The sequence below is a fragment of the Bradyrhizobium sp. Ai1a-2 genome, from assembly GCF_000426245.1.
Lineage (GTDB): Bacteria > Pseudomonadota > Alphaproteobacteria > Rhizobiales > Xanthobacteraceae > Bradyrhizobium.
The window spans coordinates 1-97,095 of the sequence record NZ_AUEZ01000030.1 but is presented as its reverse complement, the minus strand read 5'-3'; the positions used below and the strand labels follow the sequence as shown (position 1 = coordinate 97,095).

Below are 97,095 nucleotides of genomic sequence, written 5' to 3'. Positions count from 1 at the left end.
CATGAACCAGGCCGGCGAACGAGGGCGTCATGCAACGACGCCCCCCTTTTTCCAGGCGACGATCGCCAAATCGTCCCAGTCCAACCTCCATCGACATAAGACCTCCCTCCACAAGACCGCCTCTCATCAGGGAATCAGTCTTCGCCGATCTTCGCAACAAAGATGTGTGCATTAGATAGCCGGTCACCGGGGAGAGCACGAAGTAAGCCGTAACACCATCGCGCAGGGAAAGCCGGAATGCTTCGGTTGAACCTGTGGTCCTACCCCCGTGCTTTTTGTTGCACGGGACCCGCGGGTGCAACCAGCACCCGGCTTTCCCTGCGCCCTCTGATTTCGCGGAGGGTGGAAAGTGAAGCAAACCTCGGACGCAAAGCGTCGCGAGAATGCGAACTCACATCCGCTGTTTGACTCAGACGTAGGATGGGTAGAGCGCAGCGAAACCCATCATTCGCGCCGCTTGCTCCATCGCGATGGGTTTCGCTGCGCTCTACCCATCCTACGAGGCTGCTGTTTGACAATTGAATCAGGAATTCTCTCCCCCTCATTGCGAGGAGCGCAAGCGACGAAGCAATCCATGCCTCCGCAAGCGGCGCGATGGATTGCTTCGCTGCGCTCGCAATGACGGCCAGCGAGATTCGGCGCTCTTGCGAACCCTACGCCACCGCGCGGATGATCTTGCCGACCTTGTCGACGATCTCGCCGATCTGGTCCTCGCTGACGATCAAGGGGGGCGTCAGGCACAGCGAGTCGCCGGCGATCCGCAGCATCAGGTCGTTGTCGTGGAAGGCGCTGTTGAGTGCGGCGAAGCCACGCTTGCCGGGACCATCGGCGATCGGGGCGAGGTCGATGCCGGCGGTGAGACCCACCGTGCGGATGTCGACCACGTTCGGCTGGTCGCGCAGCGACATCACTGCGTCGGCGAATTTCGGTTCGAGCTTGTTCGCGCGCTCGAACAGCTTCTCCTCGCGGTAGATGCCGAGTGTCGCAAGGCCGGCGGCGCAGGCCAGCGGATGCGCCGAATAGGTATAGCCATGCGCCAGTTCGACCACATGTTCGGGACCGTTCATGAAGGCGTCGTGGATCGCGCCGCGCACGATCACGCCGCCCATCGGCGCAGCGCCATTGGTGATGCCCTTGGCGAAGGTGATCATGTCGGGCGTCACGCCATAGCGCTCCGCGGCGAAGGCAAAGCCGAGCCGGCCATAACCGGTGATGACCTCGTCGAAGATCAAGAGGATGCCATGCTTCTCGGTGATCTCGCGCAGCCGTTTCAGATAACCCTTCGGCGCCGGCAGCACGCCGGTGGAGCCCGCCATCGGCTCGACGATGACGGCGGCGATGGTGTTAGCGCCGTGCAGGTTGACGAGGCGCTCCAGCTCGTCGGCGAAATGCACGCCGTAGTCCGGCTCGCCCTTGGTGAAGGCCTGCTTCTCGCGGTCATAGGTCGCCGGCAGGTGATCGACACCGGTGAGCAGCGAGCCGAACAGCTTGCGGTTGCCGACGATGCCGCCGACCGAGGTGCCGCCGAAGCCGACGCCGTGATAGCCGCGCTCGCGGCCGATCAGGCGGATGCGGCTGCCCTGGCCACTGATCTGGTGATAGGCCAGCGCGATCTTCAGCGCGGTGTCGGCCGCTTCCGAGCCCGAATTGCAGAAGAACACGTTGTCGAGTCCTTCGGGCGCCAGGTCGGCGATGCGGCTGGCGAGTTCGAAGGATTGCGGGATGCCGAACTGGAACGGCGGCGCGTAGTCCATGGCCGCTGCCTGCTTGGCGATCGCTTCCGAAATCTGGGTCCGGCCATGGCCGGCATTGCAGCACCACATGCCGGCCGCAGCGTCGATGATCTGGCGGCCGTCAACGGTGAAATAGTGCATGTCCTTGGAGCCGGCGAGCAGCCGCGGCTGCTTCTTGAACGCACGGTTGGCGGTGAACGGCATCCAATGGGCGGCGAGGTCGTTGGGAACGTTGACGGCGGCGGGGCGGGGGCTCTTGTCCAGCATGGGGGCCTCGTTGTGGCGGTGAGCTGATTTGACTCGAAAGTATCAGCTTCGCTGCGCCACGTGAACGGCGCGAGCTGCGATATTTCCGCCGCGTTGCACTGCGTCACACAGCGTCCTTGAGCGAAGCGGATACCGGTTCGCGTGAAAAAGCGTCAGACCGACGAGAGATCGGTTGCGCCAATCCAGAACACTTCGCCCTCGGAATCCTCGGTATCGAGCCAGAGCAGCGGCAATTGCGGATAGGCGGCTTCCAGGACCTCGCGGCCGCGGCCGATCTCGCAAAGCAGTCCGCCTTCCACGCTCAGGTGCCGGGGTGCCTCATTGAGGATGCGTCTGACAATGTCGAGCCCGTCGGCACCACCGGCGAAGGCAAGTTTCGGTTCGGCGCGGCATTCCCGCGGCAGCGAGGCCATGCCAAGCGCATCGACATAGGGCGGATTGGAGATGATGAGGTCGTAACGCCTGCCCTGCAGCGGTTCGAACAGGTCGCCCTGGTGCAGCGTCAGGCGATCCTCCAGTCCGTAATCCCGGACGTTGCGCGCGGCGACCGCCAGCGCGTCTTTCGAAATATCGACCGCGTCGATATCGGCATTCGGGAAACTGCGGCTGGCGAGGATCGCAAGGCATCCGGAGCCGGTGCAGAGGTCGAGCACGGTCACGACGGACAAGGGATCATCGACCAGCGAGCCGCCTTCCTCGTCGCCGCCGAAATGCGAGTCGAGCAGTTCGCCGATGAAGGAGCGCGGCACGATGGTACGCTCGTCGACATAGAAGGGCAGGCCGCGCATGTAGATCTTGTTGACGAGATAGGCGGCCGGCTTTCGCGTCGCGATGCGGCGCTCGATCAGATCGAGGATCTTGCCGCCCTCATGCGCGGTGACACGCGCGCCGGCGAACTGATCGAACTGATCAGGATGCAGGTGCAGGGTTTCGCAGACGAGGAAAGCGGCCTCCGCCACCGGATCGGTGGTGCCGTGCGCGAACACGAGCTTTGCCTCGGTGAAGCGGCTCACCGCATAGCGAACGAAATCGAGCAGCGTCTTGAGTTCACTCGCTGCGACTTTCGGGGATTTCGCTATAGATCGGCCGCGCTTGCCGGCCGGCGTGGTACGCTTGGCCATCAGGATTTGGTCCAGCGCGCAGCCGCCGCGTCATCATGGTCGCGCGCCTCGATCCAGCTCGAGCCCCGCGCGCTTTCCTCGCGCTTCCAGAACGGTGCGCTGGTCTTCAGGTAGTCCATCAGGAATTCGGCGGCCTGGAACGCGGCCTGCCGGTGCTGCGATGCCGTCACCACCAGCACGATGTTCTCGCCGGGCGTGATGCAGCCGACCCGGTGAACGACGGTAAGACCGGACAGTGGCCAGCGCGACATCGCTTCCTCGACATGGCGCCTGATCTCGGTTTCCGCCATGCCGGGATAATGCTCCAGCGTCAGCGCTGCGATCGGCTCGCCGTTCTCGCTGCCGCGGCAGATGCCGGTGAAGCTGACCACGGCGCCGATATCGGTGCGGTCCTTGCCGATCGCGGCAATTTCCTGCGCGATGTCGAAATCGGCTTCCTGGATGCGGATGGTCGCAATCGCGGTCATGTGTTGGCTCAGCCGCCCGTCATCGGCGGAAAGAACGCGATCTCGCGCGCGCCCGATATCGCGGCGTCCTGCCTGACATGGGCATGGTCGATCGCGGCGCGGATCACCCTCGGCTTCTCGAAGGCGTAGGCGTAGGCGTCGTCACGCGCGGCGAGCCAGTCGATAAGCTCGCCGACGGTACGGATATCGGCCGGCGGCTCGATGGTCTCTTCGGCCTTGCCGATGCGTTCGCGGACCCAGGCGAAATATTTCACCTTCATCCTTCATCCTCCTTGATGAGATGATGGATGCCGGCGCGGAAATAGTCGTAGCCGGTATAGATCGTGACGATCGCGGAGATCCACAGCAAGGCCAGCCCGATCAGGGTGACCACCGGGACCACCTGATCGCCCGCCTCGCCCGCCAGCAGGAATCCAATCGCGACCAGCTGCACCGTGGTCTTCCATTTCGCGAGCTTGGTCACGGGGACGCTGACGCGCAAGCCTGCGAGATATTCACGCAGGCCCGACACCAGGATCTCGCGGCACAGGATCACGATCGCGGCCCATAGCGACCAGCCGTGGATGATGCCGTCGGCGGCCAGCATCAGCAGGCAGGAGGCGACCAGGAGCTTGTCCGCGATCGGGTCCAGCATCCGGCCGAAGGCCGATTGCTGGTTCCAGATCCGGGCGTAATAGCCGTCGAGGTAATCGGTGATGCCGGCGGCAATGAAGATCGCGACCGCCACCCAGCGCAGCCATAGCGGGCCGTCCATGATCGCCTGCACATAGATGCAGCCGACCACCACCGGGATGGCGGCGATGCGGGCGTAGGTCAGGATATTCGGAAGGGACAGGGTCTTGGGCTGCCCCCTTGTGGTCGCCATGTTCATCCGTCTTACCAATACCGCTAAAGCGTCGAGGTCAACCGTGGGCGCACAAGATGGTCCGCTGCAGGCGACGCCTTGATGACTCCATCGCTCTAGCCCCCCGGCTGGGAGTGGAAAAACTCGAAGATCTTCCGCGCACTCTCGGCGCTGACGCCGGGAACCTTGCCGAGGTCGGCGATCGAGGCTCGCTCGATCTCCTTCAACGTGCCGAAATGATGCAGCAACGCGCGTTTGCGCGAGGGACCGATACCGGGAATTTCCTGCAAGCCGGCCTCGCGGATGTCCTTCTTGCGCAGCTTGCGATGCGAGCCGATCACGAAACGGTGCGCCTCGTCGCGCAGCCGCTGGATGAAATACAGCACGGGATCGCGGGGCTCTAGCTTGATGGCCTCGCGGCCGGGTATGAACAGCGTTTCGCGGCCGGCGTCGCGGTCCGGTCCCTTTGCCACCGCCATCAGCGACACCTGGGTCAGCCCGAGCTGGTCGAAAATCTCCTTGACCGCGTTCAACTGCCCGCGGCCACCGTCGATGATGACGAGGTCGGGCCACTGCGGGAAGGAATCGTCGTCAGCCTTGACCTTGGGCGCCTCGCCCTCGGCAGGCTTCAGCAGCCGCTTGAAGCGCCGTTCCAGCACCTCGCGCATCATCGCGTAGTCGTCGCCCGGGGTCAGCCCTTCGGACTTGATGTTGAACTTGCGGTACTGGTTCTTCATGAATCCGTCGGGACCCGCCACGATCATGGCGCCGACCGCGTTGGTGCCCTGGATGTGGCTGTTGTCGTAGACTTCGATGCGCTTCGGCACCTGCGGCAGGCCAAGCGTCGAGGCCATGCCTTCGAGCAGCCGGCCCTGGGTTGCGGTGTCGGCGAGCTTGCGGCCGAGTGCCTCGCGCGCATTGGTCAGCGCGTGCGTGACCAGCTCTCTCTTCTCGCCGCGCTTGGGGACTGAGACCTCGACCTTGCGCCCGGCCTTCACCGACAGCGCGTCCGCGAGCAGCTCTGCGTCCTCGACCTCGTGCGAGAGCAGGATGAGCTTCGGCGGCGGCTTGTCGTCGTAGAACTGCGCGAGGAAGGAGGAGAGCACCTCCTCTGACGTGAACGACTTCTCCGCCCGCGGGAAATAGGCGCGGTTGCCCCAGTTCTGGCCGGTGCGGAAGAAGAACACTTCGACGCAGGAATATCCGCCTTCCTGGTGGATGGCGAACACGTCGGCTTCCTCCACCGTGCGCGGGTTGATGCCCTGCTGCGACTGGATCGCCGACAGTGCGGCGAGGCGGTCGCGGTAGAGCGCGGCGGTCTCGAATTCGAGCTCGCCGGATGCCTTCTCCATTTCGGCGGCAAGCTCCTGCTTCACCGCATGACTGCGGCCCGACAGAAATTCGGTCGCCTCGCGCACCAATTCACCATAGCCGGGGAAATCGATTTCGCCGGTGCAGGGGCCAGAGCAGCGGCGGATCTGGTAGAGCAGGCAGGGGCGGCTGCGGCTTTCGAAGAAGCCGTCGGTGCAGGAGCGGATCAGGAACGCGCGCTGCAGCGCCGTGATGGTGCGGTTGACGGCGCCGGCGGAGGCGAACGGGCCGAAATAGCGCCCGGGCCGCGTCTGCGCGCCGCGATGCTTGAGGATCTGCGGCGCCCAGTGGTCGCCGGTGATCAGGATGTAGGGAAACGATTTGTCATCGCGCAGCTGCACGTTGAAGCGCGGCCGGAGCTGCTTGATGAGGTTGGCCTCCAGCAGCAGCGCCTCGGTCTCGGTCGTGGTCGAGACGATCTCGACATTCACGGTCGCCGCGATCATGCGCAGGATGCGCGCCGGCAGCGGCGCGTTGGGCCGCGCATAGGAAGAAAGCCGTTTGCGGACATTCTTCGCCTTGCCGACATAGAGCACGTCGTTGGCGGCGTTGAGCATGCGGTAGACGCCGGGTGAGGTCGGGGCGAGGCGCACCGCATTCTCGATTGCGGCATGGCCGGCTGCGAGGGTGCCCTCGGCGACCCCTTCAGTCGGTTCCTCGGGAACCTCGGGCAGCCGCGCGTCCTCGTCGTCCTCCGTGGCCGACGTCGCCGGATCGACGTCGCCGGTGACGAGCCCGAGATCCTGCGGCGGCAAATCTGGTTTTCGGCCGTGGGGCGTTCCCTTGGGCACGGGCGCCTTCGGATGGTCGGTCGAATCGTGATCCATGGGCCTAAACTAGGCGCTGCCGGCCGCCATCGCCAGCATCGAGCTTCGAGGAGAAAGCCCCGCGCCGGTAACACTCCATTAAGACTGATGGATGGGCGATAACCGCTGTTAACAGGCCCTTAACTTAAAACTTTCGATAAATCTTCTCGAAAAATCAGTGAATTCCGTAACCACGCCGGCCTTCGCAACCGGCGGGGCACGGCTGTTGCGTTTGTGGAGTGGTTGCGATGAAGCGGTTAGCCTTGCGCCTGCTGGCGCTAATCGTCGGAGGATGGACGACGTCGTCAGCAGCGGCCGATTATCGCGCGCCCTATACAGTGAACCAGCCGCTCAACGCCTTGAGCTGGGCAGGGCCCTATCTCGGCGGCAACCTCGGCTATGCCTGGGGTGGGGTGGACAACAACCCGGCCAAGCCGTCGGGTTTCGCGGGCGGCGCGCAGGTCGGCTACAACTGGACCAACGGCCCGTGGGTGTTCGGCGCTGAAGGGGACATCCAGGCGACCGGCGCGGAAGAGACCTTTGCGCCCTGGAAATTCTCCAATCCCTGGTTCGGCACCATCCGCGGCCGCGGTGGCTACGCGTTCCAGAACGTGCTGTTCTACGCCACCGCCGGCCTCGCCTTCGGCGAGCTGCGTGCCGAGACCTTCGGCCTGTCGGAGTCACAGACCAATGTCGGCTGGACGGCTGGCCTCGGCGCTGAAATGGGATTTGCGCCGAACTGGAGCGCCAAGCTCGAATATCTCTATGTCGATCTTGCCAGCAGCAACTTCCTCATCACCGGCGCATCGAACGGCTACCATTTCGGCGTCATCCGTGCCGGCGTGAACTATCACTTCTAGATTCTTGCTTTGACGCGTTTTCTTCACGCGAACCGGTGTCCACTTCGCTCGAAAACGCTCTAACCAACCGCTTCGAAGAATAAGAAAACGATCGACGACAACCTTCCGGCCGTCACAAGCGGCCGGAATTTTTTTGCCGAACTGACGCGCAAGACCGCGCGCATGCCTGTGCGAGCGGGACGCCGCCCGGCAAATCCTGACCCGAGAACTCAGTCCGCTTCAGCGTGAGCGAAAAAGCTCACGATGAAATCACCAGATTGACCGCCTTGGGGCCTTTGCCCTTCTTGTCCGGTTCAACGTCGAACGTAATACGTTGTCCTTCGGTCAAATCCTTCAGTCCTGCGCGCTCGACCGCGGTGATGTGAACGAACACATCGCGGCCGCCGTCATCAGGCTTGATGAAGCCGTAGCCGCGCTCTCCGTTGAAGAATTTGACTGTCCCAGTCATGGCCATCGGGAAACTCCTCCCCCGCATTGCACCGCCGCTACGCGTAACTCACGTAGCGGGCGACCGGACATTCGCTACCGGAAGCTTGGCCACCTCAGCGGATCGGTACCACGCCACCAACCCGCCTGGATTTTTTCTTCGGCCTTGTCACTCCGCCGCAACCATTCGCGGAAGCGGAACGTAAAGCCAGTCCTAACGTGACAAGCATAATACGGTTCCGGGCAAGTTGCCTATGGTCGAGTGGGAGTTTTCAGCAATGGCGTTGGCTAGGGTTTGGGCGTCTCCAGCCTGAATCGGGCCGCGCCGCCTTGGCCCAAGGGCTTTTCCAGCTCGGGCAGGATGGTCTTGAGTTCGCCGGCAAGCGTCCAGGGCGGATTGACGATCAAGAGCCCGGTCGAGACCAGGCCGCTCTCCGCTTCGCGGGGCGCGACGCTGAATTCAAGTCGCAGGCATTTGCCGGCCGGCTTGCTCTTGCCGGTCTCGGAGGCGACATGGCGAGCAAGATCGTCGGTCACGCGACGGCTTTTCACAGGATACCACAATAGATAGCTGCCGGTCGGCCATTTGGCGAACGCCTCGGCAAAGCCTTGCGCCAGCCGTTCGAACTCGTCCTTGGCTTCAAAAGACGGGTCGATCAGGACCAGGCCGCGCCTTTCGTTGGGCGGGACGAAGGCCGGCAGCGCGGTCCAGCCATCGAGGTCGACCACCCGCGCCTGGGCGTCGCGGCGCAGCGCGTCGATCAGGCGCTTGCGCGCCTCAGGCTCGAGTTCGCAGGCGGTGAGGCGGTCCTGCGGCCGCAACAGCGCCCGTGCGATCAGGGGCGAACCCGGATAGGCCTTCAGTTCGCCCGGCGGGCTGAAGGCCTTCACAATATCGAGATAAGGCAGCACCAGCGGCAGCGCTTCCTTCGAGAAGCGTGCCTGCATCAGCCGCGCGATCCCGGTCAGCCATTCGCCGCCGCGCCGCGCCTCGTCGGAGGTGAGATCATAGAGGCCGGCGCCGGCGTGGGTGTCGATGACGCGGAGCGCCGCCGGCTTTTCCTGCAGATAGAGCAGGATTCGCACCAGCACGATGTGCTTGATGACGTCAGCAAAACCGCCGGCGTGAAAGGCGTGACGATAGTTCATGCCTGACGGTTACGACATTGGCTGGATGAAAGTAACCCATGTCATGTCGGGCGAGGTGCAAGCATCGAACTCGGACGCGCAACTACGCGTCGGAGCTTCTCGAGACTTCCCGATGCACAAACTGCACATCTGAGTCTGTTCGTTCGGACCATTCCGGAACGACGAGGAGATCCTAGCCGCCCCGGATCGGCGGCATTACCACCTGGTCTCGGCGGCAGGCGCGGCGATCGGTTTCCTCGCAGTCACGGAACTGCATGTCCCTGCTCATGCAGATCCTGACCTCGCTGAGGCGCTTGCTGTCGCAGGTCACCGAGATTGCCGAACTGCTCAGGCCCGGATTGGCCTTGATGAAGGCCTCTTCGATCTCATCGGGTGCGATCGTCTTCGGCTCCGACAGTTGCAGGAATTCCTCTGGGATCTTCACGGCGGCGCGGGCCTTGCGAACGCTCTCGAAATAGGCGCGTGCCGAGAGGCCCGAGCAGGTGCCGTGCTTGTCCCATTCGCTGTAGATCAGCCCGGGGGCCGGCATCAGGTCGAGCATCGACGTCATGACGTTGCGGGCAAGGCGTGGGGCGGGCCGCTGGCAATATTCCGGAAAGCCGCGCTCATATTGCGGCCAGAGCCCGTGCACCACGAAGGAGTAGGGGCGTCCGCCGCATTGGACCTGCGCCCGCTTGCCGTCGCCGCGCTCGGAGGCCGCTTCACAGAATGACGGCGACCAGGATAGCGCCAGCACGTAGAAATCGAACTCGCCCGGCGCGTTTTGCCGGCGGTCCTGCGCGCTGACCGGGCCGATCACGGCAAGAAAAGCGAGAACGGAAATCAGCAGCCGGGAAGCCAAGGCCAATCGAAACATCAAACACCCCTCACACTCGACCGCAGGCGAGCCTAGCAGGGAGATGGAACATTTCAAGAACAAATTGTGATGCGTTGCGCCGCTTGATTAACAAGATCGCTACGCCAGCCCTGAGGATCAGGGCCGGGCCGACTTGCAGGCGGGATTATAGGCCCAGTTGCGGTCCAGTCCGACCACGCACCATTCGACGCCCTGGCCGGTGCTGGCAAAGCCGCCGTCCTCGATGATCGAGAAATGCACGGTGCGCACCTTGCCGTCGCTCAACATCGCGTCGCCCGAGCAGTAGCGGCGCGGGATATTGTCGGACTGCCAGGGACGGAAGGCAGTCTCATGGATCCGGGAATAGCCGGTGATCACCAGCGGCGAATTCCAGAATTGGCTCTCTTTTTCCTGGAATTGATACGCAATGGTCGGCAGCGCGGCCTCGCAGGGGGCCACGGCTCCGTCATACTTCGGTCCGGACAGCCAGAAGTTCAGCTCCAGCGGATTTGCGGCCTGCGCCATCTGGCTGGACGCCAACAGGCCGAATGCGGCGCAAAGGCCAGTTTTGGTCGAGTAACGAATAGAGTTGCGCATGGGAATCCGCCGGACAATCCAACGCGCGGGACGGTGCCGCGAAGCCCGGGCAAGGTCAAGTGCAGCACGGCAACACTGGCAGAGAACTCAGCAAATCTCTGGCCCACGATTCTTTTCACGGTCGCCGTCGCACTTTATGGTGCCGCCCAAGGATTTGAGGAGAGTCTGCAATGCGAAGGATACTGGCCGCTGGCATGGTTGCCGCAGGCGCAATGCTGGCCGGTGCGCCGGCCCAGGCCGACTGGGTGCCCCCGTTCAAGGGCAACGATACCGGCGGCATCATCGCCTATTCGCTGGCAAGGCAGGCCGATGCCCGCCAGCTCGCGGTCGATCACTGCGCTTCCTACGGCAAGGTGGTGAAATTCCTCGCGGTGCAGCCCTATGAGGGTGGCTACGTCTCCTTCTCCTGCCGCTGGGTGCCTTGGGGCGCCGCCGAGCGGCCGCTGCGCACGCTTTATTGATCGGCGCCGTTACCGGCATCGTCGCATGACACGACATTTCGTTCTGCTCGGATCGGCCCTCGGCTTGGCTGCGCTGCTGCCGGGCGCGGCCGGTGCTGTCGATCTGCCGGTCCGCAAGCCGGGCCTGTGGGAGATGAAGATCGTGCGCACGGGCTCAACCATGCCCGAAATGACGATGCAACATTGCACCGACGAGACCACCGACAAGGATATGAGCACGGCGGTCTCGCCGATGGCGAAGGATATCTGCTCGAGGCAGGATATCCAGAAGACCGCGACCGGCTATGTCAGCGATTCCGTGTGCGGCGTCGCCGGTGTCACGGTGACCTCGCATGCCGAGATCACCGGCGACTTCAACTCCGCCTATACGGTGAAGACGACCTCGCACGCCGATCGCGGCTCGGCCGGCGCGGCGCGCGATACCACCGCCACCGTCGAGGCCAAATGGCTCGGTCCCTGCAAGGCGGACCAGAAGCCCGGTGATGTTATCATGGCCGGCGGCATGAAGATGAACATCAAGGACATGGAAAAGCTGAAGGGCCTGATCCCCAAGCAGCTGCCGAAGTAGTTCTTCTCGTAGCCCGGATGAAGCGCAGCGCAATCCGGGATTCTCGCCACGCGGTGAGAAAGGTCCCGGATTGCGCTGCGCTCCATCCGGGCTACAGGCCATCTACACCGGCACCCTTACCGTTGCGCGCAGGCCGCCCATCGGGCTGTCGCCGAGCATGATGTCGCCGCCATGCGAGCGGGCGATGTCGCGGGCGATTGCCAGTCCCAGGCCGGTGCCGCCCTCATCCTGGTTACGCGCATCGTCGAGCCGCAGGAACGGTTTGAACACCTCCTCGCGCATGTCCACCGGAATGCCCGGGCCGTCGTCGTCGATGGTGACCGTGAGATAGCGGTGGTCGCGGTGGCCGGTGATCGAGATCGAGTTGGCGTGCCGCGCCGCATTGGAGACGAGGTTGCCGAGGCAGCGCTTGAACGAGGCCGGCTTCACCGTGACGACAGGCAATCCGTGGAAGGCGACGGTCGCGGTATGGCCGTGGCGTTCGGCGTCGTTGCGCAATTCCTCGAGCGCCATCGTCATGTCGGTCGGCTGCGCGACCTCGCCGGAATCGCCGCGGGCGAAGGCGAGATAGTCTTCCAGCATCATCGACATCTCGTCGACATCCTTGCGCATGGCGTCGATCTCGGGGCCTTCGCCAAGCAGCGCGAGCTCGAGCTTGAAGCGGGTCAGGATGGTGCGCAGATCGTGCGAGACGCCGGCAAGCATCGCGGTGCGCTGCTCGATCGTGCGCTCGATGCGCGCCTTCATCTCCATGAACGCTTGCGCCGCACGCCGCACCTCGCGCGCGCCGCGTGGCCGGAAATTCGGCGCCTCGCGACCCTTGCCGAAGCTTTCAGCGGCGTCTGCCAAACGCAGGATCGGTTTGATCTGGTTACGCAGGAACAGCACCGCAACGATCAAGAGGATCGTGGACGTGCCGAGCATCCAGAAGATGAAGATCTCCGAATTCGATGCGTAGGCGGCGCTGCGCAGCGCGAAGATGCGCATGATCGCGTCGTCGAGCTGCACGCGGATCTCGACCAGGTTGGATCTGCCGACGGTGTCGATCCAGAACGGGCGGCCGATCTGGCGGCCAAGCTGCACCGACAGCGTCTGGTCCAGCAGCGAGAAGAACGGCTTTGGCCCGGGTTGCGGCATGTCGCCGGGGGGAAGGAAATCGACCACGAGCTGCAGCCGCTGCGCGATGCGGCGGACCTGCGCGCGATCCTTGTCCTGCGGATAGGTCTTGTAGACGTCGATGAGGGCGGCGATGTCCTGCACGACGGCGGCGGAGAGGCGGCGCGTCACCGTGTTCCAGTGCCGCTCCATGAACACGAACGCCACCACGGTCTGCAGCACAACCATCGGCACGATCATGATCAGCAGTGCGCGAGCATAGAGGCCGGTCGGCATCCAGCTCTTGAACGCGTTTCCCATCCAGCCATTGGCTCTGGAGACGCGCTGCGAGGCGTTGCGGATGAGGCTCAGGCCCGTGTCGATGGTGCTCATGGCGGATAAGTCTAGATCATGATCCGATGAGACGAAATCGGATCACGATCTCATCTTTTTGTTTGAGCATGATCTCCGCGCAAACGCTACGCGTTTGTCGCAGGGAAAACCGGTTTCCACTTTTCCGGATCATGCTCTAAGGCGAGGCCACCAGGCGATAGCCGATGCCGCGCACCGCCTGCAGGAACAAGGGATTGGCGGGATCGCGCTCGATCTTGCGCCGCAGGCGGTTGATCTGCACGTCAACGGCGCGCTCGTTGACTGTGCCGCCGCCGGTCAGCGCGCCGCGCGGCACGGTTTCGCCCGGGCTTGCGGCGAGGATGCGCAGCATCTCCCGCTCACGGTCGGTCAGATGGATGATCTCCTCTCCCTGGCGCAATTCGCCGCGGTCGATATGGAAGACGTATGGGCCGAAGGCGATCTGCTCCAGCGTTTGCGCCGGCGGCGGCGCGGTGCGCTTGAGGATGTTGCCGATCCGCAGCACCAGTTCGCGCGGCTCGAACGGCTTTGCCACATAATCGTCGGCGCCGATCTGCAGGCCCTCGATGCGGGCTTCCGCCTCGTGGCGCGCGGTGAGCATGATGATCGGCACCGACGAGGACGAGCGGATGAAGCGCGCGAGATCGAAACCGTTCTCGCCCGGCATCATCACATCCAGGATCAGCAGGTCGAAGTTGAGCCCGAGCAGCTTGGCGCGCGCGTCGCTGGCGCTCATGGCGGTGGTGACGCGGTAGCCTTCGCCGCAGAGGAAGCGCGAGAGAAGATCGCGGATGCGTCGGTCGTCATCGACCAGCAGCAGGTGCGGCGCATCGTCGGCCGGCTTCATCGGCATGCGCGCCGTCGCGGCGGCAATGGTTGCTCCCTGCGTCACACTCACTCCCTCGTCTTCTTCGCCGCGCTGCCGAAGATCGTCTCCAGCACCTTGTCGGGATCGTCGCGGTCGATCATCGCGCGCAGGAACGCCCGCACAGTCTCGACGCCACCCGGATCGAGGCCGGCGACGGCGCGGTTGATGCGGTCGGTCTGCAATCCCGCCAGCTTGGCCACCAGCGCTTCGCCCTTGGCAGTGGCGTAAAGCAGCCGCTGCCGCCGGTCATTGCTGCCGGTCTTCTGCAGGATGTAGCCTTCGTCAAGCAATTGCTTCAGCACGCGGCCGAGCGATTGCTTGGTGATGCGCAGGACGTCGAGCAGGTCGGCGACCTTGAGCCCGGGATAGCGTGTGACGAAATGCATCACCCGGTGATGGGCGCGGCCGAAGCCGAACGCCTCCAGCTCCTGATCGGCATCGCCGACGAAGTCGCGGTAGGCGAAGAACAGGAGCTCGATGATGTCCCAGCGCAAATCGCCCGTCCGCGGACCGGGGGCGGATACGTCCGTTCCCGGTGAATCGGGCTGCGCTGCTGCCGTTGAGAAATTTATGTCAGCCATATTGACGTATCTTGGGTTCAATGTTACAAAACTGCCAGTCACGACGAAATTTTAGATCGTTTCGTCCCTGGCAACGTTTAGATCGGCCGCGAGCAAACCAGTGATGAAGGCTTGGGCCGCAAATTGGGACTACCGTGCGATTGTCGAGCGGCATTTCGACAAAACATACTGGACTTCAGCATCCGGCAAAAGCATGTCCTTTCGGACATGACGGCGATGGAAACCAGCCCAAGGCTGGCGGTGAAGTCGAGACCGATCAAGCCAACAGGCCCGGAGAGGCCGGCGCCGGAAATCGCGCCGATTCCGACAGCGGGAAGCAAGGGCGGGAAGAAGGAAAAATGAGTTTGAAATTTGAAATCCAGCCAGCGGCGAATCCGACGTCCGACAAGGAGCGCGCGGCAAGGCTCGTTGACCCGGGCTTCGGCCGGATTTTCACCGATCACATGGCTCTGGTCCGCTACAATCAGGCGAAGGGCTGGCATGGCGCGCGCATCGAATCCCGCGCGAATTTTCCGCTCGATCCGGCCCTGGCCGTCCTGCACTACGCGCAGGAAATTTTTGAAGGCCTCAAGGCCTACAAGCGCGATGACGGCGGCGTGAACCTGTTCCGTCCCGACGCCAATGCGCGGCGCTTCTGGAATTCGGCTGAGCGCATGGCGATGGCGCCGCTGCCCGAGCCGGTGTTCATCGAAGCGGTCGAGCAACTCGTGCGCATTGACCGCGCCTGGATTCCAGGCGGCGAGGGCAGTCTCTACCTGCGGCCCTTCATGATCGCGAGCGAGGTCTTCCTCGGCGTGAAACCATCCGCGGAATACATCTTCGCCGTCATCGCCTCGCCGGTCGGCTCCTATTTCAAGGGCGGCCCCGCGCCGGTGTCGATCTGGGTGTCGGAGAACTACACGCGCGCCGCGATCGGCGGCACCGGCGCCGTCAAGTGCGGCGGCAATTACGCCGCCAGCCTGCGCGCGCAGGCCGAGGCCATCGAACATGGCTGCGATCAGGTGGTTTTCCTCGATGCGGTCGAGCGCCGCTACATCGAGGAACTCGGCGGCATGAACGTCTTCTTCGTATTCGACGACGGTTCGCTGCTCACGCCGCCACTCGGCACGATCCTGCCGGGCATCACGCGGGATTCGATCATCGCGCTCGCGAAGGATGCCGGCACGCGCGTGCGTGAGGAGGCCTACACGATCGACCAGTGGCGCGCTGATGCCGCCAGCGGCAAGCTGAAAGAGGCCTTCGCATGCGGCACGGCGGCCGTCATCTCGCCGATCGGCAAGGTGTGTTCCACCAAGGGCGATTTTCTCATCAATGGCGGCGGGGCTGGCCCTGTCGCCATGGGGCTGCGCAAGCAACTGGTCGACATCCAGTACGGTCGCGCGCCCGACCCGCACAACTGGATCAGAAAGGTCCTGTGACCGGCGGCGGATTATTCCGCCGCCTCTGGCGTGACGGTTGCCGCATTCGCCATCCGCTGGTAAACGCGCGCCCATGGCCGACAAACCGAAAAAACCGCAGAAGCTGAAGGCGCGCCTGCCGCGCGGGCTCGAAGATCGCGGCCCGACCGCGATCGCCGCGACGCGCCGGATGACCGAGACCATCCGCGAGGTGTTCGAGCGCTACGGGTTCGAGCCGGTGGAGACGCCGGCGATGGAATATACCGACGCGCTCGGCAAATTCCTGCCGGACCAGGACCGCCCGAATGAGGGCGTGTTCTCGTTCCAGGACGATGACGAGCAGTGGATATCGCTGCGCTACGACCTGACCGCGCCGCTCGCCCGCTACGTCGCCGAGAATTTCGATCACCTGCCGAAGCCGTATCGCAGCTACCGCGCCGGCTACGTCTTCCGCAACGAGAAGCCGGGCCCCGGCCGCTTCCGCCAGTTCATGCAGTTCGATGCCGATACGGTGGGCTCCGGCTCGCCGGCGGCCGACGCCGAAATGTGCATGATGGCGGCTGATACGATGGAGGCGCTGGGGATTCCGCGTGGCTCCTATGTGGTGAAGGTGAATAACCGCAAGGTGCTCGATGGAGTGCTGGACGCGATCGGCCTCGGCGGCGAAGACAATGCGGGCCGGCGGCTCACAGTGCTGCGTGCAATCGACAAACTGGACAAGTTTCCTGCCGACGAAGTGCGCAAGTTGCTTGGCCCCGGACGGTGGGATGGCGGTGAGGAGGGCAAGGGCGACTTCACGAAGGGCGCCGACCTCAACGCGGCGGATGCTGGTGTTGTCTTGAGCGTCACGGAAAAACGCGAGGAATGGAAAGAGTCAATTGCAGCGGCGGGCACCTATTTGGCCAAAAGCGAGGTTGGTCAGGCTGGTGTTGGTGAACTCGAAGAGATCGCCAACCTAGTCATGGCATCTGGCTACGGATCGGACCGCATTCGCATCGATCCCTCCGTCGTCCGCGGCCTCGAATATTACACCGGCCCAGTTTACGAAGTTGAACTCCTGCTCGAAACGAAGGACGAAAAAGGTCGTCCCGTTCGCTTCGGCTCGGTCGGCGGCGGCGGGCGTTATGACGGCCTGGTCTCGCGCTTTCGCGGCGAGCCGGTGCCGGCGACGGGCTTTTCCATCGGCGTGTCGCGATTGCAGGCGGCGCTGACGCTGCTTGGCAAGCTCGATACGCGGCCGCAATTCGGGCCCGTGGTGGTCACGGTGTTCGATCGCGACCGGGTCGCGGATTATCAAAAGATGGTCGCGCAATTGCGCAGCGCCAACATCCGCGCCGAGCTCTATCTTGGCAATCCCAAGAACATGGGCAACCAGCTCAAATATGCCGACCGCCGCAACTCGCCTTGCGTCATCATACAGGGCTCCGACGAAAAGACGCGCGGCGAGGTGCAGATCAAGGACCTGATCGAAGGCGCGAAGGCTGCCGCCGCGATCGCTTCGAACCAGGAATGGCGCGAGACGCGGCCGGCGCAGTTCTCCTGCGCGGAGGCCGACCTCGTCGCAAAGGTCCGCGAAGTGCTGGCGCGCCATGACGTGACGTGGGGATAGCCATTCACGCGCGCCGCTGCGTGCGGCCTTGTGCGGATCATCGGCGTCCTGTTTGATATGCGAGATCGCCGATGGCCGCATGGGTCATGACGGATAAAAATACAGGGAGCGCTAAGAATGCCTGAGATCACCATCAGCATGGCCGCCGGCCGCACCGAAGAGCAGAAGAAGGGCATGATGCTCGACATCACCCAGGCGCTGGTGAAGAATCTCGGCGTCGACGCTGAAGCCGTCGTGATCCAGATCAACGAGGCGCCGCTCACCCACAAGATGAAGGGCGGCAAGACGTTCGTTGAGCGCGCCGCCGCCGCGAAGAAGTAATATCCTCGGTCATTCCGGGGGGCGCGTAAGCGCGAACCCGGAATCTTGCTCAACAACCTCTGGATTCCGGGTTCACGCGCAAGCGCGTGCCCCGGAATGACGGCGACGAAACATGGACGCGCGCGACAGCATCAAGATCGGCATGAGCGCCGAGCGCACCCTCGTGGTGCCGCCGGAGCGCACGGTCGGGCATTTCGTGCCTGGCATGCCGATGGTCTACGCCACGCCGATGATGATCCTGGAGATGGAGCTGGCCTCGGGCGATGCCATCCGAAGTGGCCTTCAACCCGGCTGGGTCACCGTGGGCACCGAGGTCGACATCCGCCATCTCTGGGCCGCGCCCGTCGGCGCCCTGGTGCGCACCACCGCAAAAGTCATCGCGGTCGAACGCCGCGTGATCCGGTTCGAGGTCGAAGCTTTCCACGGCGCGCGCAAGATCGGCGACGGCCGCCACGCCCGCGGCCTCGTCAATTCCGAGAATTTTTCCAGGCGGCTCGCGGAGCAGTAAATCCGCAGGGTGGGCAGAGCGAAGCGTGCCATCATCTACGCTCGGTGCAAGCAATGGTGGGCACGCTGCGCTTTGCCCACCCCACGATTTCGCGGAATCCCGCTATTTCGCCAATTCCTTTGACCGCTTCGTCGCGGCTGCGATCGCGCGGATCATCAGCGGCCGCAAGCCATCGGTGGCCATCAGCACTTCCAGCGCGGCGGCGGTGGTGCCGCCCGGCGAGGTGACGTTTTGACGCAAGGTTGCCGCCGGCAAGTCCGAGCGATGCAGCAATTCACCGGAGCCCGCGACGGTCGCGCGCGCCAGCTTGGTCGCCAGCTCTTCCGGCAATCCGGCCTCGACACCGGCGCGCGCAAGCTCTTCGGCAAGCAGGAACACGTAGGCCGGGCCGGAGCCGGAGACCGCGGTCACAGCATCTATCAGACCTTCGTCGTCGACCCATTCGACCGCGCCGGTCGCGCGCAACAGCGCGTCGGCGGTCGCGCGCTGCGCGGCGCTGACGTTGCTCGCGGCGACCGCGACCGTGATGCCGCGACCGATCGAGGCCGGCGTGTTCGGCATCGCGCGCACCACCGCGCCGCCGCAGACCTCTTCCAGTGCGGCGATGGTCGTTCCGGCCATGATCGAGACGACAAGCGTCGATGGCGCGACCAGCGATTTGAGCGCCGCGCCGGCGTCCCGGAACGATTGCGGCTTGACCGCGACCACCAGCGTGTCGACGTGATCGGCGTCCTTGGGATTGAGACGGACGCCCTTGGTGGCAAGGGCGCTGATTTCGGTCGATGGCTGCGGGTCGATCACGACGACGCGCGAAGCATCGAGGCCGCCGGCGAGCCAGCCGGTCAGCATCGCCCCACCCATCTTGCCCGCGCCGGCAAGCGCGATCGTGCCGGGAATATTTTGCAGGGTGTTGTTGCTCAAGGGCGCCACCATGATCGTCGTCCCGGCGCAGGCCGGGACCCATAACCACCGGCGTTTCTAGTCAGGCACAGAACGCACGACAAGCATTTTAGCCGAATGGCGACATCACGCGGTATGGGTCCCGGCCCGCGCCGGGACGACGGCGCGTGTTCCTTAAGCCTCGCCCTCGGTCTCGAACATCGCGGCGCTCATCGCCTCCTGGGCGGTCTTGCCGGCCCACACCACGAACTGGAAGGCCGGGTAGTAGCGCTCGCAGGCATGGATGGCGCCGACCAGCATGCTCTCGCATTGCGCGGTCGATGCGTTCAACCCGCCGGGCAGCACCAGCGCCTGGCGATGCATGATCATGCCGGTGTGGGTCCACAGGTCGAAATGGCCGACCCACAATTGCTCGTTGATGGCGGCGATCAGCCGCTGCGCCTCAGGGCGGCGCGCCGGCGGAATCTTCATGTCGAAGGCGCAGGCCAGATGCAGTGCCTCGATCTCGCTCATCCAGGTGAAGGAGAGCTGATAGTCGGTCCAGTCGCCCTTGGAGACAATTGTGACTTCGTCGCCGGCGCGCTCGAACGCCCAGTTGTTATCGGATGCAATATCTTCGACCACCGCGAGCGGATTGTTCTCGGAATCGATTATGCCTTCGAGGAGGGACATGCCGTCTCGACCCTTGTTCTTCTGACTTTGTTGGTACGCACGTGGAAGGCCGGCCTGCACCAGATAACGCATGGTTGCCGACTGCAGGCCCCTCCTTCGCCTTCCCGATCACTCCGAGGCTTGCGAGAATGAAGTGATGTGATTTGCGGAATCCGCGCAACCGGGCCCCGAGTCCGTCCACAGCCAAAGGCGCGCTCGTCCACAGCTGATCTCCGCCACAATTATTAACGCGAGAACAAACCGGAATCGGATTTGCGCGATCGTCGCAATCGTTAACGCACGCGGCGCGCGTTTCGGCTCCGGTCAGGGCATTCAAGAGTCGCCAAGCGGTCGCCAGAGATCGTCAAGGCTCGCGCCGGGCACATGGGGAACATGCCGATTCGCCATGCCAAGGACCTTGCCGCGCTCCGGGGTTTGGCAATAGCTTTAGGGTAGGTCGTCCATTCCGGGCGGCCGATGTTCTCAGGGCGGGGTGAAAGTCCCCACCGGCGGTAAGGGCCTGACGGCCCAAGCCCGCGAGCGCCTTTCTCCTCCCAGGAGGAAGGGTCAGCAGATTCGGTGCAATTCCGAAGCCGACGGTTAAAGTCCGGATGAAAGAGAACGGTTGCGGCAGCCTCGCCATCGCGCGTGGCTACAGTCGTTTTCCGTATGCCCTGATTCTGGTCCTGAAAGAGGAAAGCCATGAATCAGATGTTGCAAGAAGCCGAAGTTCAAACTCCCGAAGCCGAAGAAGTCCAATCGCCCGCGGCTACCACTCCGGCGACTCCCGAGCCGCCGCCGGCGCCCACGCATCCGCGTTTCGCCAAGCCTCAGCGCGTTGCGTTCGTGCAATCGTCCTGGCACCGCGACGTGGTGGAGGAATGCCGCATCGCCTTCCTCGCCGAGATGGAGGCGCGCCACGTCACGAATATCGACGTGTTCGAGGTGCCGGGCTCGTTCGAGATCCCGCTGCACGCGCAGATCCTCGCCAAGACGCGCCGCTACACGGCGATCGTTGCCGCTGGTCTCGTCGTCGACGGCGGGATCTACCGCCACGAATTCGTCGCCGACACCGTGATCAAGGCGCTGATGGACGTGCAGTTGCGCACGGAGGTGCCGGTGTTCTCGGCCGTGCTGACGCCGCAGCAGTTCCACGAGACCGAGGTGCATTACGATTTCTTCCGCAAGCATTTCGCCATCAAGGGCGTCGAGGTCGCGGAGGCCTGTGCCAGCACACTGCACAGCCTCGAACGCCTGCGTGGCCAGGTTGCCGCGGGGATCGTGGGGTAGGTTGATTGTGGAATCGTAGGGTGGGCAAAGCGAAGCGTGCCCACCATTACGAGCGGAATGTCGATGGTGGGCACGGCGCGAGCGCCTTTGCCCACCCTACAAAATCAGGAATTTCAGTCGAACAGGCTCGACACCGACTCTTCCGCAGCGGTGCGGGCGATCGCCTCGGAGATCAGGCCGGCGATCGAGAGGGTGCGAATGTTGGCGGAATTCTTCACCGCCTCGGTCGGCAGGATCGAGTCGGTGATGACGAGCTCTTTCAGCTTGGACGAGGCGATGCGGGCCGCGGCGCCGCCGGACAAGACGCCATGGGTGATATAGGCGAACACTTCCTTGGCGCCGTTGGCGATCAGGGCGTCGGCCGCGTTCACCAGCGTGCCGCCGGAATCCACGATGTCGTCGATGAGGATGCAGGTGTAGCCGGCGACGTCGCCGATCACGTTCATCACTTCGGACTCGCCCGGCCGCTCACGACGCTTGTCGATGATGGCCAGCGGCGTGTTGATGCGCTTTGCGAGGCCGCGCGCGCGGACCACGCCGCCGACGTCGGGCGACACCACCATCACATTGCTCAGCGCAAAGCGCTCGCGGATGTCGCGCACCATCACCGGCGAAGCGTAGAGATTGTCGGTCGGAATATCAAAGAAGCCCTGGATCTGGCCGGCATGCAGGTCGAGCGTCATCACCCTGTCGGCGCCGGCATGGGTGATCAGGTTGGCGACCAGTTTCGCCGAGATCGGGGTACGCGAGCCCGATTTACGATCCTGTCGCGCATAGCCGAAATAGGGCACGACCGCCGTGATGCGGCGGGCTGAAGCCCGGCGCAGCGCGTCGGTGATGATCAGGAGTTCCATCAGGTGGTCGTTGGCCGGAAACGAGGTCGACTGCAGGATGAAGACATCGGAGCCGCGGACGTTTTCCTGGATCTCGACGAAGATCTCCATATCGGCGAAGCGCCGGACCACCGCCTTGGTCAAGGACATCCCGAGCCCTTCGGCGATCTGTTGCGCCAGCACGGGATTGGAATTGCCAGCTACCAGCTTGATCGCGCCGTTCTTGGCCGACATGGACGCTTCTCCCCGGGGTTTGCTCGATACCATGTCCAACATCTCAAGTACCTACAGAACCGGCGGGTTTCGATGGGCGACGAGATATCAGGCGAGGGGGGCAGCGGCAACCCGTCACACCCGTTATCCCGGCGAAAAAATGACAGGTTTTTGACGATCCCGGACGTTTAGTTAGCGCTGTACCCGAGCGCGACCACCCCGGATTCTTCCGGTTCGGGAGCGCTCGCGACCGCAGGTCCCTGCCGGCTGGGCGCCGAGGCCGGGGGCGGCGCATCGCTCGGGCCGCCATTGATCATGCTGGTCAGGCCGCTCAGGCCCGCTTGCGCGATCTTGCGCAGGACGAGGTCGTCGGCGGCAGCCCAGGCGTCGCGGCCGGTCTTGCCGGCCGGTTCTTCGCCGGAGAGTCGCAGCGCGCGCTCCTGGTTGGCGTCATAAACGTCCCAGACCCAGGCGATGACGGTCTTGCCGCGCACGACCTGCGCGGAGAGATAGCTACGCACGCGGTAGGCGGCTGCGCTTTCGCGCGAGACGATCGCAAGGTCGCGGAGCTTCGATTCACTGCTGAGCACGCCTACCATGCGATCGAACACCTGCGGCGGCGGACCGTCGATCGATTCGAACGCGACCGTCGCACCGTTGCCGCCGCTCCCGGCCATTGCATAGGCATTGCTCGCCGCGCCGCCGTTGGCGCAGCCGCCGAGCGCGCAGGCAGCAATCAGCAACACAGCGGCCATTGCGGCGCGCGCAATTCGGGAAAGGGTGACCATCACCTCCGGGATATCGTTAAAACACGTTAAGGTCTAGGGCGGCGAGGCCACAGCCCTGTTCGACCGAATTCCTGGCGTTGATCGAAATTTTCGTTGAAGTTTAAGCACTTCCACCGGCCGCGGTCATTTTTCCAGGGCGATGGCGTGAACGTGGCGGCCATAATCGCCTTCTTTCCGATGCACCGAGCGCCGGTAGCTAAAGAAGCGTTCGTCAGAATAGGTGTCGATCCCGATGTCGTCGATCATCAGGATACCGGCGTTTTCCAGCCGCATCCGGATGTAGCCGCCGAGGTCGAACATCGCGTGCCCTTCGCGTTCGCCGGGCAGGAAGAAGAGGGCGTTGTCCGCATCGGCCTCCAGAAAACGCGCGAGGAATTCGGGGCCCACTTCATAGGAGTGCTGGCGGATCAAGGGTCCGATCGCGGCGACGATGCCGCTGCGGTCGGCGCCGAGCTTCTCCATCGCCTCGACGGTCGATTCCAATACGCCGGTCAGCGCGCCCTTCCAGCCGGCATGTGCCGCGCCGATCACGCGGGCATTGGGATCGACGAACAGGATCGGGCCGCAATCAGCCGCAGTGATGCCGATCGCAAGGTTCTCGGTGCGGGTGACGATGGCGTCGGCTTTCGGCCGCGCATCGCTCGCCCACGGCGTGTCGGCGACCACGACATCGGGCGAATGCACCTGATAGAGCGTGAGCAGGCGGTCGGGCCCGACCCCGATGTGCGCCGCCATGCGCCGGCGGTTTTCGGCGACGTTGGCGGCATCGTCATTCGAGCCGATGCCGCCATTGAGGCCGGCATAGATGCCCTCGGACACGCCGCCTTCGCGCGAGAAAAAGGCGTGGCGCAGGCCGGGGATGGCTGAGAGCAGTGGGGATGCCAGGGTCATGAACGGTGCGCGTCCTGTGGGTAATCGCTCAGGCCCGCGATCGAGGTGAGCTCCTGGTCGGAGATCGCCATTGCCTTGAACATCGAGCCCATGCCGCCGCGGCCGCCGTCGGTCAATCGTTTCAGCGCGCCGGCGATCTCGTCCGCGATTTGGGGCGTGGCCTTTGCCATCAATCCCGCGGCGCGCGCCTCGATGCCGAGGCGCTTCAAGAATTCGCCCTGCGTCACCGGGCCGTGGACGCGTGCGCCGACATCTTCGGCGGCGCGTGCCAGCGCCTGGAAATCGACATGGGCGGTGACATCGGCCTGGCCCGGGTTCTTCAGCGGATCGGAAAAGCTGTGGCGGGCGATGGCCTGGAAGGTGTCGCCGGCGTCGCTGCGCATGTGGCCGTAATCGATGATCAACGCGGCGCCGTCCTGGTCGCGTACGCGGCGGGCGAGCTTCATGATCTCGGTGTCGGGCCGCCATTCGAACACCGCGCCCAAAGGAGCCGCGCGCACCAGCGGCGGCAGCAGCAGGTCAAAGCGCGGCATCGGCTCGGGCGCGGTGCCGAATGCGAGCTTGCCGTTGCTGTCGAGCTGGATCACGCGTTCGTGCCAGCCGTTCTCGTGCCTCACGACCTGGTGGATCGGCAGCACGTCGAAATATTCATTGGCGAGGATCACCGCCGGGCCGTCAGGCACGTCGTCGATGCTCTCATGCCAGGTGATGTCGCGGACCCCGCCCAAGGTCGCGCGCTGCTTCTCGCGCAGCACCGGATTGATCTCGACCAGATGGACGCTGAGCGCCTGATAGAGCGGCGGTAGCACCCGGAGCGCCCGCAACGCGTCCGCCATCATGGTACCGCGGCCGGGGCCGATCTCGACCAGCCGCAACACTGACGGTGAACCGATCGCGCGCCAGATCGATGCTGACCACAGGCCCAGGAGCTCGCCGAACATCTGGCTGACCTCGGGGGCAGTGGTGAAATCGCCCTCGCGGCCCAGCGGGTCGCGCGACACGTAATAGCCGTGCTCCGGATGCATCAGGCACAATTCCATGTAACGCCAGACCGGCATCGGGCCGGATGATTTGATCAGCTTCTTGATCTCGGACAGCAGCGGCGAAACTTCGGTCACATCCAGCCTTAAATCGAATTCGGTACCGGCTGTGGCGCCCTGCGGCGCCAAGCCATCACAACCATGATAATGCCGACAATGACCATCGGCACTGACAACAGCATTCCCATGGTTGGCCCGCCCCACAGGAATCCGAGCTGCGGGTCGGGCTCGCGGAAGTGTTCGCCGATGATGCGGGCGATGCCGTAGATCAAAATGAAGCTGCCGAGCACGAGGCCGGGCCGCTTCAATGCACCCATCCGGATCATCACCGCCAGTATCGTGAACAGGAGGATGCCCTCGAGCCCGGCTTCATAAAGCTGGCTCGGATGCCGCGGCAGCGGTCCGCCGTTGGGAAACACCATCGCCCAGGGCAGGCTCGGATCCGCGGGCCGGCCCCACAATTCGCTGTTGATGAAGTTGGCGAGCCGGCCGAGGAACAGGCCGATCGGCGCCACCGCGGTGGTCATGTCGCCGAGCGACAGGGTCGGGACGTGATTTCGGCGCGCAAACCACATCACTGCGACGACGCAACCGAGAAAACCGCCATGGAACGACATGCCGCCCTTCCACAGCTCGAAGATCTCGGCGGGGTGCTGAATGAAGAACGGCAGGTTGTAGAACAGCACATAGCCGGTGCGGCCGCCGACGATGATGCCGAGCGTGACCCAGAGGATGAAGTCGTCCATCTGGGTCAGCGTGATCGGCGCGGGCCCGCCCCACAATTTTTCGTTCTTGATCATTTGCCGCGCGTAGATCCAGCCGATCACGATGCCGCAGATGTAAGCGAGTGCGTACCAGCGGATCGCGATCGGCCCGATCGAGATTGCGATCGGATTGAACACGGGGAAATCGATCAAGAGGAAGGGCATCGCGCCTCGGGCTATGGCTATGCAGAAAGATTGCGGCGGTAGAGCGCCAGCAGACGCTCCCAGTGCCGCTCGGCGGCATCGCGGTGATAGACCGGGCGCTTCGGGAAGGCGAAACCGTGATGGGTGGCGGGATAGATCTCGACCTCGTTGTTCGATCCCTTCATGCCGGCCTGCACCTTTTCGATGATCTCGACCGGCGCGTAGATGTCGGTCTCGGCGCAGGCGAAATAGAGCTCGGCCTTGGTCTTCTCGGCTGCCAGATGCGGGCTGTCGGGCTGGTCGGTCGCCAGATGCGTGCCGTAGACCGAGGCGGCGGCCTTCACGCGATCGGGAAAATGCGTCGCCGCGTTGATCGCATAGCGCCCGCTCATGCAATAGCCGACGGTGCCGACGATGCGCGTATTCGCGGCGGCCTCGCCCTCGGCATAGCTGAGCAGGGCCTTGGTGTCCTCCATCACCATCGGGATGTTGATCGAGTTCATCAATTCGAACATGCGTTTGCGCTCGGGCGATTCCGGATCGGGATTGATCGGCCCGAGCTCCATGGCGCCGGCGCGGTAGTAGAGGTTCGGCAGCATCACATAGTAACCGGACGTACCGAGCCGGCGCGCCATGTCGCGCAACTCTTCGCGGATTGCCGGCGCATCCATGTAGAAGATGATCACGGGGAACGGGCCGCCGCGTTCGGGATGGGTGATGAAAGTGGTGGTCTTGCCGTCTTTGGTCGGGATATCGATCTGCTGGTCTATCATGGGCGTTTCTTTGGTTTGCGATTCTTTGTCCTTGGGCGCTGAATACGATTGCAAGGAAACCGGAGCATGACAAGGCGAGCGGCATCATGGGTCATTTGCGGCCTTGAACCACGCGCTTTTGATAGCCATTGTCTTGATCGCCAAGGGAGTGCGGAGAGCTAGATGACCCAGACCACGAACCGGTTTTTTGACGAGATCGGCCGCCTGATGAACGACGCCGCCGGCGCCGCCCAAGGCGTCAAGCGCGAAGTTGACTCGGTCATGCGCAACCAGGCCGAACGCGTCCTGCGCGACCTCGATGTCGTCCGGCGCGAGGAGTTCGAGGCGGTGAAGGACATGGCGCGCCTGGCGCGCGAGGAAAACGAGGCGCTCAAGGTGCGGATCGCGGCGCTGGAGGCCAAACTCGGAGGGACTTGATCTTCCGTAGCCCGGGTGGAGCGCAGCGCAACCCGGGAAAACTCACTGCGGGCTCGATGACCCCGGGTTTCGCTGCGCTTCACCCGGGCTACGGGTCGTCCGTAAGCCCGGGCATTTTCCTTGTCATTTCGGCCCTTTGGGGCTAAAAGCCCGCCACGTCCGCAGCCCCCGCACCCCTGGAGGCTTGCTGCGGCACGCGAAACGGGCCGCGATGCGGCCTTTAACTTTTTGGAAAACAAGGACTTAGACTGATGGCGACCGTCAAGGAATTGAAGGCGACCGCACGTCCGAAGAGCGGCAAGGGGGCCGCCCGGGCTGAGCGTCGCGCCGGGAAAGTTCCCGGAGTGATCTATGGTGACAACAAGCCCCCGCTGACCATCTCGGTCGACGACCGCGAGCTGCGCCAGCGCATCCTCGCAGGCCGGTTCCTGACGACGCTGTTCGACATCGATCTCGACGGCAAGAAGCACCGCGTGATTCCGCGCGACTATCACCTCGACCCGGTGAAGGACTTCCCGCTTCATGTCGACTTCATGCGGCTCGGCGAAGGCGCCACCATCCGCGTCAGTGTTCCGCTGCACGTCATCAATGCGGAAACGGCGCCCGGCGTGAAGCGCGGCGGAACCGTCAACATCGTCACCCACACGATCGATCTCGAATGCTCGGTCGAGAACATTCCGCAGTACATTGATGCCGATGTCGGTGCGCTGGAAATCAGCTACTCGCTGCATCTGTCCGACATCAAGCTGCCAAAGGGTGTGAAGGCGCTGTCGCGCGAGGACGCCACGCTGGTCACCATCGTGCCGCCGTCCGGCTACGCCGAAGAGCAGAAGGCGGCAGCGGCAGGTGCGGCCCCGGCGGCGGGCGCTGCGGCTCCGGCTGCAGGTGCGGCTGCTCCGGCAGCGGGTGCTGCGGCTCCAGCGGCGGGTGCTGCCAAGGCACCGGCCGGTGGCGACAAGAAGAAGTGATAGCGCGCTAGCGCGGGATGCCGCGTCATGCGACTCTTTGTTGGCCTCGGTAATCCCGGCGCGAAATACGCGAATAACCGGCACAACATCGGGTTCATGGCCGTCGATGAGATTGCGCGGCGTCATGGTTTCGCACCATGGCGCCGCCGCTTTCAGGGCGAGACATCCGAAGGCCTGCTCGGCCGTGACAAGGTGGTGCTGCTGAAGCCGACCACCTACATGAACGAGTCAGGGCGCGCCGTGCAGGAAGCGCAGAATTTCTTCAAGCTTTCAGCCGGCGACGTCACCGTGTTCCAGGACGAGCTCGAGCTGCCGGCGGCAAAGGTGCGCGTCAAAGTCGGCGGCGGTATCGCCGGGCATAACGGCTTGCGCTCCATCTCCGCGCATATCGGCAACGACTATCGCCGTGTCCGGCTCGGGATCGGTCATCCCGGGATCAAGGAGCTCGTGCACAGTCACGTGCTGTCGGATTTTGCCAAGAGCGACCGGCCGTGGGTCGAGGCGCTCTGCGAGGCGGTCGCCGACAATGCCGGCCTGCTGGCAGCGGGACAGGACTCGTCGTTCCAGAACAAGGTGCATCTGACGATGCAGGCGAAGGGTTTCTTCGACAGCAAGGAAGAGGGCGAAAAGTAACGCTCGTCATCGAGGGCGACCTCGGTCAATTCAGCCGCTGCACATTCGCGCGGGAGATCGGAAAGTACGATGGGATTCAAATGCGGGATCGTCGGGTTGCCCAATGTCGGCAAGTCGACGCTGTTCAATGCGCTGACGGAGACGGCCGCCGCGCAAGCGGCCAACTATCCGTTCTGCACCATCGAGCCGAATGTCGGCGAGGTCGCCGTTCCTGATCCGCGGCTCGACAAGCTCGCGGCTGTCGCAAAGTCGGCGCAGATCATTCCGACGCGGCTCACCTTCGTCGACATTGCCGGACTGGTCCGCGGCGCCTCCAAGGGGGAAGGGCTCGGCAACCAGTTCCTCGCCAATATCCGTGAAGTCGATGCGATCGCGCATGTGGTGCGCTGCTTCGAGGATTCCGACATCACCCATGTCGAGGGCAAGATCGCTCCGCTGGCGGACATCGAGACCATCGAAACCGAATTGATGCTCGCCGATCTCGACAGCCTCGAGAAGCGCGTCGACAACCTCACCAAGAAGGCCAAGGGCAACGACAAGGACGCTAAGGAACAGCTCGATCTCGTCAACCGCGCGCTGGTGCTGTTGCGTGAGGGACGGCCCGCGCGTGCGCTCGAGCGCAAGCCGGAAGAGGAGCGCGCTTTCCGCATGCTCGGGCTTCTGAGTTCCAAGCCGGTGCTCTATGTCTGCAATGTCGAGGAGAGCTCGGCGAAGGACGGCAACAGCTTCTCGAAACAGGTGTTCGAGCAGGCGAAGAAAGAGGGCGCGGTCGCCGTCGTGATCTCCGCCAAGATCGAATCCGAGATCGCAACGCTGTCACGCGAAGAGCGCGCCGAATTCCTGGACACGCTCGGGCTCGAGGAAGCCGGCCTGGACCGCCTGATCCGCGCTGGCTACGAGCTGCTGCAGCTGATCACCTATTTCACTGTCGGCCCGAAGGAGGCGCGCGCCTGGACCATCGACCGCGGCACCAAGGCGCCGCAGGCGGCCGGCGTGATCCATACCGATTTCGAGAAGGGCTTTATCCGCGCCGAGACCATCGCGTATGACGACTATGTCGCGCTTGGCGGCGAAGCCGGCGCCCGCGATGCCGGCAAGCTGCGCCTGGAAGGCAAGGAGTACGTCGTCGCCGACGGCGACGTGATGCATTTCAGGTTCAATACCTGATCACCGCCTTTCGCCGTCATTGCGAGGAGCGCAGCGACGAAGCAATCCATCGCTCCGCAAGCGGCGGTATGGATTGCTTCGCTTCGCTCGCAATGACGAAGCGAGGTCCCTACCGCATCCCGCCCTGGTCGCGGATTGCGCCGAGATGCTCGTTGATGCGGAACACAATCAGGATGAATTCGGCCGCGATGCGCGAGAGCACGATGCCGACCACGATGCTGGTGAGCGAGGCAAGCAGCAGGATGAAGCCGCCGAACGGGCTGATCGCCATGGCGGCCAGGCTCCAGAGGATTCCGTAAATGCCGAACAGCACGATCACGCCGATGACCAGCCAGTAGAATGTCTTGATGATCGTGGGAGTGATGAAGCGGTCCCACTGAAACAGATCCTGAAAATCGAACATCGGTGGATTCTCCCGGCCAATCGATCTTGAGTCGCGCCGAAGCAGGGCTAACTCCGAACCTGTGTCCGGGCAAGTCGGGGAGCGGTACGCAAGGACGGGGCTCCCCCGCTATGGTGATCTCGCTTGAAAGTAAGCCATGCGGCCGGGCGGGTTGAGATTGCCGCAAATAACGGCCACAATCAGGCCCCTTTCTTCCGAAATCCCCAACATGACCACGCTCACTTTCGAAGATTTCAAGATAGGCCATTTCGGCACCTTCGGTCCGCGCCACGTCTCGCGCGAGGAGATCCTGGCCTTTGCCGCCGAGTTCGATCCACAGCCGATGCATCTCGACGAAGAGGCGGCGAAACGATCGATGCTCAAGGGCCTGTCCGGCTCGGGCTGGCATCTCGGCTCGCTCACGATGCGGATGCTGGCCGACGGCTTTATCTGCCGCACGGCGTCGCTCGGCTCGCCCGGCGTCAACGAGATGCGCTGGATGTCGCCGCTGCGCCCGGGCGACGATTTGACGCTGGACGTCGATGTGGTCGAGGCGCGGGTCTCGCGCAGCCGGCCTTCGACCGGCATCGTCACCTTCAAGTGTACGGTGCGTAACGCGGCCGGCGTGGTGTTGTGCGAGATGGAGTCGCCGATCATCGTCGCGCGGCGAGCGGAAGCGGTGGCGGGGTAGCATCGATGCGCTTCTTTGAGGATATCGATATCGGCGCGCGGCGCGAGCTCGGCTCGTTCACCTTCACCGCCGAGGACATCAAGCGCTTCGCGGCGCAGTTCGATCCGCAGCGCTTTCATCTCGACGAGGAGGAAGGAAGAAAGTCGCTGTTCGGCGGTTTGGCGGCATCAGGCTGGCACGTCGCCTCGGTCTGCATGAAGCTCCTGGTGGCCGACGGCAAGCGTCTGGCGCAGGAGGCCGCCGCGCGCGGGCAGGAGGTCGCGGTGTGGGGACCTTCGCCGGGCTTTCGCGAGCTGCGCTGGATCAAGCCGGTCCTGGTCGGCGACACCATCAGCTACGTCAATGTGGTCGAGACCAAGCGCACCTCCGAGAAGCGTCCCGAATGGGGCATCCTGCAGGGCCGCAACACCGGCACCAACCAGCACGGCGAAGTCGTGTTCTCGTTCCTCGCCACCGCCTTTGTTCCGCGCCGGAACATAGGCTGAAACCCGGCCTGCGTGGTCACGGGAACCTTCCGGCTCTTTAACCGTATTCGACGAATCCCGGACACGATCTATTTGCTAACCCATTTTGAACTTTCTGCCGGCCATATCAGACCCAAGGGTAAGCACTGTGGGGACGACTATGGCAGACCGTGTCGGACTGAAAGTTCTGGGCGCTATTTTCGCGACCGTCACGGTTGCGGTGATGCTGACCACCGGAATGGTGGTGAAGGGCTATGCCGACGGCGCCTTCACGCTCGAGAGCAGCGCGACCGTCCGGCGCTGATCTTCAGCTTCTGATAACCATACGAGCGTTTTCGAGCGAAGCCTGCCTCGGACTTGATCCGAGGGTGGACACTTGTTCGCGTGAAGAAACCGCGTCAGACTAGAATCTATAGTCATCGGGCCGTTGCGAAGGCGTCAGCGGCTCCAGATCAACACCATCACCACGGTCGCCGCGATCAGCAATCCGACGAAGCGGAGCATGATGGTGCCGACACTGTGCGTCGATTGCCGCAGCGGGATGGGATCGGTGTTGTCGGGCCGAACGCTTTGCATCAGTGCTGTTTTCCCCAAGAAACGGCTTGCCAAAGCGGCATCCGTCGCGGCGCGATCCGGATCGAAACGAACGCGCTCAAGTCAAATAATCATCACGCTCTAAGTTTGAGCATGATCTTTTCCCCATCATGCTCGGTCGCGCGCTGCGCTTTTATCGTTCAAATCATTTTAGTCAAATAGAAACCGCCGCATCCTCCGCACGGGTGATGCGGCGGTCATGAACTCTTAGCGATCGCCGCGATCAGCTGTTGCGCAGCCCGTCGGCGGCGCGTTTCCACTGCGTGACGTTGTCGGCGATCATGCGGGTCGACTTCATCGCGGCCTGGCTGAGCTGGGCGTAGCCCGAGATCTCGCGCTGGACGCGCTGGCCTTCGGCATGCAGGAGGTCGCGCAGGCTTTCGAGCTCGGAGATCAACTTCTCGATCTCCGCGAGCGACGTGCCGGCGACGCGCTGGATCAGCGAGTTGACATTGTTCACGGTAGCCTCGGTATTGGGCTCGAGTGGTTCCGTGCTCACCTGCGGCGGCCGGCGCAGATACGCGATATCGTTGCGCACGAATTCGCGGATGCCGGCCTCGACGTCCGAGACGGCGGCGAGGTTGTTGTCGATTTCCGTCTCTTCCGTTTCCTGTTCAACTTGCTCGGAACGATTGGTAGCGTTCATCGGCTATTCCTCTGTTACGCAATGACGCGAGCGCGGAAGGGCCCCCGCCGCACGACGACGTGAAAGGCGACTATGGACGTCCGATTTTGGCCGCATCTAGGCCAAGTTGCGGCAATGGTTCGATCATTCCTTAAGGGATTGCGACCGCGGCCGGCCTCACCAGCTGCGCTTGAACCCGGCCGTCAGGCTCTTGTTGGCCGGGCCCTGGGCGCTTTCGCCGATCGAGCCGGAGATGGTGACGCCGTCGAACAGCTTCTGCTCGGCGCCGATCCGATGCAGCCATCTGTCATCGCCGGTCGCCAGTGTCTGGCCGGCAATGAAGCTGGTTCCGCTGTCGTTGATGCTTAGCCTCGCCGATTGATCGGCCTCGTAGCTCCGCGAGGGATGGCTGACGATACCGGGCACCGGCACCATGCCCTGCTGGATCAGGTTGTAGCCGTTCTGCAGCGTCAGCGAATACTGGTCGGCGAACGGCACCGACTTGCTGATCGAGGTCCCGAACCTGGTCTGGTCGGTGCCGGGATCAACGCGGGCCTCGACCGAGGTCTTGTCCCAGATCGAGGCAACGCCCGGAGCGGTGATCGCTGCCCAGGCAGTGCCGGAGGATTGCGGCAGGCTGCCGCCATTGGCGAGCCGTTCCGACAGCAATTCCGAATTGGTCAGCGTGCCCTGCGGCGCGACCGTCATGTCGGCGCCGATCCGCGTGTCCCAGAATGGCGAGATCGATTGCTTGACCGAGACTGCGGACGTGCCGTTCGCATTGTTGTTCGACGACCATGCCGCACCACCGCCGTCCGCCTTCCTCGGCGCGGCGGCCTTCTTCGGCGACAGCACGACATCGGAAGACGAGGCGTCGGCGCTGAGCAGGCTCCAGTCGAGCTTGTCGACATCGACGTCCTTCATTACGTCGGCGCCAGTTGTCTCGGGCTCCGGCGCTGCCTCATCGGAGGCCGGTGTCTCAGCTTCGATGCCGCTCCAGGGAGAAATTTGCGGCGAGGTCTGCGCCGTCGCCGGCAACAGCATCGCGAAACCAAAGCCCGCAGCCAATAGCGGCGTCCACGCCCAGCCAGATCGTCGTTTGAAAGTCATTCCCGCAGCCCGCATTCCAGCCAGAGCGATACGCTCACCATAGCGCAAATTTGTGACGGCGATGCTGTTGTCCGGCGCGACAGCATGTAGCACGGATCGGACCGTCGTGGCCGGGCACAAAAGCGTGAAACTGCTCAGGCTGATGTCCCGGCCACCCGCGCCTTCCCGGGGCTGGCAAAAGGAAGGCATTTGGATACCCGGGAAACGCCCGGGTACGACGAAACTGCAATGGATGCTTATTTTGTCGCGTTTTCTTAACGCGAACCGACGCGCTAATGCATCGCTGCGATCCGCGGCAGGTGGATCGGATAGCCCACGGTCTGCTCGACCAGGTCGAAGCTGTCGACCATGACGCGCAAACGGGTCAGCAGGCCGCCGCGGAATTGCGCGAAGTGCGCGATCCGCACCGCGATCGGCTTGCCCGAATCCTGCGCGGTCAGCGAATAGCGCATCATCGACGCAGCGGAGTCGACGCCGAGCATGATGGACTCGCGATCGAAACGATGGACGCGGAAGTTCTCGGCGATCTGCCTGATCACCTCGAGCGCGGCGGCCTTGCCCTGACGCGCGCCGAAGAAGGAAAACAGGTCGATCGGTCCATAGATCGCCCATTCGACATCTTCATCAAGCAGGGCGGCAATATCCGCGAACTGGCGTTCGTTGATCGCGCGATGAAATGCGCGCGAAAAACGCCAGAGACTATGCTCTGTCATCTATCGTCTTCCCGAATCTGGATTGCAAAACAGCAATGGCAAAAGGGCGTCCGCACCGACGCCGCGCCAGATTGCTGCACTTCAAATTTCCCGTTTCAAATAGAGCGGCTACGCCACAACGCAATTGTTATTTTTGCATTGCACAAATGCAGAGTTTCTTGCGGGATTTTGCCTGGATCCGTCGTCAGCGGTTGGAACGGCCCACATGCTCGTGCTCGATCGCGATCCCAGCGTCGCGAATCGCAAGCACGGCGAACAGCAGTGCGCCGCCAATGCCGCCGATCACAGCTCCCAGCGGCATGACGGTGAAGAACACCAGCACGCCGCTATGGCCTTCAAAATTCGGGGTTTTGAAGATTTCGATCCAGGCAAGCCCGGCACTGATGCCGAGCGCAGCGCCGCCCAGCGCCCCGAATGCCAGACCCAAGAGCGCGAGCAACGCGATTTTCATGATGTCTTGTCAGCCCCGTCGTCGGCAACATCCCGCGTAGTTGGTCACGCGAGCGCCGGCGAGGTTCAATCTTGCGGGGAATTAATGGGGGAGGTGTTGTTCCGTCGTTCGTCGCTCGCCGCTCGCAGAGTTGCCCGGCGCTCTCGCGTCTCACTCCGCTGTCGTCCCGTCGAAAGACGGGACCCATAACCGCAGGGAGATGTTGTGGCGCGAGCAAGCGGTTGCAGCGGAGCACACGACGAGAGTCTGTGGTTATGGGTCCTGGCCTTCGCCAGGACGACGACGGAAAGGCTTCTGATTCAAATGTCAAACAGCAGCCTCGTAGGATGGGTAGAGCGAAGCGAAACCCATCAGCTTTGGTAGCGAGCTGCGCGAAAGATGGGTTTCGCTTCGCTCTACCCATCCTACGTCCGATTCAAATAGCGGATGCGAGTTCGCGTTCTCGCGACGCTTTGCGCCCGAGATTTGCGTTCGTTTCACCCTCCTCGATATCAGAGGGCGCAGGGAAAGCCGGGTGCCGGTTGCACCCATGGGCCCCGTGCAACAAAAAGCACGGGGGTAGGACCACAGGTCAACCGGAGCAACACCGGCTTTCCCTGCGCGATGGTTTACGGCTTACTTCGTGCTCTCCCCGGTGACCGGGCTTTCTTGCCACCGTCATCTCAAGCGCGAACAAAGTTCGCGCGAAAGGCTTAGCGCCAGCGTCGGGGCGCCAGGACCACACGACTTCGCCGTCCGCGTTACATGCGCTCGTCAGTCGCACGCATCGCGTCCACCGCATCTCACCGCAACGTTCGTGACGATCGCGAGCCGCCCCTCATCCGCCGTGAGACGCGCGGAGTTAAATCACTGATTTGCCCGACGGGTTAAGCGGAATATTTTTCGCGTCAGGGCTGGACAGACTTTGGCTGATTTGCCCGTCGGGTTACTTTGTCGCACCCACTGCTTCCACATCGTCATTGCGAGCGGAGCGAAGCTACCCATGGTGCCGCGCGCAGAGATCGATTGCTTCGCTCCGCTCGCAATGACGGGCATTCTTGGTGCGATATTCCGAGTTAGTGCTTCGCGCGTCGCAGCGCACCGACAACGAACTGCAGTTATGCGGCCCATCGCCGCGCAAAAATCGTCTGCCCAAAGTCGCGTCGAACATCTCTTGACGTTCGCTCGATTCTGTAGATGGCCCCCACGCGGTTTAAGAGAGCGTCTGGAGCGTTTCCGCGAGATCTACACGACACTCTTGAACTAATCGATAGCGCATAACATGTCGCGAGCCCTTGTCTATCTGCGCGATCATTTGGCTAACAGACCCTTTGATCACGGATTGCTGCTCCGGGGTGAGCCGATCGAGGTTCTGCGCAACATACTCTTTGTAGGATCTTGCTACCTTAAACGGGTAGTACGCGTTTGGCTCAGTGCGAGCCTGCTTCATCAACAATCCATGTGCTTCAGTAAACGCTCGAAAGAAGTCTTCGTAGGTTCGGTCAAATATCTCCTCAACTTCATTGTTTCGAAGGTCGAAAACGTTGCTTCTGGCAGTAGCGATTACGATAGCGTTGGGAGCCGCGAAACAGATCTTCTTCACAGCGTCGCTGTTGCGATAGATGTCTTCGATGATCACGACGTCAGGCGTTTGCGCAGCTGCAATCAGATGAATGTCAGGATCTGCAGTATCGAAGCTTTGTTTAAGTTCGAGGACGGAAAATCCTTCTTGCGCCAGCCTGAACTTCAGGAGATGAAGTAAGGTCGTTTTGCCGTTACCAAGATCGGCGTGAACAAGAAATCTCTTTCCTCCGTTCTTTATCTTCGTCAAAATATCGCTTACAGCGGTACGGCTAACGAGATACTTGGGTCGCCCCGCCACGGTGGCAGGAATAAGATCCTGGCGCACTTCGCCCTTGATGAGCAAAGAGAGAACGTCGTCTCCCTTAACCGTTTCGGTGCTCGAAGGTGAAGAGAAGGTGTGAAATGCCGTAAAAGGGCGTTGCTCAGTGTGCGGTGGCTTGTGCGCGATGCACGCTTCAGCAAAACGATCGAGGCCGATTGGAAAAACCGTCCCAAATTGACCGAGCTCGCGAGCCATTATTGGATCCAAGTTGCTTGCATCGACGAAGAATGTCTTCTCCTTAAGGGTCGGGTCCTCGTAGACAATCCGAGCAACATCAATATCGTACATGCTATAGCCAATAAAAAAAACCGAAGTGGCTAGCGCCAAGTCATTCCTGAAAGTTGTTAACCAGCCCGTATTTAGAAACGTGTCGGTTAAGTACGACGCTCGTGTCAGCTTTATTTCTTGTAAGAAGTTGTTCAGCGAAACGGCCGCAAGTCGGCCATTTAGGTGCACGCACTGTGTGAGGCGCCGATCGTGATTCGCTTTGTCTCGCAGAGTCGCGGGAGCGATTTTCTTATTGATGTTCTCGGCGCAAAGATCAAGGACGTTATCGTAGTTAGTCGTATAGATGCGCCTCCACGGTAACGTGAGAACTAGCTCCTGGCTGCCCGACACCGATCGAGCAGTCAATTGTGATTGCAACAGCTGTAGTAAGCCGTGCTCCCCATATTGCTCAACATATTCGCGGGAAAGAATGTCGAGCGGGTAGTCAGAGACGATCTTCGTGGCTGCTTTCAGAAGTGAAAGGAGCTTTCCACCTGCAGGGAGAAACTCGTTCTCTCCGTTTCGGGCATGAGCAGAAAAACCAGACCCAAGAAAAAGAATTGAATATCCGCCGCAAATGCGATCGAGTGCGCTTGTCAATTCTGTCATTTCTACAATCTTAGATTGTTGGTAAAGCGCTGCTGTTATCACGTTTTACCGAGTTCGAGAACCCCCGGTTGGGCGGTATCCAGCCTTTCTCCACACTCCCTTAGCTCGTCATGTGAGGCTCAGCTGAGGTAATCCCGGCGGCACACCATTTTCTTCCAAGAGCCGTGCCGAGTTCAGCGCATCGCCGCTCTCTCTTCTTTTCACGCACTTCGTCGCCCCAATTACTCGGCGGTCGGCGGCGACGAGAAGCCTATAGACTCGCTCGCCAAGATCTGGTGATGCGGTTGCGCTGTCGGCGTCGCGCCTGGACTCGCGATAGGACGCCCGGGAGCTAAACGTCTTGCTCGTTCGCATCACCTAGCTTCACCTTCATCTCCTCGATCCGCGGCGGCGTCATGGCGAAATCGCTGTAGCGCACCCAGTGCGGGCGGATGCGGATGTAGGCGATGTCGGGCCATTGCTCGCGCGCGCGGCCGTCGGGCCAGGTTGCAAAATAGATTTGCTTGCAAGCATCAAGCTCGGCGCCGGCAGGCAGGTCGGCGATGCCCTCATATTGCACGGTCTGTTCGGCGTCCCAGCCGATCACCAGCGCGACGCGCGGGTCGGCGCGAAGGTTGGTGTATTTGCGCGAGGTTGTGAGCGTGTCGAAGATGATTTCGAGCGCGTCGGTGACAGCAATGCCGACGACGGCGGCCTGCGGCGACGCAGCTCCAATCGTGCTGACAACGGCGAGCCGATGCTTCTGCAGGAAGGCGAGAAGCTCGGCGCGGGTCACGGCTTACCGCTTCTTCCACCCGCCGCGACGTCCCGGCGTGCCGCCGCTCGATCGCGGCGCTGGCCCGAACTCCGGGCCTGACTGCCGCGAGTCGGTCGGCTGGATGATCCTGCTTTCGCCGCCGAACGGCTTTGCTGGCCTGGCAGCGGGGTTCGGGCGGAAGGGGAGGGACTCTGGGCCGTGCATCTCGTCGAGATGGGGCTTGTGGACCTTTGAGCCGGAGCTGCCGCCGGCCTTGATGGCCGATGTCACGCTCTTCTTCTTCATCGCGCTGACCGGCAGGTTGGCGGCGTCGCCGTATTTCCTGGTGCCCGCATAGGCGCCGGCCTTGCCCTGCACGGTGCGCTGCTTGACAGTGGGATCGTCGACGACGGCCAGCTCGGTGGCGCGCAGGCGCTTGACCTCGTCGCGCAGGCGGGCGGCTTCCTCGAAGTTCAGGTCGGCGGCGGCTTCGCGCATCCTTGTTTCGAGGTCGGCGAGCACGGCCTCGAAATTGTGGCCGATCGAGATCACGTCTTCCGTCATGCCGTCCTGGCCGACTTCGACCAGCACGTGGTCGCGCTCGTAGACGGAGTTGAGGATGTCGCCGATCGACTTCTTCACGCTCTCCGGCGTGATGCCGTTGGCGACATTGTATTCCATCTGCTTTTCGCGGCGGCGATTGGTCTCAGCGATCGCGCGTTCCATCGAGCCGGTCATGCTGTCGGCATAGAGGATCACCTTGCCGTCGACGTTGCGCGCGGCGCGGCCGATGGTCTGGATCAGCGAGGTCTCGCTGCGCAGGAAACCTTCCTTGTCGGCATCGAGGATCGCGACCAGCGCGCATTCGGGAATGTCCAGGCCCTCGCGCAGCAGGTTGATGCCGACCAGCGCGTCGAACGCGCCAAGGCGGAGGTCGCGGATGATCTCGATGCGCTCGATGGTGTCGATGTCACTGTGCATGTAGCGGACGCGAATGCCCTGCTCATGCAGATATTCGGTGAGGTCCTCCGCCATGCGCTTGGTCAGCACAGTGATCAGGCTGCGATAGCCCGCCGCGGCGGTCGCGCGGACCTCGCCGACGAGATCGTCGACCTGGGTGCGCGCGGGGCGGATGTCGACCGGCGGATCGATCAGGCCGGTCGGGCGGATCACCTGCTCGACGAACACCCCGCCGCTCTCGTTGAGCTCCCACCCGCTCGGCGTGGCCGAGACCGCCACCGTCTGCGGCCGCATCATGTCCCATTCCTCGAACCGCAGCGGACGGTTGTCCATGCAGGAGGGCAGGCGGAAACCGTATTCGGCCAGCGTCGCCTTGCGGCGGAAGTCGCCGCGGAACATGCCGCCGATCTGCGGGATGCTGACATGGCTCTCGTCGGCGAAGACAAGCGCATTGTCGGGCACATATTCGAACAGCGTCGGCGGCGGCTCGCCGGGGCGACGGCCGGTGAGGTAGCGCGAATAGTTCTCGATGCCGGCGCAGCTTCCGGTCGCCTCCATCATCTCGAGATCGAAGGTGGTGCGCTGCTCCAGCCGCTGCGCTTCCAGCAGGCGTCCCTGGTCGTTGAGCTGGTCGAGCCTCATCTTCAGTTCGCTCTTGATCGACTTGATCGCCTGCACCAGCGTCGGCCGTGGCGTGACATAGTGCGAGTTGGCGTAGATCTTGATGAATTCGAGCTCGTCCTGCTTGTGGCCGGTGAGCGGGTCGAACTCCTCGATGTTCTCAACGATGTCGCCGAACAGGTTCACGCGCCAGGCGCGGTCCTCATAGTGCGCCGGGAAGATGTCGATGATGTCGCCCCGCACACGGAAGGTGCCGCGGGTGAAATCGGCCGAGGTGCGCTTGTACTGCAGCGCGACGAGGTCGGCGATCAATTGCCGCTGGTCGATGCGCTCGCCCTTCTTCAGCGCGAACGTCATCGCGGTATAGGTCTCGACCGAGCCGATACCGTAGATGCACGAGACGGAGGCGACGATGATAACGTCGTCGCGCTCGAGCAGCGCGCGCGTCGCGGCATGGCGCATGCGGTCGATCTGCTCGTTGATCGAGGAATCCTTCTCGATATAGGTGTCGGTCCGCGGCACATAGGCCTCGGGCTGGTAGTAGTCGTAATAGGAGACGAAGTACTCGACAGCATTGTCCGGGAAGAAATTCTTGAACTCGCCATAGAGCTGCGCGGCGAGCGTCTTGTTCGGCGCCAGGATCAGGGCAGGGCGCTGGCTGGCCTCGATCACCTTGGCCATGGTGTAGGTCTTGCCGGAGCCGGTGACGCCGAGCAGCACCTGGGTGCGGTCGCTGCGGTCGATGCCCTCGACCAGCTCGGCGATCGCTGTCGGCTGGTCGCCCCTCGGCTGATAGTCGGACTTGATCTCGAAGCGGACGCCGCCCTCGGACTTTTCCGGGCGCGGCGGGCGGTGTGGGGTCCACACCCGCATCGAGCCGTCGTCTTTCCGGAACTCGGGACGGCCTTCGCGGATCAGCGCCTCCAGCGCATCGGCCGTGGCCTTGACGCCGAGTGCTTCGGTCTTGCTGCGCGGCGGGCGGGCCAGTGCCTCCTCGTCGTCTTCCGCGGTCGGCAGGCCGAGCTGTCGCGCCAGCTCCGGGTCGAGCATCGGCACCGTCGCGGCGGTGCCGTAATTTGCCTGCGGTGCTTCGTCGAAGCCGCCTTCGCGCTGGTCGGCCGGGGCTGCGCGATCGCCCGGAAATTCCTTCGGCGTCGAGGCCCGCGCCCGGTGCGCCGCGGCCTCGCCGCCGGCGCGGCGGTCGCGGGAATTGTCCGGCGGCGGCTGCAGGCCCGTGGACGAGCCGATGCCGCTTTCGCCGCGGTTGATGGCGGGGTTCAAAAGCTCGGCGAGCGCCGGCGCGATCGGGAGGACCTCGGGCCGGTGTGCTTTGGATCTGGGGGATTTGCCGGGCTTTTTGGGAGTGTCAGGTTTCTTCGCCATGGGGCGAATATGGGACTGAAACCGCCGGCGTGAAAGGGCAAACGCGCCCGCGCGCCGCCATGTCAGCAGTTGTCAGCAGGGGACGGAACTGCGGCGTGGCTCCTTCGCCTCTCCCGCTTGCGGGAGAGGCCGGATTTGGAGCGCAGCGACAAATCCGGGTGAGGGCTGTCTCCGCTTGCTCGAACCGAGCCCAAATGGGGCAGCGTCAGCCCTCATCGTCAGTCACCGTGATTGCGGCGTCACCCCTCACCCGGCGCTGCGCGCCGACCTCTCCCCGCGAAGAGCGGGGCGAGGTGACTCGCGGCTACACCACGAGCTCAGCAGGCGGGTGGGCTGTTCTCGACGATGTTGAGATGAATCCCGCCGCAGCCGGTGCAGCGCATCGCCCAGTATTCGGCGGCCCGGCCGGGAATCGTGCGGAGCAGGGCAAGCTCGGCGTCGCATTCCGGGCAGTTCTTCAGGAATGGCGGCGCGGGCGGAAGCGCCGGTGTCGGCTCGGCCTCGCACCGCGGCGCGGTGGCGACCAAGGCGCGGCTGACTATCGCGAGGTCGGCGACGGTCCGGTTGAGGTCACCCCATAGCGCTGGCCGTGGCGGTCGATCTGCGCTTTCGCGTGGGCGATCGCCGCATCCGGATCGGACCACGCAAAGCCGAGCTCGAGTGTCGGAAACGAGATGCCATCGATGACGACCGGCTCGCGATCGGCTCGTTGAATCCTGGCGTGCCATAGCCCCTTCCCTGCCTCGAATGAGTTGATCTCAAAGGCGCCGTAAATCATGCCCGCGATCCCAAGGTTTTTCCCAGTTGAGACCAAAGCACGCCCTCGGCGAGGGACTTTGTGAACTGGATCACACTGTGTGGGAATCTTTCGCCGCAGGCGCGCTTACACAGACACGGAATGTGGCGTGGCAAGTTCAACTCCCCGGAGCATGCCGCGCATGTGACTGCGTATCGCCTGTGCTACGGCAGCCATCAGCTTGGTACGGTTTGGAACCGCTTCCGGACCGGAAACGATGAGCTTGTCAACCGCCGCATTGGTTATGAATTCGGCTTCGATGTAGGCGCTTCGGCACATCTTGTTCGCCGGCACCTGGTCGTTACCGAGGGAATGGTCGTTCATTACGCCCAGCGATCCGGGACCAGATTCGGTATCGGGCTTGATCCCGCGGTCCTTTGCGCGCGCGTCGAGGGATTTGAAAGCGCCGAACAGGGCATTGTGCACATCCGTGGCGAAGGCGATATCGTCCTGCAGGTTCAGATTGGTGTTCGCTGCAGCACGAAAGAACGTCTCGGTGCCTCGGATTGACGCGTCCTCCAGTCCATTGAAGTGAAGGCACAGGAAAAGTTTGGCACGGTTGGTGAACGCCGTTCTGGCGCGATCTGGGCCGGAAAGGTTGACATCGGTGGTCCTCGTGAGCACGACCTTGATGCTCTCGCCCGCGCTCGCTGTTTGGCGAAGCAACTCCTCGCGAAGAGTCAGGCAGAAGTCCAGGGTCAGTTTCTTTTCTTTCACGCCGCTCTTGCTGATGGCGTTATTGGCGGAACTGCCAGTCAAATTGACAGTGCCGCCGTGGCCGGGATCGATGACGATCGTGCCAAGGTCCGTTGCTGACGCGGCCAGGCTTCCTTCCGCAATCAGGGAGAGTTCTCCTCCGACCGAGTTCAGGAGGTTTTGCGCTTCCGGGACCAGGTCAAGCACTTTGTCGACGTATCCCGTCGTCGGGGTGTAGATCGGTCCGATAAAGCGGATGAACTCCTCGGCGGTTTCCACTTGTTCTTCCCAGCCGGTGTAGGGTGACCGATTGAGAAAGGCCCAGTATCCCGCGATGAAACTCTCGATCGTGGCGAACTTGCAGTAGTAGCCGACCCCATCGCTCGCCTCGTATGCGATCCTGGTCGCAAACGGCGCCATTTCCCTTCGCCATTTGATGCCACCGAAATTGTAGTGCAGTTTGGCGAGTTTCGACGTGGCGCGCCCGCTTTCCAGGATCCACTGCGCCAGTGTGACGGCGCGTAGTTGCGGATACCGGATTTCTTCACCCTGGTAGATCGTCGCAAGCTTCTGCAATAGCTGGTTCGCAATCATCTTCGTTCTCCAAATTTTGAAACGCGTAATCGTGCTCAAGCGCGGTTGCACTTATCTGCTCTTACGTCGCGCATAATCTTGAACGACGCTTCGTTCGGCTTGGTGGGCAGAAATGCCCATCGATATGAATCGGGGTAAGGCTCCGTAGGGTCGCGACGACAGCTCGCGATGTCGCCGACAGCCAGCAGAATGCCGATCGGCCTTTCCGACGGCTGGGCGTCGGGTGCTCGAACGGATGAGACCAGCAAAGCGAAAGCGACCAGGAAAACTCTGCCCTTGGACATGGCGTTTTCCAGCAAAGCGACCGCGGGGGTCGTCAAATATAAATGCAACCACTAATTGTTTATTATTGCCAGTCATTGGCCGCGCTGTCCAGCCGACGAGGCTGCGACAATGTGATCATCACCTGGTCGTGTCTTCCCTCATCAGGGATCGCTGCCCCTTGCCGCGCGTGGCGGGCTCGGCCGCGGCGCGGATGATCCAGCGGCGGAAGGCGGCGAAGTCGCGCTGACCGGTGCGGAAGCCGTGATAGACGAGATACCAGCGCATGCCTTTCGGTACGCTCAGCTCGAATGGCGCAACCAGCCGCCCTGCGGCGAGATCGTCGTCGATATAGGGCCGGATTCCCATCGCCACTCCGAGGCCGTCGACGGCCGCTTGCAGCGCCTGGCCGTAGAACTCGAACTCCGGCCCGCGCGCCGTGACCCTGACAACGCCGGCGGCCTTCAGCCATTTCAACCAATCGTCCGGCGAGTGCGCCACGCGGAGCAGGCTTCTCCCCTTCAGGTCGCTCGCGCGCTTGAGCTGGCTCGCCAGCCGCGGCGCGCACACCGGGAGGAGATCGGCGGCGAACAGCGGCTCGGCCACCAGCGCCGGCCAGTTGCCATCGCCGAGCTTGATGCCGCAGCTCCAGTCGTCGCTGAACGGCTCCGGCGTCGCGGCGCCGCCGGTGGTAATGCGAACCTCGATCTCGGGCTCCTGCTTCTGGAAATCGGCAAGCCGAGGGATCAGCCATTTCATCGCGAAGGTCGGGCCGACGCCGATGGTGAGGACACGGACGCTCGCGGGCGCTGTGACCTGCGCGGTCAGGCTCGCCAGCGCATCGAAGATCGGCGTCAATCCGCTCTGGTAGAAGCGGCCGGCCGCCGTGGTGACGAGGCGGTTGGCCTTGCGCTCGAACAGCGCCACCCCGAGCCGCTCCTCCAGCAGATGCACCATCCGGCTGATCGCTGCCGCCGTGACGTTGAGCTCGGCGCCCGCGGCGGCAAAGCTGCCGGTGCGCGCCGCAGCCTCGAATGCCTTGATGCCGTTGAGAAAGAGCAGCCGCCGCAAGCGAGACCCTCAGGAAAACTGATGCCAGATGGAGATAACTCAGTTTGCGCGAAGCATGCAAGCAGGGCACAACCCCAACAGGAGAGTCTTGATGAGCGCGCTTGTGATTGCAGCCCTTGGCGTGCTGATGGTCGCGACAGCGTTCCTGTCGGGCCTGTTCGGCATGGCCGGCGGGCTGATCCTGATCGGCGTGCTGCTCACCATCCTGCCGCTGCCCTCGGCGATGGTGCTGCACGCGATCACGCAGATGGCCAGTAACGGCTGGCGCGCCTTGCTGTGGCGGGCGCATATCCGCTGGCGGCCGGTCGGGGTCTACATGATCGGCTGCGGCGTGGCGCTGGCGTTCTGGTCGGCAACGCGCTACGTGCCGGACAAGCCGATCGCGCTGCTCCTGCTCGGCGTCACCCCATTCATGGCACGGCTGATGCCGAAGGGGATAAAGCCGAACCCCGACAGCATCTGGCAGGGCACGTTCTACGGCTCGGTCTGCATGGGGCTGATGCTGATGACCGGCGTCTCCGGCCCGCTGATGGACACGTTCTTCCTCGGCGGCAATTTCGGCCGCCGCGAGGTGGTTGCGACCAAGGCCACCTGCCAGGTCGCGAGCCATTTTACCAAGCTGATCTATTTCGGCGGCATCATCGACCAGGCCGCGACGCTCGATCCGGTGCTGGCGGGCGTGGCTGTCGCAGCCTCGATGCTCGGCACCACGCTGGCGCGGCGGATCCTGGAGGCGATGAGCGACGCGCAGTTTCGCACCTGGGCGAACCGGCTGATCACGACGGTGGCGAGCTACTACATCGTCTATGGCGGCTGGCTGCTCGTGGCGCGCAACAGCGCGATGGCGCATTGACGGAGGTTCCTGATGCCTCAACCGGCGGACGCCCTCGTACTTGATCTGGTCGAATGGATCGCGCGCGAGCCGCGGCCTTATGCCGAGGTGATCGAGACCTGGCGCACCTCCTGCCCACGGCTGACGATCTGGGAAGACGCCGTCGATCGCGGTTATGTCGTGCGCCGCCCCACGGTCGAGGGTTTGCGGGTGGTGGTCACCGAAAGTGGCGAACGATTCCTGCGCGAGCACGGCCGCATTGGCTGAGCTGGCTTAGTGCCGCAGTGGCAAACGCTCTACCTGGCGAGGTGCGGACGGATGATCTCGACCATGCGGTCGGCCGAGGTGCCCGGCGGGAAGAAGCCGAGATAGCCGCCGTCGCGGTCCATCAGATAGATGAAGGCGGTGTGGTCAACGGTGTAGTCGCCCTGGTCTTTTCCGAGCGGCACCTTGGCGCTGTAGACCTTGTAGGCGTCCGCTGCCTTGCGGATCGCCTCAAGGCTTCCGGTCAATCCGATCAGGCGCGGATGAAACAGCGGCACATATTCGGCCAGATGCTGCCGCGTGTCGCGCTCGGGATCGACCGTGATGAACAGAGGCTGCACATTGTCGGCATCGCTGCCGAGCCTGTCCATCGCAAGTCCGATCGCCTGGAGGTCGGTGGGGCAGACATCGGGGCAATAGGTGAAGCCGAAATAGACCAGCATCAGCCGTCCGCGGAAGTCGCGCTCGGTGCGGATGCGGCCGGTGTGGTCGACGAGCTCGAACGGCCCGCCGACTGGCTCCCGGTTCCACATCAGGATGTCCATGACCTCCGCCGCCGATCGCGCCGGCGCGTCGCCCGCGCAGGCAGGCGCAAGAACAGGCGCCAGCATCAGCCACAGGCCGATGCCGGCGCTGCTGGCGGCGCGCAGGATCATGCGCCGAAGGAGAGGCGGCTGCCCGTCGTGGTGACGAGCACCTTGTCGCCCATCTGCGCGCTGGCTTCCTGCACGAAGTTCAGTCCGCTGCAATGCATGGGCACCACGACATCAGGCTCGAGCTTCTTGATCTGGGCCACGACCTCGGTGAGGTAGTCCTTCGGCGCCGGCCCGAGATGGAAGCCGCCGACGACGGCATGCACCTTCTGGATGCCCGAGACCTCCTGCGCCTGCTTCACCGAATTGACGATGCCGACATGGCCGCAGGAGCTGATCACCACGAGACCCTTGTCTTTGATGTTGAAGCAGGTCGCATGCTCGTGGATGTGCTCGTCCGGGACGATCTTGCCTTCCATCTCGGCTGGCAAATAGTGGCTGGCATTGCAGCCGAGCCCGTCCTTCATGCCGAACTCGACCCAGGTCTGCGGCAGGATGCGCTCGATGCTGCGGCGCGTGATCTTGCCCGTTGTGAACGCATGGCCGGCGATCACGGTCGGCGTTTCGCAGAGCACGGTCGTGACCTTGTGCGCCGCAAGCTCGCGGCGGTCGAGCGCGCCGAAATCGGTGAACTGGCCCTTGGTCGGCGTCGCACTGACCCGGTGGCAGAAATTGTCCTCGCCGCCGGCGTAGAGCTTCACGTCGGCGGGAAGCTTGTCGCGATATTTATCCAAAAAGCCGATCAGGCCGCCGAAATGATCGTAGTGCCCGTGGCTGACGATCAGCCCGTCGAGCTTCGCCGGCTCGACACCGACCAGCTCCATATTGTTGATGAGCACGTCGGGCGTGTAGCCGTAGTCCAGCATCAGCGTGCGCTGGGCCCCCGCGGCCTGCGATTCCAGCCATAGCGACAGGCCCCATTCGTTGTGCAGCGACTTGCGGAAGTCCGCGCTTCGCGTCGGCGGCGCGATCGATACGCCGTTTGCCTGCTTCGCGCGGAAGAACATGTCGAAGCTGCTGTCGACCAGTACGCGGATCGACAACTTGTCGACGGTCGGCACCTCGATCGGCGCCGCGCTGGCGATCTCGACGCAGGAAAATCCGCCGGCGGCCGCAATGCCGGCGAGCGCGGCCGAACCTTTGAGAAAATCACGTCGTGGCAAATCTCTCGTCATTGAATCCTCCCGAAAGATATTCTGAAGGCGGAGAGCGCAAGAGTGTAGGACCGGGGCGATCTCGGCTCAATGCGCCGGCGGGGGCCCGCCGATTAAATTTGAGCACATGGCGCAAAGAACCCGATTGACTCGCCACAGGTTCTGCGAGATTCATGCATTCGCATCTTTCTCCTATGCGCGTTCCCTCCCAGCCGCAGGATCATGCCCATGATCGACCTCCACTACTGGACCACGCCGAACGGCCACAAGATCACGATGTTTCTCGAGGAGACCGGGCTGGACTACAAGATCATCCCGGTCCACATAGGCAAGGGCGAGCAGTTCACGTCGGAATTCCTGGCGATCGCGCCCAACAACCGGATTCCCGCGATCGTCGATCATGCGCCGAAGGGTGGCAGCAAGCCGATCTCGCTGTTCGAGTCCGGCGCGATCCTGCTTTATCTCGCCGAGAAGACCGGCAAGTTCCTGCCCGCGGATCTCTACGCCCGCCATGACGTGATCCAGTGGACGTTCTGGCAGATGGCCGGCCTCGGGCCGATGGCGGGGCAGAACCATCACTTCCGCAACTACGCCCAAGACAAGCTGCAATACGCCATCGACCGCTATGTGAACGAGACCAACCGCCTCTATGGCGTGCTCAACAAGCGCCTCGCCGACCGCGAGTTCGTCGCCGGCGACTATTCGATCGCCGACATGGCAAGCTATCCCTGGGTCGTCGGCTACCAGAACCAGGGCCAGAACATCGACGATTTCCCGCATCTGAAGCGCTGGCTGGAAACGATCCGGGATCGGCCCGCGACGGTGCGCGCCTATGCCAAGGCGAAAGAGGTCAATCCGAATTTCGGTCAGCCAGCGATCCGTACCGAGGAGGAGCGGAAGATCCTGTTCGGCCAGACCGCGGCGGTGGTGCGGTAGCGCTGCTGTCGCCGTCATTGCGAGCGAAGCGAAGCAATCCATATCGCCACGTGCGGAAGCGTGGATTGCTTCGTCGCTTGCGCTCCTCGCAATGACGGATAGTCTGACTGCCGACATCTGAGAGATTGATCCATGGCCATGAAACTGTTCGAGCTCGTCGGCGCCGACACGTCCCGTCCGTTCAGCCCGTATTGCTGGCGCGCGCGGATGGCGCTTGCGCATAAGGGGCTCGGCGCCGAGTCGATCCCGTGGTGCTTCACGCAGAAAGAAGCGATCGCGCCGCACAAGTCCGACAAGGTGCCGGTGCTGCTCGACGGCGATGCCACGGTCGCCGATTCCTGGGCGATCGCCAATTATCTTGAGGATACTTATCCCGACCGCCCCTCGCTGTTCGGCGGCGAGGGCGGCCGTGCGATGGGGCGCATGCTGAACTGGTGGGGCGATGTCACGGTGATCGGTGGCATCTTCCCGCTGATCGTCGTCGACATCCCCGCGCATCTTGGGCCTGACGACGTCACCTATTTCCGCAAGACGCGCGAGGCGCGGCTCGGCAAGCCGCTGGAAGAGGCCGCCGCCACCCGCGATCGCGCCGTCGAAGGCTTCCGCAAGAGCCTCGATCCGCTGCGGCTGACGCTGCGGACGCAGGCCTATCTCGGCGGCGATAGACCGAACTATGCCGACTACATCGTGTTCGGTGGCTTCCAGTGGGCGCGCGTCGTGAGCCCGTTCAAGCTGCTGGTCGAGAGCGATCCGGTCTACGCCTGGCGCGAGCGCCTGCTCGACGCTTTCGACGGCATGGCGCGCAAGTCGCCCGGCTTCGAAGTATAGCTACAGCGCGCCGCGCTCGCGCAGCATCGCCAGCGCAGCGTTGAGGTCAGGCAGCACCGCGGCGCATTTGGCGCGCGTTTCCTCGGTCGGCGGGATCATGTCCGGCACCATCAGCGTGATCGCACCGGCGGTATAGGCCGCGGTCACGCCATGGTTGGAATCCTCGATCGCGACGCAGGCTTGCGGCTTCACGCCGAGCCGTGTCGCGGCCAGCAGATAGAGATCCGGGCTCGGCTTGCAGTGCGTGACGTCGTCCCGCGTCAGGATGGTGTCGAAGCGCGCGCGGATTCCCGCGAGCGTCAGGTGCTGGTCGGCGGAGCGGCGCGAGGAAGAGGTCACGATCGCCATCCGCCGTTGCGCGGATCGAAGCGCATCGAGCAGTTCAATGGCGCCGGCCTTCAGCGGCAGGCCTGCGCGGAACGTCTCGTCCCGGTTGGTGGCGAAAGCCCTATTGATCTCGGCGAGCGGGAAATCGTCGCCATAGCGCCTCACCAGCATCAACTCACATTCCGGCCCGGGAAGACCGATCATGGCGTGGCACAGGGAAGCGACATCGTCCGTATAGCCATGCGCGTTCAGCGCCGCGACAAGGCTGTCGAAATAGACCTTCTCGGTATCGAGCAGCGTTCCGTCCATGTCGAGCAGGACGGCGCTGATGTCCCAACGCATCGTCACGTCGCGGCCGTGTCGGTTTGCTGGCTCGCGAGCGCGCGCAGGCAATCCGGGCACAGGCAGTCGCCGCCATCATGCGCCGGCATTGGAAGGCGATAGGATTCCGCCACGCACCAGCATTCGCCCGACAGGCTGCAGGTGAAGGCGGTGCCGCAGCGTCTGCAGGAAAGCTGACGTGGGGTGCTTTCTTTCCGATTTGTCATGTAATCGGCCGCTTTCCTTCGCTGAATTAATCCAGGGTTCATCCGCATGCGCGCTATGATGCCGCGGTTCTTTGTTTGAGCATGATCTTTTCGGAAAGCCGGTCCCCACTTTTCCGGATCATGCTCCTGCAAATCATAGACCGAGGACGTCCGAAGGGAAATCCGATGGCCCGCGATTCGCAAGCAGCCCTTGTTGCGCTCAATCGCTTCGGGTTCGGCGCCCGCGGCGGCGCTTCCGGCGATTTCGTCAATGCGGCGTCCGATCCGCGCGGCTTCGTCAAATCCGAACTCAATCGCGCCAATGCCGCGCTCCTGGAGATGCCCGGGCTCTCCTCGACGCCGTCGCTCGGCAAGGCCCTGTTCGACTACCAGTTCGAGATCCAGCAGGCACGCGACGCCGTCGCGAAATCCGCAGCGACGGAAGCGCCATCAACGGAACCCAAAGCACAACGCCGCAATCCGTCGCTCTCCTCGATCGCCAAGGACATGACGGCCACGGAGCCGATGGCACAACCCGCTGACGGCAATAACGCGAATCCCGCGATGGCGCGGTCGGAGGCGATGCAGCCCAATCCGCTGAAGCCTCCGCCGCAATCGGCCAATGTGATCCAGAAGACGTTTCGCGGCGAAGCGCTGGCGCGCATCCAGCGCGCCACGTTTGCCGAGTGTGGCTTCGTCGAGCGCCTGGTCGTGTTCTGGTCGAACCATTTCTGCATCTCCGCCAACAAGGGCGGGCTAGCGCGGATCTGGGCCGGCGCGTTTGAGCGCGAGGCGATCCGGCCGCATGTGCTCGGCCGCTTCGCCGACATGCTGAAGGCGGTCGAGCAGCATCCGGCGATGCTGTTCTTCCTCGACAATCAGCAATCGCTCGGCCCGGACTCGCGCGCCGGCATCAACCGCAACCGCGGCCTCAACGAAAACCTCGCCCGCGAGATCATGGAATTGCACACGCTCGGCGTCGGCGGCGGTTATACGCAGGACGACGTCACCTCGCTCGCGCGCGTCCTCACGGGGTGGACCTTTGCCGGACGGCAGGGGCAGCTCGGCCCGCCCGGGACCTTCGTGTTCAATGCCAACGCGCATCAGCCCGGCGCGCAGCGCGTGATGGGCAAGGTCTACGAGCCGAATGGCGTGGCGCAGGGCGAGGCCGTGCTTGCCGACATCGCGCGCCATCCTTCGACCGCAAAATTCATCGCAACCAAATTTGCGCGCCATTTCGTGGCCGACCATCCGCCGCCGGCCCTGGTGGCGCGCCTGCAGGATGTCTTCGGAAGGACCGACGGCGATCTGAAGGCGCTCGCGATCGCGCTGGTGGATTCCAGCGAAGCCTGGGGCGCGCCGCTGACCAAGATGCGCTCGCCTTATGAATTCCTGATTGCCTCCGGCCGGCTGCTCGGGCGCAATCCCGAAGATCCCTCCCGCTATCTGGGTGGCCTCAACGCCCTCGGTCAGCCGTTGTGGTCGCCGGCCGGCCCGAACGGTTTCCCCGATACCAGCGCTGCATGGGCTGCGCCCGAAGGCATGAAGCTGCGGCTTGATATCTCGGCGCAGATCGCCTCGCGCCTTGGCGATGGCGTCGACCCGCGCGAACTGCTCGAGCTGGTCGCCGCGGATGCGGCCTCCTTGGATACGCGCCGCAGCGTCGAGCGCGCGGAATCGCGCCAGCAGGCGTTGGCTCTCTTGTTGATGTCGCCGGAATTCCAGAGGAGGTGACGATGCAATGCCGTGAAAGCCTGCTGCTGCAGGCGACCTCGCGCCGCTCTCTGCTGCTCGGCAGCGCCGCGTTCGCCGCCTGGGCGTATGTGCCGAAATTCGCGCGCGCGGCTGACGGACGCGATCCGCGGATTGTCGTGGTGATCCTGCGCGGCGCGCTGGATGGCCTCGCGACCGTGGCGCCGATCGGCGATCCCGATTATGCCGGCCTGCACGGCTCGATCGCGCTCAGGCCCGACGGGCCGAACGCGGCCGTCATGCTCGACTCCTTCTTCGGCCTGCATCCGGCGATGCCAGAATTCGCGCGGATGTATCGCGCAAAGCAGGCCGCCGTGATCCACGCGGTTGCGACCTCCTATCGCGAGCGCTCGCATTTCGACGGCCAGGATGTGCTCGAGAGCGGCTTTGCCGGTCCGGGCAGGGTGCAGTCGGGCTGGCTCAACCGCGCGCTCGAAGCGCTGCCGAGGGGCGAGCGGGTGACGCGCGCGCTCGCGGTCGGCCCGACGACGCCACTGGTGCTGCGCGGCGCGGCACCGACCGTCGGCTGGGCGCCGGTCGCGCTGCCGCAGGCCGATGACGACACCGCAATGCGCCTGCTCGAGCTTTACCAGCATCGCGATCCCGCGCTTGCCTCGGCGCTCACGCAGGGCCTGCAACTCGAGAAAGTCGCGAAAGGCGACGAGATGAAGCCGAAGGCGGGCACCAATGGCATCAGTGCGATGCGGCTGGTGGCGCGCGGCGCAGCGAAGTTGATGGCGGCCGATGATGGTCCGCGGATCGGCGCGCTCGCCTTCGACGGCTGGGATACCCACGCCAAGGAGGGCGGGCCGGTCGGCCGTCTCGCGCAACTGCTCGGCGGCCTCGATGGCGCGCTGGCGGAATTCGAAAGCGGGCTCGGTGAACGCTGGCGCGACACCGTGATCGTGGTCGCCACTGAATTCGGCCGCACCGCGCGCATCAACGGCACCGAGGGCACCGACCACGGCACCGGCACCATCGCGCTGCTTGCCGGCGGCGCGGTGAAGGGCGGACGCGTGATCTCGGATTGGCCAGGCCTGAAGCCCGCCAATCTCTATCAAGGCCGCGACCTCGCACCGACCACCGATCTGCGCGCGGTGATGAAGGGTGTGCTGCGCGACCGGTTCGGCCTCGCCGACCGCGTGCTGGCGGAGAGCGTGTTCCCCGACAGCCGCGCCGCCAAGCCGATGCAGGGGTTGATATCGTAAAGCGCAGACCCCAGCCGCGCCGTCGTCCCGGCCTTGAGACGGGACCCATAACCACAGATGCTGATTGTAGAAAGCGACTGGAGCCCTAGCCCATGGCCAACCTCTGTAATGAATTGACTCAGCTTTGTACGGGCGTCGACTATTGCAGGCGTGACCTGCCTCTCGCCTGTCGCTCGACGGTCTTTCGCGGGGAAGTCGCCACCCGCAACCAGTCGATAGCGCCTAGCGTGTTTGCCCATCCGGCGCGGAAATCCACCACATAGTAGATCGCTTCATCCTCGTCACCAGGGCTGATGTATGACGGCAATGATTTGGGAACTGGTCTCTCGCCCAATAGGTAAGCCACCACGTGGCCGTTGTCGGTTATAGCTTGCGTCAGTCGCGCCCGGCTTTCCTTGCAGTCGCCATCTCGCCGAAATGCCGCCAATGCCTCCGTCCAGGACCATGCGGCTGCACCGTCATCCGGATAGTCCTTGAGAAGCAAGGCGAGGTCGTGGTCCCGTTGCGCTTCGACGAGCACCGCCGCCAGAACGTACCTAGCCCCCTGGTTATCGTTCGGGTTTAGCCGCAGGATGTCACGAAGGTGGTCGATTGCCTCGCCCTGAACACCGCGGGCCCACAATGCTCGCGCTAATCCAAAACGCGCGCGCATGTAGGGCCGTGTTTCTAAGAAGCCCCAGAACTCTCCCACGTACTCTTCGAAAGCAGCATCACCAAGGGCCTGCCTTCCGACTTCGACGCCACGACGCCAGAGATTAAGCTCCTCATCCGAACTTGGCTTGGCATGCTCGGCCAGCAAGACATAGGCGTCCGCGCACAGTGGACTGATTGTCAGTGCCTTCTCGGCAAGTGCGATACGGCGCCTAGCCGTGCCTGCCTCCCAAGCGTCATAGATGAGGTCTTGCGCCCGGACGAGCGCATCTTGAGCATCTTCTTCGGACTTACGAGCCATTCCCTGATGCCTTTGCGATCGAGTAAGAGCAGGTTAAGGCATCGCCGACCCGACAGCTAGAGCGCAAATAGGACTTATCCCTTCGTAATCGCGTCGATTTGCGTTAGCTCTTCCGCGCTCAACGTCCAGCCGATCGCCTTGACGTTCTGCTCGATCTGCTCGACGCGGGTAGCGCCGGCGATCACGCTTGAGACTTGCGGGCGGGCGGCGAGCCAGGAGAAGGCGAGCTCCAGCAAGGTGTGGCCGCGCTCCTTGGCGAAGGCCTGGAGCTTGTCGACGATGTCCTCGTTGCGCGGCGTGACGTAGCGGTCGCGCAGCCCCGGCATCTTGCCGAAGCGCGTGTCCGCAGGCGCAGTGGCGCCGCGCTGGTACTTGCCGGTCAGAAGGCCGCTCGCGAGCGGGAAGAACGGCAACAGGCCGAGATTGTATTCCTGCGCTGCCGGCAGCAGGTCCCTTTCGATGTCGCGCACGATGAGGCTGTATTCGTCCTGGCAGGAGACGAAGCGATTCACGTTCATCGCGCGCGCGACATATTCGGCTTCCGCGACGCGCCAGGCCGGGAAGTTCGAATTGCCGATGTAGCGCACCTTGCCCTGCCGCACGAGATCGTCGACCGCGCGCAGGGTTTCATCGATCGGCGTCAGCGGGTCGTAATCGTGCTGCTGATAGAGATCGATGTAGTCGGTCTTCAATCGCTTCAAGCTCGCTTCGACCGCCGACATGATGTAGCGCCGCGAGGCACCCTGCTTGGTGCCGTCGGTCGCCATCGGCTTGGAATATTTCGTCGCCAGTACGATGTCCTTGCGGCGGTCTCCGAGTACGGTGCCGAGCACCGTCTCCGAGCCGCCCATGCCGGCATAGATGTCGGCAGTGTCGAACAGCGTGATGCCGAGGTCGAGCGCGCGGTGGATCACCTGGCGCGAGGTTTCGAGGTCGGTGCGCTGGCCGAAATTGTTGCAGCCGAGGCCGACGGCAGAAACGCGCAGGCCGGAGCCGCCGAGATTGCGAATTTGCATGGATCGATCCAAAAAACAGAAGGAAAGAAAAGGAAGGGCATTGTGGCCCGCACGCCAGGACCTCGCAAGGCGGCGACCGGCTTGCACATCATCGCCGGCTGCAGTGCAGCCATGAACGGATGTCGCGCAAAAAAAGCGGCCCCGGTCAGACGCGGCGACTGACGGGGACCGCTCGGGGGGCGTGTGATCTGAGACGGGGGGCCTGATCAAACGCAGGAAAAAGCCTAGCCGGGCTTTGTTACGTGCCGGTGACAGGCAAGTTATCCACAGCCGGAGTGTAGCCGGCAGCTCCTCGCGACGATCGCTCAGAACAGCTTGCGATAGACGACAAAGCCGGACTTCTCGGCCACCTTGTCGTAGAGCTGCATCGCGGTGTGGTTGGTCTCGTGCGTCTGCCAATAGACACGCGCAGCGCCTGCGCGTCTCGCCTGCTCATAGACGCCTGTGATGAGCGCGCGCCCGACGCCTTTGCCGCGCGCCGCCTCGCCGGTGAACAGATCCTGCAGATAGCAGACCGGCTCGATCGCCGTGGTCGAGCGATGGAACAGATAGTGGGTAAGACCGAGCAGCGCGCCGTTTTGTTCGGCGACCAGCGCATGCACCGGCTCATAGGCATCGAAGAAGCGCGACCAGGTCATGCGCGTGATCTCAGGCGCCAGCGCGGTCGCGCCCGAACGGCCGTAGAAGGCGTTGTAGCCGTCCCACAGCGGCAGCCACTGCTCGTAGTCCTGCCGGGTGACAAAGCGGATGATGACGTCGTTGGACATGGGCGAAGCCGTAATGAAGCGGGAGATGGTGCCGCCGATGGCGGCAATGCTGCCCGTCGTTATTATCGGCACCATGGACGCGGATCAATCGGCGCTAGAGCGTGATGACTTTTCTTCGAATCGTCATCCCGCTCTAGTTCTTTGTTTGAGCATGATCTCCGCGCAAACGCTTCGCGTTTGTCGCGAGGGAAAACCGGTCTCCACTTTTCCGGATCATGCTCTATTCGGCGGCGCGCAAAGCCGAACCGAGCCCGCGATCAAGCGCGCGACCGATGCCGCGCAGGGAGCGATAATAGTCGGCTTTCTTCGGATCGTCGGTGCGGCGCACCAAATCGGTCACGGGCGTGTAGCTCAGCATGCGGCCGCCGTCGGGCAGCGCCGTGCAGCTGAAGCGCAGCACCTTGCCGTCGGCGAGGTTGATGTCGATCGGGGTGGAATCGCCGATCCGCATCATTTCGATGCGCCGCGCGATGAACTCGTTCAGTTCGTGCTTCGGCAATTCATAGGCGCCGGTGTCGCGGCCATGATACATCAGCGCGATGAAGGGCGGTTTGCTTTCCGCCTGCTCGTCGGTTAGCGCGAAATAGTCGCGGAAGGCGCGATTGATGAATTCCGCCCGCGTGTCCGAGTCCAGCAGCACAATGCCGATGTCGACCTGGTCGAGCGCGGCTTTCAGGCGCTCGGCAGTGGCATGATGCTTCTGCTCCCAGGCGAAGGCATCGATCCATTTCCGCCTGAGCACGCCAGTGATGACGGCAGTGACGGCGGCGGTCGCCGCCAGCATCGCCATCCGCGCCAGGTCCGAGAAGTCATAGCCCGGCGTCGCGCGATGGTTGAGGAAGAAGACTGCCGAGCCCGCCACCGCAATGGCTGCGCTCAAGAGGCCCGACGCGGTGCCGCCGATGGAACTCGCGAGCGCGACGATGCAGACGAACAATGGCGCCGGATTGGGCACGGCCGCGAAATGACGGTCGACGGCGAAGGCGGATAGCGCTGTCGCCATCGTGAGGGCAGGGCCCAGGATCGTACGCCAGTTCGACTGCATGCGTGCGCCTCGTTGCAACCGAGGATAGGCGCGTAGTTTGACGGTTGGTTTCGGCTGCGCCGGGGTTTCGTGCGTCACGCTTAAGACGCGTTTGATCGCGCTCGGCAAGCTTTCGCATTGTTGGAGTCAAATGCTATGCGAATTGCATGAAACCAGTTCCGTGGCATGGATCGCTCGGGAAGATCATGCTCGGTCATGCTGTAGCGGACCATTGCTAGAGGACATCGATGCCTACCATTCCTCCCACGATCCTGCCGATCCTGATGCTGTTCGCATCCAACGTCTTCATGACCTTCGCCTGGTATGGGCATTTGAAGTTCAAGCAGAGCCCGCTGCCGGTGGTGATCATGGCAAGCTGGGGCATCGCGTTCTTTGAGTATTGGCTCGCCGTGCCGGCCAACCGCTGGGGCAGCGCGGTCTATTCGGCGGCGCAGCTCAAGACCATGCAGGAGGTGATCACGCTGATCGTGTTCGCGGGCTTTTCCGTGCTCTATCTGAAGGAGCCGCTCGCCTGGAACCACGCGCTCGGCTTTGCCCTGATCGCCGCCGGCGCGTTCCTGATCTTCCACAGGTTCACTTGATTGGTTGCGCAATTCGTAGCCCGGGTGAAGCGAAGCGTAACCCGGGACATCTGCATCAGCGCTTGCGGGCGGTCCCGGGTTACGCTGGCGCTCCACCCGGACTACGGCACTGGAATGGGAGGTGAAGTCACCTACGCTACTTCACAGCGCGGGGCAGGACGCGCACCGCAGCCGGGCGATCCTCGCCGCGGGTGCCCGTGACGATCAGCAGTGAGGCCGCGAGCAGGATCGCAACCGTCAGTCCAACCGTTACCAGTCCGACAGGTGTCTTCAGCATGCTCCGGTCGCGATTTCAGTCATCGCGCCTTGCGTTGGTATCAACTCCAAAAAAGGAAACCACCGGATCAGGTCGGAAGCGGCATCGCCATCGCGACCTTGATCGACAGCATTGTCAGCGCGATCACAACAGACAGCGACAACGCGCCGATCGTGACCAAGGTTGCGGTCGCGCTTGCCAGTCGGGACGGGACTGCTGGCACGGTGCGACTGTCCAAGCCGGCCGTGCCGGGCGACCACGTCATGGTCGAAATCCTCGCATGCGGGGCGAATCACTTGCGTTGTCTGGCGGGCGGATTCGCAATCGTCGCCGGCAATATTGCGGCGGCTGCCGTCCGAAAAGTGGCAGAATTACGGCGCGATGGGAGGTTTTACCCGTAATTTTACGGGTTATTCCCGTAATTCCCGCTATTCAGGCCCCTGCGGCGACATCAGCCGTGTCGTCGATTTCGGTCTCCGGCCGCCAATCCATTGCGACGAAGCCTGGGACTTGTTCGACCCGCCTGAGCCAGGCGCGGACCGCCGGAAAGGTGGCGAGATCGAAATCGCAGCGGTCGGCGAGGTGGGTGTAGCCGTAGAGCGCGATGTCGGCGACCGTGAGCTGGTCGGCGGCGAAGAAGCGCGCGGTCTTGAGGTGGTTCTCCATCACCTGCAGCGCGGCATAGCCCCGCTCCATCCAATCCTCCAGCGCGTGCGTCTGGAGGTCGCGGCCGCCCCTCACCAGCGACAGCCAGAAATAGGCCGCGCCGATATTCGGCTCCAGCGCGTGCTGTTCGAAGAACATCCACTGCAGCGCCTCGGCCCGCTCGATCTTCGACTCCGGTGCGAGCGGCGTGCCGCCGGCGACGTACCAGAGGATCGCGTTGGATTCGGCGAGGTAGCGTCCTTCCTCGACTTCGAGCAATGGCACCTGGCCGCTCGGGTTCTTCGCCAGAAACTCCGGCGTGCGGCTCTCGCCGCGCAGGATGTCGACCTCGATCGCCTCATAGGGCGTATTCAGCAGCGCCAGCGCAAGGCGAACCTTGTAGCTGTTGCCGGAGCGCTGCATCGAATAGAGCTTGTACATCTGGCCGCGTTCACCAATCGAAGGGCGTTCGCAGCAGTTGGCGCCGCAAGCGCAACCCCACAATGATGCCGATGGGGGTGCCTCGCAAGACCTGCGGTATGGAAAAAGTCGAAAACCGCTCCCGCATCGCACGCGTGCAGAATGATTCTATTGGCGCAGCAGGGATCACGCCTCTGCTATCCGGTGATCGCGGCACGATCCATTTGTACCGATTGTACCGAAACGAGGGTGAGCGAAGTGAAGCTGCGGCAAAAGTGCCGAGGAAACCCTGCTTTTCGCTTGCCGCTGCACCGCAACAGTCCTAGAAACAGAGCGGCGCCGTTGTGCGTTCTTTCCACCAAAATTCGGAGACGATGATGTCCTTCCTGTCCGCTGCGCTTGACCGTGTGAAGCCGTCCGCGACGATCGCGGTCACGGATAAAGCACGCGCGCTGAAAGCGGCGGGCCGCAATGTCATCGGGCTCGGCGCCGGCGAGCCGGATTTCGACACACCGGCCAACATCAAGCTGGCGGCGATCCATGCCATCGAGGCCGGCAAGACCAAGTACACCGACGTCGGCGGCATTCCGGAGCTGAAGGAGGCGATCATCGCCAAGTTCCTGCGCGAGAACGGCCTCACCTACAAGCCGAACCAGGTGATCGTCGGCACCGGCGGCAAGCAGGTGCTCTACAACGCGCTGATGGCGACCATCAATCCGGGCGACGAGGTGATCATTCCCGCGCCCTATTGGGTGAGCTATCCGGAAATGGTCGCGCTCGCCGGCGGTGAATCGGTGCCGGTGGTGTGCACGGCCGAGCGCGGCTTCAAGCTCGGCGCGGAAGATCTGGAAAAGGCGATCACGCCGAAGACCAAGTGGATCATCCTCAACTCGCCGTCGAACCCGACCGGCGCCGCCTACACGCGCGCCGAACTGAAGGCGATCACCGATGTGCTGGTGAAGCATCCGCATGTCTGGGTGATGACCGACGACATGTACGAGCACCTGGTCTATGACGACTTCGCCTTCACCACACCGGCGCAGATCGAGCCGAAACTCTACGACCGCACGCTGACGGTGAACGGCGTCTCCAAGGCCTACTGCATGACCGGCTGGCGCATCGGCTATGCCGGCGGGCCCGCGCAGCTCATCAAGGCGATGGCGACGATCCAGTCGCAGTCGACTTCGAACCCGTCGTCGATCTCGCAGTGGGCCGCCGTCGAAGCGCTCAACGGTCCGCAGGATTTCATTCCCGTGAACAACAAGGTGTTCAAGGAACGGCGCGACCTCGTGGTTTCGATGTTGAATCAGGCCACCGGCATCGACTGCCCGCGGCCGGAAGGCGCGTTCTACGTTTATCCGTCCTGCGCCGGCACCATCGGCAAGACGTCGCCGAGCGGCAAGGTGATCGAGAACGACGAGGACTTCGTCACCGAGTTGCTGGAGAGCGAGGGCGTCGCGGTCGTGCACGGTTCGGCCTTCGGCCTCGGCCCGGCGTTCCGCATCTCCTACGCCACCAAGACCTCGGATCTCGAAGATGCCTGCAAGCGCATCCAGCGCTTCTGCGGCAATCTGCGATAGTCAAATCGATCGAGCGAGAATGAGAAGGCCCGCGCAAGCGGGCCTTTTTCTTTGATTTCGCTCTCTCCTCCGTCATTGCGAGGAGCGTAGCGACGAAGCAATCCATGCCTCCGCTTGCGGCACTATGGATTGCTTCGCTCCGCTCGCAATGACGGTGGGGCTGATTTGAGCGTCAAACAGCAGGCCTGTAGTTTCGGAATCGCGCCGTATGTCCTGAAGATGACGGCGGAGCGCAACTTGGTTGTGCCGCCAATCTGGTGCTGCCTTAAAGCTTATGGCATAGACGAGCACGCGTCGCGGGGCAGGCGCGTCCTTCGTCGCTACTCCCGTCACATCTTTTCAGCCGGAGATATCTTCATGCGTCGCTTCGTCCTTTGCGCGGGCACGGCCATCGTCACGCTCGCATCCGTCATCGCCGGCGCCAATGCGCAGCGACCAGAGCGCGTGCAGGTCGGCGTCCTGGAGTGCCGCGGCGGCGCCAGCGTCGGCTTCATCGTGGGCTCGGTCACCCATCTCGGCTGCGTGCTGCGCGTCGAGGGCAGGCCGGAAGACCGCTACATCGCGACCATCCAGAAGGTCGGCCTCGATATCGGCATCACCGAGGAAACGGCGCTGGCGTGGGGCGTCTATGCGCCGACCTCGCGGCTCGGACCGGGCGATCTTGCCGGCAACTATGCAGGCGCGGACGGCAGCGCGACGCTCGGCGTCGGTGTCGGCGGCAATGTGCTGGTCGGCGGCTCCAACAATTCGATCGCGCTGCAGCCGCTGAGTCTGCAGGGTCAGGTGGGCATCAATATCGCCGCCGGACTCGAAAGCCTGGAACTCCGGCCGGGACGCTAAGGCCAGTCTCTCGCCGTCATTGCGAGCGAAGCGAAGCAATCCACATTTCCGTGCGCGGTAAGAATGGATTGCTTCGTCGCTGTCGCTCCTCGCAATGACGGTGCGGCTCGGATTTGCCTGCTACGTTACATTACATCGCAGCGCAGCGACGTTTTCCCGCTTGCCAAACGTGCGCGACGGGCGGAGCATTGCCGATTGCCGACCCAATCAAGGGCCGAGCTCCAAACGAGGAGACGGCAATGGGACAAGACGTCAGAAGTCCCCGAGGTCCACGGTGCATTGCACTGGTGGGCCCTTTCCAAAGCGGTAAGACCACACTTCTCGAAGCGATCCTGGCGCGAACCGGTGCGATCCGCACAGCCGGCAGCGTCGATGCCGGAACTTCGGTTGGCGACGCCAGTGCCGAAGCGCGCAGTCACAAGATGAGCGTTGGGCTTACCGCTGCCACCACGACCTTCATGGGCGACAGCTATACCTTCCTCGATTGTCCCGGCTCGGTCGAATTTGCGCATGATATGCGCATGGCGCTTCCTGCCGTCGACGCCGCGATCGTGGTCTGCGAGGCCGACGAGAAGAAGCTGCCGCAATTGCAGCTCATCCTGCGCGAATTGGAAGAGCTTGCTATTCCCCGTTTCCTGTTCCTGAACAAGATCGATCGCGCCAACAAGCGCGTCCGCGAGACGCTCACCACGCTGCAGCCGGCCTCGCGCGTGCCGCTGGTGTTGCGGCAAATTCCGATCTGGAACGGCGACTTGATCGCGGGTTTCGTCGATCTGGCGCTGGAACGTGCCTTCGTCTATCGCGAGCACAAGCCGTCCGAGGTGGTCGCGCTCGACGGCGGCGATCTCGATCGCGAGAAGGAAGCGCGCTTCTCGATGCTGGAGAAACTCGCCGACCACGATGACGCGCTGATGGAGCAGTTGCTGGAGGACATCCAGCCGCCGCGCGACGCCGTGTTCGACGATCTCGCCCGCGAACTGCGCGAAGGCGTGATCTGCCCGGTGCTGCTCGGCTCGGCGCTGCGCGAGAACGGCGTGCTGCGCCTGATGAAGGCACTGCGCCATGAATCGCCTGGCATCGCCGACACCGCCAAGCGGCTTGGCGCCCCCGAAACGAAGGATGCGCTCGCCTATGTGTTCAAGACCGTGCATTTGCAGCACGGCGGCAAACTGTCGCTGGCGCGGCTGCTCGCCGGCCGTCTCGACGATGGCGCGACACTGACCTCCTCGTCCGGGGAGACCGGCCGCGTTTCGGGCATCCTCTCCGCGAACGGAGCGTTCGACACCAAGCGTGCCGCGGCGGAAGCCGGCGATACGGTTGCGCTCGGCAAGCTCGATGCGATCAAGACCGGCGACACGGTGGCGAGCGGCAAGACTGCGCCGCCCTCGCTGGTCAAGGCCGCGCTGACGTCGCCGGTGCTCGCGATGTCGGTCGCGGCCACCGACCGCAAGGACGACGTCAAGCTCGGCCAGGCGCTGTTGCGGCTGAACGAGGAGGATCCGTCGCTGACCCAGATCCAGAACGCGCGCACGCACGATACCGTGCTGTGGGGGCAGGGCGAGATGCACCTGCGCGTCGCAGTGGAACGGCTGCGCGATCGCTTCGGCGTCAACGTCAAATCGCACCCTCCCGCGATCGGCTATCAGGAGACCATCCGGAAACCGGTCAGCCAGCGCGGCCGGCACAAGAAGCAGTCCGGCGGCCACGGCCAGTTCGGGGACGTGATGCTCGAGATAAAGCCCCTGCCGCGCGGCACGGGCTTCACCTTCGACGAGACCGTGGTCGGCGGCGCGGTGCCGCGGAACTATATCGGCGCGGTGGAGGAGGGCGTGGTCGACGGCCTGCAGAAGGGGCCGCTCGGCTTTCCCGTGGTCGACGTCCATGTGCGCCTGACCGACGGTTCCTACCACAGTGTCGATTCCTCCGATCTCGCGTTCCGCACTGCGGCGCGGATCGGCGTCAGCGAGGCGCTGCCGAACTGTCATCCGGTGCTGCTGGAACCGATCCACATCGTCGAAATCGTCTGCCCGACCGACGCAACTGCCAAGATTAACGCGATCCTGTCGGCGCGGCGCGGCCAGATCCTCGGTTTCGACACCCGCGAGGGCTGGTCCGGCTGGGACTGCGTCCGCGCCACCATGCCGGAAGCCGAAATCGGCGACCTGATCGTGGAACTCCGCTCGGCTACCGCCGGCGCGGGCAGCTTCACCCGGCAGTTCGACCACATGGCCGAAGTGACCGGCCGGACCGCCGATCAAATTATTGCGGCGCATCGCGTGGCGGCATAAGTGTTGCTAGGATCATGGCCCCGGATCGAGGGTCATGATCCCCGCATCGCCATGGAAGTTGTCGATCTCTCCTTGAAAATGCGGCGGCTGACGCAATGGCTGGACGGCCGTTGTCAGCCCTATCGGCTCGTGCGCCGTCAGTTCGACGGTCCGCCGTTCGGTCACTGTTACGTGACCATCGATCCCGAACGCCAGGCGCCGTTTCCATCCGCCAATCTCAATCGCGTCTATCTCTGCGGCGCCGATCCCGCCATGAGTGACGATGCGGTTGCGCGCTTCATCGATCTGTTCACGGCCCAGGGCGTGAAGCGCTTCTTTGTCTGGCTGAGTCCGGGCCCCGACATGGACGTGATGCGGGCGCGGCTCGAGGCGGGGGGCCTGTCGCGCGCACGCCGCACCGGATATCCGACCATGTGGCGCACAGCCCATTCGCCGCTTCACTTCAGGACCGATCTCAGCATCCGCGAGGTGACCACCGACGAGATTGACGCCGCGCGCGACCAGCTCGGCGACACGCTGTGGCCGGAATATGCGCGCTCGGCCGGCCGCAAGGGCTTTGTACATTACATGGCGTTCGACGGCGATCAGCCGGTGGCGATCGCCGCGCTCTGCCTGTTCGAGGACATCGGCTATCTCCTGGCCGCTACCACCGCCGAAAGCCATCGCAAGCGCGGCGCGCAGCAGGCGCTCATTGCGAAACGTGTCGAGCGCGCCGAGCAGATGGGCTGCAGGGTGCAGGTCTCCGAGACCATGTACATGCTGGAACATTCGTACCGCAATCTGCGGCGCGCCGGCTTCACCGAGGCATACGAGAAAGAGGTCTACGAGTGGACGGCGTGATGCATGCCTGACTCGCGCCGCAACATCGCGCTGGCCTGCGCGCTCAGCGGGCTTGCCGGTTATCTCGACGGCGTCGGCTACCTGCATCTCGGCGGCCTGTTCGTCTCCTTCATGAGCGGCAATTCAACGCGGCTCGGTGTCGATATCGCGAAAGCGAGTTGGTTTGCCGCGGCGCAAACCATCGGCGTCATCGTGACGTTCGTGATCGGCGCGGCCGCCGGCAGCCTGATCGCGCTCGGTCGCGGCGGCCGTCGCCAGACCTGGCTGATGCTGACGGAAAGCCTGCTGCTGATCGGCGCCGCGCTGGCCTCTACGTTCGGCTGGCCCGTGGTTGCGGTCGGCGCGATCGTGTTCGCGATGGGACTGGAAAATTCCGTGTTCGAGGTTCGCGGCAATGCCGCGCTCGGCCTCACCTATGTCACGGGCGCGCTGGTCAAGGTGGGACAACTCCTCGGAGCGGCGCTGACCAGCGGCGCGCGCTGGGACTGGCTGCCGAACCTCATGCTGTGGGCGGCGCTGGTTTCGGGGTCGACCGTCGGTGCGCTCGCCTATCTCCACCTTAGTCTTTCGGCGGTCTGGTTCGCGGCGGGAGCCGCCGTCATACTCACCGCGTTCGTCGCGATGCGGGATAAGTGAATGTTGACAGTCCGCATTGCTTGTCCGATTGGACTGAAATGACCGCACCGACCAAAGCCCGCGCCGCATGCCTGATCGGATGGCCGGCCGCGCATTCGCGTTCGCCGCTGATCCATCATTATTGGCTGAGGAAGCTTGGCATCGAGGGCGGCTATAACATCGAGGCGATCCCGCCGGAGGGCTTTGCCGAGTTCGTGTTGCATCTGTCGACCCACGGCTTCGTCGGCGCCAATGTCACGATCCCGCACAAGGAGCGCGCGCTGGCGCTGTCGGTGCCTGATGAGCGCGCCCGCGCGGTCGGCGCCGCCAATACGCTGTGGTACGAAGGCGACGAGCTGCGCTCGACCAACACCGACGTCGAAGGCTTCATCAACAATCTCGACGCCTCCGCGCCCGGCTGGGACCAGGCGACGGAGGCGCTGGTGCTGGGCGCCGGTGGCGCGGCGCGCGCCGTGGTGTTCGGATTGCTCGATCGCGGCATGCAGCGCATTCATCTCGTCAACCGCAGCAGCGGGCGCGCCCGTGCGCTCGCCGACCAGTTCGGTTCTCGCGTCGAGCCGGCGAGCTGGGATGCGCTTGCCGATCTGCTGCCGCGCGCAGGGCTGTTGGTGAACACCACCTCGCTCGGCATGCACGGCCAACCGGCGCTCATCCTCGACGTCGGCTTGTTGCCGCCAAATGCCGTCGTCGCAGACCTCGTCTATGTTCCGCTGCAGACGCCGTTGCTTGCAGCCGCAGATGGGCGCGGATTGAAGACGGCCGACGGGCTCGGCATGCTCCTGCACCAGGCGGTGCGCGGCTTCGAGCTCTGGTTCGGCCAGCGCCCGCAAGTGACGCCGGAACTGCGCGCGCTGGTCGAGGACGATCTCACAAAGGCTTGAGGGCGCGAAATATTGCCGCACGAGTGGTGTCTCTGCACAGGTGATCCCCACCCGGAGCCCTCCCTATGCCTCCCTACCGTTCCACGCTCGCCCGCCCGCTGTTTGCCGTCGTCATGGTCGCAGCGTCAACTCTCTATGCGATCGCGCAGCAGCCGCCGACCTCGTCGCGTGTGCGCGGCACCATCGAAAGCGTCAACGGCGACACGATCGAGGTCAAGTCGCGCAGCGGTGAAGACGTCAAACTGCATATGACGAGCGATGCGCGCGTTGCCGGCATCGTCAAGATCGCGTTATCCGACATCAAGGTCGGTTCCTTCATCGGCGCCACCACTGTGCCAGCTTCCGATGGCACGCCGAAAGCGGTGGAAGTCCACGTCTTCCCGGAGGACATGCGCGGAACCGGCGAGGGCTCGCGGCCCTGGGACACGCGTCCCAACAGCAGCATGACCAATGCGACGGTCGCCGAATCCGTGGTCAGCAATGACGGCCACACGCTGCTCGTCAAATACAAGGACGGCGAGAAGAAAGTGCTGGTCTCGCCTGACACGCCTGTCGTGACCTACGTCCCCGGCGACAAGTCCGAGCTCAAGGCGGGCGCCAAGATCATCGCATTCACGAAGAAGTCGCCTGACGGCTCGCTCGAGACCAACCGCATCAGCGTCGGCCGCGACGGCATCACGCCGCCGATGTGAGTGCGCGTTGATGCGCGCGATCACTCCACGATCCCGTAGCCCGGGTTACGCTAACGCTCCACCCGGGCTATGGGGGATTCCTGCTCAGACGACCCCTTAAACCGCCAGCACCTTGTCGTCGATCTCCGCGATCGTGTTGACGCCGCACAGGCCCATGGTCGTGAGCAGTTCCTTCGCCAGCACGTTGATCGCTTCGGTGACGCCGGCCTGTCCGCCGGCGCCGAGGCCGTAGGCATAGGCGCGGCCGATCATGCAGGACTTCGCGCCGAGCGCGAGCGCGCGCATCACGTCCATGCCGGTGCGGATGCCGCCGTCGAACATGACTTCGACCTGCGATCCGACGGCGTCAACGATCTCCGGCAGCACCTCGATCGAGGATGGCGCGCCGTCGAGCTGGCGGCCGCCATGGTTGGAGACCACGATCGCCTGCGCCCCGGTCTTGGCCGCGATCTCCGCGTCCTCGACGTCGAGGATCCCTTTAAGGATCAGCTTGCCCGGCCAGATGCTGCGGATCCAGTCGATGTCCTTCCAGTTCAGCGAAGTGTCGAACTGCGAATTGATCCAGGTCGACAGCGAGGTGATGTCCTGGTCGACCTTGAGATGGCCGGCGAGATTGCCGAAGGTGCGGCGCTTGCCGCGCAGCACGCCCGAGACCCAGGCCGGCTTGCTGGCGAAATCGACCAGCTTCGACAGCGACCATTCCGGCGGCACGGTCATGCCGTTCTTGATGTCCTGGTGCCGCTGGCCGATCACCTGCAGGTCGACGGTCAGGACCAGCGCGCTGCACCTGGCGGCGATCGCGCGCTCGATCAGCGCCTTGATGAAGCCGCGGTCCTTCATGACGTAGAGCTGGAACCAGAACGGCTTGTCGACGGCGGCGGCAATGTCCTCGATCGAGCAGATCGACATCGTGCTCTGGGTGAACGGAATCCCCGCGGCCTGTGCGGCGCGGCAGGCGAGGATCTCGCCGTCGCCGTGCTGCATGCCGAGCAGACCCACGGGGGCGAGGATCAGCGGCATCGCGGCAGGCTCGCCCAGGATCGTGGTCTTGAGGTCGCGCTTGGACACGTCGACCAGGATGCGCTGGCGGAATTTGATCTGCTGAAGATCCTCGCTGTTGGCGCGCAGCGTGTCCTCGGTGTAGGAGCCGCGGTCGGCATAGTCGAAAAATGCCTTCGGCACGCGGCGCTTGTGTAGCTGGCGCAGATCTTCGATGCAGGTGATGTGCTTCATGGACGCTCCCGGCCCGTCTTGTATTTCGCGAATGCGCCGTCATCTAGCATGGTTGGATCATCTGCCAAATCATTCGGCCGAAATCCACCGATAGGAGGCCACCATGACCAGATCGACCCCCAAGCCGAAAGATGCAGAGAGCGAAAAGCGCTCGCTCGAGGAGTCGCTGGAGGAGGGATTGGAGGAGACTTTTCCGGCCTCCGACCCCGTCAATGTGACCCAGCCGGCACCCACCAAGGATGACCATCACATCCTGCGCAAGCGCTAGAGTCGCCGGTGGCCGCTGTCGGCACCCTCCGGCCACCGAAATTATACCTTATTCTACAATATATTAACCTAAACTCTTGCCTTCGGGCGACGGTAATGATTCATCATATATTTTGAAGCCGTCTTGGCGGCTGACGCATTATAAGCCTGCACGATGGCGTTTCGGGCTTCTCGCTGAGGTGGCTGGAGAAGCCCTGGCCTTACTGGGGGTGATATGAGCCGTAAATATTTCGGGACCGACGGGATTCGTGGCCGTGCCAACGGTCTGATTACGCCGGAACTCGCGCTCAAGGTGGGACAGGCCGCCGGCCTCGTGTTTCAGCGCGGCGATCATCGCCATCGCGTGGTGATCGGCAAGGATACGCGGCTCTCCGGCTACATGATCGAATATGCCATGGTCGCGGGCTTCACCTCGGTCGGCATGGACGTGCTGCTGCTCGGCCCGATGCCGACGCCGGCGGTCGCCATGCTTACCAAGTCGATGCGCGCCGATCTCGGCGTGATGATCTCCGCCTCGCACAATCTGTTCGAGGACAACGGCATCAAGCTGTTCGGGCCGCAGGGCTTCAAACTTTCCGATGACGTCGAGAAGCAGATCGAGCAACTGCTCGACGAGCCGATCGAGCGCCGGCTGGCGCAGAGCGCGAGCCTCGGCCGCGCCCGCCGTATCGACGGGGTCCATGACCGCTACATCGAATTCGCCAAGCGCACGCTGCCGCGCGAATTGAGCCTCGACGGCCTGCGCGTCGTGATCGATTGCGCCAATGGCGCGGCCTACAAGGTGGTGCCGGAAGCGCTATGGGAGCTCGGCGCCGACGTCGTGTCGATCGGGGTCGAGCCCGACGGCTTCAACATCAATAAGGAATGTGGTTCCACCGCGCCGGAAACGTTGGCAAGGAAGGTGCGCGAGATGCGCGCCGATATCGGCATTGCGCTCGACGGCGACGCCGATCGCGTGATCCTGGTCGACGAGCGCGGCCACCTTGTCGACGGCGACCAATTGCTCGCGGTGATCGCGCAGAGCTGGAAGGAAGAGGGCCGCCTCGCCAAGCCCGGCATTGTCACCACCGTGATGTCCAATCTCGGGCTCGAGCGTTTCTTGCAGGGCATTGGACTCGACATGGTGCGCACGTCGGTCGGTGACCGCTATGTGCTCGAGCGGATGCTGAGCGATGGCTACAATCTCGGCGGCGAGCCGTCCGGCCACATCATCCTTTCCGACTACGCTACTACGGGCGACGGCTTCGTCGCCGCGCTGCAGGTGCTTGCCGTGGTGCAAAAGCTCCGCCGCCCGGTGTCGGAAGTCTGCCACCGCTTCGATCCGCTGCCGCAGATCCTGAAGAACGTGCGTTATCGCAGCGGCAAGCCGCTCGATGATGTCGAAGTCAAGTCTGCCATCGTAGATGGCGAGAAGCGGCTCAACGGCCACGGTCGCCTGTTGGTCCGTTCTTCCGGCACCGAGCCGGTGATCCGCGTGATGGGCGAGGGCGACGACCGTCTCCTGGTCGAGGAAGTCGTCGACCACATCGTCTCTGCACTCGGCCACGCTGCGGCGGCTGCGGCCTAGCTCTCTCTATCTCCCTCTCCCGCCTGCGGGGGAGGTGAAGTGAATTCGCGGACGGACCGATTTCACCAAAAGGCATCGCACTCAGCGCGCGCTGGTAGCATCGCAGCCATCATCTATTGGCGGTGGTCGCAGCGGGTCGTGCGTCGTAAGCACAGCTTATTGTCGCGAATCCCGCCGGGAATCTCCGTTGAACAAGTCCGTTGTCGTTTCAGAAGAAGCGCTGGCTGAACCGGTGCTGGTGCCGGACGCGACACCGCGTATGGCCGCCCGCGCGGCCGCGGTGGGGCCGGCTTACATCGTGCTCGCGGGCATCAGCTTCTCGCACTTCCTCAACGACACCATGCAGTCGTTGATCGCCTCCGTCTATCCGATCCTGAAGGACGCCTACGCGCTGGACTACACACAGATCGGCATGATCACGCTGGCGTTCCAGTTCACCGCGTCGCTTCTGCAGCCTCTCGTCGGGCACTTCACCGACAAGAAGGCGCAGCCGTTCTCGCTCGCGATCGGCATGGGCTTCACTTTCTTCGGCCTGCTGCTGCTCTCTGGCGCGCATCACTACGGCATCATCCTGATCGCGGCGTCGCTGGTCGGCCTCGGCTCGGCGGTGTTCCACCCGGAATCGGCGCGGATCGCGCGGCTCGCCTCGGGCGGCCGTTACGGCTTTGCGCAATCGGTGTTCCAGCTCGGCGGAAGCTTCGGCACCTCGATGGGTCCGGTGCTCGCGGCGCTGATCGTGGTGCCGTTCGGCCAGCCCTCGATCGCATGGTTCTCCTCGATAGCGGGCCTCGCGATCCTGATCCTGTGGCGCATCGGTGGCTGGTACAAGCCGCAGATCGTGACCAGGAAGGCGGCGGTGATCGAGCGACACCCGGACGCGCCGACCGGGCGGCGGGTGACGATCGCGCTCGCCGTGCTGGTCGCACTGCTGTTCTCGAAGCAGCTCTATGTCTCGAGCCTCTCAAGCTATTACATCTTCTATCTGATGGAGAGGTTCGATGTCTCGACGCAAGCGGCGCAGCTCTACCTCTTCATCTTCCTCGCGGCGAACGCGGTCGGTGCTTTCGTGGGCGGACCGCTCGGCGATCGCTTCGGCCGCAAATACGTGATCTGGTTCTCGATCCTCGGCGCGCTGCCGTTCACGCTGGCGCTGCCCTATGCCGGCCTTGTCACCAGTGCTGTGCTCAGCGTGTTCATCGGCGTGATCATCTCGTCGGCGACGCCCTCGATCATCGTGTTCGCGCAGGAACTGATGCCGCATCGCTTCGGCATGATCTCCGGCCTGTTCTTCGGCTTTGCCTTCGGCATCGGCGGCTTGGGCGCGGCAGTGCTCGGCAAGCTTGCCGATCACACCGACATCGCTTTCATCTATCAGCTCTGCGCGTTCCTGCCGGCGATCGGGCTGCTCGCGGTGTTCCTGCCGAAAATGCCGAACCACACGCATTAAAGCGTTTTCGAGCTAAGCATGCCCTCGGACTTGATCCGAGGGTGGACTCCGGTGCGCGTGAAGAAAACGCGTTAAGACAAGAGCCGGGATTTCATCAACGCATCGTTAGCATTTGTGGCGCGGCCGCTTTCTGTTCGACAGCGGGAATAGCGCAATACCGCGAGCTTTCGGAGCAGTCGTCAGAGGTCGTCAACCTTAACAATTAGGGTTAAGCGCCGCTTAAGCATTTAGTGCCATCGTCCGCCCGTGGATTTTCAGACGTGAGGCTTCCCCCGCTCGCCTCACTGGCCAAAAGGACGAAGCAATGCGTTGCGTTAGATCTCTTATTGCCGCTGGTGCGGCCTCCCTGATTTCCTCGGTGGCATTCGCCGCCGACATGCCGATCGCGCCGCCGCCCTATGCACCGCCGCCTGTGGAGGATTTCGGCGGCTGGTATCTGCGCGGCGATATCGGCTTCAGCAATCAGAGCGTGAAGGAAGTGCGCAACGGCAACGAAGCCTTGTACACGCCGCTGCTCTCTCTGAACCAGCAGACCGGGTTCGATACCGGCGGCATCTTTGGTCTCGGTGTCGGTTACCAGTTCAACAACTGGTTCCGCGCCGACGTCACCGGCCAATACCGTGGAAGAACGAACTTTCACGGACAGGATCTCGTGACTTTTCCGCTTGGCGGAGGGGTTATCGGTGCGGGGTCTGACAACTACGGCGCAAGCAAGTCGGAATGGCTTGTCCTCGCCAACGCCTATGTCGACCTTGGAACGTGGTGGTGCGTGACGCCGTTCATCGGCGCTGGCGTGGGTGCTGCGCGCGTGACGATCTCCAACTTCACCGATCAAGGCCTCGCCGATTTCTCTCCCGGCGTGATTGCCCCTGGCTTTGCGCTTGCCAACTCGGCTTCCAAGTGGAATTTCGCATGGGCGGCGCATGCAGGTCTTGCCTACAGGGTTAGTCCGAACCTGACGCTCGAAGTCGCCTATAGCTACGTCGATCTCGGTTCGGGCCTGACGGGACCCGTGACGACGTTCCAGGGCTTCACCACCAACAATCCAATGAACTTCAGGGATATCACTTCGCACGATCTCAAGTTGGGCGTGCGCTGGAATCTGGACAGCCCGCAGCCGGTCTATGCGCCGCCGCCGCTGGTGCGCAAAGGTTAATACGAACCTTCATTGGTTAACGATTGCAAACGGCGCGGGATCTTCCCGCGCCGTTTCGCTTTGCGGCGAAATGGTGTTCATCACGCAGAAGATTGTGGCGAACGTGGCGTGCGACAACCATTGGTTAAGGTTAACGAGCGATGATCGTCGCCGGGTTTGGTTAAGTCGATTTGGGGGCGTGGGCGATGCGCAGGTTTCTGCTGGCGGTAGTGATGTGTGGCGCGGTGACGAGCGCGCGGGCCGCCGATCTTCCCGATCTCCCGGTGCTTCGCGGCAGCTTCACCGATGGGCTGAGCACTTCCAGAGCCTATTGGGATGGTCTCTACATTGGTGGCCAAGCCGGCTACGGATCGTCCGACGAGAATTTCGACAGCAAGCCGTCGTCTTTGATCGCCTCGCTGATTTCCGACAATGTCGTCCAGCAGATGGGCGTCGCGCAATGGAATCTCGGTCTCGGAAAGCAGTCGGCGCGTTCGTCGGCATACGGAGCCTTTGTCGGATATAATTGGCAATGGACCGACGTCGTGCTTGGCCTGGAGGCGAGCTACATGCACGGCAACTTTGGCGGCTCCGCCAGCGCCAGCAAGGAGCTCGTGAGCGGCGCCCCGCTCACCGACGGCTCCTTTCACGATGTCGCAGTTACCTCGGCATCCTCGATCTCGATCTCGGACATGGCGACGTTCCGGGGACGCGCAGCCTACGCTTTCGGATGCTTCCTGCCTTATGCGTTCGGCGGCTTCGCGCTCGGCAAGGCCAATATTTCACATACGGCAATCGTTGCGGATGCCGTGGGTCCCTCTGCCCTTGGGCCTTTCACCCAGTTGATGCCATTGAGCGCGACGGATGCCGTGCACAATCACCTCATCTACGGCTACACGGCCGGCCTGGGCATCGACATCAATCTGGTCGGCGGCCTGTTCATGCGCGCGGAGTGGGAATATATCCGCTTCACCACGACGGTCGATACCAGCATCAACACGGTGCGCGCCGGCCTCGGCTACAAATTCTAGGTGCACCTGCGCCTGACGTGTTGACAGCTCCTGTTTCCGCTGTTGCTCTGTCGTTCGGCAACAGGACAACCGCCAGCCATGAAAATCTACGGTGACGACAAGTCGGGCAACTGCCTGAAGGTGAAATGGGTGTGCGATCACCTCGCGCTGCCCTACACCTGGATCGACGTCGACATCCTCAAGCAGGAAACGCGCACCGCAGATTTCCTGAATATGAACAGCGCGGGCCAGGTGCCGACGATCGTGCTCGACGATGGCCGCGCCCTGGCGCAGTCGAACGCCATCATCCGCTATCTCGCCCGCGGCAGCGATCTCATTCCAGCGGATGATTTCTCCGCCGCGAAGATGGATGAGTGGCTGTTCTGGGAGCAGTACAGCCACGAGCCCTATATCGCGGTCTGCCGCTTCCAGATGCGCTATCTCGGCAAATCGGCGTCCGAGCTCGATCCGGAGAAGGTCAGGCGCGGCCATGCCGCACTGGCGCGGATGGAGCAGCAGCTCGCGTTGACGCCATTCCTGGTCGGCGAGGCGTTTTCGCTCGCCGACGTGGCGCTGCTCGCCTACACGCGGCTCGCGCATGAGGGCGGCTTTGATCTCGGCGGCTATCCCACGCTTCACCGCTGGATCGGCGAGGCCGAACGCTCACTCGGCCTGCCGCCGGCAAACTGAACTTCGGAACACATCATGGCATCTGCGTCCTCGATCACCATCCGTCGCGCCCGTCGCGACGATGTCCCTGTCATCGTCGGCATGCTCGCGGACGATCGGCTCGGCAGCGCCCGCGAGCGGATCGAGGATCCCTTGCCTCAATCCTACTTCGCCGCGTTCGAAAAGGTCGATCGCGATCCGAATTTCAAGCTCGTGGTTGCCGAGGATGTCGACGGCGCGGTGGTCGGCTGTCTGCAGTTGTGCATCCTGCCGGGCATAAGCTCGCAAGGCGCCTCGCGCGGCCTGATCGAGGATGTGCGCGTCGCAACCCATTGCCGCAGCCGCGGCATCGGAGAACAGATGGTGCAATGGGCAATGACCGAAGCGCGCACCAACGGTTGCATCCTCGTCGAACTGCTCACGCATCACACCCGCGTCGACGCGCAGCGCTTCTATGAACGGCTTGGATTTCAACGCAGTCATGTTGGCATGACGATACGCTTCTGAGTTGCGCCAGGTTGCATCGACACGATTGCTGACAGCAGTGGTAGTCCTCATTCTGCGTTCCGGTTAACAAGCGATAAACTACGCCGGCCTCCGTAATTTTACCGACAGGAACGCTCCTGCTAGTTACGAGTCTCCCAGCGGCAGAACATGATCCGCAAGAGATCATGATCAAGCAAAAAAGATCGAACGCGATGACGGTCCAAACTCATTGCGCTCAAGAACGGCTTGGGGATTTTAGATGAAGCGATATTCGATCGTCAGGGCGGGCAAGGAATACATCGTGCAGGTCGGTGAGAAGAGCATCATGAGAGTCTCCAGCCGGCGAAAGGCCGTGAAGCTGGTGAGCGATGCGGCCGGACTGCTTGATCAGACGCCGGCTCCGTCGCCCGACGAGCCCCCATCAATCGCCTGTGATCGTCGGGAAGTTCCTTGACGATTCCTTACCCTTCCACTATCTCCGACAGCGGGAAACCTCTCCCCACCGAGAGGCAGCTATCTGGAAGGGTAGATCATGACTGCAGCGAAGCCCGCTTCGCGGCCGAACGTGCCGCATTTCTCCTCCGGCCCCTGCGCCAAGCGCCCCGGCTGGAATCCCCAAAATCTCAAGGACGCCGCGCTCGGCCGCTCGCATCGCGCGAAGATCGGCAAGGCCAAGCTCAAGCAAGCCATTGAGCTGACGCGCGAAGTGCTGGAAGTGCCGGCCGACTACAAGATCGGCATCGTTCCGGCCTCCGACACCGGCGCGGTCGAGATGGCGCTGTGGTCGCTGCTCGGTGCGCGGCCCGTCACCACGCTGGCCTGGGAATCCTTCGGCGAGGGCTGGGTCAGCGACATCGTCAAGGAACTGAAGCTGAAGGACGTCACCAAGCTGAACGCCGCCTATGGCGAGATCCCCGATCTTGCCAAGGTCGACCCGGCTACCGACGTCGTCTTCACCTGGAACGGCACCACCTCGGGCGTGCGCGTGCCGAACGCCGACTGGATCAGCGCCACCCGCGAAGGCCTCACCATCTGCGACGCAACCTCGGCGGCGTTTGCGCAGCCACTCGACTGGCCGAAGCTCGACGTCATCACCTTCTCCTGGCAGAAGGCGCTGGGCGGCGAGGCGGCGCATGGGATGCTGATCCTCTCGCCACGCGCGGTGGAGCGGCTCGAGACCTACAAGCCGGCGTGGCCGCTGCCGAAGATCTTCCGCATGACCAAGGGCGGCAAGCTCAACCAGGGCATCTTCGAAGGCGAGACTATCAACACGCCGTCGATGCTCTGCGTCGAGGACTATCTCGACGCGCTCGACTGGGCGAAATCGATCGGCGGCCTGAAGGCCCTGATCGCGCGCGCCGATGCCAGCACCAAGGTGCTCGCCGACTGGAAGGCGAGGACGCCGTGGATCGATTTCCTGGCCAAGGATCCCGCGATCCGCTCCAACACTTCGGTGTGCCTGAAGATCACTGATCCCGCGATCACCTCGCTGACGCCGGACCTGCAGGCCGACTTCTGCAAGAAGCTGGTCGCCCTGGTCGAGAAGGAGAATGCGGGCTTCGACTTCGCGCATTACCGCGACGCGCCGGCGGGCCTGCGCATCTGGTGCGGCGCCACCGTGGAAGCCAAGGATGTCGAGCTGCTCACGCAGTGGATCGACTGGGCCTTCGCCGAGACCAAGGCACAGCTGCCGAAGGCGGCGTAGCTTTTTCACCTCTCCCCGTTCTTACGGGGAGAGGTCGGATTGCACAGCAATCCGGGTGAGGGGTCTCCGCTCGCACCTTCGCCTGTGGCTGCCCCTCACCCCGACCCTCCCCCCGTAAGAACGGGGAGAGGGAGAAGAAATCGATCCGGGACATTCACTCATTCCGGCCTGTGGGCCGCACCTTCCTTCGGGGAAGGTAGAGGATCATTCAGATGTCAAAACCGAAAGTTCTCATTTCCGACGCCCTTTCTCCCGCCGCCGTGCAGATCTTCAAAGATCGCGGCGTTGAGGTCGACTTCCAGCCCAATCTCGGCAAGGACAAGGAAAAGCTCGCCGAGATCATCGGCAACTATGATGGCCTTGCGATCCGCTCGGCGACCAAGGCAACCGCCAAGATCATCGAGAAGGCCACCAGGCTGAAGGTGATCGGCCGCGCCGGCATCGGCGTCGACAATGTCGAGATCCCGGCTGCGACCGCCAAGGGCATCATCGTGATGAACACGCCGTTCGGCAATTCGATCACGACCGCCGAGCACGCGATCACCCTCATGCTGGCGCTGGCCCGCGAGATCCCTCAGGCCGACGCCTCGACCCAGGCCGGCAAGTGGGAGAAGAACCGCTTCATGGGCGTGGAGATCACCAACAAGACGCTCGGCGTGGTCGGCTGCGGCAATATCGGCTCGATCGTCTGCGACCGCGCGCTCGGCCTGCGCATGAAGGTGATCGCCTTCGACCCGTTCCTGTCGCCGGAACGCGCCAAGGACATCGGGGTCGAGAAGGTCGACCTCGACGAGCTGTTCAAGCGCGCCGATTTCATCACCCTGCACACGCCGCTCACCGACAAGACCCGCAACATCATCGACGCGGCGGCGCTTGCGAAGATGAAGCAGGGCGTCCGCATCATCAATTGCGCCCGCGGCGGCCTGGTCGACGAGCAGGCGCTGGTGGATGCGCTCAATTCCAGGCATGTCGCGGGCGCCGCCTTCGACGTGTTCACCGAGGAGCCGGCGATCTCGAACATCCTGTTCGGCCATCCCAACGTGATCTGCACCCCGCATCTCGGCGCCTCCACCACGGAAGCGCAGGAGAATGTCGCGCTACAGGTCGCCGAGCAGATGTCGGACTATCTGCTCACCGGGGCGATCTCTAACGCCATCAACTTCCCCTCGATCACGGCCGAAGAGGCGCCGAAGCTGAAGCCGTTCATCGAGCTCGCCGAGAAGCTCGGCTCGTTCGCCGGCCAGCTCACCGAGAGCGGCATCATCAAGACCCAGATCACTTATGAGGGCCACGTCGCCGAGATGAAGATCAAGGCGCTGACCTCGGCGGTGCTGTCCGGCCTGCTGCGGCCGATGCTGGGCGACGTCAACGTCGTCTCCGCGCCTGTCGTCGCCAAGGAGCGCGGCATGGTGGTCGACGAGGTGACGCGCGCCGCGCAGAGCGACTATGAAAGCCTGATCACCGTGACCGTCACGACGGAACGGCAGGAACGCTCGGTTTCCGGCACCGTCTATCACGACGGCAAGCCGCGGCTGGTCGACATCAAGGGCATCCGAGTCGACGCCGAATTCGGCAAGTCGATGATCTATGTGACCAACGAGGACAAGCCGGGTTTCATCGGCAAGTTCGCGGGTCTGCTCGGCGACGCCAGGATCAATATCGCGACCTTCCATCTCGGCCGCGTCGCGCAGGGCGGCGACGCGATCGCGCTGGTCGAGGTCGACGGCCCCGTGCCGGCGGACGTGCTCGCCAAGGTGCAGGCGCTGCCGCAGGTCAAGCAGGTCAAGGCGCTGGCGTTCTGAGCGCAGGAGGTGTCAATTGCTGCGCCCTCGCCCCTTGTGGGAGAGGGCAGCTCCGCCGTCAGCACCAGCCTCATCCGGCGCTTCGCGCCACCTTCTCCCACAAGGGGAGAAGGGACGGCGGTCGCGCCGTTCGACCCACATATTCCGACCTGCGGAACTTGACGCCGCCTCCGGCAATCGGAGGCGGCGTTTGTCGTTTGGCGGGCGACAAAATCTGTGTACGAATGGGCCAAGACAGGTCATATCAGGCCATCCGAACAAGGGAGAAAACACAATGCGTGAAGCCGTTATCGTTTCCTATGCACGCACGGGCCTGGCGAAGTCCGCCCGCGGTGGGTTCAACATTACTCCGCCGATGTCGCTGGCGGCGCACGCCATCAAGCATGCCGTCGAGCGCGCCGGCGTCGACAAGGAATATGTCGAGGACTGCTATCTCGGCAATTGCGCCCATGGCGCGCCCAATATCGGCCGCCAGGCCGCGCTGCTCGCCGGCCTGCCGAAGTCGACCGCCGGCGTCTCGGTGAACCGCTTCTGCTCCTCGGGGCTGCAGACCATCGCGATGGCCGCCAACTCGATCCGTTCCGATGGCGCTGAATGCATCGTTGCCGGCGGCGTCGAGAGCATCTCGATTCCGGGCGGCGGCACGCCGAAGGAGTCGGTCGATCCCGAGCTGCTCAAGACCGCGCCCGACATCTTCATGGCGATGATCGACACCGCCGACATCGTCGCCGAGCGCTACAAGCTGAGCCGCGAATACCAGGACGAGTTCTCGCTGGAGTCGCAGCGCCGCATGGCCGCCGCGCAGCAGGCGAACAAGTTCAAGGACGAGATCGTCCCGATGAAGACCAAGATGAAGGTGGTCGACAAGGTGACGAAGGAAGAGAGCATCAAGGACTATGTCGTCGACCGCGACGAGTGCAACCGTCCCGACACCACGATCGAGGGCCTTGCCAAGCTCGAGCCGGTGAAGGGCCCGGGCAAGTTCATCACCGCCGGCAACGCCAGCCAGCTCTCCGACGGCGCCGCCGCCGTGGTGCTGATGGAAGCCAAGGACGCCGAGAAGCGCGGGCTGGAGCCGCTGGGGCGTTTCGTTGCCTGGGCGACCGCGGGCTGCGAGCCGGACGAGATGGGCATCGGCCCGGTGTTGGCGGTGCCGAAGCTGTTGAAGCGCCAGGGCCTGAAGATCGACGACATCGATCTCTGGGAGCTCAACGAGGCCTTCGCCAGCCAGTGCCTGTACTGCCGCGACCAGCTCGGCATCGATCCCGAGAAGTACAACGTCAACGGCGGCTCGATCGCGATCGGCCACCCCTTCGGCATGACCGGCGCGCGTCTGACCGGTCACCTCCTGCAGGAAGGCCGTCGCCGCAAGGCCAAGTGGGGCGTCGTCACCATGTGCATCGGCGGCGGTCAGGGCGGTGCGGGCTTGTTCGAGATCTATAGCTGAGTTTCGGCTCGGCTGAACGCCAAATAAACGAAGCACGGCGCCCCAAGCGCCGTGCTTTTTTGTGCGTCACGCTCTCTTTTTCCGTCATTGCGCGCGCAGCGAAGCATCCCTTGTCAGCCCAGGACTGATGGATCGCTTCGCTGCGACCGTGACCGCGGAGAGAGCCCCTCACCCCGACCCTCTCCCGTGAAGAACGGGGAGAGGGAGGCTACTCACTTCGCCTTCAGGAAGTCGCCGACTTCCAGCAGCACGAACTCGTTGTCGTCGGCCTTGTTGGGGTCGCGGCTCGAGGAGAACGGCAGGTTGTTGTCGTTGCCGACGATGATATGGGTGTCGTCGACCTTGTCGACGTTCTCGATGGTGAAGAACGGGAACGTGAGCACGCCATCATTGAGCGGCTTCTTCGCCTTCTTGTCGGGGTCGCGGATCTTCATCAGGTCGATATAGCCGACCTTGCGCACGGGCTTGCCGACATTGGCGTCCGAGAGCTCGATCTTGTAGACACGCTTGAACTTCGCAAGATCCGCAAAGCAGTTTTCGCCACGCTGTCCCTGCGGGCAGGCCTTGTCCGCGGTGCCTTCGCCGTTGTCGCGCTCGATGATCAGGCCGGCGATCCCGTCGATCATGTTGAAGTCGCCGATGGCGTTGCCGTTCTGCTCGAACACATATTGCCAGTAGCGGCCGGTGAATTTTTCGTTCGCGACATCGAACTCGAGGATGCGCGAGGCTTCCTTGCCGTCGACCTTCTCCCAGTCCTTCTTCTCGGCATCCCACAACGGGCCTTCGAGCAGGCCGTACAGGAACTTGCCATCCTTCGAGGACGCAAAGCCCTCATAGCCCTTGGAGCGGCGCAGGTTGACGGTGGTGTAGCTCGCGCCCGGCGCGCCCGGCGACTGCACCGACCAGTGATCGGGCGAGCGCACCGGCTTGCCGTCGGCGAGGCTCTCGAACACGGCCAGCACCTTGCCGGTCTTGTCGGCCTTGATCACGTAGGGCCCGAACTCGTCGCCGATCCAGAACGTGTCGCCGATGATCTGGAAGCCTTCGGTGTCGAAGTCGGCGCCGGTGAGATAGCGCTTGGCGGTGTCCTCATGCACGATGCGGAACGGCACCTTCTTGTCGGGATCGTGCAGGAAGACGGTTTCCTGACGCTCGACCTTGCCGCTCGCCCAGTCGATCTTGTGCCGGTTCAGGTACAGCATCGAATCCGGCGAGTTGTAGCGCGAGCCCATGCCGTTGTCGGTGAGCACCCAGAACGTGCCGTCCGCCGTCACCTTGATGCCGGAATGGCCCTGCAGCGGCTGGCCCTTGAATGGCAGCGAGACGCCGGTCGGCCGGTCAGCAGACTTGCCCATCACGGTGCCGATGGCGTCGACGCGGCGGCCGGTGGTGTACTTGCCCGAGGTTTTGAGATCGTTGGGTGCATCGGCAGGCGCGTCGATGAAGCTTTCCGCCGGAAGCACGGCGTGGCCCTTGAGGGTCGCCGGATATTCGCCTTCGCCCTGCGCGAACGCGGCTCCCGAGAGCAGCACGATGGACGCGACAGAGCTGAGCAGTAATTTGCGCATGTTGATCTCCCCTGAAGATGAACGCCGCGGAGTTCTGGGAGGTGCGTGTTACAGGCGGCTGACAATTTCGTGACGGCTAGAGCTTATTCGGTTCTGATGGAATCAGAACCGAAGCTCTAGATTCTTTCTCTTGACGCGTTTTCTTCACGCGAACCGGTGTCCACTTCGCTTGAAAACGCTCTAACGATTGGCGCTGGATATGCCTGCGACGTTACGTCACCGGCCGCATCGTCTGCGGCAGCAGGAAAGGTATGCCGCCGTCGGTATGGGCGATGGTCGCATCGACCTCGAAGATGGTGCGGATCGTCTCGGCAGTCATCGCCTCGCTGCGGCCGCCATCGACCGCAAGCCGACCGCGGTGCAGGAGAACGAGGCGGTTGGCAAAGCGCATCGCAAGGTTGAGGTCGTGCAGGATCGCGATCACGGCGGTGCCATTCTGCGCGCGACGGCGCGCTGTCTCGACCAGATCGATCTGGTGCCTGAGGTCGAGGCTCGAGGTCGGCTCGTCCAGCAGCAACAGGCCGGGGCCGTTCAGCGCTTCGCCGCAGGCCAGCTGCACCAGCACGCGGGCGAGATGCGCGCGCTGCTGCTCGCCGCCGGACAGGGTCGGCAACTGGCGATGGCGAAAGTCTCTCAGCCCGACTTCGTCCAGGGTTGACTCGACCAGCGTCGCCACCGTCGCGCGCGAACTATCGCCCGCGCCCATGTAGACGATTTCCTCCACCGTGAACGGGAAGGTGACGTTGACATGCTGCGACAGCATCGCGCGATGCCGCGCCAACTCGCGCGGCAGATAGGCGCGGAGCGCGCGCTGCTTCAATTCGACCGTGCCGCGCGTCGGCGTGATGTCGCCGGACAGCATGCGCAGGAGCGTCGACTTGCCGGCGCCGTTCGGCCCGACGATCGCGATCATCTCGCCCGGATTGACGCTGAGATCAACGGCATCGACGAGCGTGGCGCCGCCGACCACCACCGAGACCGAGCTCGCCTGCAGCATCGGTGTCATAGCGAAACCAGGCTGCGCTGCCGCAGCAGGATGGCAAGGAAGAACGGCGCGCCGACCGCCGCCGTCAGGATGCCGATCGGCATTTCCGCCGGTGATACGATGGTGCGGGCCATCGTGTCGGCGCCGACCAGGAGCACAGCCCCCAACAGAACGGAAGCCGGCAGCAGCAGCCGGTGCGCCGGCCCAATCACGAGCCGCAACAGATGCGGCACCACGATGCCGACAAAGCCGACAACGCCGCATACGGAGACCGCGACCCCCGTCATGGCCGAAACCAGGATGATGGCGATCCGTTTCAAGCGCTCGACGTCGACGCCGCTGTGAAAGGCCTCGGCCTCGCCGAGCACGAGGACATCGAGCCCGCGCGCGATCGATACGCACGCGACCAGCGCGACGGCGAGCACCGGCGCCAGCGTCGCGATCTTGCCCCAGGTCGCGCCGCTCATCGAGCCCAGCATCCAGAAGGTGATGTCGCGGAGCTGCCGGTCGTCGGCGATGAACACCAGAAGCCCGATGCCGGCATTGGCGATGGCAGCGATCGCAATTCCCGCCAGCAGGAAGATCGCGATCGAGGTCCGTCCGGCGCGGCTCGCGATGCTGTAGAGGACGATCGTCGTCACGAGCGAGCCGGCGAACGCCGACAGCGGCAGCAATTGGTGCTGCATGAAGCGAACGCTCTCGCCGATGTGGCTGTCGGTGAAGACGATCGCGGCTGCCGCTGCAAAGGCGCCTCCGCTGGAGACGCCGACAAGCGCGGGATCGGCGAGGGGATTGCGAAACAACCCCTGCATGATCGCGCCAGACGCCGCCAGCAGGCCGCCGACGATCGCGGCAGCGACGATCCGGGGAATCCGGATCGACCACAGCACGAGCTGGTCGCGCGCGACCAGCGGATTGGCCGCACCGTCGCTCCACAGGCCGAGCGCGGCGGGAAGACGGGCGAGGGGGATTCCGGCCGCACCCAGCGTCACCGCAATGAGCGCAGCACTGAGGAGCGCAGCACACAGGCAAAGCAGCGTCAGCGATGCCGATGGGCGCAACGAGCGCTTGATACGACGATCGGAGGTCCCGCCGCGCGCGTCCGCCAAGGCGCTCATTGCCGGCAATTCGCCGTAAGCGCCGCGGGCTCGAACTTCTCCGCCTGCGGCGCCAGCGCCGGATATAGCTTGGTCGAGAGGTCACGGGCTGCAGCCGCCGTGCGCGGCCCGAAGCCAAGCAGATAGAGCCCTTCCATCGAAATAAAACTCTTGTTCGCCGCGACCGGCGTCAGCGCGAAGGCCGGATGCGCATAGATTGCCTCGGCCTCCAGCGAATCCTTGCCGCGCTGGATCGACAGCACGACGTCGGGCTTGGCGGCGACGATCGCCTCGTCGCTGATGATCTTGTAGCCGTCATAGCCTTCGACCGCGTTGACGGCGCCAGCGAGCTGGATGATCTCGTTCGCCGCCGTCTTCTGGCCGGCCGCCATGGCGCGGCCGTTGAGCAGCGACATCACGAACATCACCCGCACCGGCTTCGTCACCTTGGCGCGCAACTCCCGCAATTGCGCGAGATCATGCGCGACGGCGGTGGTCAGGCATGCGGCGCGCGGATCGGCATCCATGGCGTGGCCGACCAGCTTGATCTTGTCGAGCAATCCCTGCTCGGAGAAGGTCTCGGGCACCAGCACCAGGGGCACCTTGGCCGCTTCCAAAACGTCCATGGCTTCCTTCGGCCCGGAGCCCTGCACCGCGAGCACCAGCGAGGGATTGAGCCCAAGCACACCCTCGGGCGAGAGCTGGCGCATATAGCCGACATTGGGTTTGTCACGCAGCGCGGTGGTCGGATAGAGGCTGGTCGCATCGACGCCGGCGACACGGTCCTCGAAGCCGAGCGCATAGAGGATTTCGGTGATCGCCCCGCCGATCGAGACGATTCGCGAGGGGTTGTCGATGATGACGTCGCGGTCGCGCGCATCATGCACGGTGGTGCTTGCGGCGACTGCCGTCTCAATGGGCACGAGGCCGGCGATCAGCAGGATTGCGAGCGTGCGACAAAATGCCATCGAGGGATCACTTGGTCAGGATCAGCTTGTTTTGCGAGGTCAGCCGCAACCGATAAATCTCTTCGCCATGCGCGATGATGATCTCCCGTTCGCTCTGAAACAGCTCGCGGCTGTCGATCCGGTTGCCGGTCATGGAGAGGTTTCTTACGGCAGGAGAAGCATTTCCTGCGCGCCCCCCGGCGCCGTCGATACTGTCTCCGGAAGTTGTCGCCATATCCTCTTTGCTGCGCCCCCAAACGTTCTCTGGATGGCTGTTTGTATAGTTCGCCGGCACTGCAATCCAATCACTGCAGTTTACAATCAATATAAACTGCGCCGTGCCGTTATTGACCACTTTGTTACCGCGACGTAACGAATGTGAACGTGACGCGGGCGGGTGGTCCGCGCTGTGTATTTTGGTAGCCAGCAAGCCGCTCGCAACATTTCGCGAGCGCACGCCAGCCAGACCCAAAAGCAGATCTTTGGATTGGGGCAAATGGCTGACGGGGCTAGGATTTCGCGCGCCCTCATTTTGGGCGCATCAGTGGTTTCAATTGGGTTGCTGCTTTCCGAGTCCGGGTTCGCCCAGACCGCGGATGCGCCGCCGGCTGGTCGCTCGTCCGAGCGCGCCAAGCAGGCGAAGCGCAAGCCGGCAAAGCCGAAAGTCGAACAACAGGCGGCGGCGCCTGTGATGAATGCGCGTGCGCAGATCGGCGGCACGCCGGTGCAATCGCTCGACACCATCACCGTCGCCGCATCGAAGATGGAGGAGCGCGCGATCGACGCGCTTGCTCCGGTCAGCGTGGTCACGCTCGAGCAGATCCAGGGCCGCCAGCCCAGCAGGATCGGCGACCTCCTCTATAATCTGCCCGGCGTCTGGGTGCAGGATCGCGGCGACGAGCCGTCGACGTCAATCAACATCCGCGGCCTGCAAGACTTTGGCCGCGTTGCGGTCGTGGTCGATGGTGCCCGGCAAAACTACCAGCGCACTGGTCACTTCGCGAACGGCTCCTTCTTCCTCAATCCGGAACTGATCAGCAGCATCGACATCGTGCGTGGTCCGACCGCCAACATCTACGGATCCGGTGCGATCGGCGGCGTGGCCTCGTTCCGCACCAAGGACATCGAAGATGTGGTGCGCGCCGGCGAGCGCTGGGGTGTCGACTACAAGAACGTGTTCGGCAGCAATGAGGGACGCTGGCTCACCTCGGCTTTCGGCGGCGTTCACGTCAATCCCAATGTCGATGTGTTCGCGGGCGGCACCTACAGCACGCAGGAGAACTACAAGGACGGCACCGGGTTTGAGGTCGCCAATACCGGCAACCGGCTGTCCAGCGGCATTGCCAAACTGACGGTGCGCCCGGCCGACGGACACGAAGTCAAGCTCGGCACCATCTTCCAGGAAGACATCTACAGCGTCGGTCAGCCGCCGCGGCGCGCGGGCGATCCCAATTCGACCAACGCGAACGGCACCAACAACCTGTCCGGCACGTCGATCTACGCGAGCAACGTGAAGAACTACACGACGACGCTGGGCTGGACCTATTCGCAGCCCGATGACCGGTTGTTCGACTGGGATGCGAAGGTCTACTGGAATCGCACCGAGAACGACCAGATCAAGACCTTGCACACCAGCGCCACGCCATCGGCTTTCTGCGGCGGCGTGCCCGGCAACGCTGTCTCCGGCTGCATCGGCAGCAATCGCGGCTACCTCCTGGATACGTATGGTGTCGATATCCACAACACCTCACGCTTCGACCTGTTGGATTGGCATAATGCCATTACCTACGGTCTCGACGCGTTCCAGGACGAGGTGAGCACGAACGACAGGAGCGGAACCTCGGAGGTGACGACGCCGGGCGGCCGGCGCACCGTGTCGGGCGGCTTCGTGCAGTGGAAGTCGAATTACCTTAACCTGGTCGAGACCATATCCGCGCTGCGTTACGACAATTACCAGCTGGAATCGGGAACGACCTCCTCCAGTGGCGATCGCCTGTCGCCGAAGATCACGGTCGGGCTGATGCCTGCCGCGATGCTGACGCCCTATGCCAGCTACGCCGAAGGCTACCGCGCGCCGTCGATCACCGAGACGCTCGTCAACGGCCCGCATTCCGGCGCCACCGTCAACGACTCGTTCTTCCGCTGTCCGTCGGGCACGCCGGGACCTGGCGCCGACTCGACATTCTGCTTCGTCCCCAATCCGAACCTGAAACCCGAAATCGGCAAGAACAAGGAGATCGGCTTCAACCTGAAGAAGAACGACCTGTTCCTGCCCGGCGACAGCATCCGCGGCAAGTTCAACGTCTTCCGCAACGACATCGAGAACTACATCGATCTGGTGTCGTTCGGACCTCCGCTGGTGGTTCCGACCGGTCCGCCGCCCGCACCGCGTATCACCGTGTTGCCCTTCGTGCAGTACCAGAACATCGCCGAGGCCCAGATCCAGGGGTTCGAAGCCGAGACGATGTACGACGCGCGCACCTGGTTCGTCGGCGTTGCCGGGAGCTACATGCAGGGCAAGAACCTCCAGACCGGCCTCGGGCTCTACAGCATCCCGCCGCAGAAGATCACCACGACGGCGGGCGTGCGCCTGCTCGACAACACGCTGGTGATCTCCGCGATGTGGACGTCGGCCCAGGCCAACAACAATATTCCCCCGACCTTCACGCCGGCGACTTCTTACGATCTCGTGAACCTCTACGTGGCCTACACGCCGACGCGCGACCTGGTGCTCAACTTCTCGGTCGAGAACCTGCTGGATCAATATTACCGGCCTTACGCCATTCCGGTCGGCTCCACCGGCGACACGCAGAACGACGTCAAATGGGCCAGCGCAGGGCCGGGCATCGTCTTCAAGGGCGGCCTGAGATATCACTTCGGAGGCATCTGATCGAGGAACCGGAAGCCCTGACGGGCTCGCCACCATCATCCGCGCCGCCGGCCGCGCTGATGCCCCAGCGCGGCCTGGTGCGTTCTTGTTTTCAACCAACTTAACCGGCAGGCTGCGCAAGCGGCGCAGCGCCGAAAACCCAACAAGCGGCCAGCGCCGCAAATCTAGAAGGAGAATTTGACAATGTTCATCGCGATGAACCGGTTTCAGGTGAAGAAGGGCTCGGAGCAGGCCTTCGAGGCGGTGTGGAAGACGCGCGAATCCTATCTCGGCGATACGCCCGGCTTCGTGGAGTTTCACCTGGTGAAGGGGCCGGAGGCGGAGGACCACACGCTCTATGCGACGCATACGGTGTGGGCGAACAGGGATGCGTTCGAAGCGTGGACCAAGTCGGAGAACTTCCGCCGCGCGCATTCGCGTGCCGGCAACGAGACCGGCGGCAGCCTCTATCTCGGCCATCCCAAGTTCGAGGGATTTGAGGTGCTGATCACCGAGCGCACCACCAGCGCCGCGGCGTGATGGTGGTGTGCATGGCGGGCAGCGAGCACGATCTCAGGGCCTACATGGCCGACAATTCCGGCCCCGTGATCGAGGACGTCGCGCGCGAGCGAAAGGTCTCGCCGCGCGCGGTGATCGAGGCGCTGCCGGACGAGATGGTGCGGCTCGGCACTGGCGGCGAATTCGCCACCGCCATGCGGGACATCGCCGGTTGGGGCGAGGTAACGCTGATCGTCCACACCGACGATGCGATCTTCGAGTTCACCGGCGCCATACCCGCCGGTGAGATCGGCCGCGGCTATTTCAACCTGATGCAGCCGAAGGGCCTGCACGGCCATTTCCGTCACGAGCGTTGCGGGGCGATCGCCTTCGTCGAGCGCCCCTTCATGGGCAAGTCGTCGGCCTTCATCGCCTTCATCAATGTCGATGGCGGCATCATGTTCAAGCTGTTCGTCGGCCGAGACGACACCCGCGCGCTGCGCGGCGACCAACTCCAGCGTTTCCGTGCCCTCGCGGAGCGGATCGCGCCGGGCAGGGCGGACTGAGGAAGCAACGTCGCGAGGCGATCATGCGAACATGGCTCGATGGATTTTGCCGGCACTCGATAGTGACGGCGTCGATCGCCTCTACCACGTTGTTGTGTCCGGCTGCTTGCTTCGCGGCTGACGATAACGCGCTATTGCCGCGCAACCTCTCGCCCTGGGGTATGTTCCTGAGCGCCGACATCGTGGTGAAGGCGGTCATGATCGGCCTGGCCCTCGCCTCGCTGGTGACGTGGACGATCTGGCTGGCGAAGACCATCGAGATCCGCCGCAAGACGGCGCTGGCAAAAGCGCGCCTGCGCCTGCTCGAGAAAGATACCGTGCTGGCCGAGTTGGAGCAGGCGAGCCGCGGCGGTGGCGACGCCGTAGCGCAGATCATCCAGTCCGCGGCGCGCGAGGCGAGCCTCTCCGGCGGCGTGTTCGACGACGGCTTCAAGGAGCGCACCGCGCTCCGCCTTGAGCGGGTCGAGGCCGCGATGGCGCGGCAGATCGCCCGCGGCACCGGTGTGCTCGCGACCATCGGCGCCACGGCGCCCGTTGTCGGCCTGTTCGGCACGGTCTGGGGCATCATGAACTCCTTCATCGGCATCTCCGAGGCGCATACGACGAACCTCGCGGTGGTCGCGCCGGGCATTGCCGAAGCGTTGCTTGCGACCGCGCTGGGGCTGGTCGCAGCGATCCCAGCGGTCGTGATCTACAATCACCTGACGCGGTCGATCGCCGCCCATCGCGCCCTGCTTGGAGATGCCTGCGCGATGGTGCTGCTGCTGGTCAGCCGCGAGGGCGATCGCGGCCTGTTTCGGCTCGCGCGCGCCGCGGAGTGAATGATGGGCGTCAAGCTCGGGGCGGGCAGTGCAGGGGGCGGTCGGTTTCGGGCCGAGGACGATCTCGTCGAGGCGCATGAGATCAACGTCACCCCCTTCATCGATGTCATGCTGGTGCTGCTCATCATCTTCATGGTCGCGGCGCCGCTCGCCACCGTCGACCTTGGCGTCGACCTGCCCGCGAGCACCGCGGAGCCGCAGCCACGCCCAGACAAGCCGGTGTTCGTCACGGTGAAGCCCGACCTCTCGGTCGCCGTCGGCGAGGACATCGTCGCGCGCGATGCGCTGGCCACGACGCTGGATGGCGCCACCAAAGGCCGCAAGGACGAGCGCATCTTCCTGCGCGCCGACAAGGCGGTGAGCTATGGCGAGTTGATGGAGGTGATGAACGTGCTCCGCAACGCCGGCTATCTCAAGATCGCGCTGGTCGGCCTCGACGGCCGAAGCTAGAGCATGAAGAGATCCGGCCGAATTGCATCCGCGATGAATGCTGCGCTCCCTCTCCCGCTTGCGGGAGAGGGCTGGGGTGAGGGTGTCTCCACGATGGGACCATCCGTGGGGAGAGAGCCCCCACCCGGCGCTTCGCGCCGACCTCCCCCGCAAGCGGGAGAGGTGAAGTGAACGCCTTCGCGCTGCATGACGTCACCGACCACGCCACATTGCGGCGCTGGGGCATCTCGGCGCTCGCCATCCTCGCCACGCATGCGGCGCTGATCGCGGCCGGCATGAAATGGTATCGCGAGCAGCCGCTGCCCGGTGTCGCCCTGCCTGCGATCATGGTCGACATGGCGCCAGCGACGTCAGCGCCGCAAACGACGCCGCTGGACCTCGCGCCAGGTCCGGTGATGCAGGCGGCCGATGCTTCTCCGCCCGAACCGGTGCAGCAGCAGGTGGTGGAAGAGCTGATCCCGCCCGCACCCCCGCAAGAGAAGCCTGACGTCGTCGCGCCACCCGAGCAGAAAATGCAGCCGACGCCGCCAACGCCTGAGCTCGCAAAGCCCGTTCCCGACCGCAAGCCGACGCCGGTCAAGCCCAAGGTGGTCCGTCCCGACGCGAAGAAGCCGACTGAGGCTCCGCCGGCGCCACGCACCACCGCGTCACCTCGCGTCGAGCGCCAGGGCCCGACGATGTCCGCCGTCAGCAGCGGCGCATCCGCAGCCGCCGTCGCCTCCTACAATCAGATCGTCCGTGCCCATCTCCTGCGCTTCAAGCAATATCCGCCTACTGCCAAATCCGCCGGACAGCAGGGCATCGCCAGCGTGGTTTTCACGCTCGGCCGCGGCGGACAGGTGACGTCGAGCCGGCTCGGCCGGTCGTCGGGCAATCCGGCGCTCGATGCGGAGGTGGTCGCGATGGTTCGCCGCGCCCAGCCGTTTCCGCCGTTTCCCGCCGACATGAAGCACCCCGCAATGGGCTTCAACGTCCCGATCGCATTCTCGCTACGGTAGGTCACCTCTCCCGCTTGCGGGAGAGGTCGCTGCGCGTAGCGCAGCGGGTGAGGGCTCTCTCCCCACGGAAAGCCCCATCGTGGTGACACCCTCACCCCAGCCCTCTCCCGCAGGCGGGAGAGGGAGCGCAGCATGCATTCCGGATGCAGCGCTATTCCTTCACCGCGCCTGTCAGCGAGGACACGTAGTAGTCCACGAACAGCGAGTAGAAGATCGCGACCGGCAGCGAGCCGAGCAGCGAGCCCGCCATCAGCGCACCCCATTGATAGACGTCGCCGGAGACGAGCTCGGTCAGGATCGCGACCGGCACGGTCTTGTTGGCGCTGCTCTGGATGAAGGCGAGCGCGTAGATGAACTCGTTCCATGACAGCGTGAACGAGAAGATGCCGGCCGAGATCAGGCCGGGCACGGCCAGCGGCAGCGTGATCCGGCGCAGGATCTGCAGCCGTGTCGCGCCGTCGACCAGCGCGCATTCCTCGAGCTCATAGGGGATCGACTTGAAATAGCCGATCAGGAGCCAGGTGCAGAACGGCACCAGGAAGGTCGGATAGACCAGGATCAGCGCCAACGGGCTGTCGAACAGGCCGAACTGCACCACCACGGTGGCGAGCGGAATGAACAGGATCGACGGCGGCACCAGGTAGGCGAGATAGATGCCGAGGCCCACATAGGGACTGCCGCGGAAGCGCAGCCGCTCGATCGCATAAGCTGCAAGCGTGCTCGCGAGCAGCGACAGGAAGGTGGAGCCGATCGCCACCAGCATCGTCGTCTTCAGCCAGCGCGGATAGGCGGTGTTGAACAGGAGGTGCTGGATGTGCGCCAGGGTCGGCGAGGAAATCCAGAACGGGTTGTGCTCCTTGTAGTTCAGGAGCTCCGCGTTCGGTTTGAACGCGGTCACCGCCATCCAGTAGAACGGGAACAGCAGGATGATGACGAAGCAGGCGAGCGGCAGGTAGATCATCATCATCCGCCGGGCGCGGGAGTCCCACGCCATGGTGTCGGGAGCGGCGCTGGCGACGTTGGTGGGTTGCGCGACCGCGTCAGTCATCGCTCTCTCCCTGCTGCCATTTGCGCCGGGCCAGGCCGAAATAGCTGAACAGCGTCGCGAACACGAGGAACGGCACCATCGACACCGCGATCGCCGCACCCTCGCCGAGTTCGCCGCCGGCGATGCCGCGCTGGAACGCCAGCGTCGCCAGCAGGTGCGTCGAGTTCACCGGACCGCCGCGGGTGATGGCGTAGACCAGCTGGAAATCGGTGAAGGTGAAGATGATCGAGAACGTCATCACGATGGCGAGGATCGGCATCATCATCGGGAATGTGATGTAGCGGAAGCGCTGCCAGGAAGAGGCGCCGTCCAGCATCGCCGCCTCGTACAGCGAGGGCGAGATGGTCTGCAGGCCCGCCAAGAGCGAGATCGCCACGAACGGAATGCCGCGCCAGATGTTGGCCGCGATCAGCGAGAATCGCGCCGGCCATGCCGAGCCGAGGAAATCGATATTGGTCGTGCGCCAGTGCAGCACATCGACCAGCAGATAGGAGATGATCGAGAATTGCGGATCGTATATCCACCAGAATGCCAGCGCCGACAGCACCGTCGGCACGATCCATGGCAGCAGCACGATGGCGCGCAGGATGCTCTTGAACGGGAAGTGGTTGTTGAGCAGGAGCGCCAGCCAGAAGCCGAGCGCGAATTTCCCGAAGGTCGCGACGCCCGTATAGAACACGCTGTAGAACACCGCGCCCCACCACAGGGGGTCGCTGAGCAGATACTGGAAGTTCTCCAGTCCGACATAGATGCCGCGCCGCCCGATCGTGGTGTCGGTGAAGGCGAGCCAGACGCCGAGCCCGAGCGGATAGGTGAGGAATACGAGAAGCAGCCCGATCGCCGGCGCGAGGCAGACGATGATCAGGAACGGCTTGTAGTCGAGCAGGCGCGCGAACCAGTTCGGCTGGCGCAGCGCGAGGCCTCGGGGAGAAAGTGTGGTCACGGACATGAATGCGTGTCCTGTGCTGATCGAAAGCCTACGCCATCATTGCGAGCGCAAGCGACTTGTCCGCCGCAGCCCAACGGGCGAAGGCGGAAGCAATCCATCTCAGCGCTTGCGGAGACATGGATTGCTTCGTCGCGTTGCTCCTCGCAATGACGGCGCTTGTCGGTTCACCGCCGGAAGTACCGCTTGCAGCGCCGCTCGGCTTCCGCGGCGGCGGCCTCCGGCGTTGCGGCATCGGTCGCGACCGAGGCGCACATCTGCACCAGCACGTAGTCGGCATTGACGGCGCCGGTCGCGGTGGAGATCGGGCCCTTGTAGCCGGCGTAATACTGGCTCTTCATCGTGTCCTTGAAGATCTTGACCTTGGGATCGCCGGACCACACCGCGGCATCGGCGTAGGCCGCGAGCGGCTGCGCCCAGTACCCGCTATTGGCGTTGAGCCACGGCTCGTACTGCTCCTTCTCCAGCATGAACTGCAGGAAGGCCTTGGCGGCGTTCGGATAGGGGCTGTGCTTGAACACCATGGCGTTCAGCGTCAGGCCCGCCATTGGCGTGGTGCTGGCAAGGCCCTTCGGCAGGAACTGGTGCTCGGTATCCTCGGCGATCGCGGCAGTCGCCGGATCGTTCTTCAGCGCGAAATAGAGCGAGACGCCGTTGGCGGTCAGCGCGATTTCCTGCGAGGAGTAGGCGCGGTTGTTGGAGACATCGTTCCAGGACGGTGTGCCCGCGATGAGGGTCGGATACAGCTCCTTCAGATATTTCAGCGCGGCCACCGTCTCCTTGCTGTTGATGGTGACGTTGCCTTCCTCGTCGAGCAGGGACGCATTGTGCGACCACAGGATCCAGTTGGCAAAGCCGTTGCCGTCGCCGACGGCGTTGCCGAGCGCAAAGCCTGCGGGCTTGCCGGCCTTCTGCAGCTTGCGGCAGACATCCAGGACGCCGGCATGGTCTTCCGGAATCTTGTCATAGCCGATCGATTGCAGCACCGATTTGCGGTACACCAGCGGACCGCTGCTGGCGCCGAACGGCAATCCGATCCACGCATTGCCCTTGGCGCGCTTGCCGTATTTCTGCGCCAGCGTCTGCCAGCCGCCATAGCGCTTGCCGAGATATTCGGCGACGTCGGTCAGTTCGATCAGCTTGTCGACATAGATGTGCGGCGCGTCGGAGAAGCCGATGATGATGTCGGGACCGGCACCGGAGTTCGAGGTCACCGCGGTCTGCTGGTTGATGTCTTCCCAGCCGACGAAATCGACCTTGACCTCAACGCCCATCTTCTCGGTGAATTTGGCGGCGTTGGCGCGGAACACGTCTTCGTCGGTCTTGACGAAGCGCACCGGGCGCAGCATCCGCAGGCTCGCGCCCTTCTCGATCGGCAGCGACGGTGCGGGCGCGTCGGCCGCCTTGACCAGCGATTCCGTTGATTGCGCCGAAGCGCCGGTTGCCGCCAGTGCCGCGGCCGAGAGGCCGAACGCCAGCGCGTCACGACGTGTGAGGTCGTTCCCCATAGTCTCCTCCCTGTTTATCGTTCCCGGCGTTACTCGCCGGTGAACGTGAGCTTCGGCCCAGATGGGGCCGAAGCGATCGCCTTGAGACTTTTGCCCCGCGCAATTTCCGTGTCGCGGGAAACGCGCGTTCCCCGCCGGCTAGCTGTTCGGGCCGCGATCCATGCTGACAGGCTGCCAGCGCCGGAGCGAGGTGTTCTGCAGCACCGACGGATTGACGCAGCTTACCGGCCACAGCCCGGAAAGCACCAGTGACAATTCGTAGCCCACGCGCCGCTTGCGCGCCTCATCGAAACGTGCAGATGCGGAGGCGACATGGGCGGTCAGCGTGACGTTGTCCATGCGGAGCAGGGGGTTGTTGTGCGACGGCGGCTCCTTCTCCAGCACGTCGAGCGCGGCATGCGCGATCCAGCCCTCCTGCAGCGCCTTGATCAAGCCTTCCTCGTCCACCGTGGCGCCGCGTCCGGTATTGATGAAGATCGCGCTCTTCTTCATCTGCCGGAAATGCTTCTCGGTGAGCATGTGATGCACCTCGGGGCGCGCCGGCGCATGCATCGAGACGAAGTCGGATTGCGACAGCACTTCCGACAGCGTCGCCGGCAGCACGTTGTGTTCCGACATCAGCGTTTCCTGGATGAACGGATCATAGGCGATCATCCGCAGGCCGAATGGCGCTGCCCGCTTTGCCACCGCGCGCGCGACGCGACCGAACGAGATGAAGCCGAGCGTCTGACCCATCAGGCGCGGAATTTTCAGCAGCGCCGGGCGCCCTTCGGCCCAGCGCCCGTCGCGCACCATCTTGTCCTGCTCGACCAGGCGGCGGAAGCCGGCAAGCAGCAGCATCATCGCATGGTCGGCGACTTCCTCGATGAAAGTGTCGGGGATGTTGGTGACGGGGATGCCGCGGGCGGTTGCCGCCTTGACGTCGACGCTGTCGACGCCGACGCTGCCGAGCGTGATCACCTTGCAGTTCTCTAGCGCATCGATGACGGCTTTGGTGATCGGCATGCCCTTGGCGTAGATCGCATCCGCCGTCCTGGCCGCCGCGATGAATTCCGCCTCGTTGGCGGGCGCCTCGACGATCTCGGCGCCGATCGGATCGAGCGCTTCCTTCTCATAGTCGTAGCCGCCGCCAGCCACCGTGAAGCTTGCGCCCTTCGGCGTCACCACCCTGAATTTCGACATCTCCTGCTCCCGATTTGCTTCTTCGGTTGTTGGTTCTTCTATCGCCGCCGCGACAACCCGCCGCTGCCTCGTCTTCGCGAACCGAAGCACTCCGCGCCGTTCCCGGTTGCCTTGAGCGCGGCTGTCCCGGGCTTTTACGGAGAGGATTCGTAACCTGACGCTAAAGGCTCTCACATTAGGGTGGGCCGAATCAATCCGCCAAACATGCAAGCGCGCCATTCCCTGGAGACGCCCTGTGAAGCTGACCAACCTCAAGATCACCCCCAAACTCGGCATTTTGGTGGGGGTGACCATCCTTGGCCTGTGCGCCGCCGGCGTCCTTGCGAGCCATCTGATGCAGCGCGAAATGATGAACGCGCGCATCGACCAGACCAGGGCGATGGTCGAGATGGCCGTGAACATGGCGGCCGGCTTGAAGAAGGAGGTCGATGCCGGGCGGATGACCAAGGAGGCGGCGCTCGCCGAACTCGGCAAGCGCGGCAACTCGATGACCTATGACAAAGGCTCCGGCTACCTGTTCGGCACCTCCTATGACGGCATCACCGTCCTTGCCCCCGATCCCAAGCAGATCGGCACCAACCGGATGGACGTGGTCACCAACGGCCGCAAGCTGTCCCGCGAATTGATGGATGGCGTGAAGGCAAAGGGCGAAGTCCTCCTGACTTACGAATATGTGCGGCCCGGCGAGCAGAAGCCGATCCGCAAGATCGGCTATGCCGTCGCCGTTCCCGGTTTCGACATGTATCTCGGGACCGGAGCCTATATCGACGATATCGACGCCAAGCTGGCGCCGATCGCCTGGCTGCTCGGGCTGTCGATCCTCGGCATCGCCATTATCTCCGGCTCGATTGCCTGGCTGATCGGGCGCAGCATTACCAGGCCGCTTGGCCAGCTCGGCACGAGGATGCGGGAACTTGCCGACGGCAGGCTCGACGGCGATATTCCCGGCGTCGGCCGCGGCGACGAGATCGGCGCCATGGCGGCGACCGTGCAGATCTTCAAGGACAATGCAGTTCGCATCCGCGGCCTCGAGCAGGCGGAAGCGGAGACGCAGGCCCGCGCTGCAGCCGAGCGCCGTGCCGCGATGGAGAATATCGCCAACGATTTCGAGCGCAGCATCTCAGGCGTCGTCCGTTCGGTCGCGAGCGCTGCCGCCGGCATGCAGACCACAGCGCAATCGATGACCGCGACCGCGAGCGATGCGAGCGCGCGGGCTGCCACCGTCGGCGCTGCGTCCCAAAGCGCCTCGAACAACGTCGGCACCGTTGCCGCCGCGGCCGAGGAACTGTCGAGCTCGGTGAGCGAGATTTCCCGCCAGGTCGCTCGCTCCAGCGAGATCGCGAGCAAGGCGGTGGGCGATGCCGAGCGAACCAACGCCACCGTGCAGGCGCTCTCCACCGGCGCGGAAAAGATCGGCGAGGTGGTGAAGCTGATCCACTCGATCGCCGCGCAGACCAACCTGCTGGCGCTCAACGCCACGATCGAAGCGGCCCGTGCCGGCGAATCCGGCCGCGGCTTTGCGGTGGTCGCTTCAGAGGTGAAGGCGCTCGCCAATCAGACCGCGAAAGCGACCGAGGAGATCTCCGCCCAGGTCGCCGCCATGCAGGCTTCCACCACGGAGGCGGTCACCTCGATCGGCAGCATCACCGAGACGATCGCGCAGATGAGCGAGATCACCGCCAGCATCTCGACCTCGGTCGACCAGCAGGGCGATGCGACGCGTGAGATCGCGCGCAACATCCAGCAGGTCGCGGCCGGCTCCAGCGAGATTTCCACCCATATCGGCGGCGTCACCACGGCTGCCGCCGCCACCGGCACGGCGGCCTCCGACGTGCTGTCGAACGCCCGCGAGCTCGACACCCAGTCCGGCATGCTCCGCAACGCGGTGGACCAGTTCCTGACGAAAGTGCGTGCGGCGTAGGCCTCGAATCGTAGTTGTGTAGGGTGGGTTAGCCGAAGGCGTAACCCACCATGCCCCATCCGCTGCAAAGTGGTGGGTTACGCTTCGCTAACCCACCCTCATATGGGGCTTTGTGAGTCAAGGCTCTCAACGAACAAGCATGGGTCGGTTTTTTGCGGTGAGAGGGCGGCGCGCGAAGCCATGCATAGCGCAGCGCGACGACCGGCCCCCGGGCGAGGATTGGCTTCCGAAGATTTCTGCAGCTCACTGCATCACCTCATATCCGGTCGGATGTTTGATCCGTACCCACCTTCCGCATGCTTGCGGCGAGGAAGCCTGAGAGGATGAGACCCATCTACAAAACGGCTTTGTTCAGCCCCTGGGTGGCACGGTCATCATCCATCCTGTACGGGGCGCGCGGCGTAGAGCCGGCGGGCCCTGGTTGCG

At 63.6% G+C, this 97,095-nt stretch carries 102 protein-coding genes and 1 riboswitch; of the genes, 48 read left to right on the top strand and 54 right to left on the bottom strand.

The window, feature by feature from the left end; translation table 11 throughout:
• Nucleotides 1-653 precede the first annotated feature (653 nt).
• The 6 genes from K288_RS0120020 to uvrC form a co-directional block, all read right to left on the bottom strand.
• A complete protein-coding gene (locus K288_RS0120020) occupies nt 654-2,000 on the bottom strand; it encodes an aspartate aminotransferase family protein (protein WP_027581168.1) in 1,347 nt (448 codons plus the stop codon).
• 152 nt (nt 2,001-2,152) lie between these two features.
• Nucleotides 2,153-3,121 (bottom strand): 50S ribosomal protein L3 N(5)-glutamine methyltransferase, encoded by a 969-nt coding sequence (prmB, locus tag K288_RS0120015; RefSeq protein WP_027581167.1) that lies wholly within the window; start codon nt 3,119-3,121, stop codon nt 2,153-2,155.
• Nucleotides 3,121-3,588 (bottom strand): molybdenum cofactor biosynthesis protein MoaE, encoded by a 468-nt coding sequence (locus tag K288_RS0120010; protein WP_027581166.1) that lies wholly within the window; start codon nt 3,586-3,588, stop codon nt 3,121-3,123. The genes prmB and K288_RS0120010 overlap by 1 nt, the downstream gene beginning before the upstream one ends.
• An 8-nt stretch (nt 3,589-3,596) precedes the next feature.
• The gene (gene moaD, locus K288_RS0120005) at nt 3,597-3,848 is read right to left on the bottom strand and encodes a molybdopterin converting factor subunit 1 (protein ID WP_027581165.1); all 252 of its coding nucleotides are present in this window, start codon (nt 3,846-3,848) and stop codon (nt 3,597-3,599) included.
• On the bottom strand, nt 3,845-4,459 hold the full coding sequence (gene pgsA, locus K288_RS0120000; RefSeq protein ID WP_027581164.1) for a CDP-diacylglycerol--glycerol-3-phosphate 3-phosphatidyltransferase: 615 nt from the start codon (nt 4,457-4,459) through the stop codon (nt 3,845-3,847). The genes moaD and pgsA overlap by 4 nt, the downstream gene beginning before the upstream one ends.
• 89 nt (nt 4,460-4,548) lie before the next feature.
• Nucleotides 4,549-6,630, bottom strand: a complete 2,082-nt coding sequence (gene uvrC / locus K288_RS0119995; protein ID WP_027581163.1) for an excinuclease ABC subunit UvrC — start codon at nt 6,628-6,630, stop codon at nt 4,549-4,551.
• Between the two features lie 227 nt (nt 6,631-6,857).
• Between uvrC and K288_RS0119990 the strand changes: the two genes are divergently transcribed.
• Entirely contained in the window at nt 6,858-7,469 is a 612-nt protein-coding gene (locus K288_RS0119990) for an outer membrane protein (protein WP_027581162.1), read from the top strand.
• A 238-nt stretch (nt 7,470-7,707) separates the two neighbouring features.
• Here K288_RS0119990 and K288_RS0119980 read toward each other — a convergent pair whose 3' ends face one another.
• The 4 genes from K288_RS0119980 to K288_RS0119965 all read right to left on the bottom strand — a co-directional run bounded on the left by K288_RS0119980 (nt 7,708) and on the right by K288_RS0119965 (nt 10,476).
• Nucleotides 7,708-7,923, bottom strand: a complete 216-nt coding sequence (locus tag K288_RS0119980; RefSeq protein ID WP_027581161.1) for a cold-shock protein — start codon at nt 7,921-7,923, stop codon at nt 7,708-7,710.
• A gap of 260 nt (nt 7,924-8,183) precedes the next feature.
• A complete protein-coding gene (gene rlmJ / locus K288_RS0119975; protein WP_027581160.1) occupies nt 8,184-9,044 on the bottom strand; it encodes a 23S rRNA (adenine(2030)-N(6))-methyltransferase RlmJ in 861 nt (286 codons plus the stop codon).
• A gap of 172 nt (nt 9,045-9,216) precedes the next feature.
• The gene (locus K288_RS0119970; RefSeq protein WP_027581159.1) at nt 9,217-9,900 is read right to left on the bottom strand and encodes a ribonuclease T2; all 684 of its coding nucleotides are present in this window, start codon (nt 9,898-9,900) and stop codon (nt 9,217-9,219) included.
• A 117-nt stretch (nt 9,901-10,017) separates the two neighbouring features.
• Entirely contained in the window at nt 10,018-10,476 is a 459-nt protein-coding gene (locus K288_RS0119965) for a hypothetical protein (RefSeq protein ID WP_027581158.1), read from the bottom strand.
• 170 nt (nt 10,477-10,646) lie between these two features.
• Here K288_RS0119965 and K288_RS0119960 point away from each other — a divergent pair, with 170 nt between their 5' ends.
• Both K288_RS0119960 and K288_RS0119955 read left to right on the top strand, forming a co-directional pair.
• Entirely contained in the window at nt 10,647-10,937 is a 291-nt protein-coding gene (locus K288_RS0119960; RefSeq protein WP_027581157.1) for a hypothetical protein, read from the top strand.
• 25 nt (nt 10,938-10,962) lie between these two features.
• Complete coding sequence (locus K288_RS0119955) at nt 10,963-11,505, top strand: DUF3617 family protein (protein WP_027581156.1); 543 nt, start codon at nt 10,963-10,965, stop codon at nt 11,503-11,505.
• Between the two features lie 102 nt (nt 11,506-11,607).
• Here K288_RS0119955 and K288_RS0119950 read toward each other — a convergent pair whose 3' ends face one another.
• The 3 genes from K288_RS0119950 to K288_RS0119940 form a co-directional block, all read right to left on the bottom strand.
• Entirely contained in the window at nt 11,608-12,993 is a 1,386-nt protein-coding gene (locus tag K288_RS0119950) for an ATP-binding protein (RefSeq protein WP_027581155.1), read from the bottom strand.
• Nucleotides 12,994-13,129: 136 nt separating this feature from the next.
• Entirely contained in the window at nt 13,130-13,825 is a 696-nt protein-coding gene (locus tag K288_RS0119945; protein WP_051334627.1) for a response regulator transcription factor, read from the bottom strand.
• A 41-nt stretch (nt 13,826-13,866) separates the two neighbouring features.
• Nucleotides 13,867-14,421, bottom strand: a complete 555-nt coding sequence (locus K288_RS0119940; RefSeq protein WP_027581153.1) for a MarR family winged helix-turn-helix transcriptional regulator — start codon at nt 14,419-14,421, stop codon at nt 13,867-13,869.
• A 338-nt stretch (nt 14,422-14,759) separates the two neighbouring features.
• Between K288_RS0119940 and K288_RS0119935 the strand changes: the two genes are divergently transcribed.
• The 4 genes from K288_RS0119935 (at nt 14,760) to K288_RS0119920 (ending at nt 18,256) form a co-directional block, all read left to right on the top strand.
• Complete coding sequence (locus K288_RS0119935) at nt 14,760-15,839, top strand: branched-chain amino acid aminotransferase (RefSeq protein WP_027581152.1); 1,080 nt, start codon at nt 14,760-14,762, stop codon at nt 15,837-15,839.
• A 73-nt stretch (nt 15,840-15,912) separates the two neighbouring features.
• A complete protein-coding gene (gene hisS / locus K288_RS0119930; protein ID WP_027581151.1) occupies nt 15,913-17,427 on the top strand; it encodes a histidine--tRNA ligase in 1,515 nt (504 codons plus the stop codon).
• Between the two features lie 117 nt (nt 17,428-17,544).
• On the top strand, nt 17,545-17,748 hold the full coding sequence (locus tag K288_RS0119925; protein WP_027581150.1) for a tautomerase family protein: 204 nt from the start codon (nt 17,545-17,547) through the stop codon (nt 17,746-17,748).
• Between the two features lie 112 nt (nt 17,749-17,860).
• Nucleotides 17,861-18,256, top strand: coding sequence for a thioesterase family protein (locus K288_RS0119920; protein ID WP_027581149.1), 396 nt, complete (start codon nt 17,861-17,863; stop codon nt 18,254-18,256).
• Nucleotides 18,257-18,358: 102 nt separating this feature from the next.
• On the opposite strand, the gene proC is transcribed toward K288_RS0119920, so the two are convergent.
• Together proC and K288_RS0119910 are read right to left on the bottom strand one after the other, a co-directional pair.
• Complete coding sequence (gene proC / locus K288_RS0119915; RefSeq protein ID WP_152535596.1) at nt 18,359-19,189, bottom strand: pyrroline-5-carboxylate reductase; 831 nt, start codon at nt 19,187-19,189, stop codon at nt 18,359-18,361.
• 141 nt (nt 19,190-19,330) lie between these two features.
• Nucleotides 19,331-19,828 (bottom strand): YbjN domain-containing protein, encoded by a 498-nt coding sequence (locus K288_RS0119910; protein WP_027581147.1) that lies wholly within the window; start codon nt 19,826-19,828, stop codon nt 19,331-19,333.
• A gap of 454 nt (nt 19,829-20,282) precedes the next feature.
• Nucleotides 20,283-20,434: riboswitch (FMN riboswitch) on the top strand.
• A 75-nt stretch (nt 20,435-20,509) separates the two neighbouring features.
• On the opposite strand from K288_RS0119910, the gene K288_RS0119905 reads away from it, so the two are divergent.
• Nucleotides 20,510-21,097 carry a 6,7-dimethyl-8-ribityllumazine synthase gene (locus K288_RS0119905; protein WP_027581146.1) on the top strand — a complete coding sequence of 196 codons (588 nt, stop codon included), beginning with the start codon at nt 20,510-20,512 and terminating at the stop codon, nt 21,095-21,097.
• 113 nt (nt 21,098-21,210) lie between these two features.
• On the opposite strand, the gene K288_RS0119900 is transcribed toward K288_RS0119905, so the two are convergent.
• From K288_RS0119900 to K288_RS0119875, 6 genes are all read right to left on the bottom strand, one after another.
• Entirely contained in the window at nt 21,211-22,164 is a 954-nt protein-coding gene (locus K288_RS0119900) for a ribose-phosphate pyrophosphokinase (protein WP_027581145.1), read from the bottom strand.
• Nucleotides 22,165-22,331: 167 nt separating this feature from the next.
• Complete coding sequence (locus tag K288_RS0119895) at nt 22,332-22,898, bottom strand: hypothetical protein (protein WP_244443184.1); 567 nt, start codon at nt 22,896-22,898, stop codon at nt 22,332-22,334.
• 156 nt (nt 22,899-23,054) lie between these two features.
• Nucleotides 23,055-23,822, bottom strand: a complete 768-nt coding sequence (pgeF, locus tag K288_RS0119890; RefSeq protein ID WP_027581143.1) for a peptidoglycan editing factor PgeF — start codon at nt 23,820-23,822, stop codon at nt 23,055-23,057.
• Nucleotides 23,819-24,940 (bottom strand): class I SAM-dependent methyltransferase, encoded by a 1,122-nt coding sequence (locus K288_RS0119885; protein ID WP_027581142.1) that lies wholly within the window; start codon nt 24,938-24,940, stop codon nt 23,819-23,821. The genes pgeF and K288_RS0119885 overlap by 4 nt, the downstream gene beginning before the upstream one ends.
• Nucleotides 24,941-24,948: 8 nt before the next feature.
• Nucleotides 24,949-25,791, bottom strand: coding sequence for a prolipoprotein diacylglyceryl transferase (gene lgt / locus K288_RS0119880; RefSeq protein WP_027581141.1), 843 nt, complete (start codon nt 25,789-25,791; stop codon nt 24,949-24,951).
• 17 nt (nt 25,792-25,808) lie between these two features.
• Entirely contained in the window at nt 25,809-26,543 is a 735-nt protein-coding gene (locus tag K288_RS0119875) for a dienelactone hydrolase family protein (protein WP_027581140.1), read from the bottom strand.
• Nucleotides 26,544-26,705: 162 nt separating this feature from the next.
• On the opposite strand from K288_RS0119875, the gene K288_RS0119870 reads away from it, so the two are divergent.
• The 4 genes from K288_RS0119870 (at nt 26,706) to ychF (ending at nt 29,728) form a co-directional block, all read left to right on the top strand.
• The gene (locus tag K288_RS0119870) at nt 26,706-26,960 is read left to right on the top strand and encodes an accessory factor UbiK family protein (RefSeq protein WP_027581139.1); all 255 of its coding nucleotides are present in this window, start codon (nt 26,706-26,708) and stop codon (nt 26,958-26,960) included.
• 251 nt (nt 26,961-27,211) lie between these two features.
• Entirely contained in the window at nt 27,212-27,928 is a 717-nt protein-coding gene (locus K288_RS0119865; protein ID WP_027581138.1) for a 50S ribosomal protein L25/general stress protein Ctc, read from the top strand.
• 27 nt (nt 27,929-27,955) lie between these two features.
• Entirely contained in the window at nt 27,956-28,561 is a 606-nt protein-coding gene (pth, locus tag K288_RS0119860; protein WP_027581137.1) for an aminoacyl-tRNA hydrolase, read from the top strand.
• Between the two features lie 69 nt (nt 28,562-28,630).
• On the top strand, nt 28,631-29,728 hold the full coding sequence (gene ychF, locus K288_RS0119855) for a redox-regulated ATPase YchF (RefSeq protein ID WP_027581136.1): 1,098 nt from the start codon (nt 28,631-28,633) through the stop codon (nt 29,726-29,728).
• A gap of 109 nt (nt 29,729-29,837) precedes the next feature.
• Here ychF and K288_RS0119850 read toward each other — a convergent pair whose 3' ends face one another.
• On the bottom strand, nt 29,838-30,131 hold the full coding sequence (locus tag K288_RS0119850) for a DUF4282 domain-containing protein (protein ID WP_027581135.1): 294 nt from the start codon (nt 30,129-30,131) through the stop codon (nt 29,838-29,840).
• Between the two features lie 208 nt (nt 30,132-30,339).
• On the opposite strand from K288_RS0119850, the gene K288_RS0119845 reads away from it, so the two are divergent.
• From K288_RS0119845 to K288_RS54185, 3 genes are all read left to right on the top strand, one after another.
• Nucleotides 30,340-30,801, top strand: coding sequence for a MaoC family dehydratase (locus tag K288_RS0119845; protein ID WP_027581134.1), 462 nt, complete (start codon nt 30,340-30,342; stop codon nt 30,799-30,801).
• A gap of 5 nt (nt 30,802-30,806) precedes the next feature.
• The gene (locus K288_RS0119840; RefSeq protein WP_027581133.1) at nt 30,807-31,286 is read left to right on the top strand and encodes a MaoC family dehydratase; all 480 of its coding nucleotides are present in this window, start codon (nt 30,807-30,809) and stop codon (nt 31,284-31,286) included.
• A gap of 139 nt (nt 31,287-31,425) precedes the next feature.
• A complete protein-coding gene (locus K288_RS54185) occupies nt 31,426-31,569 on the top strand; it encodes a hypothetical protein (protein ID WP_027581132.1) in 144 nt (47 codons plus the stop codon).
• Between the two features lie 134 nt (nt 31,570-31,703).
• Here the strand turns inward: K288_RS54185 and K288_RS54180 are convergent, their stop codons facing one another.
• The 12 genes from K288_RS54180 to K288_RS0119770 form a co-directional block, all read right to left on the bottom strand.
• Complete coding sequence (locus tag K288_RS54180) at nt 31,704-31,841, bottom strand: hypothetical protein (protein WP_201449699.1); 138 nt, start codon at nt 31,839-31,841, stop codon at nt 31,704-31,706.
• A 241-nt stretch (nt 31,842-32,082) separates the two neighbouring features.
• Nucleotides 32,083-32,505 (bottom strand): hypothetical protein, encoded by a 423-nt coding sequence (locus K288_RS0119825; RefSeq protein WP_027581131.1) that lies wholly within the window; start codon nt 32,503-32,505, stop codon nt 32,083-32,085.
• Nucleotides 32,506-32,661: 156 nt separating this feature from the next.
• Nucleotides 32,662-33,594 carry a hypothetical protein gene (locus K288_RS0119820; protein WP_027581130.1) on the bottom strand — a complete coding sequence of 311 codons (933 nt, stop codon included), beginning with the start codon at nt 33,592-33,594 and terminating at the stop codon, nt 32,662-32,664.
• Nucleotides 33,595-33,866: 272 nt separating this feature from the next.
• Entirely contained in the window at nt 33,867-34,307 is a 441-nt protein-coding gene (locus tag K288_RS0119815) for a nuclear transport factor 2 family protein (RefSeq protein WP_027581129.1), read from the bottom strand.
• A 184-nt stretch (nt 34,308-34,491) separates the two neighbouring features.
• The gene (locus K288_RS0119810) at nt 34,492-34,758 is read right to left on the bottom strand and encodes a hypothetical protein (RefSeq protein ID WP_027581128.1); all 267 of its coding nucleotides are present in this window, start codon (nt 34,756-34,758) and stop codon (nt 34,492-34,494) included.
• A 1,192-nt stretch (nt 34,759-35,950) separates the two neighbouring features.
• A complete protein-coding gene (locus tag K288_RS0119805; RefSeq protein WP_027581127.1) occupies nt 35,951-37,519 on the bottom strand; it encodes an SIR2 family protein in 1,569 nt (522 codons plus the stop codon).
• Nucleotides 37,520-37,850: 331 nt separating this feature from the next.
• A complete protein-coding gene (locus K288_RS0119800; RefSeq protein WP_027581126.1) occupies nt 37,851-38,294 on the bottom strand; it encodes a pyridoxamine 5'-phosphate oxidase family protein in 444 nt (147 codons plus the stop codon).
• Nucleotides 38,295-38,297: 3 nt separating this feature from the next.
• Complete coding sequence (uvrB, locus tag K288_RS45985) at nt 38,298-41,219, bottom strand: excinuclease ABC subunit UvrB (protein WP_084799661.1); 2,922 nt, start codon at nt 41,217-41,219, stop codon at nt 38,298-38,300.
• Between the two features lie 317 nt (nt 41,220-41,536).
• On the bottom strand, nt 41,537-41,746 hold the full coding sequence (locus K288_RS45980) for a hypothetical protein (protein ID WP_043160256.1): 210 nt from the start codon (nt 41,744-41,746) through the stop codon (nt 41,537-41,539).
• Between the two features lie 11 nt (nt 41,747-41,757).
• A complete protein-coding gene (locus K288_RS0119785; RefSeq protein ID WP_043160254.1) occupies nt 41,758-41,997 on the bottom strand; it encodes a hypothetical protein in 240 nt (79 codons plus the stop codon).
• A 105-nt stretch (nt 41,998-42,102) separates the two neighbouring features.
• Nucleotides 42,103-43,305: an N-acetylmuramoyl-L-alanine amidase gene (locus K288_RS49650; RefSeq protein ID WP_027581124.1), complete on the bottom strand. Its 1,203-nt coding sequence runs from the start codon at nt 43,303-43,305 to the stop codon at nt 42,103-42,105.
• A 402-nt stretch (nt 43,306-43,707) separates the two neighbouring features.
• Complete coding sequence (locus K288_RS0119770; RefSeq protein ID WP_027581122.1) at nt 43,708-44,637, bottom strand: LysR substrate-binding domain-containing protein; 930 nt, start codon at nt 44,635-44,637, stop codon at nt 43,708-43,710.
• Nucleotides 44,638-44,728: 91 nt separating this feature from the next.
• On the opposite strand from K288_RS0119770, the gene K288_RS0119765 reads away from it, so the two are divergent.
• Both K288_RS0119765 and K288_RS0119760 read left to right on the top strand, forming a co-directional pair.
• Nucleotides 44,729-45,490, top strand: coding sequence for a sulfite exporter TauE/SafE family protein (locus tag K288_RS0119765; RefSeq protein ID WP_027581121.1), 762 nt, complete (start codon nt 44,729-44,731; stop codon nt 45,488-45,490).
• 12 nt (nt 45,491-45,502) lie between these two features.
• Nucleotides 45,503-45,736: a hypothetical protein gene (locus K288_RS0119760; RefSeq protein ID WP_027581120.1), complete on the top strand. Its 234-nt coding sequence runs from the start codon at nt 45,503-45,505 to the stop codon at nt 45,734-45,736.
• 29 nt (nt 45,737-45,765) lie between these two features.
• On the opposite strand, the gene K288_RS0119755 is transcribed toward K288_RS0119760, so the two are convergent.
• Nucleotides 45,766-46,389: an SCO family protein gene (locus K288_RS0119755; protein WP_051334626.1), complete on the bottom strand. Its 624-nt coding sequence runs from the start codon at nt 46,387-46,389 to the stop codon at nt 45,766-45,768.
• On the bottom strand, nt 46,386-47,501 hold the full coding sequence (locus tag K288_RS0119750) for an MBL fold metallo-hydrolase (RefSeq protein WP_027581118.1): 1,116 nt from the start codon (nt 47,499-47,501) through the stop codon (nt 46,386-46,388). The genes K288_RS0119755 and K288_RS0119750 overlap by 4 nt, the downstream gene beginning before the upstream one ends.
• 207 nt (nt 47,502-47,708) lie before the next feature.
• Here K288_RS0119750 and K288_RS0119745 point away from each other — a divergent pair, with 207 nt between their 5' ends.
• Together K288_RS0119745 and K288_RS0119740 are read left to right on the top strand one after the other, a co-directional pair.
• Nucleotides 47,709-48,416 (top strand): glutathione binding-like protein, encoded by a 708-nt coding sequence (locus tag K288_RS0119745; RefSeq protein WP_027581117.1) that lies wholly within the window; start codon nt 47,709-47,711, stop codon nt 48,414-48,416.
• Nucleotides 48,417-48,548: 132 nt separating this feature from the next.
• Nucleotides 48,549-49,244 carry a glutathione S-transferase family protein gene (locus tag K288_RS0119740; protein WP_027581116.1) on the top strand — a complete coding sequence of 232 codons (696 nt, stop codon included), beginning with the start codon at nt 48,549-48,551 and terminating at the stop codon, nt 49,242-49,244.
• Here the strand turns inward: K288_RS0119740 and K288_RS0119735 are convergent, their stop codons facing one another.
• Nucleotides 49,245-49,913, bottom strand: coding sequence for an HAD family phosphatase (locus K288_RS0119735; RefSeq protein ID WP_043160252.1), 669 nt, complete (start codon nt 49,911-49,913; stop codon nt 49,245-49,247).
• A 2-nt stretch (nt 49,914-49,915) separates the two neighbouring features.
• Nucleotides 49,916-50,119: a cysteine-rich CWC family protein gene (locus K288_RS50715; protein WP_084799660.1), complete on the bottom strand. Its 204-nt coding sequence runs from the start codon at nt 50,117-50,119 to the stop codon at nt 49,916-49,918.
• Nucleotides 50,120-50,284: 165 nt separating this feature from the next.
• On the opposite strand from K288_RS50715, the gene K288_RS0119725 reads away from it, so the two are divergent.
• A complete protein-coding gene (locus tag K288_RS0119725; RefSeq protein WP_027581114.1) occupies nt 50,285-51,832 on the top strand; it encodes a DUF1800 family protein in 1,548 nt (515 codons plus the stop codon).
• 2 nt (nt 51,833-51,834) lie between these two features.
• Nucleotides 51,835-53,058, top strand: a complete 1,224-nt coding sequence (locus tag K288_RS0119720) for a DUF1501 domain-containing protein (protein WP_043160250.1) — start codon at nt 51,835-51,837, stop codon at nt 53,056-53,058.
• 139 nt (nt 53,059-53,197) lie between these two features.
• On the opposite strand, the gene K288_RS45965 is transcribed toward K288_RS0119720, so the two are convergent.
• The 4 genes from K288_RS45965 to K288_RS0119700 form a co-directional block, all read right to left on the bottom strand.
• Nucleotides 53,198-54,010, bottom strand: a complete 813-nt coding sequence (locus K288_RS45965) for a hypothetical protein (protein ID WP_043160249.1) — start codon at nt 54,008-54,010, stop codon at nt 53,198-53,200.
• A gap of 74 nt (nt 54,011-54,084) precedes the next feature.
• Complete coding sequence (locus tag K288_RS0119710; protein WP_027581112.1) at nt 54,085-55,026, bottom strand: aldo/keto reductase; 942 nt, start codon at nt 55,024-55,026, stop codon at nt 54,085-54,087.
• A gap of 305 nt (nt 55,027-55,331) precedes the next feature.
• On the bottom strand, nt 55,332-55,793 hold the full coding sequence (locus K288_RS0119705; RefSeq protein ID WP_027581111.1) for a GNAT family N-acetyltransferase: 462 nt from the start codon (nt 55,791-55,793) through the stop codon (nt 55,332-55,334).
• A 220-nt stretch (nt 55,794-56,013) separates the two neighbouring features.
• Complete coding sequence (locus tag K288_RS0119700) at nt 56,014-56,838, bottom strand: PAS-domain containing protein (RefSeq protein ID WP_027581110.1); 825 nt, start codon at nt 56,836-56,838, stop codon at nt 56,014-56,016.
• A gap of 227 nt (nt 56,839-57,065) precedes the next feature.
• Between K288_RS0119700 and K288_RS0119695 the strand changes: the two genes are divergently transcribed.
• Nucleotides 57,066-57,419 (top strand): DMT family protein, encoded by a 354-nt coding sequence (locus K288_RS0119695; protein ID WP_027581109.1) that lies wholly within the window; start codon nt 57,066-57,068, stop codon nt 57,417-57,419.
• A gap of 136 nt (nt 57,420-57,555) precedes the next feature.
• On the opposite strand, the gene K288_RS54175 is transcribed toward K288_RS0119695, so the two are convergent.
• A complete protein-coding gene (locus K288_RS54175) occupies nt 57,556-57,696 on the bottom strand; it encodes a hypothetical protein (RefSeq protein ID WP_201449698.1) in 141 nt (46 codons plus the stop codon).
• 29 nt (nt 57,697-57,725) lie between these two features.
• Between K288_RS54175 and K288_RS0119685 the strand changes: the two genes are divergently transcribed.
• A complete protein-coding gene (locus tag K288_RS0119685) occupies nt 57,726-58,076 on the top strand; it encodes a hypothetical protein (RefSeq protein WP_027581108.1) in 351 nt (116 codons plus the stop codon).
• Nucleotides 58,077-58,107: 31 nt separating this feature from the next.
• Here the strand turns inward: K288_RS0119685 and K288_RS0119680 are convergent, their stop codons facing one another.
• Complete coding sequence (locus K288_RS0119680) at nt 58,108-58,761, bottom strand: glutathione S-transferase family protein (protein WP_027581107.1); 654 nt, start codon at nt 58,759-58,761, stop codon at nt 58,108-58,110.
• Between the two features lie 356 nt (nt 58,762-59,117).
• Between K288_RS0119680 and K288_RS0119675 the strand changes: the two genes are divergently transcribed.
• The 7 genes from K288_RS0119675 (at nt 59,118) to K288_RS0119645 (ending at nt 66,497) form a co-directional block, all read left to right on the top strand.
• Nucleotides 59,118-60,320 (top strand): pyridoxal phosphate-dependent aminotransferase, encoded by a 1,203-nt coding sequence (locus K288_RS0119675; RefSeq protein ID WP_027581106.1) that lies wholly within the window; start codon nt 59,118-59,120, stop codon nt 60,318-60,320.
• 357 nt (nt 60,321-60,677) lie between these two features.
• A complete protein-coding gene (locus tag K288_RS0119670; protein WP_027581105.1) occupies nt 60,678-61,160 on the top strand; it encodes a DUF992 domain-containing protein in 483 nt (160 codons plus the stop codon).
• Between the two features lie 239 nt (nt 61,161-61,399).
• Nucleotides 61,400-63,448 carry an elongation factor G gene (locus K288_RS0119665; protein WP_027581104.1) on the top strand — a complete coding sequence of 683 codons (2,049 nt, stop codon included), beginning with the start codon at nt 61,400-61,402 and terminating at the stop codon, nt 63,446-63,448.
• Nucleotides 63,449-63,499: 51 nt separating this feature from the next.
• The gene (locus tag K288_RS0119660; RefSeq protein ID WP_027581103.1) at nt 63,500-64,288 is read left to right on the top strand and encodes a GNAT family N-acetyltransferase; all 789 of its coding nucleotides are present in this window, start codon (nt 63,500-63,502) and stop codon (nt 64,286-64,288) included.
• Between the two features lie 3 nt (nt 64,289-64,291).
• The gene (locus K288_RS0119655; protein WP_027581102.1) at nt 64,292-64,924 is read left to right on the top strand and encodes a YoaK family protein; all 633 of its coding nucleotides are present in this window, start codon (nt 64,292-64,294) and stop codon (nt 64,922-64,924) included.
• A gap of 38 nt (nt 64,925-64,962) precedes the next feature.
• Complete coding sequence (locus K288_RS0119650) at nt 64,963-65,805, top strand: shikimate dehydrogenase (protein ID WP_027581101.1); 843 nt, start codon at nt 64,963-64,965, stop codon at nt 65,803-65,805.
• Between the two features lie 65 nt (nt 65,806-65,870).
• Complete coding sequence (locus tag K288_RS0119645) at nt 65,871-66,497, top strand: hypothetical protein (protein ID WP_027581100.1); 627 nt, start codon at nt 65,871-65,873, stop codon at nt 66,495-66,497.
• Between the two features lie 96 nt (nt 66,498-66,593).
• Here the strand turns inward: K288_RS0119645 and K288_RS0119640 are convergent, their stop codons facing one another.
• The gene (locus tag K288_RS0119640; RefSeq protein WP_027581099.1) at nt 66,594-67,730 is read right to left on the bottom strand and encodes an alpha-hydroxy acid oxidase; all 1,137 of its coding nucleotides are present in this window, start codon (nt 67,728-67,730) and stop codon (nt 66,594-66,596) included.
• A gap of 103 nt (nt 67,731-67,833) precedes the next feature.
• On the opposite strand from K288_RS0119640, the gene K288_RS54170 reads away from it, so the two are divergent.
• From K288_RS54170 to K288_RS0119585, 11 genes are all read left to right on the top strand, one after another.
• Nucleotides 67,834-67,998, top strand: coding sequence for a hypothetical protein (locus K288_RS54170; RefSeq protein WP_201449697.1), 165 nt, complete (start codon nt 67,834-67,836; stop codon nt 67,996-67,998).
• Nucleotides 67,999-68,211: 213 nt separating this feature from the next.
• Nucleotides 68,212-69,564, top strand: coding sequence for a phosphoglucosamine mutase (gene glmM / locus K288_RS0119630; protein ID WP_027581098.1), 1,353 nt, complete (start codon nt 68,212-68,214; stop codon nt 69,562-69,564).
• 187 nt (nt 69,565-69,751) lie between these two features.
• Entirely contained in the window at nt 69,752-71,011 is a 1,260-nt protein-coding gene (locus tag K288_RS0119625) for an MFS transporter (protein WP_027581097.1), read from the top strand.
• 304 nt (nt 71,012-71,315) lie between these two features.
• On the top strand, nt 71,316-72,167 hold the full coding sequence (locus K288_RS0119620; protein WP_027581096.1) for an outer membrane beta-barrel protein: 852 nt from the start codon (nt 71,316-71,318) through the stop codon (nt 72,165-72,167).
• Between the two features lie 185 nt (nt 72,168-72,352).
• Nucleotides 72,353-73,177 carry an outer membrane beta-barrel protein gene (locus tag K288_RS0119615; RefSeq protein WP_027581095.1) on the top strand — a complete coding sequence of 275 codons (825 nt, stop codon included), beginning with the start codon at nt 72,353-72,355 and terminating at the stop codon, nt 73,175-73,177.
• Between the two features lie 78 nt (nt 73,178-73,255).
• A complete protein-coding gene (locus tag K288_RS0119610) occupies nt 73,256-73,846 on the top strand; it encodes a glutathione S-transferase family protein (protein WP_027581094.1) in 591 nt (196 codons plus the stop codon).
• Nucleotides 73,847-73,861: 15 nt separating this feature from the next.
• Nucleotides 73,862-74,332, top strand: coding sequence for a GNAT family N-acetyltransferase (locus K288_RS0119605; RefSeq protein ID WP_027581093.1), 471 nt, complete (start codon nt 73,862-73,864; stop codon nt 74,330-74,332).
• Nucleotides 74,333-74,570: 238 nt separating this feature from the next.
• Nucleotides 74,571-74,765: a hypothetical protein gene (locus K288_RS0119600; RefSeq protein WP_027581092.1), complete on the top strand. Its 195-nt coding sequence runs from the start codon at nt 74,571-74,573 to the stop codon at nt 74,763-74,765.
• Between the two features lie 78 nt (nt 74,766-74,843).
• Complete coding sequence (locus tag K288_RS0119595; protein ID WP_027581091.1) at nt 74,844-76,016, top strand: phosphoserine transaminase; 1,173 nt, start codon at nt 74,844-74,846, stop codon at nt 76,014-76,016.
• Nucleotides 76,017-76,228: 212 nt separating this feature from the next.
• The gene (serA, locus tag K288_RS0119590) at nt 76,229-77,818 is read left to right on the top strand and encodes a phosphoglycerate dehydrogenase (RefSeq protein WP_027581090.1); all 1,590 of its coding nucleotides are present in this window, start codon (nt 76,229-76,231) and stop codon (nt 77,816-77,818) included.
• A 274-nt stretch (nt 77,819-78,092) separates the two neighbouring features.
• Nucleotides 78,093-79,265 carry an acetyl-CoA C-acyltransferase gene (locus tag K288_RS0119585; protein ID WP_027581089.1) on the top strand — a complete coding sequence of 391 codons (1,173 nt, stop codon included), beginning with the start codon at nt 78,093-78,095 and terminating at the stop codon, nt 79,263-79,265.
• 212 nt (nt 79,266-79,477) lie between these two features.
• Here the strand turns inward: K288_RS0119585 and K288_RS0119580 are convergent, their stop codons facing one another.
• The 5 genes from K288_RS0119580 to K288_RS54795 all read right to left on the bottom strand — a co-directional run bounded on the left by K288_RS0119580 (nt 79,478) and on the right by K288_RS54795 (nt 84,097).
• A complete protein-coding gene (locus K288_RS0119580) occupies nt 79,478-80,833 on the bottom strand; it encodes an esterase-like activity of phytase family protein (protein WP_027581088.1) in 1,356 nt (451 codons plus the stop codon).
• A gap of 211 nt (nt 80,834-81,044) precedes the next feature.
• Complete coding sequence (locus tag K288_RS0119575) at nt 81,045-81,839, bottom strand: heme ABC transporter ATP-binding protein (protein WP_027581087.1); 795 nt, start codon at nt 81,837-81,839, stop codon at nt 81,045-81,047.
• Nucleotides 81,836-82,936: an iron chelate uptake ABC transporter family permease subunit gene (locus tag K288_RS0119570; RefSeq protein WP_027581086.1), complete on the bottom strand. Its 1,101-nt coding sequence runs from the start codon at nt 82,934-82,936 to the stop codon at nt 81,836-81,838. Before K288_RS0119570 ends, K288_RS0119575 begins: the two co-directional genes overlap by 4 nt.
• A complete protein-coding gene (locus tag K288_RS0119565; protein ID WP_027581085.1) occupies nt 82,933-83,883 on the bottom strand; it encodes a hemin ABC transporter substrate-binding protein in 951 nt (316 codons plus the stop codon). Before K288_RS0119565 ends, K288_RS0119570 begins: the two co-directional genes overlap by 4 nt.
• A 7-nt stretch (nt 83,884-83,890) precedes the next feature.
• The gene (locus K288_RS54795) at nt 83,891-84,097 is read right to left on the bottom strand and encodes a hemin uptake protein HemP (protein ID WP_051334625.1); all 207 of its coding nucleotides are present in this window, start codon (nt 84,095-84,097) and stop codon (nt 83,891-83,893) included.
• Between the two features lie 261 nt (nt 84,098-84,358).
• On the opposite strand from K288_RS54795, the gene K288_RS0119555 reads away from it, so the two are divergent.
• The 6 genes from K288_RS0119555 (at nt 84,359) to K288_RS0119530 (ending at nt 90,064) form a co-directional block, all read left to right on the top strand.
• On the top strand, nt 84,359-86,752 hold the full coding sequence (locus tag K288_RS0119555; protein WP_027581083.1) for a TonB-dependent hemoglobin/transferrin/lactoferrin family receptor: 2,394 nt from the start codon (nt 84,359-84,361) through the stop codon (nt 86,750-86,752).
• A 183-nt stretch (nt 86,753-86,935) separates the two neighbouring features.
• Nucleotides 86,936-87,271 (top strand): antibiotic biosynthesis monooxygenase, encoded by a 336-nt coding sequence (locus K288_RS0119550; protein WP_027581082.1) that lies wholly within the window; start codon nt 86,936-86,938, stop codon nt 87,269-87,271.
• Between the two features lie 11 nt (nt 87,272-87,282).
• Nucleotides 87,283-87,795 carry a heme utilization cystosolic carrier protein HutX gene (hutX, locus tag K288_RS0119545; protein ID WP_027581081.1) on the top strand — a complete coding sequence of 171 codons (513 nt, stop codon included), beginning with the start codon at nt 87,283-87,285 and terminating at the stop codon, nt 87,793-87,795.
• Between the two features lie 23 nt (nt 87,796-87,818).
• Nucleotides 87,819-88,616 (top strand): tonB-system energizer ExbB, encoded by a 798-nt coding sequence (exbB, locus tag K288_RS0119540; protein ID WP_051334624.1) that lies wholly within the window; start codon nt 87,819-87,821, stop codon nt 88,614-88,616.
• 3 nt (nt 88,617-88,619) lie between these two features.
• Complete coding sequence (gene exbD, locus K288_RS0119535; protein WP_027581079.1) at nt 88,620-89,066, top strand: TonB system transport protein ExbD; 447 nt, start codon at nt 88,620-88,622, stop codon at nt 89,064-89,066.
• A gap of 167 nt (nt 89,067-89,233) precedes the next feature.
• A complete protein-coding gene (locus tag K288_RS0119530) occupies nt 89,234-90,064 on the top strand; it encodes an energy transducer TonB (protein WP_027581078.1) in 831 nt (276 codons plus the stop codon).
• Nucleotides 90,065-90,215: 151 nt separating this feature from the next.
• Here the strand turns inward: K288_RS0119530 and K288_RS0119525 are convergent, their stop codons facing one another.
• From K288_RS0119525 to K288_RS0119510, 4 genes are all read right to left on the bottom strand, one after another.
• Nucleotides 90,216-91,112 (bottom strand): carbohydrate ABC transporter permease, encoded by an 897-nt coding sequence (locus tag K288_RS0119525; RefSeq protein ID WP_027581077.1) that lies wholly within the window; start codon nt 91,110-91,112, stop codon nt 90,216-90,218.
• On the bottom strand, nt 91,105-92,061 hold the full coding sequence (locus tag K288_RS0119520) for a sugar ABC transporter permease (protein WP_027581076.1): 957 nt from the start codon (nt 92,059-92,061) through the stop codon (nt 91,105-91,107). Before K288_RS0119520 ends, K288_RS0119525 begins: the two co-directional genes overlap by 8 nt.
• A 164-nt stretch (nt 92,062-92,225) precedes the next feature.
• Nucleotides 92,226-93,566, bottom strand: a complete 1,341-nt coding sequence (locus K288_RS0119515) for an extracellular solute-binding protein (protein ID WP_027581075.1) — start codon at nt 93,564-93,566, stop codon at nt 92,226-92,228.
• Nucleotides 93,567-93,704: 138 nt separating this feature from the next.
• Nucleotides 93,705-94,748: a C-terminal binding protein gene (locus tag K288_RS0119510; protein WP_027581074.1), complete on the bottom strand. Its 1,044-nt coding sequence runs from the start codon at nt 94,746-94,748 to the stop codon at nt 93,705-93,707.
• A 235-nt stretch (nt 94,749-94,983) separates the two neighbouring features.
• On the opposite strand from K288_RS0119510, the gene K288_RS0119505 reads away from it, so the two are divergent.
• Nucleotides 94,984-96,669 (top strand): methyl-accepting chemotaxis protein, encoded by a 1,686-nt coding sequence (locus K288_RS0119505; protein ID WP_027581073.1) that lies wholly within the window; start codon nt 94,984-94,986, stop codon nt 96,667-96,669.
• The last annotated feature ends 426 nt before the right edge of the window (nt 96,670-97,095 follow it).

Bases quoted from the DNA above. Each gene is read 5' to 3' on its own strand.
- K288_RS0120020 (WP_027581168.1), bottom strand. From the start codon at position 2,000: ATGCTGGACAAGAGCCCCCGCCCCGCCGCCGTCAACGTTCCCAACGAC.
- prmB (WP_027581167.1), bottom strand. From the start codon at position 3,121: ATGGCCAAGCGTACCACGCCGGCCGGCAAGCGCGGCCGATCTATAGCG.
- K288_RS0120010 (WP_027581166.1), bottom strand. From the start codon at position 3,588: ATGACCGCGATTGCGACCATCCGCATCCAGGAAGCCGATTTCGACATC.
- moaD (WP_027581165.1), bottom strand. From the start codon at position 3,848: ATGAAGGTGAAATATTTCGCCTGGGTCCGCGAACGCATCGGCAAGGCC.
- pgsA (WP_027581164.1), bottom strand. From the start codon at position 4,459: ATGAACATGGCGACCACAAGGGGGCAGCCCAAGACCCTGTCCCTTCCG.
- uvrC (WP_027581163.1), bottom strand. From the start codon at position 6,630: ATGGATCACGATTCGACCGACCATCCGAAGGCGCCCGTGCCCAAGGGA.
- K288_RS0119990 (WP_027581162.1), top strand. From the start codon at position 6,858: ATGAAGCGGTTAGCCTTGCGCCTGCTGGCGCTAATCGTCGGAGGATGG.
- K288_RS0119980 (WP_027581161.1), bottom strand. From the start codon at position 7,923: ATGGCCATGACTGGGACAGTCAAATTCTTCAACGGAGAGCGCGGCTAC.
- rlmJ (WP_027581160.1), bottom strand. From the start codon at position 9,044: ATGAACTATCGTCACGCCTTTCACGCCGGCGGTTTTGCTGACGTCATC.
- K288_RS0119970 (WP_027581159.1), bottom strand. From the start codon at position 9,900: ATGTTTCGATTGGCCTTGGCTTCCCGGCTGCTGATTTCCGTTCTCGCT.
- K288_RS0119965 (WP_027581158.1), bottom strand. From the start codon at position 10,476: ATGCGCAACTCTATTCGTTACTCGACCAAAACTGGCCTTTGCGCCGCA.
- K288_RS0119960 (WP_027581157.1), top strand. From the start codon at position 10,647: ATGCGAAGGATACTGGCCGCTGGCATGGTTGCCGCAGGCGCAATGCTG.
- K288_RS0119955 (WP_027581156.1), top strand. From the start codon at position 10,963: ATGACACGACATTTCGTTCTGCTCGGATCGGCCCTCGGCTTGGCTGCG.
- K288_RS0119950 (WP_027581155.1), bottom strand. From the start codon at position 12,993: ATGAGCACCATCGACACGGGCCTGAGCCTCATCCGCAACGCCTCGCAG.
- K288_RS0119945 (WP_051334627.1), bottom strand. From the start codon at position 13,825: ATGCCGATGAAGCCGGCCGACGATGCGCCGCACCTGCTGCTGGTCGAT.
- K288_RS0119940 (WP_027581153.1), bottom strand. From the start codon at position 14,421: ATGGCTGACATAAATTTCTCAACGGCAGCAGCGCAGCCCGATTCACCG.
- K288_RS0119935 (WP_027581152.1), top strand. From the start codon at position 14,760: ATGAGTTTGAAATTTGAAATCCAGCCAGCGGCGAATCCGACGTCCGAC.
- hisS (WP_027581151.1), top strand. From the start codon at position 15,913: ATGGCCGACAAACCGAAAAAACCGCAGAAGCTGAAGGCGCGCCTGCCG.
- K288_RS0119925 (WP_027581150.1), top strand. From the start codon at position 17,545: ATGCCTGAGATCACCATCAGCATGGCCGCCGGCCGCACCGAAGAGCAG.
- K288_RS0119920 (WP_027581149.1), top strand. From the start codon at position 17,861: ATGGACGCGCGCGACAGCATCAAGATCGGCATGAGCGCCGAGCGCACC.
- proC (WP_152535596.1), bottom strand. From the start codon at position 19,189: ATGGTGGCGCCCTTGAGCAACAACACCCTGCAAAATATTCCCGGCACG.
- K288_RS0119910 (WP_027581147.1), bottom strand. From the start codon at position 19,828: ATGTCCCTCCTCGAAGGCATAATCGATTCCGAGAACAATCCGCTCGCG.
- K288_RS0119905 (WP_027581146.1), top strand. From the start codon at position 20,510: ATGAATCAGATGTTGCAAGAAGCCGAAGTTCAAACTCCCGAAGCCGAA.
- K288_RS0119900 (WP_027581145.1), bottom strand. From the start codon at position 22,164: ATGTCGGCCAAGAACGGCGCGATCAAGCTGGTAGCTGGCAATTCCAAT.
- K288_RS0119895 (WP_244443184.1), bottom strand. From the start codon at position 22,898: ATGGCCGCTGTGTTGCTGATTGCTGCCTGCGCGCTCGGCGGCTGCGCC.
- pgeF (WP_027581143.1), bottom strand. From the start codon at position 23,822: ATGACCCTGGCATCCCCACTGCTCTCAGCCATCCCCGGCCTGCGCCAC.
- lgt (WP_027581141.1), bottom strand. From the start codon at position 25,791: ATGCCCTTCCTCTTGATCGATTTCCCCGTGTTCAATCCGATCGCAATC.
- K288_RS0119875 (WP_027581140.1), bottom strand. From the start codon at position 26,543: ATGATAGACCAGCAGATCGATATCCCGACCAAAGACGGCAAGACCACC.
- K288_RS0119870 (WP_027581139.1), top strand. From the start codon at position 26,706: ATGACCCAGACCACGAACCGGTTTTTTGACGAGATCGGCCGCCTGATG.
- K288_RS0119865 (WP_027581138.1), top strand. From the start codon at position 27,212: ATGGCGACCGTCAAGGAATTGAAGGCGACCGCACGTCCGAAGAGCGGC.
- pth (WP_027581137.1), top strand. From the start codon at position 27,956: ATGCGACTCTTTGTTGGCCTCGGTAATCCCGGCGCGAAATACGCGAAT.
- ychF (WP_027581136.1), top strand. From the start codon at position 28,631: ATGGGATTCAAATGCGGGATCGTCGGGTTGCCCAATGTCGGCAAGTCG.
- K288_RS0119850 (WP_027581135.1), bottom strand. From the start codon at position 30,131: ATGTTCGATTTTCAGGATCTGTTTCAGTGGGACCGCTTCATCACTCCC.
- K288_RS0119845 (WP_027581134.1), top strand. From the start codon at position 30,340: ATGACCACGCTCACTTTCGAAGATTTCAAGATAGGCCATTTCGGCACC.
- K288_RS0119840 (WP_027581133.1), top strand. From the start codon at position 30,807: ATGCGCTTCTTTGAGGATATCGATATCGGCGCGCGGCGCGAGCTCGGC.
- K288_RS54185 (WP_027581132.1), top strand. From the start codon at position 31,426: ATGGCAGACCGTGTCGGACTGAAAGTTCTGGGCGCTATTTTCGCGACC.
- K288_RS54180 (WP_201449699.1), bottom strand. From the start codon at position 31,841: ATGCAAAGCGTTCGGCCCGACAACACCGATCCCATCCCGCTGCGGCAA.
- K288_RS0119825 (WP_027581131.1), bottom strand. From the start codon at position 32,505: ATGAACGCTACCAATCGTTCCGAGCAAGTTGAACAGGAAACGGAAGAG.
- K288_RS0119820 (WP_027581130.1), bottom strand. From the start codon at position 33,594: ATGACTTTCAAACGACGATCTGGCTGGGCGTGGACGCCGCTATTGGCT.
- K288_RS0119815 (WP_027581129.1), bottom strand. From the start codon at position 34,307: ATGACAGAGCATAGTCTCTGGCGTTTTTCGCGCGCATTTCATCGCGCG.
- K288_RS0119810 (WP_027581128.1), bottom strand. From the start codon at position 34,758: ATGAAAATCGCGTTGCTCGCGCTCTTGGGTCTGGCATTCGGGGCGCTG.
- K288_RS0119805 (WP_027581127.1), bottom strand. From the start codon at position 37,519: ATGACAGAATTGACAAGCGCACTCGATCGCATTTGCGGCGGATATTCA.
- uvrB (WP_084799661.1), bottom strand. From the start codon at position 41,219: ATGGCGAAGAAACCTGACACTCCCAAAAAGCCCGGCAAATCCCCCAGA.
- K288_RS0119785 (WP_043160254.1), bottom strand. From the start codon at position 41,997: ATGATTTACGGCGCCTTTGAGATCAACTCATTCGAGGCAGGGAAGGGG.
- K288_RS49650 (WP_027581124.1), bottom strand. From the start codon at position 43,305: ATGATTGCGAACCAGCTATTGCAGAAGCTTGCGACGATCTACCAGGGT.
- K288_RS0119765 (WP_027581121.1), top strand. From the start codon at position 44,729: ATGAGCGCGCTTGTGATTGCAGCCCTTGGCGTGCTGATGGTCGCGACA.
- K288_RS0119760 (WP_027581120.1), top strand. From the start codon at position 45,503: ATGCCTCAACCGGCGGACGCCCTCGTACTTGATCTGGTCGAATGGATC.
- K288_RS0119755 (WP_051334626.1), bottom strand. From the start codon at position 46,389: ATGATCCTGCGCGCCGCCAGCAGCGCCGGCATCGGCCTGTGGCTGATG.
- K288_RS0119750 (WP_027581118.1), bottom strand. From the start codon at position 47,501: ATGACGAGAGATTTGCCACGACGTGATTTTCTCAAAGGTTCGGCCGCG.
- K288_RS0119745 (WP_027581117.1), top strand. From the start codon at position 47,709: ATGATCGACCTCCACTACTGGACCACGCCGAACGGCCACAAGATCACG.
- K288_RS0119740 (WP_027581116.1), top strand. From the start codon at position 48,549: ATGGCCATGAAACTGTTCGAGCTCGTCGGCGCCGACACGTCCCGTCCG.
- K288_RS0119735 (WP_043160252.1), bottom strand. From the start codon at position 49,913: ATGCGTTGGGACATCAGCGCCGTCCTGCTCGACATGGACGGAACGCTG.
- K288_RS50715 (WP_084799660.1), bottom strand. From the start codon at position 50,119: ATGACAAATCGGAAAGAAAGCACCCCACGTCAGCTTTCCTGCAGACGC.
- K288_RS0119725 (WP_027581114.1), top strand. From the start codon at position 50,285: ATGGCCCGCGATTCGCAAGCAGCCCTTGTTGCGCTCAATCGCTTCGGG.
- K288_RS0119720 (WP_043160250.1), top strand. From the start codon at position 51,835: ATGCAATGCCGTGAAAGCCTGCTGCTGCAGGCGACCTCGCGCCGCTCT.
- K288_RS45965 (WP_043160249.1), bottom strand. From the start codon at position 54,010: ATGGCTCGTAAGTCCGAAGAAGATGCTCAAGATGCGCTCGTCCGGGCG.
- K288_RS0119710 (WP_027581112.1), bottom strand. From the start codon at position 55,026: ATGCAAATTCGCAATCTCGGCGGCTCCGGCCTGCGCGTTTCTGCCGTC.
- K288_RS0119705 (WP_027581111.1), bottom strand. From the start codon at position 55,793: ATGTCCAACGACGTCATCATCCGCTTTGTCACCCGGCAGGACTACGAG.
- K288_RS0119700 (WP_027581110.1), bottom strand. From the start codon at position 56,838: ATGCAGTCGAACTGGCGTACGATCCTGGGCCCTGCCCTCACGATGGCG.
- K288_RS0119695 (WP_027581109.1), top strand. From the start codon at position 57,066: ATGCCTACCATTCCTCCCACGATCCTGCCGATCCTGATGCTGTTCGCA.
- K288_RS54175 (WP_201449698.1), bottom strand. From the start codon at position 57,696: ATGCTGAAGACACCTGTCGGACTGGTAACGGTTGGACTGACGGTTGCG.
- K288_RS0119680 (WP_027581107.1), bottom strand. From the start codon at position 58,761: ATGTACAAGCTCTATTCGATGCAGCGCTCCGGCAACAGCTACAAGGTT.
- K288_RS0119675 (WP_027581106.1), top strand. From the start codon at position 59,118: ATGTCCTTCCTGTCCGCTGCGCTTGACCGTGTGAAGCCGTCCGCGACG.
- K288_RS0119670 (WP_027581105.1), top strand. From the start codon at position 60,678: ATGCGTCGCTTCGTCCTTTGCGCGGGCACGGCCATCGTCACGCTCGCA.
- K288_RS0119665 (WP_027581104.1), top strand. From the start codon at position 61,400: ATGGGACAAGACGTCAGAAGTCCCCGAGGTCCACGGTGCATTGCACTG.
- K288_RS0119660 (WP_027581103.1), top strand. From the start codon at position 63,500: ATGGAAGTTGTCGATCTCTCCTTGAAAATGCGGCGGCTGACGCAATGG.
- K288_RS0119655 (WP_027581102.1), top strand. From the start codon at position 64,292: ATGCCTGACTCGCGCCGCAACATCGCGCTGGCCTGCGCGCTCAGCGGG.
- K288_RS0119650 (WP_027581101.1), top strand. From the start codon at position 64,963: ATGACCGCACCGACCAAAGCCCGCGCCGCATGCCTGATCGGATGGCCG.
- K288_RS0119645 (WP_027581100.1), top strand. From the start codon at position 65,871: ATGCCTCCCTACCGTTCCACGCTCGCCCGCCCGCTGTTTGCCGTCGTC.
- K288_RS0119640 (WP_027581099.1), bottom strand. From the start codon at position 67,730: ATGAAGCACATCACCTGCATCGAAGATCTGCGCCAGCTACACAAGCGC.
- K288_RS54170 (WP_201449697.1), top strand. From the start codon at position 67,834: ATGACCAGATCGACCCCCAAGCCGAAAGATGCAGAGAGCGAAAAGCGC.
- glmM (WP_027581098.1), top strand. From the start codon at position 68,212: ATGAGCCGTAAATATTTCGGGACCGACGGGATTCGTGGCCGTGCCAAC.
- K288_RS0119620 (WP_027581096.1), top strand. From the start codon at position 71,316: ATGCGTTGCGTTAGATCTCTTATTGCCGCTGGTGCGGCCTCCCTGATT.
- K288_RS0119615 (WP_027581095.1), top strand. From the start codon at position 72,353: ATGCGCAGGTTTCTGCTGGCGGTAGTGATGTGTGGCGCGGTGACGAGC.
- K288_RS0119610 (WP_027581094.1), top strand. From the start codon at position 73,256: ATGAAAATCTACGGTGACGACAAGTCGGGCAACTGCCTGAAGGTGAAA.
- K288_RS0119605 (WP_027581093.1), top strand. From the start codon at position 73,862: ATGGCATCTGCGTCCTCGATCACCATCCGTCGCGCCCGTCGCGACGAT.
- K288_RS0119600 (WP_027581092.1), top strand. From the start codon at position 74,571: ATGAAGCGATATTCGATCGTCAGGGCGGGCAAGGAATACATCGTGCAG.
- K288_RS0119595 (WP_027581091.1), top strand. From the start codon at position 74,844: ATGACTGCAGCGAAGCCCGCTTCGCGGCCGAACGTGCCGCATTTCTCC.
- serA (WP_027581090.1), top strand. From the start codon at position 76,229: ATGTCAAAACCGAAAGTTCTCATTTCCGACGCCCTTTCTCCCGCCGCC.
- K288_RS0119585 (WP_027581089.1), top strand. From the start codon at position 78,093: ATGCGTGAAGCCGTTATCGTTTCCTATGCACGCACGGGCCTGGCGAAG.
- K288_RS0119580 (WP_027581088.1), bottom strand. From the start codon at position 80,833: ATGCGCAAATTACTGCTCAGCTCTGTCGCGTCCATCGTGCTGCTCTCG.
- K288_RS0119575 (WP_027581087.1), bottom strand. From the start codon at position 81,839: ATGACACCGATGCTGCAGGCGAGCTCGGTCTCGGTGGTGGTCGGCGGC.
- K288_RS0119570 (WP_027581086.1), bottom strand. From the start codon at position 82,936: ATGAGCGCCTTGGCGGACGCGCGCGGCGGGACCTCCGATCGTCGTATC.
- K288_RS0119565 (WP_027581085.1), bottom strand. From the start codon at position 83,883: ATGGCATTTTGTCGCACGCTCGCAATCCTGCTGATCGCCGGCCTCGTG.
- K288_RS54795 (WP_051334625.1), bottom strand. From the start codon at position 84,097: ATGGCGACAACTTCCGGAGACAGTATCGACGGCGCCGGGGGGCGCGCA.
- K288_RS0119555 (WP_027581083.1), top strand. From the start codon at position 84,359: ATGGCTGACGGGGCTAGGATTTCGCGCGCCCTCATTTTGGGCGCATCA.
- K288_RS0119550 (WP_027581082.1), top strand. From the start codon at position 86,936: ATGTTCATCGCGATGAACCGGTTTCAGGTGAAGAAGGGCTCGGAGCAG.
- hutX (WP_027581081.1), top strand. From the start codon at position 87,283: ATGGCGGGCAGCGAGCACGATCTCAGGGCCTACATGGCCGACAATTCC.
- exbB (WP_051334624.1), top strand. From the start codon at position 87,819: ATGCGAACATGGCTCGATGGATTTTGCCGGCACTCGATAGTGACGGCG.
- exbD (WP_027581079.1), top strand. From the start codon at position 88,620: ATGGGCGTCAAGCTCGGGGCGGGCAGTGCAGGGGGCGGTCGGTTTCGG.
- K288_RS0119525 (WP_027581077.1), bottom strand. From the start codon at position 91,112: ATGACTGACGCGGTCGCGCAACCCACCAACGTCGCCAGCGCCGCTCCC.
- K288_RS0119520 (WP_027581076.1), bottom strand. From the start codon at position 92,061: ATGTCCGTGACCACACTTTCTCCCCGAGGCCTCGCGCTGCGCCAGCCG.
- K288_RS0119515 (WP_027581075.1), bottom strand. From the start codon at position 93,566: ATGGGGAACGACCTCACACGTCGTGACGCGCTGGCGTTCGGCCTCTCG.
- K288_RS0119510 (WP_027581074.1), bottom strand. From the start codon at position 94,748: ATGTCGAAATTCAGGGTGGTGACGCCGAAGGGCGCAAGCTTCACGGTG.